The sequence below is a fragment of the Methylobacterium sp. 174MFSha1.1 genome (genome assembly GCF_900116815.1).
Taxonomy (GTDB): Bacteria; Pseudomonadota; Alphaproteobacteria; order Rhizobiales; family Beijerinckiaceae; genus Methylobacterium.
Genome location: NZ_FPCB01000017.1, coordinates 1 through 110,563, shown reverse-complemented (window position 1 = coordinate 110,563; position 110,563 = coordinate 1). Strand labels below are relative to the sequence as shown.

Genomic DNA, 110,563 nt, shown 5'->3' with positions numbered 1-110,563 from the left:
TCTGGGCCGAGGGTACCACCGCACGGCGATTCGCAACGGGACGCCGCCCGCTCGCGACGCCCAGGGATATCTTCACCACACGCCGGGGATCCCCTTGCCGCGGGAGTCCCCGCCTGCCACGTTGGATGCCTCACCCCCCCGGGAGTTCGCCCCGTGATCGCTCGCTTCTTGAAACGGATAGCCCGCACCGCCTGAGCCCTGCTCGGCGCCCGCCTGCGTGCCCCCGTTCCAAGCGAGCCTCCCCGTGACTGATGACGTCCTTCGCCGCGCGCGTCGCCGCGCCCGCATCGAGACCTACCGCGATTCCGAGGCCCGGCACCGGCGCGCCATGGCGATCCCGCCGACGCGGACGGCCACGCTCGACGAGCTCCTCGTGGGGGCTCAGCCGCTCGACGGCAGCCCGATCGAGGACGCGCGCGTCTGGGCCCGGGAGGTCCTGCACACCCCCGCCGCCCCGAGCTTCCCCGACGACCTGCACGTCGCGCTGAACCGCTTCGGCCTGGAGCCGACGGCCGATCGCGCCGTGGCGGTCGAGCGCCTCTCCCTTGCGCAGGTCCGGGCCGTGTTCCCAGATCTGACGGCGGAGGACGCGTACGGCGAGATCGCCGACCGCGCGACGATCTACGCCGCGCTCCTCGGCGACCCAGAAGCCGCCGGGCGCGCCGTCGCGATCGCGCACGCCTACGTCTACGAGCACCTCCACACGGGGCTGCACGATCCCGTGCCGCTGCGCGAAGCGTTCGTCACGCTCCTGCACGTTGCCTCGCTCTGCTCCCGCGACCTACCGGCCGTGCCGGTGTCGCACGATCTGCAGGCGGACTGGCGCCTGGGCAGGGGCAACTCTCGACAGCTCCTGGAGGCGATCGCCGACGTCACCCACCCGCCGGAGGAGCTCCCGGCCCCGGCCGCCCCGGTCGCGCCGCAGGCCCCCGCGCCGACGGCGGGCGCGGGCCCGGACGGCGACCTCGATCTGGGCGACGTCCTGGAGCGTGCGCACGCGCCCGGCATCGTCGTCCTGCCCGCCGAGCTCGAAGCCAAGAAGCCGCCGACGCAAGTCCGCGCCCTGATCGGCAAGCGCCTGCCACTGCACCCGATGCCCGACCTCGCCGAGCTCGGGGAAAGCCTGACCGCGCGGCGGCCGTGGCTGGTGCCCCAGATCTCGCGCGTGCTCGGGACGCTCGCCGGCCGGCTGACCGCGGGCACGCCCAACCTCCTGCTCGTCGGCCTGCCGGGGACGGGGAAGACCGAGCTGGCGCGCGACATCGCCGAAGGCATGGGCGTGCCTCATCTGGTATATGGCTGCGCAGGCGTATCAGACTCCAGTATTTCCGGCACCTCCAAGCAGTGGTCTACCTCCCGCCTATCTGTATTCACGCAGCTGCTCGTGGATCATCAGAGCGGGGACGGCATCATTGTTCTGGATGAGCTCGACAAGTCCGCGCCGCCCGGTGGGCACAACGGCGACCTGAGGTCCGCGATCGTGGCCGTCGGCGAGCTTGCCGCCCGGCGCCGGTTCTTCGATCTGGGGGTCGACGGCGTCGTCGACGTGTCGGGGGTCTCCCTGATCGCGACCGCCAACGACGTGACGGGGCTGCGAGGCCCGCTGCTCGATCGCTTCACGGTGATCGAGATCCCGCCGCCGAGGCGGCAGGACCTGCCGGTCGTTGCCCGTGGGATCCTGGAGAGCATGCGTGCGGAGCTGGCCGATAGGCGGTGGCTCGCGGACCTCGACGCCGAGGAGATCGCGTCGCTCGGGTCGTGGCGCGGGGGCTCGATCCGGCCGCTGCGCCGGGCCGTTGAGCGGCTCGTCGCGCTTCGCGCCGACCGTCGCTTCGCCCATTGAGGAGGCCAGGCCGTGACCGCGACCGACCTCCGCCTGCTTCGGGAATCCGTGGAGGCCGCAGCCCTCGACGAGCGCGTCGAGGCGACCCTCGCCGGGGGTGTCTACGCCTACGCCTCAGCCTTGCTCCGCCTCGTCGAGGACGGTGACCGGGACCCAGCCGTCGCCCTCAGGGAAGCCCGCTCCGCGGTGAGCTTCCTCCTCGCCGTGCCCCGCCTGCCGCCCGCCCGGCCGCGAACATGGAGACCGTCATGACCAGCAGAGACCGCCGTGCCGCTCGGGAGCTCCGCGGCTACCTAGAACGCCTCTACGGCCCGCAAGCCGACCTCGTCGTCATCCCAGGCGCGGCCGAGGGGTCCGAGCGGGTGGTGCTGCTCGCCGAGAACATCGCGGTGACCCGGCCAGACCCGGGGGACGGCCAGACCCACGGCCCCGGCTCGTTCGACCACTACGCCGCGCCGTTCGTCGCGTTGGTCGCGCACCTCGCCGCGCGCCTCGTCGGGATTCGATCGCAGCGGTACGCACCCGGCGGCGGCCTCGTGCCGGGGTGCCCGCAGGACGGCGCCGAGGATCTCCGCCGCGTCTACGGCCGGCTCTTCCCCGAGGGGTCGGTGGAGGTCGACGTCCCTTGGCAGGACGTCGCTCGCGCGACCGCGGAGGAGCTCAGCGAGGCGGGGCTCCTTGACGGCCTGCAGAGCGCACAGGTCAAGTCCAAGTTCGCCTCGCTTCGGTGGTATTTCGACAGTATTCCCAAGTCATCCAAGGGGCGCGTCAACTACATCCTCAGGGCTGCCACGGACCTGTCGACGGTCGTCTGCGAGCGGTGCGGCGCCCCGGGGGAGCATCGCCGCCGGGCGTGGCACGTGATCGCCTGCGACGCCTGCGAAGACGCCCGGCACCGGGGGCGGCGAGGCGGCGGTGGCTGAAATCTACCGCCACCGCGGCCGCCGGCTCTGGAGCGTGCGCGAGGGTGGGCGCGTCGTCGGGCACGTCGAGGCGATCGCCCTCGTCGATGTCGCCCTGGTGGCGTCCGAGGCCGGGCGGCGCCGGTGCCTGCGTCGGGGGCAGCGCGAGGTTGTGGCTTGGGCGCGGGGCGAGGTCGCCGACCTGCCGCTGCCGGCCGGCGCGGAGCGCCTGCGCTACGGGCTCGACCGGCCCGGCTTTCGCGCCGGGGACGGGGAGAGGCCGGTCGCCAGGGCGACGGCCGCGTGGTTCGAGGCGGACGGCTCGGCTTGGTGCGAGGGAGGAGAGTGAGATGCCGACGGTCCTGATCCTGTCCGACCTGCACATCGACGCGGCCCCGTTCGCGCTGCCGCCCGGGCCGCAGGTCGACCTGGCGATCGTCGCCGGGGACATCGCCGACGGACTGTGCCGCCGCTCGCTACCGTGGCTCGCCGAGCACGTCCGACCGCGCGCCCGACAGGTCGTCTACGTGCCGGGCAACCACGATTTCTACGGATGCCGGATTCCGGACGAGATCAAGCGCGGGCGGGACGCTGCGATCGCCGCCGACATCACCCTGCTGGACGCCGGGCAGGTCCGCCACGTCGACGGCATCAGGCTCGTCGGCGCAACGCTGTGGACGGACTATCTCGTGGGGGAGCCGGTCGGCTACTCCCGGGCTTGGGCGATGCGCGATTGCGGCGACCGCGAGCGCGGCATGCGCGATCACCGGCGGATCCAGACGCGGGACCGCCTCGGCAGCCCGGCCCCGTTCCGCCCGCCGGCCGCGCAGCTCCTTCACCTGGAGCATCGCGGCAGGATCGAGCGGGTCCTGGCCGAGCCGCACGCGGGCCCGACCGTGGTGGTGACCCATCACGCGCCGCACCCCCTCAGCCTGCCATGGGGCCGCCCGGACGAGCCGACGAGCGCCGCGTACGCGAGCGACCTCTCAGCCGTCATGGAAGGGCCGCATGCCCCGGCGCTCTGGGTGCATGGGCACGTCCACGTCAGCCGCGACTACACCGTGGGCCGCACGCGCGTTCTCTCGAATCCGCGCGGTCACGACACCTCGTACAGGCGCCGCGACGGCTCTTGGGCCGATGAGCGCGAGAACCCTTCGTTTGACCCCACCCTCACCGTGGAGCTCTGACCGTGCGCGCCGTCGCCATCCTCGCCACCCTGTCGGCTGGGCCCGCTCTCGCCAGCGGGAGCACCTGGCCGGCCGCCGGCGTCTACTGCCCCTCCGGCACCGACGTGCCGGCGATCGTCGTCGAGGGGCGCGGGATCGGCATCGACCTGCTGGACTGCCCCCTCGCGCGGCTGTCTGGCGGGCGCCTGCGGGCGGACCGCTGCTACGCGAACGGCGGCAGCGAGGTCCCATACGACACCGACCTCACCGTCATGCCGGACGGCACGCTGCTCCACGAAGGCGTGCAGTTCCGGCGCCGCGACCGGGGGCCTTGCTCCTAGGCCTGCGCCTCGCCCCGGGTCCGGGCCATCAGGGCCGCGAACGCTGCCCTGGTCTCTTCGGGCGTCCGCTTCGCCTTCGCCGGCTGGTCCATCGGATCACCAACGAGGCGCAGGATCGCCTGGGCGCGCCGGCGCCCCTCCTCGCGCAGGGCCTCCAAGTCCCGGGGGTCGACCTCGGCTTCGCCCGCCTTCCAGCGCCTCACGGTGCGGCCGTCCCCGTGGCCGAGGAGCCGGGCGACGTCGGTCGTCCAGCGTGGTCCGGCGAGGAGCTCGCCGAGGGCGGAGAGTTCCTGCAGGGGCGAGAGCTCGGGGGGCGCCCCGTTGCCCTTGCCGAGCCCGGCGGCCGCGACCGTCGCGGCCGGCACCACGGCCTCGGCGCGGGCCCGCGCGATGCGGCGCTCCCGCTCGGCCTCCCGCCGGGCGGAGGCCTCCTCGGGGCTGGAGGTCTCCTTGTCCAGCAGGGACTTGAGGGCGGTGGAGGAAGCGAAGGTCACGTCGGTACCATTTATATGCAGGGGTCTTGGGGACGGGGCCGAGCTCGAATCCCGACCCCCGCGGCGGCTGAAACTTCAGCTTCAGTCGAACAGCCCCCGGTCGATGCGGGACAGCCTCACGACCTCCAGCATGTCCACCGGCACCGGCAGGAGGGGATCGCGGCCCTCGACGATGAGCCGGGCGAGGTACCCAAGCCCCTTCGGCGTCACCAAGATCCGCGTGACGTCCTTGTCCCGCTGCTCACCCTCCGGCCCGACCTTGATCGTCTCGACCGGGCTGAGCATGTCCTTGGCGTTGAGGCGGTCCTGGTGCACGGCGTCCTCGGACTGGGCGGACCGCTTGATCAGCCAGCGCACCCGCGCCTCGGGGGCGCGCATGTAGGCGAAGAGGGCGCGGGGCCCGACGCCGAGCCGCTTCGCCGTGTCGGTGATGCACTTCCCGCCGGCGATGCTCGTGAGACGGTCGAAGGCCTCGACCGTGACCGACTGCTCCTCGATCGTGTGCTGGGCGCAGGTGAGCGCCCGGCTGGTGTCGAGCAACTCTTGGTCCGTGATGGCCAGTTGCTCGGCCAGGGCGTCCTCGCGCTCCATGCGCTCCAGCAGGAGGCGCCGGAGCGTCCGGTTGTCGTCGAGGTTGATCGCGACCGGCGCCGCGACGGGCTGGGCCTGGGCGACGTAGCTGCCGGTGCGGCGGACCGCGGGCAGCACCTCGCTGGTCGCCCACTTCCGGAAGCGCCACGCGGTCGAGCCCTTCACCAGGGCGCGTTGGCAGCGCATGATCAGGGTGTAGAGGCCACCCTCGGTCACGGCGAGCGCCTCGCCCTGGGGGCCTAAGAAGATCTTAGACCGCTCGTCCTCGTCCAGCACCCGCAGGGAGACGCTGGGGTTGGTGAGCTTCAGGGCCTTGCAGACGTCCGTCGCGACGAACCGCGGCTGGTCGTCGACGTGGGCCACGCGGATCGGGTGCCCGTCGAAGACGAAGGTGGTGATGGCCGGCATGGCCGGGATGCGGGTGATGGCGTTCATCAGGCGGCCTCCGGTCCGGTGGCGGTGGGCAGGTTGGCGAGGGAGACGAAGGTGAGCTCGGGCGGCAAGTCGACGTCGGCCTGCACGTGCGTGCCGACGACGAGTCCGCGCCGGACGTCGGGGGCGGCCCGGACGTACTCGGCGAGCTCGGAGACGAGGAGCCGGCTCACGCCGACCGAGCCGTAGCTCCAGGGCAGGTCCTCGCCGTCGAGGGTGATCCACCCGTCGACGGCATGGCTGGCGTGGAACACGGCGACACCGGCGGACGGGAGGGCCCCCGGCAAGTAGGCGCCGGGATTCGCGCGGAAGGCCTCGACCTGCGCCATCATGACCCCGGCCGTGACGACCGGGGCCGGGGCGACGGGCCGAACGAGGTCGAAGACGTGGACGTCGACGACGGGCATCGCGGCGTAGGCCCGCTCCATGACCACGCTGTGCAGCTCGTGCAGGTACTTCGCGGGCCGGGCGCGCAGCGCGGCGTGCGTCTCGTCGGGCGAGAGCTCCGCGACGAGGGCGCAGCCTTCGAGCCAGCGCGCCTCGTCGACGAGCTCCGCGGCGTGCGCGGCGATCGCCTGCAGCTGCGCGGGGCTCGTCAGGCCGGCGAGGTCCAGGGGGCGCGCGAGGAGCGCGTCCATGGTAGAGGTGGGGATGGCTTCGGGCATGCGGGTTAGCTCCGGATGTTCGACCAGGTCCCCGGGGTTGCCGCCCCGGGGGCCGCCTTCGGTAAGGATTCGTTTACCGAATCGGCGGCAAGGCAAGGGTCTCACCGGCAAGCGATTTCCGCAACTTCCGCTTCGGATTTTCCGCAGCGCGGCTGTTCCCATGCCAGCGCCCGTGGCATGCTCAGGCCATGTTCCCGAGCCCTTCCCAGATTCGCGCCGCCCGTGCCCTCCTCGACCTCACGCAGGAAGAAGCGGCCGAGCGCGCGGGCGTCAGCCCCCGCACCTGGACCGACGTCGAGCGGGGCGCCGCCTCGCAGGCGGTGATCGAGCGCGTGACGATCGTGCTGCAAGAGGCCGGCGTCGAATTCGTCGCGGGCCGCGGCGGCCGGCGCCGGGGCGTCCGGCTACGGGATTGAGGGGTACTCACCCCGCGAGTACCCCTCGATCCCGCGCGAATCAGTCATCGCGCCGCGAGGGCAATCCGACGCTTCCAGGCGGGCAGCCCCGGCAGCCAGACGAGGTCCTCCGCGCGGTAGGCCGGCACGGGCTCGGCATCGAGGCCCTCGCGCAGGAGGCCGGCGAGCGTCAGGAGGAAAGCCTCGTCGCCGGGCGTCACGCCACGGCCCCGGCCGCGGCCTCGACGCGGTCGAGGGCGGCGAGCGCCCGCTCCAGGGCGGCCGCCAGATCCTCGGGTAGCGGGCGGTCGTCGGGCAGTTCAAGGTACCAGCGCCGCCAGGAGACGAGGCGGTTGGCGGCGTCGATCACGGCCTGGGTGGCGGCGACAAGTTCAGCGGGCATGACGACGTCTCCGCAACGGCGTGACCGCCGCGATCGCGGCCGCCACGTCCGCCCGGGTCGGCGCCGCGGCGACGGGCCCGGCGCGCAGGACGGCCAGGACCTCGGCCCCCACGAGGGGCGCAGGCTCGGCCGCAAGGCAGGCCAGGGCGAGCAGGGCGACCGGGACGTTCATGCCGCCGGCCTCGCCTCGTCGGCCTCGATCGGGTTCAGGTCGAGCCACAGCCTGAGGGGGGCGCAATCGCCGGTATCGACGGCGCGCTGCATTGCGGCCCGCATCGACATGCACATCCGCAGCATGGAGCGGACTTCGCGGCGCAGGGAGGCGATGTCCGCCTGCAGGCTCCCGTTCTCGCCCCTGAGGGCGCGAACTTGGGTCGAGGCCTCCTCCAAGGCGCCGGTCAGCGTGGCGACCCTGGCCTGCTCCTTGTCGAGGAGCTCGCCGAGCTCCTTCCGCAGGGCGTCGGCCGCGGTCCGGATCGCCGTGTCGTCGGAGGCCTCCCGGAGGTTTTTCCGGATGAACGGGTAGGCGCAGGCGAGCCCGACGAGCAGGCAAGCCACGATGCCGAGCGGGCCGGCCTCGCCGAGGATCTTGGTGATGAAGGCGTCCACGGTCAGGGTCTCCCGTACTCGGCCCGGACGTCGGTGATCCAGGAGAGGGCACGCCCCCCGCAGGCCGCCTTGGCGCGGTCGAGGAGCTTGGCGTCGGCGATGATCCGGACGGCCTCGGCGCGGCCGAAGGCGCGGTCCGGGATCTCGGGGAAGGCGCGGGCGAAGCAGCCCGCGAGGTCGGCGGGCGGCGCCGGGATGGCCGGGCGCGCCGTCAGGTCGAGGGCCTCGCGGCCGGGGCAGCCGCCGAGCAGGACGGCGAGCCCGGCGACGGCGGCGAGGGGGGCGATCCGGTGCATCACAGCCCCCTCAGGCGGCGGGCGTCGTCGGCCGTGGCGCAGGCGCCCGCCGGGTTCGCGGCGAGGTGGGATTCGAGCTCGGAGAGCCGGGCACGGGCGGTCTCCGCCTCGTCCTCGATCGCGATGGCGCGCCGGCCGTCGGCCGCGGCGATCGCTGCGGCCGCGGCGACCTGGCGGCGCTCCTCGACGAGGGCGGCCTGCGCCGCCGCGGCGGAGGACCTGGCGGCATCGAGCTCGGCCGCGGCGCCGGCCTGGTGCGCGCCCGCGACGTAGGCCACGAGGAGCAGGCTGGCGGCGCCGACCGCGAGGGCCCCGGCCTTCCCGAGGTAGGCCCGGGCCGCGACCACGGCGACGGCGAGCAGCGCCGCGATGCCGGCGGGGCCGAGCCCGGATCCGAGAAGGCCGAGGAGCGCGGTCACAGGCCGCGCCTCGGTCCGGCGGCTTGGTCGATGGCCATCCCCATGAGCGCGCGGGCCCGGACATGGTCGGCGTGGCTCGACGATGCCCTGAGGCGGTCCGCCTTGGCGATGTCCTCGGCCAGTCCCATCAGCTCGTGCGCCGACATCCTCAGGCCGGGACCATTCTTGGCCTTGGCCTTGGTCGGCCGCTCGTCTGAAGCGAGGAGCTCCGCGAGGAACAGGATCATCGCGATGCCGCACAGCAGGGTCCTCAGCCCTGGCTGGTCGTGGCTCACGCAGCAGCTGGCCAAGAGGAAGACGGCGCCCGCGCGATGGGCCCTGCCGTCGCAGCCCCAGATGAGCAGGACGCCGAAGTAGAGCGCGATCAAGGCGTCGATGACGGTCATGGCTTAGGCCTCGTTGGTCGAGAGGGCGCCCCCGGCGGCGAGCCGGACCGGGCGGACGTTGGCGGGCTGGGCGAACTTCCAGGGGCAGCGCCGGACCGCGAGGCACCGGGACTTCAGGATCCGCGAGACGCAGACCTGGTCGCTCTGGTTGCCGCCGAGGACGTGGTAGGCGGTGGCATCCTCGCCGACGTAGAAGCCGACGTGGCCGCCGCCCCCGGCGCGCTCGAACACCAGGACGTCGCCGAGGCTCGGCGCCGCGGCCTTCGTGCCCCAGGTTCCCCAGTTCCGGGCCCAGAGGGGTGCCTTCACCGGCTCGAATCCCGCGCGCTTCACCACGGCGGCCACGAACAGGCCGCACCAGGCGATGCCGTCGTTGGCGTAGTCGCGGGCGACGCCGACCTCGCGGGCCCAGCCGAGGATGACGGGGTTCGACGCCGAGCCGGGCGTCTCCTTCGTCCCGAACAGGGCGAGGGCTTCGAGGAGGACCTTCGGGCCGGTCTCGTTGGCGAGCCAGGCGTAGGGGGCGGGGAGCTTCGGGGACACGGGACGGCCTGCGGGCAGGGCCGCCTCGCGCGGCCGGATGCTCAGAAGGCTGCGCTGGCGACCGTGACGCGTTCCAGGTCACGGGGGAAGGGCGGGCCGCTCCGGGAAAAGCGAAATCCGGCCCGAGCCCGTCCCTTGAGGGGCCGGAAAGGCCCATAACGGGCGTCCGGACGCCATTAGCATCGTTTTGTCGGCCTCAGGACGCCACTTAAGTCTGGAAAAGTCGACTTTTTAGGTATGAGGCGGCTCGAACATAGTGAAAAAACCCGAATTTCACTAAGTTTTGGCCGTTTTCGAGCAAAAACAAAGGAAGCCACTAACTTTGACGGCTTTTTGCGCTGAAAGGGCTCTGAAAACGTCTTATCGGAGGCTCCGAACACCCGAAATCGCGAACTTAGTGCGTTCCAGGGGCATTTTGGCCCCCTTAAGAGTTGCGGCGGGGCTCGAAAACAAACGAAGCCCTGCTCCGAGCGCGGCGGAGAGGTCTTAGAGCCTCCATAAGAGGATTAGCGGCGGCGCTCCCCGATCTTCGAGATGACCGTCACGACCTTGCCGCCCTTGAGCACCAGGCCGACCCCGTCCCGGCAGACGCCCTGCGCCCCGTGGCGGACCCCGACGCCGCCGTAGAACGCCAACCAGGCGCGAACCTCGCCGATCGGCACGCCCGTCGCCACCATGACATCGACCGCGTCGGTGTCGTCGAGGCCGTCGAGGAGCTCCTCCATGCCAAGGATGCGATCCCCGTACCTGCGGATCGCGTGCTGGGTCACGTGCGCGCGCACGCCCGCGGAGTGGTCATGAACGCAACAGGGCGGCGGCGGGGACGGGGCGGCCTGGAAGGCGGGGGCAGCGGACACGAGCGGGCTCTCCTGCGGGGTTGAAGAGAGCGTCATGCGAGGCTGCCGATTTGGGCAGGGGGTGCCCCCGAGGTCGTTCCCCTCGCGATCGGCGCACGCCGCCGATTCGTTTCGGATGGCCTCGGATCCGGGGTCCGAAGGCCCCGCGGCGGGCCGGCCGGGGCGGCCCTCCCTCGGGGAGCGACCTCGGTAGTCGCCCGGAGAGCGAGGCCGTTTGGCGTTTGCTGGCGACGCGGGTAGCCTGATTGCGAATTCGCGGGAGTGCTGCCCCGCGGGTGCCCACCCACCTCGCTGAACGATGCCCCCGATCTCGCCCATCCCGTCCCTCGCCGACCGGCAGGCCCTGACCCGGGCCCATATCGCCCTGCTGCACCCACCGGGGTCGCGCGGGCGGGTCGCGACCGCGCGCCAGACGGCTGACGGTGGCTGGGACGAGGGCCTGATCACGCCGTCGGCCCGCTCCGTCACCCGGCAGGTCGAGGCGGCCGAGGTGCAGTTCGCCAGCCAGTCGGCTTTCTTCGGTCGCCGCAACTCGGCCCGGGTCGCGCGCATCGGCTCGGCCTTCCTCGACCTCGATTACGCCCGCGAGGGCTTGCCGCACGCCAGCCGCTCCCCCGAGGATGTCGTCGCCATGGTGCTGGTGGCCCTGGACCAACTCGGTATCCCGCGCCCGTCCTGGTTCACATTCAGTGGCCGTGGCCTCCACCTCGTTTGGCAGTTCGACGGGCTCTCCGGCCAGGCCCTGCATCGGTGGCAGCGTGCGATGAAGTCGCTGCGCGGCCCCCGGCTCGACGACGAGGGCAACCTGCCGGTCCGCCGGGGCGTCGAGCCGCGCGTGGCGGAGTGGCAAGCCAGGATGCTCCCGCTGTGGAGGCTGCTGCAGGCGCTCGGCCTCGATCGCGGCTGCTGCGACGCCGCCCGCGTCCTGCGCGTCTGGGGGAGCGTAAACCCCAAGAACGGCGCGATGGCCCGCCCGGCTTGGCCCGCCGCAATTGCGGACATCCGCTCGGTCTCGTTCGACGCTTGGGCCGACGCCGTCTGCCCCTACAGCCGGGCCGAGATGCGCGCCATCCGCGAGCAGCGGTCGGCCGAGCAGGCCTCGGCCCCGGTCCCCGCCGCGGCCGCTCGCCGCCCCCGGCGCGTGCCCACGGGCAACAAGTGGTGCTTGATCCTAGACGACCTCCTGGCCCTCCTCGACCACCGCGGCCGCCTCGAAGTGGGCGTTCGGATGCGATGGGCTGTGGTCGCCGCGACCGCGCTGTCCCAGCTCGAAGGCGGCGATGCCGAGAGTTGGGCCGAGCGCCTCGCGCCCCTGTCCGGCCTGCCCGAGCGCGAGCTCGCCTCCGCCTTCTCTGGAGTCGAGGCCGGCATGCACGCCGCCGCGGCCGGCGAGCGGCGCGAGTACGAGGGTAAGGACCGCCCGGCCTTCTACGACTGGAGCTACCTGCGAATCGTCACCGACCTGGGCATCACCAAGGCCGAGGCGGACGCGGCCGGCCTCCTCGTGCTGCGCCCCGATGGCTCGAAGGCCGGCCGCTCCGCCGCAGAGCGCCAGCGCGACAGCCGCGATGCCCGCGCTCCGGACCGTGCGACGCGGGCGGGGCAGGCGGAGGAGCGGCTGGTGCTCGGCCTGTACGCATACTCGCTGCGTCAGGCGGGGCTGACGGTCACGCAGTGCGCCTCCACGCTCCGCCGCAGCCGCGCCAGCCTGTACGAGGCCCTTCGGGAGGCCGAGACAGACGTCGCCGCGAACGGCGAGCCGATGCTGGCTCTGATGTTCGGCAGCGGCCCGATGGTCAGGGGATCGGAGGAGCATCGCCGGGCCCAGCTCGCCGAAGCGGAGGCTGCCGCCGCTGCCTCGGCCACCCTCGCGGATTCGGCTGAGGAGGTCGTCACCGCCGATCCGTCTGCAGTCGCTGTCTACGATGTGTCACAGTCTATAGTGGCCCCCGGCCCGAGGGGCGCCACCCGCACCCCGGTGCCCCCCTGGCGGCCAGATCCCATCGCCGACGGCAAGGTGGTCGAGACCCGCTTCACCCCGTTCTACGCCGTGTACCGCACCTCGACGGCTCGCTGGGCCATCACCCGCGTCGTCGAGAGAGGAGGCTTCGAGTACGAGATCCGGGAGGAGCTGTCGCTCGACGAGACCCCGTTGCCCGTCGCTCTCCCCGTCCGTCGCCGCAGTGCTGCCGACGATGCCCGAGCAACGGCGATCCTCGGGGCAGCGGCCCGGGAGACCGCAGCGGCCCGCCGTGCCTCCCGTCGGGCATCCTCGCTGCTCGCGGCCCGTCCCGGTCGGCTTGCCCCCCTCGACCCCGCGACCGAGGCCCGCCTCTACCGCGAGGCCTCCGGGCGCTAAGCCGCCCTTGTCCCTATCATAGGGGCGCGGTACCTTTCCAAGGCCTTCAGCGAGGCGAGATGCAGCACATCTCGACGCGCCCGCCCGGTCCGCCGCGGCGGGTGTTGTCACGTCTGGGCCTGCCCGTGACCTAGAGCGCGCGCCGGGGACGCAGATCCCGGGCCTTGCGTGTTCGGGCTGCGTCGTTGATGCGCGGCAAGCCGGCCCTGACAGGAGCCCCATGTCCCTTCCACGCTTGGTCACCTTCTCCAGGACCTCCACGGCCCTGATGTGCTGGCATGAGGCCGGGCACGCTTGGGCCACCGTCGTTGTCGAGAGGTACCCGATCCTCGTCACGCTCTGCGGAGATCCGCCCACGCACGGTTGACACCCAAGTACAAGCGTTTCTCGTGCGAGGTCGCCACCACAAGGCGTCATGGCGACATTCAGGTCCACGTCGAGGACGACGGCCGTGCGACCTAGCAGGGGGCGGGCCCAGCTTGACCGGAGGCGGCTTGGCCTCCCCTGCTGCGACGGCCTCAACCGGGGATTCTCGTACTGCGCTAGCCGCTATGTTCCGGTCGTTTCCTCGGCGGCCTGCTTGGACGGTCTGCGCCGGGGCTTCGTCTCAGGTTCATGCGCCTGCGGGGCCTGCGGCGCGGGCAGCAGACGATCGACGCTCTCGAACAGGCGGCGGGCATACCGCTCGGCCTGCTTCCTGAGCTCCTGCGGCCCGTTGACCAGCACGTACAGGCCGGCCGCGGCACAGAGGGCGACGATCGGCCAGACGAAATGGCCCAGCCAGATCGCGATCGCCCCGGAGACCATGCCGACGAGGCTGGTCGCGACGCCGAGCGGGCGCATCCCGAGCAGGTTTCGGCGGAAGCCGTAGCTGACGTTCTCGTCGAACAGCATGGGAAAGTTCTTCGGTCCCCAGGTCCGGGCCCGAAGCACGCGGACCATGCTCTCGTAGCACTGGTCCGCCCCAGCGGGGTCGCGCTCCTCCTCCTCGACGGTCGGGACATGCAGGCTGGGATCGAGCCTCGCGATCTTCGCGTGGAGGATCGCGGTCTGCCGGCGGTCGAGTTCGGGATGCCGGTACCTCAGGTATTGCGTGGAGGGCGCACCGCCCCACTCGCGCCAGAGCCGCTCCTCAAGCCGGGTGCCGAAGGTACGCGCGGGGAACGACAGCAGGGTCGCCAAGACGGTCGCGCCGGCACCGGTGGAGACGGCCTTCAGCGCGATGCCCACCCAGTCGTCCTTGGCGAAGGCCTCGGCCGGCAGCCAGGGATAGGCCGCCAGCACCAGGGGGAAGGCGACCACGAGCATCGGCAGCACGCGGGCGTTCAGGGTGTAGCGATCGAGGTGGAATATCACGCGGCCTCTCGCGAAGGGGTGCTGCCGGACGGGCCCGCGGTCGCTTCGACCACGAGGAATCGATAGCCCCCGGGCGTGTGGATCAGCATCAGCAGCGGGAAGGCCTGCTCGACGGCGAGCCTCAGCGCAGTGGCCATGTCCTTGTGAGAGGGGCCGCTGGTGACGAGGTGGTTGTGCCAAGTGCCGAGGGGATAGAGGCTGCCGCCGCTGCGCTCGACTAGGTCCTGGAGGCGCTCGGGCAGGCCTTCGACGCCGAGCACGAACTCCTCGGGGGAGAAGCGGCTGTCGGGAGGCGCCGGAAGGGTATCCACGACATGGAAGCTATCAGTGACGTCGGAGTAGCGGCCGAGGATAATGCCGCCCGTCTCGCTGCCGGGACGGGCGGCCACCTCCCGCGCGATCTCGGCATCGACCCGGGGGCTCACCCGGATGCCCGGCTCGCCGGCGGACGCCTCCCGCACGACGGTCCAGGGCTCGATCGCCGCGCGGGTCCAGCTCTGGCCGAGGCCGTCCTCGGCCCCCAGCCCGATCAGGAGCTCGCCTCCCGCCATCGGCAGCCCGCCAGCGTGCAGCTTGCCGAGCACCGTGGCCATCGGGGCGGTCATCGCGGAGAGGTGGGCGTCCGTCATCGGGAAGGTCAGCGAGGAGCATCCCTGACCGATGGCGATCTGCCGTGCCGCGGCGTCGGGGCCGAAGACGATCGTCGATGTGGCAATATCCGCCGAGAGCGCGCGATACGCCTCGGCGGCGATGTCGCCGAGCGACGGGTTCGCGCCCGGCCCCTCGACGGCCATGCAGGCGATGCGGCCGGCGCCGAGGAGGCAGGTCTCGACCACCCGCGGGCGCGTCGCCATCACGTGCTGCAGGCAGAGCGCCTCGCGCACCGCGAGCGAGCCCGTCGCGTTGACCACGAAGGCGGCGTCCGACTGGAACGCGTCGGCCGCCGTCGCGGGGTCGGCCAGCCGCGCGACGATGTCCGTCGTGGCGGTGCCGATCGCCCCTTTGAACTCGACGAGGCTCTTGCCGAGCAGGGGAGCCTTGTCGGCGCTCTGGAGCTGCTCCGCCCTGCTCGTCGGGAAAAGGGCGTGCCGGGCGTAGTTGTGCGGCCTCATCCCGCCGCGGTCGATCAGGACGGACGGACCACGCCCTGAGCGGGCCATGTGCGTCGCGATCTTCGAACCCACGCTGCCGCAGCCGAGGAGCGTCCAGCTCGCGGGGCCGGCGCCCGCCTCCTCGCCCGAGGCGAGCCGCATCAGGTCGGCCGAGACCTGCTCAAGCGGCGCGACGAGGCGCACCGGCTTCCCGCTCGCCGGGCCGAGGTCGTCCTTGCCCCGCACCTCGATCAGGTAGGGGCAGATCTCGATCGGCGAGTTCGCGCCGGCCACGTCGTAGGGGCGGCGCGCGAGCAGGATGACGAGAACCGGATGCGGGACGTCGCTCCCCTTGTCGCGGAGCCGCGACTGCAGCAGTCCGAGCTTGGCCCGCAGCTGCTCACCGCAGCCGAGCACGGTCGCCCTGGCGTGGAGCGAGGCGACGTCGACCACCGATTCCGGCAGGTACTCGCCCGCCACGAAGGGCCCGCCGGACGGCGCGCGGCCGGACCACGCGATCAGGGCGAGGGCGTCGCCGCAGCGCTCGGTCTCCGAGTTCGCCTTGGAGCGCCACCGGCAATCTCCATCGGTGAGGCCGTGGCGATGCGTTGAGACGATGAGGCGGTAGCTCTCGGGCCGATCCGCGGCGCTGACGGCGGCGTACACGGCGATGTAGCCGTCGCATCCGGCGTCTCGGCCCGGGAGTGCGCGGACCCAGGCGGTGTCGAGGATAGCGAGGTCGTCGATCTCGTCCCGGCGGGTGACCTCCCATCCCCGGCTCGGATCGTTGAGTCTCACGAGGGCCGCGCGCTCGATCCAGTCCGCGACCTGCTCGACGAAGCCGACGATGCCCCGGGAGCGCAGCAGTTCCCGGACGGAGCCGAGCAGCAGGCAGGGCTCGGGCGGATGCGCCGGGCCTCTCGGTTGGAGATGGGGGTGGCTGCGGTCGAAATCCTCGCGCAGGTGAACGTAGGGCTCCCGCAGCGGGTAGGTCGCCGAGAACACGAAGGTGACGGCCTCCTCGGCGCGCACGCCGTTGTCGGCCCATCCGCGGACTCGCCACCGCGCGGGAAGGTTCGCGTCGATCCGCACGGTCGCGGTGGTGAGCCCGGTCTCGGCCGAGTGCGCGCTCTCGACCGCGCGGACGGACGGATGCAAGGCGATGAGGCGGAGGGCGCGCGCTACCGCCCGCGGCGGCGCGTCGGGCCCCGGCGGCAGCGCCGCCGTGTCAGCCATGGGGGAGCGGGGTGGCTCCGAGGCCGGTCGATGCCGCCACCGTCGCCGAGACCGTCGGGCGCTTCGGCTTGTGCCCGGCATGGGTCACCTCGATCTCGTAGGGGTCGCTGCCCGAGCGGTCAGCGATGCAGGTGAAGGTGCCTTTCTGGGGCTCGACGATGTCTTCGTACTCGCGCTTGGCGCGGATGCAGGGCGGATCGTCGTGGTCGTCCTTCACCTTCTTGCTGCTGGCGATCACCTCGGCGCCGGAGCGGGCCTGGCCGAGCGCGGACCGCGCGGCCTCGCTGACCTCGGCGTCCTCGCCGTAGTCCGACCAGCTGTCCCCGGAGAGGCTCCGCCAGCTGCAGTGATGGGGAGCGATGAGCACGTCGTATTCGAGGACGTGCTTGCGTCCCTTGTTGCGGTCCCAGACCCGCTCCCAGATCCCGACCTCGGCATCACCGCCGAATAGGTAACGCGAGGCGTCGGCGTAGCCGTCGGCCTGGATGGCCAGCCCGAGGATCACGCTGGAGTTGTTCTTCGACAGGATCTCGTCCTCCTCGTCGTCCGAGGCGGGCATGGGGGCGATCAACCGGGCCTTGAACCGACCCGTCGCGCCGCAGATCGACGAGAATTCCTCGTCGACCTTGACGAGGATCGGCCCGAGGTCGTCGGTCTTGCCGTCGACGTCCTCGCCCATGATGCGGATGCGCTCGCCGTCCGTGCCGATCCCGAACGCGCGGAAGCGCTTGACGCGCCGCCGCGCCTCGCAGGCCCAGGCATCCGCGTCCTCGCACAGCTTGTGGTCGCGGCTCGCGCGCCTGAACACGATCGGGCTCGACCACATCTCGCGGATGACGATCTTGTCGGCTGCCTTGGACCAGGTCTCGGGCGGGCCGAGATGGAAGTGCTCGCGTAGGCCGCGGCAGTGATCCTGGTCGGGGTGGGTGAGCAGGAATGCGTCGAGGTAGAGCCGCCCCGAGGCGTCCCGCTTCAGGCGCTTGCGGAGCTGCGCGACAACGTCGGGAATGTCGGCGCCCGGCTGGCGCGCGTTGACGTCGACCAGGATCGTCCGGCCGTCCTCCAGCTCGATCAGGGCCATGTCGCCGTTGCCGACGCGGAAATGAACCGTGGACGCCGTCATGTCGGTGCTCCGCCTCGGCCGACCTTGGTCGGATTAACGAAATAGCAAGTACGTCTACTCCGAACATGGGCCGTGACGTATCGCTATTCAAGCCCCGCGTGTTATCCTACAGCGAACACGAGATGCGCCGGGGTCCGGCGAGAGTGGTGAGGGACGTGGCGACGTTCGGCGAGAAGATCCGGGAGCTGCGCAAGAAGGCCGGCCTGACGCTCGACCAGCTCGCCGAGCGGACCGGGTCGAGCAAGTCGTACGTGTGGGAGCTTGAGAACAAAAACCCGCCGCGGCCTTCCGCTGAGAAGATCGACCGGATCGCCAAGGCCCTCGGGGTGACGGCCGATTACCTCATGGACAGCGAGGCCGATCTCGCCACCGCCGAGGACGAAGCCTTCTTCCGCAAGTACAAGGGGCTCGACCCGTCCGTGAAGGAGCAGATCCGGCGCATCACGGAGACCTTCAAGCGCTGACCAGCGGCCCCGGGTCGCGACGTTTCCGAACCTGGACCGCGTTGTGGAGGCGGCGGCTTCCTGCGAGTTTGGGTCGGGACCGATTCGAGGTTGCGGGCATGGCTTCTTCCGCGGGTTTGACGCCTACGCGGTGGGCCAACGACCTGACGCAGCTGCTGGACATGGCGAAGGCGGAGGACCGGTATCCGGTCGACGTCGAGCAGCTGATCCTTGAGATCTCGCGCGCGCGGTGGCCGGACGACCCGGTGCTCGGCGTCGAGACCCAGCCCCTGAAGGGCTTCGAGGGTGCGCTCGTTCCGTTGCGCGGTAATCCCCGGGGCTGGCTGGTGATCTGCAACGCCTTAGCGAACGAGGGACGCCGCCGGTTCACGGTGGCGCACGAGGTTGGTCACTACCTCATGCATCGCCACCTGCTGCCGGCCGACGGCATCTACTGTAAGGTGGGGGACCTCCTCCAGCGAGACATCAGGGTGATCGAGAAGGAGGCCGATACCTTTGCGGCCTCGCTCCTGATGCCGTTGCACGACATGCGGCGGCAGCTGGATCCGAAGTCGAAGCCCACGCTGGAGGATCTCGGCACGCTGGCCGGCCGGTACGGGGTCTCGTTGACGGCGCTCGTGTTGCGCTGGCTCGAATACACGGAGCGTCGCGCCGTCATCGTCGTCTCGACCGATGGCTATGTCCTCTGGTCGTGGTCGAGCGCGGCGGCGCATAGGACCGGCTGCTTCTTCAGGACATCGGGTCCGCCTCAGCCGATCCACGAGGTCTCCGGCGCCGCGCAGCCCGCGCTCGCCGACCGATGCAGGGCCGGCATCGTCCATCCGCCCGGCGTCTGGTTCGACGAGGAGGTCGAGGAGTACACGGTGCACGCTACGGCGCACGAAAGGGTGATCACCATCCTGCAGATGGGCGACGCGGCCCCGAGGTGGCGCCCGCGCGAGGAAACCGAGCCCGACGTCGTGGACCGTTTCGAGGCCCTCGACCGGCGTCGATAGCCGAACACCTCCGCGGCTCCCACGCTTCGATCGCCGGGGAGAAAGCCGTCTGCCTACGGTCCCATTCGGTTCGGGGGCGAGGGGTTAGCAGGGCGTTTGACGGGCCGTCACCACGCGATTGGCGACGAAGCCGGAGGCCTCGTCGGCACGCCTGCGCGAACAGGGCATGATAGAGCGGGTCGAAGGTCTCAAGGGCAACACTGCCGTTCTGGCCTCAGGCGCCGATCCGATTGATGTCGGCCGATTCCAAGATGAACCTGTCGGCCCGCCCCTGGACGATGCGCAGCATGGCGCGGCCGAGCCTCCACGAGGAGGTGACCAGGGATGGCAACAACGGCTCGACGAACGGGAAGATGGGTCGCATGGCGACGAGCCCGGCCCGGTAGGCCCGAACGCGGCTGGTGATGCCGGATCCCGGCCGAATCAGGGCGGGCCGCACCGCGCCGGCGTGACGGAACGGCATCGCCCTCAGCGCACCTTCAACCCGCCGCAGCACCCGCGCCCACATCCCGCGGCCCCGGCAGCCGAGCAGTAGCAGATTGAGAAGCCCGGATTGAGGCGCAGTAGCGTGCGGGCCCAGAGGAGCGTCAGCTCCTCGGTGATGGGACCGGCACCACCAAATTCACCCTGGAGCCGCCGCAGCGGCTCGCGACGAAGTCGCGGGATTCGACCGGCGGGCGGCGTTGGGTCGGGCTCTATCCGGCCGGCGGGCAGGACCCGTCGGGAGGCCTAGCCGTCGAGCCGGGCGTGCGCCTGGCGGCCGTCTCCGCGATGGACGAGGTCCTCGGCCTCGCCCCCGGCGCGGAGATCGAAACGATGGACGGGACGACTTTCAGGGTCGAGGCCGTGACGGCTTGGGCCCCGAGCTGGGCGCGCTTGACGCTGAACCGGACCGCGTGAGCTGCTTCCGGGCGGCGCGGATCTGGCGGACGGCCTCGGCGTCTCGGACTTGGACCAGCGCTGGGTGCGACAGGCCCTGCCAGACCACGACGACCGTCGAGCCGGCCGGGACCCGGATCGAGCCGGAGCTGCCCTTGACCGGGAACGCGTGCGACCAGGCGGCCTGCCGCTTCGTGGCCGGCACCGACACCCGCACGGTGTCGATCGTCGCGTAGCTCTCCGGCTTCGTTTGCGGACCGCCGACGTGCTTGAGGATCGAGGCCCCGCCTCCGAGCTCGCGGCCGCGGACGGTCTTAGCGGGGGCGTAGGGCACCTGGGCGGTGCCGTTCCAGAGGGTGATGTCGAGCTTCATCCGGCCCCCATACAGCACCGCCGCGGCGTGACCTAGATCGGGACACGCCCCGCCCGGCAGCCTCCTCGCGTAAAGGAAGGGCTCCACGTGGACGCGCAATCCCAGCTGTAGGACGAGACCATCCGGGTCCTCACGAACAAGCGTCGTGGGAACTCATGACCCCAAGCAGAACTTCAGGCCCGCTGAACCAGAGGTCCGCTTGATAGGAGGAAGCGGACCTGTAGGCGGTGGCCACGACGTCATTAGGTTCGCGCGCATGAGCAATCGAAGCCTGAGACCCACGGAGAGGTACCCCGGCGTCGATTGGGCCGCGCGAACCGAAGCAGGACCGCCTTCACCACCGGGGACTATGGTCGGCAAATGGGAGCCGTCACCGCCCAGAACCCGCGACCGGCGCAAGTGAGGCCGGAGGTGCAGATACCGCCGGAGGGATGCCGATCAGGAACATTCGTCCGGTGACGAAGGCGACCGCGTTCACGATCCCCATGGTCGCAAACCCGGCCGAGAGCGCGATGAACATTCCGGAGACGCCGAGCCCGAGCACCGACGCGATCCAGGCGCCACCGAGAGCCACTGCCATACGGAGCAAGCTCGCGACGAGGGGCCAGCCGACGCGGCCCGCGCCTTGCGCGGCAAAGTACAGAGCGAGCCCGAAGCCGAAGAATCCATAGAACGGACCGACGAGGCGCAGATAGGACGAGCCCGTGGCCAGCATCGCCGGATCGCCCCCGAACAGCGCAAGCCACCCGGTGGGATACAGGGCGGCCGCGAGCCCGATGGCCTCGGTCAGGACGCCGGCCGTGACGGCGCCGGTCAGGGCGGCCTGACGAGCCCGGGCATGGTTGCCGGCTCCCAACGCCGTGCCGACGATGGCGGCGATTGGTGAGCCGAGACCGAACACGAGCGGGACGAGCAGGTATTCCAGCCGCGCACCGGTGCCATACCCGGCCACAGCCGCCGGCCCCGCCGTGCCGACGAACCCGGTTGCGGCAATGACCGTGACATTCGAGGTCATGCTGGCGATGCCCGAGAGCAATCCGATGCGGAGGATCTCTCGGGACGGTCCCCAGGTCAGCCTGGGTGGCCTCCGGCTCGGGCGCAGGACGCCGCGGCCGGACCAGAGATAGGCGGCGAAGACCGCGGAGCCGGCGGCGTAGTAGGCGGCGAACGCGACGCCGCCGCCCACGACGCCGAGCGCGGGGAACGGCCCCCAGCCGAAGATCAGCGCGGGCGAGAGCGGGATCAGCACGACGGCGCCGATGCAGGTGACGATGGCGGGGAGCGCCATGTTGCCGGTGCCGCGGATCACCGCCGACAGGGCGTTGAACAGCCAGATCAGGACGGCCGCGCCGAAGACGACGGTCGCATAGGCAGTCGCGGCCTGGAGCGAGCCGCCGGTCCCGCCCATCAGCGCGTAGAGCGCCGGTCCGAGCGGCAGCGCGACGAAGCTGGTGAGGATCCCGAGCGCCAGGGCGAGCGCCACTGCGTGCCAGGCGAGAAGCCCGGCCTCCGCCTGCCGACCGGCCCCGAGCGTGCGCGAAACCGCCGACTGGATGCCGCCGCCGATCCCGCCGGCGGAGAACATCTGGACGAGCATCACCACCGGGAAGACGAGGGCCATGCCGGCCAGGGCATCGGTGCCGAGGCCCGCAACGAAGTAGGTCTCGATCAGGCCGATGGAGGTCTGGACCACCATGACCACGATGTTCGGCACGGCCATTCGGGCCAGGGTCGGCACCAGAGGCGCTTCGAGCAGGCGGCGCGTTCGCATATCCATGGCGGGATGCCCGATGCCACTATTGGAGTTGGTGGTCACGGTCAGCATGACGACCTCCCGATCCTTTGCCGAAGGCCGACATCGGCGCGCGATCCGGAGGCGTCCACGGCGCCCCGCGAAACGGCCGCCTGATGGATCTCCCTGACCCTCACGACCGGGCCGATCCCGACTTCGTCGGGTGCCGTCCCCATACGTCGCCGAGGCGGAGGCGAAGGTGGAGCTGCGTCGGAAAGCTGCTTTTCGATCATCGTGATGCCTCCTGCTCCGTGGAACGATGGGTTCGAGACGCAGCCCTTAGGCCTAGTGTGTGGCGCCCCAGCAAAGCCGCCTGGAAACTCTGCTGAACTTGTTGGTTCAGCACTGTTCTTCCGCCGACCCAGCGACCGCTTCGGTGGATGGTGCTCAGTCCACGCCGACGGATCGCAGGTGAAAGCTCGGGGTCTCGCGACCACCCTTCGCGACCTCGGAGAGCAGCCCCAGCTGACCTTCGGCGACCCAGATCCTGTTGCCGGCTACAGTCATCCCTGTGGGGCCTGCGAACTGGCCAATGGGTTCGAGCCCCACCCGGTCGCCCGAGACCGTGACGCGGCTCAAGGCGCCGCTGCCTTCGACCATCAGGAAGCCGTCCTTGTACGGGCGCAGCCCGTCCGGAAACTTCAGGGACCGGCTCGTCGCGAGCTGCGTGACCTTGCCGGCGGTCCCGTCCGCGATATCGACGCGGAACAGCTCGCCGCCCATGAACGTATTCACGTAGAGGTTGCCGTCGGTTCCGAACGCGATGCCGTCGAGCCCCTTCCGAAGGGCCTCGTTCTCGACGAAGACGTCGAACGCCTCGGCACCGGGCTTCAATCGCAGGATCTGCGGCGCGACCGTGTTGGTGACGTAGAGCGCCCCTTGCTTGTCGAGAGCGAAGTCGTTCGCCAGGGCCTTGCCCGGAAGTTGCACGCTCCGCTTGAGTGCGCCCGTCGCGAGATCGAGGGCCATGACCCAAGCTCCCTCGACCAGAGCCCCTTGCGTGCCTGTCGGTCCCTTGACCCCGAGCATCGTGGCGTCGTTCGAGGCGACCCACAATGTCCCGCGCTCCTCGTCGGCGAGCAGGCCGAAGGTGGAGCGAGTCCCGTGCTCGCCAGGCTTCAGGAATGGGGTTGTGACCGCACCCTGTCCGGTGATCCTGATCACGCCTCCGTCGGCGATGCTGCTCACGAAGAGCGTTCCATCCGAGATCGACGTCACGCTCTCCGGGAATCGGCTTGTGTCCGGCAATTGGATCGCACCCGGACCGTCAGCCGCTGCAGCCGGGAGGCTCAGCCAAGCAAGGGCGATTGACAGTACCGGCAGCGCGGCCACGCGCCGTACCCCATCCGCTTCCTCCGAACGAGATCGGCGAGACGCCGGCACTCGTATGGTGGCAGGGCGAGCGCCGAGATCGAGGCGGTCCTGACCGCGCTCGTGGTCTTGAGTGAGCCTTTTCATCGACGTCAACCTCCCCTGATGGCCCTTCCGGTGCCAAGTCGAAATCCCGTCGTTGGACCATATTTTATATTATGTATGACATTTATTTAAGTCCAGCAACGGCGTCAAGCGGCCTTTCTCCCGGCGTCGGCGCTACACCCCCGAGCGGTGGAGCCGCAATCGTTGTCCGCCGGCTCCCGCCTGAGGACCATCTGGCGTTGTCCGATCAGACCAGAGGCCGCTCGTCCGGGGCATGCGCCCCGCAGGCGCAGCGGGAAACAGGCCGACCGTAGTTCCTCCCGGCCGCTGCCCCGGTATCATCGAGGAAAGCTGCGGGGGCGTTGCGCTCTCCGGCGTCGCCCATCCTGACCATCGTGGCAGGGGCGCTCACGTCGTCGGCGGACCCTGTCCCGCGACAGAGACGCGCGCCGCCTCGATCAAGTCGTTGGCGAGCGCCTCGTCGTCGACCGCCCGCGCGAGAACGACCGCTCCGACGAGGGTCGAGAGGTGAGCCAGGGACTGCTGCTGACGGCGCTTCCTCGACATCTTGGGGATCAGGTCGGCGAGAAGCCCGGCGAGGTGCCGCACGCCGTAAGTGAAGCGTGAGCGGACGGCGCTGCCCGCTGGCTCCCGCGCAACGTCGTTGGCGAGTGCCGCGAGGGGGCAGCCCTTACCGGGCGTCCGGACGTGGTCGACGGACAGGTAGTTCGTGATCAGGACGTCGAGCGCCCCGCGATACTCCTCGGCGAGCGCCGCGTCGAACGCCTCGACCGCGAGGGCGTCCTTGCTGTCGAACTGCCCGTAGAACCCGCCATGGGTGAGACCGGCGGCGCCCATGATGTCGGCGACGCCGACGCCGTGGAGGCCCCGCTCGCGGAACAGGGCCGAGGCGACCTCCACCACCCGCTGACGATTGAGCTTGGCCTGTTCCTGCGAAACTCGGGGCATCCTCGTATCCTTCGACGCAACTGGTCGCGGTATATATGCTGAGCGTCAGTCATTGAGAACGCCCGCGAAGGGGGGTGTCTCTGATCGACGCGCCGGGACGGCGGAGCTGACGGCGCAGCCTCGAACCTCGCTCACGTCCTCTCGCTCACCGCCTCAGGGACAGGGCCTGCGGTCACGCCCTCGCCACCGTCCGCCCAGAGCGCGAGGAAGCCGGTGAGTTCGAGGATCCTCCGGCGCACCAGCTGGTCGGCCTGTTGCCTGTCCGTCACGGCCGGATCGACCTGCACGTGACCGGAAACCGTCGCGTCCTCGGTCATGATAGTGAAGCGGTAGCGACCCCGGTGCCCGCGCTTGAGGACGACGTGATGGGTCGCATCCCGCTTCTCGGTTGTCTGGTCGGGATGTCCCATTCCGCGCGATCCTGCAGGGCATGTCGTGGAAGGCGGCGACCTGGGCCGCGCGACGATGGAATTCCCGGCGGACCCGTGAGGGAGCGGGATCGGGCCCGCCGGGATACCGCACGCAACCTTCAGGGTGGCGGGCGATCTGCTGTCACGTCGTCTCTCATGACGAAGCCGGCGCTCCGGTCTGCGCATCGGCCAGGCCGTGATGCGTCCGCGCGGCGCCTGCGTCTGGTTGGCGAACCCGGAACCACACCTCGCCGAGCTGATCCCGGTGGAATTCGCCAACAAGTTTCGCCACCAAGTCCGGCGCCCTCGCGACGCAACGAACTGGGGGTACTGCGCCGCGTCGAGGGTTCATGCCCCGGCCTGTTGCTCACCCGCCCCGCAGGGGGTAGAACTGGAACAGACCCAACCTTGTTCGTGGAGGGACAGCAGGGAACAAGTCAACCTCGCCCTCAGGCACCAGCACTCTGTCCCTGCGCGCATCGTATTATAGACTTAACGATCCACAATGCACAACGTCTATCAGATGAAATATAAACAGTAATTTGGCGACCCAATTTATCGAATGCATTATGGGCTAATGACCTTCTTCATTGTGGCGCGCTGCATCGAACGTGGCGTTAGACGGTTCGAGAAAGCCACCACGTTGTTTTTGAATCCGGGGATCGCGGATGCCTTCCTTTGCGATAGAGCATGGAGGCCGCTCTCAGCGACAGGGCGAGGCTTCATCGTCAGGAGGCGCAGCATGGGCGACACGGGAGCGCCAGCCGCAGCATCGAACCCGGTTTCCGTATGTCCCGGACAGAGCGTGGTGACGACCACGCCATGCGGACGTAGCTCGTCGTGCAGTGCCTCTCCCAAGGCCAGAACGTAGGACTTGGTCGCCGCGTAAGCCGCGTAGGTCGGGACGGGCTGCAGTGCCAGCAAACTCGCTACGAGGAGAATTTCCCCGGAACCTCGAGCCGCCATGTCCTTCCCGAAGATATAGCTCAACTCGGTCAATGCCGTGACGTTAAGCTGTATCATGTCGACCGTGCGATCAAGCTGGGTATCGAGAAAGTTGCCATGCAAGCCATACCCCGCGTTGTTCACCAAGATGTCGATCCGCAGCGACCTGTCATCCAGTCGGCTTTTCAATTGGGCTGCCGCTCCCGGGGCCGCCAAGTCCGTCGGCTCGATCAGGACCTCAATGCCATGCTTGCGCCGGAGATCGCTCGCGAGCCTCTCCATCGGCTCCAGCCGTCGCGCAGCGAGAACGAGATTGACCTTCTGACTGGCCAGGATGTCCGAAAATTCGAGGCCGAGCCCGCTCGAAGCTCCAGTCACCAAAGCCCATTTTTGTGCCGAGCCGCTTGCCGCATCAGAGATTGGTGACATCTTTGCTTTCTCCAAGTCGATGCGTTGAGAGTTATTCGTCAGTCTGGACGCTGATACATTTTTTTAAGTGCTGATGTCCGCCGCGTTGCCTTTGACTGAGTTTGTGTAGGCCAGGAATCGAAACCATCGACACATGCCGCCCGGCGGGTTTGTGCTTGGCCGAGCGAAACAATTTTATATTATTAACATAATCTATTGTCGCGCGCAAGCGAAATCCCTCACAACGGGCGCCAATTCCGGAGCGGTCAACCAACCGCTGTCACATTGGAGCTCTCGCTCGTGGGCATCCGTTTGAGCACGATGCTGGCGTTGACCCCGCCGAAGCCGAAGCCGTTAGAGAGTGCCTACTCTACGGAAGTACGTTGAGACGTCGGACCGATGAGGTTCAAGTCAGCCGCAGCCTCGTCAGGATCGGTGAGGTTCAGGGTCGGGGGTAGGATGCCATCTCGAAGGGCCATCACGGTGATGATCGCCTCCAAGGCTCCGGCGGCTCCGAGGAGGTGTCCGGTCGCGGATTTTGTCGACGAGATCGCTGGGCCGGCCTTGCCGAAGACCGCCCTCAGGGCCGCCAGTTCGCCCACGTCCCCGACGGGGGTCGCAGTCGCGTGCGCGTTCACGTACCCGATGGCGGCTGGGTCGAGTTCCGCCATGGCGAGTGCGGCGGTGACGGCTCGACGAGCGCCGCTACCATCCGGGGGGCCAGCGGTCAGGTGGTAGGCATCGGCGCTGGTGCCGTAGCCCACGAGCTCGGCCAACGGAATGGCGCCGCGGGCGTCTGCATGGGCAAGCGTCTCCAGCACGAGAATGCCCGCCCCCTCGCCCATGACGAAGCCATCGCGGCTTCGGTCGAATGGGCGTGAGGCAGCCGCGGGCGTGTCGTTGAAGCGGGTCGAGAGGCTTCGCGCCGCTGCAAAGCCTCCGAGCGCGACGCGGGTGACGCAGGCCTCGGCGCCGCCGCAGACGACGACGTCGGCCTCGCCGCTGCGGATGAGGCGCATGGCATCACCGATGGCCTGGACGCTCGCCGCGCAGGCGGTAACAGGCGCGCCGAGCGGTCCCTTGAAGCCATAGCGGATCGAAACGTGCCCGGCGGCGAGGTTGACCAGAAAGGCCGGCACGGTGAACGGGGAGAGCCGGTGCGCGCCACGGGTTCCCACGGTCTCCACAGCCTCGGTGATGCTCTGGAAACCGCCGATGCCGGAAGCGACGACGGTCGCTGTCCGAACCCGCTCCGCCTCGTCGGAAGGCTTCCAGCCCGACTGGCGCAGAGCTTGATCGGCGGCGACCAGGGCGAACTCGATGAAGCGATCCATCTTCCGGCGGTCCTTGGCCGAAATGAGCGCACCTGGATCAAACCCCTCCGCGTCCTCGCCCCTCGAAGGGACGATACCTGCCACCTTGGCTTCGATGTCCGGGACGATGTCGTCAGGAAGCCGCCTCAGGCCCGACTCCCCGGCGATCAGACGCTTCCACATGCCTTCGACGCTGCAGCCAAGGGGGGAGGCGACGCCCATTCCGGTGACAACAATGGGTTCGCGCATCGGAATGATCCTGTGCAAGAGGATGCGGAAAGACGGCCTGACGACATTGCCCCTGGTGGTCAGGACGTAATCAGGGCCTGCGCCGAACGAACCAGATCCTTTGCCAGCGACTCGTCGTCGACGGCACGGGCAAGGACAACGGCCCCGACGAGCGTCGACACGACCGCCAGGGAACGGTCCCGGCGTCGCTCCTCCGATGCTTCAGGCGTCGGGTCGGCGACGATGGATGCGAGGTGCTCCACGCCGGTCGTGAACCTTTCCCGGACCAGGCTGCCCGAGACTTCCCGCGAGACGTCGTTGGCAAGGGCGGCGAGAGGGCATCCCTTGCCAGCCTCCTGAACATGGTCGAGCGAGAGGTAGTTCGCGACCACGGTGTCGGTGGTTCCCCGGTATTCCTCCGCCAGCGCCGCATCGAACGCTTCGGCGGCCAGAGCATCCTTGTTGGCAAACTGGCCGTAGAAGCCGCCGTGTGTGAGGCCGGCCGCGGCCATGATGTCGGCGACGCCGATACCGCGCAGGCCGCGCTCCCGGAACAAGGTCGATGCGACTTCGACCACGCGCTGTCGGTTGGCTTTGGCCTGTTCCCGCGAAACTTTCGGCATCGCCTGGTCCTTCGGTGTCCGAGTGAAGTGCCGCTCTGTCAGTCTCTGGAGCGGAAACATTCCGCGAGGACAAACGACCGGCCTGCGCGAGGGGGGCGGAAGCACAGACCGGTCGCTGCACCGCTCGCCCTCGGCTGGGCGTGCGATCTCGTCGACCCGGGTATCCGGGAGGGGCCGCTTGCGCGGCCCGACCTCAGGGCTGAGCCGCGTGGGCCGCTGGGACGGCGCCGGATCCGACAGTCGCCTTCTTCGGCTCACGACCGACCCGGAACCACAGGGCGTAGAGGGCGGGCAGGAACAGCAGAGTCAGCAGGGTGCCGACGCCGACGCCGCCGATGAGCACGTAGGCCAGCGCTCCCCAGAACACCGAGTGGGTCAGCGGGATGAAGGCGAGCATCGCCGCCGCCGCCGTCAGGATCACCGGACGCGCCCGACGCACCGTCGATTCGACGATGGCGTCGTAATCCTTCAGGCCCGCCGCTTGGTCGTGGTGGATCTCATCCACCAGGATCAGCGTGTTGCGCATCAGGATGCCCGACAGGGCGATCAGGCCGAGGATCGCGTTGAAGCCGAACGGCTGGTGGAAGATCAGCAGCGTCGGTGCGGCGCCGACGAGCCCCAGCGGCGCGGTGGCGAACACCATGAACATGGTCGAGAACGAGCGCACCTGCAGCATGATGACGGTCAGCGTCACGATCAGCATGATCGGGAACACCTTGACGAGGGCCGTCATCGCCTTGGCGCTCTCCTCGACCGAACCGGCCGTGTCGATGCGATAGCCCGGCGGCAGCTTGGCCTTGATCGGCTCCAGCAGAGGGAAGACCTGGGCGTGGATGTCCGGCGGCTGGAGGCCGTCGAGCACGTCGCCCTGCACGCGGATATAGGTCTCGCGGTTGTAGCGCTTGAGCACCGCGTCCTCGGTCCGGCTCTCCAGCCGCGCGACCTGGGATACCGGCACCTGGCGCCCGTCCTTCGTGGTGAGCGTCAGGTCGCCGATGTCGCCCAGCGACCGGCGCTCCGGGCCGGGACTGCGCAGGACGACGTCGACCGCGCGCAGGTTCTCACGCACCTGGGTGGCGGGCGTGCCGGTCAGGTAGCTCTGCAACTGCTGGCCGGCCTCCTTCGGGGTCAGGCCGATCAGGCGCAGGCGCTCCTGGTCGAAGGCCAGGCGCAGGGTCGGAGTCCTGTTGCCCCAGTCGAGGTGGACCATCCGCATGTTGGGGTTGGTCATCATGGCGTCGCGCACCTCGGCGGCGATGCCGCGGATGACGTCGAGGTCGGGCCCGACCACCCGGAAGGCGACAGGGAAACGCACCGGCGGCCCGAACACGATCTGCAGTACCCGCACCCGCGCCTCGGGGAAGCGCCCCTCGTCGACGAGCTGGCGGACCTTGATCCGGAGGGCGTCGCGGGCATGCGCGTCGGCGGTCTGCACGACGATCTGCGCGAAGGCGGGATCGGGCAGCTCGGGATCGAACGAGAGCACGAAGCGCGGCATGCCCTGGCCGATATAGCTCGTGATCTCACGCGCCTCCGGCAGCGTGCGGACGGCCGCCTCGACCCGCTTCACCGTCGCCTCGGTGGTGGCGAAGGCCGAGCCCGTCGGCAACGTCACCTCGACGATGAGCTCGGGCCGCTCGGAATTGGGGAAGAACTGCTTCTCCACCTTGCCCATGCCGACCACAGCCAGCGCGAACAGACCCACGGTGATGCCAGCGGCCATCCACTTGTGGTCCACCGACATGCGCACGACCCGGCGCAGACGCTCGTAGTTCTTCGTGGCGTAGATCGCCCCGTGGCCGCCCTCCACCTTCTTGATGTTCGGCAGGAGCTTGACGCCGAGATAGGGCGTGAAGGTCACGGCCACTACCCACGAGATGATCAGCGAGAAGGCTACCACCCAGAAGATGTTGCCGGCATACTCGCCCGCCGTCGAGGCGGCGAAACCGACAGGCAGGAAGCCCGCGATGGTGACGATGGTGCCCGTCAGCATCGGGGCGGCGGTGGAGCTCCAGGCATAGGTCGCCGCCTCGATCCGGTCGTAGCCCTCCTCCATGCGCACCACCATCATCTCGATGGCGATGATCGCGTCGTCGACGAGCAGCCCGAGCGAGATGATGAGCGCGCCCAGCGTGATCCGGTCGAAGTCGCGGCCCGTCACCATCATCACGACGAACACCGCCGAGAGGGTGAGCGGCACCGCGAGCGCCACCACGATGCCGACCCGGAAGCCCAGCGCGACGAGGCTGACCACGATCACCACCCCGAGCGCGGTGAAGAACTTCACCATGAACTCGTGGATGGCGTCGTCGATGACCTTCGCCTGGTCGGTGATCTTGGCAAACGTGATGCCGACCGGCGTCTCGTGGTGGATCGCCGCCTCCTCGGCGTCCAGCGCCGCGCCGAGGGTGAGGCCGTTGTAGCCCGGCTTCATCACGAGGCCGAGCATCAGCGCCGGCTCGCCGTCGTTGCGGATCTCGAAGGTCCGGGGGTCCTCGTAGCCGCGTCTCACCTCGGCGATGTCGCCGAGCTTGAGGCTGCGGTCGCCAGCCGCCACCGGCAGCTCGCGGATCGCGTCGAGGCCGTCGATGGCGCCGTCGAGCCGCAGATACACCCGCGGGCCGGTGGTCTCGACGAAGCCCGCCGGCGTGACGTCGTTCTGGTTGGCGAGCGAGGCCAGGAGCTGCTGGCCGGTGATGCCGAGCGTCGCGAGGCGCTGGTAGGAGATCTCGACGAAGATCTTCTGCGCCTGCTCGCCCAGGATGCTGATCTTCTCGACGCCCGGCACGCGCAGCAGGCGCTGGCGCAGGTCCTCGGCGCGCAGCACCAGCTCGCGGTGCGGCATCCCCCTGGCCTGGAGCGCGTAGAGGGAGAAGTAGACGTCCGAGAACTCGTCGTTGAACAACGGGCCCAGCACCCCGCGCGGCAGGCTGGAGGCCTGATCGGAGAGCTTCTTGCGCGTCTGGTAGAACTCCGACGGCAGCTTGGCCGGCGGCATGCTGTCCTTGTAGAACACCTTCATCAGCAACAGGCCAGGCCGGACCGTGGTCTCGACGCGGTCGTAGTAGACGAGCTCCTGCAGGCGCTTCTCGAGCGGGTCGGCGACCTGGCGCTGGATCTCGTCCGTCGTCGCGCCCGGCCAGGCGGCCGAGACGACCATGGTCTTGACCGCGAAGCTCGGGTCCTCGCCGCGGCCGAGCTTCTCGAAGGCGAAGACGCCCGCGCCGATGAGGGCGATGAGCAGGAACAGCGTGACGGCCCGCTCGCGGACCGCCAGGGCGGAGAGGTTGAAGCCGCTCATCGCGCCGCCACTCCCGTCATGCTGGGGGGCGCCTGACGCACCGCCTGGCCTGGGTTCAGGAGGTGGGCGCCCAGCGCCACGATGCGGTCGCCCGGCCTCAAGCCCGAGGCGACCTCGGCCCTCTCCTCGGACAGGCGGGCGACGGCGACCGCCTGGGCGACGACCGTCCCGGTGGCGGCGTCGAGCTTCCAGACCGCCGAGCCGTGCCCGTTGTCGAACAGGGCGCCGAGCGGCACGTCGACCGAGCCCGAGCGCCCCGTGTCCAACGGCTTGAGCCGCAGCGTCACGGTCGCCCCGAGCGGCGCGGCCTCGCCGCCGCCGGACAGGATGTAGCGGGCGCGATAGGTGCGCGTCGCCGGGTCGGCCGTAGCGGAGAGCTCCCTGAGCCTGGCCGGGTAGGTCGCCTCGCCTTCGGCATAGAGGGTCGCCGACGCGGCCCCCTTCGCGAGTTGCCTGCTGCCCTCCGGCAGGAAGACCTCCGCCTCGCGGGCGCCGTCCCGAGCGAGCTTCACCACCGTCTGGCCGGCGGCGACCACCTGCCCCGGCTCGGTCGGCACCTCCATCACGACGCCATCGGCATCGGCCTGGAGCTCGGAATAGCCGGCCTGGTTCTCGATCTGGCTCGCCTGCGCTTCGGCGGCAGCGAACTGGGCGGCGGCCGCGTCGGCCGCGGCCTTGTTCTGGTCGTAGGTCTGGCGGGAGGTCCAGCCCTCGCCAACGAGCTTGCGGCTGCGCTCCTCGTCGGCCTTGGCCTTGATCATCTGCGCCCGGGCGGCCTCGACCGAGGAGCGGGCCGCGTTGAGCGCGAGGGTGAAGTCGGTGCGGTCGAGACGCATCAGCGCCTGCCCGCGCTCGACGTGCTGGCCCGGGTCGACGAGGCGCTCGAAGATCTTGCCGCCGACGCGAAAGCCCAGGTTGCTCTCAGTGCGGGCCCGGATGACGCCGGTATAGCGGGCAATGGCCCCCGTGGCGGGCGCGACCTCGGCGACCTGTACCAGGGGCGGCTCCGGCGTCACGGCCGTCTGGGCCTGCGAGCACGCCGCGAGGGCCGAGAGGGCCAATCCGCTCGTCAACCTCGCCATCAATCTCTCACTCATAGCCCGCTCCCCCAAGGCCTCTCGTCGGCTTGAATTACGTTCATCATCTATTGTGGTCGTCATCTATCGTCAATGGCCTTCGTGACCGCCGGTCGGAGATCCCGCGAAATGCGAGGTCCGGACCTCATGCGGGGGAGCCAGCACGGGCCTTCGGCGATGAGCCGTTCACGAAGCGCAGGGTGTTGCCGATGTCAGTGCCGATATCCCGACCGTCGCGACGCGCGATTGTCATGTCTTCCCTGGTCGGGGGGGCGTCGGGCCTGCTCGCCCAGGCCGGAACCGTTGAGGGCTCACAAAGGTCGGAACGGAGGTTCGACGGTCCGAGCCCGCCGCCCGCGGACCGCAAGGTCACCGTCGAACGGCGCGGAGAGGTCTGCCTGATCGGTCTCAACAGGCCCCAGGTTCACAACCGTGTCGATCCCGAAGCGTTCGGCGCCCTGGCGCGAGCCTATGCCGACTACGATGCTGACGACGGACTTCGTGCGGCGGTGCTGTTCGGCCACGGCGAGTCCTTCTCTCGCGGGATCGACGTCGATGCCTTCGCCGAGGCCCTCCGGACGGGAAAGGCGCGCGCGCCCGACGCCGATGGGATCGATCCGCTGGGTCGGAGCCGCCTCCTCGGCAAGCCGCTCGTCGCGGTCGTGCACGGCGACACCTGGAACATGGGCCATGAACTTTTCCTGGTCGCCGACATCCGAATCGCATCGGCCGACACGCGCTTTGCCCAGGACGAGAACACGCACGGGCGCTTTCCGGGAGGCGGCTCCACCATACGTTTTCCGCGCGAGGCTGGGTGGGGCAACGCGATGCGCTACATGCTGACCGGCGACCATTGGGGAGCCGAGGAGGCGCGGCGCATGTGGCTGGTGCAGGAGATCGCCCCGGACCCGCGCGCCGCCCTGGACCTCGGGCTGGACATGGCGGCCAGGATCGCCCGCTGCGGTCCGGGGATCAAGACCACCCTGGCCTCGGCTCGCAAAGAGGTCGACCAGGGGGAAGGAAGGGCGTTCTCCGACCTCGGGGAGCAGTACCGCGCCCTCTATGGCACGGAAGACTTCCTTGAAGGCCGGAAGGCGGAGGCCGAGGGACGAGAGCCGGTCTATCGCGGCCGTTGAGCGCGGCTCCACGGCACGGCGCCCTGCCTTTCGGCGGGCGCCAGCGCATAGGGGAACCCACCCCCGTTGCGCATCGAGCGCATCTAATTATAGATTATATTTAAAATATATTTATGCGGCTCGGATGCGCCGCGACGCCTGTTTTGCGCCGTTCGACAGACCATAGCCTTTGACGCCCTTCCACTCGAGGCTCCAACCTTCATGAAGCTCGAAGATCACCCATATCTTCAAGGACGAGATCGAGACGCTGGGAAAGCAAAACCCCCAGGCTTCGCGTCTCGGTCGCGATGTCCTCACCGGGAGAGGAGACCTGGAACGGTCATACCGGCCGCATCGACGCGCGCTTCGTCAGGGCCGCCCTACCGGACATCGCGCTCCACCGCGCCCATATCTGCGAGCCGACACCGATAATGGACGCGGTCAAGACGGTCCTGGTCGACCTGGGCGTGCCGATCGATCAGATACGGACCGAGGCCTTCGGGACGGACCGGCGCGATCCGACCAGGAAGGTCGGGAAGTCCGGCAAGGTGAGGTTCCTCGATTCCGGCAAGTCGGCCTCGGCCCGGGAAGGCGAGACGCTGCTCGACGTGGCCGGCGGGGCGAAGGTCCGCATCGACAGCGCTTGTCGCTCCGGGACGTGCGGAACCTGCATGGTGAAGCTGAGGGCCGGGAACGTTCGCATGTCGGTGCAGGACGCGCTCAGCGACGGTGACCGCGAGGACGGCTACATCCTCGCTCGCTAAGCCGAACCCGAAGGCGACGTGGAACTGGAAGTCTAGCCTGTCCCGAACTCGAGGCGACCGGGGATACCCCCTCACTACTCGGTCGCAAGCTCTGGTACGAGGCGCTTCACCACGCTGCAGTTGACAGCCGTTCAGAGCTCGAATGCCTCCAAGTCGACGAACTCAGACTCGGTCGCCTTGATGGCCGTGTAGCCGGCGATGACGAGGTAGCCCTCGGCGTCGTTGAGGCAGGTGGAGGGCCCTGTCCGGCGGCATGGAAATGAGCCACGACATCAGGGTGTCGTCGCCGCTCGTACCTGCCATCCCACATCAATGGCAGCTCTCGTGGGCTAAGCGGCCGTTCCAGCGCTTTTGTCCGAAAGGCCACTTATGGCGCACAGCCGAACAAGCGGCATGCGAACACCTGACCCATTGCAGACGGTCGAAATGTCCGCTTCCAGGCAGTTCAATGGACCCGGTTCGGCAACTTCTGGCCAGTAGTGGCCTGTCTACTCTGGGGAGGGCTTGCCAAAAGAGCAGACAAGGTCCTGCCGAACCAACCCAGTCGTAAAGCTCGATTTGCGTCGGCCTCAAAAATGGACACCAGCACGCCGCCAGTCACCGCCGCCCTGCGGCCTCCAAGCGGGTCCGGTCAACAATCTCGACCGCGCCTCGACGAAGTTCGATTAGGCCCGCCTCGGCCCATTGTGCCAGGATACGGCTCACCACCTCGCGCACGCTTCCGACATCGTCCGCGAGCTTTTGATGGGTCACCGCGGCGACGCCCCGTGAATCGGCTTCAGTGAGGAGGCGTTGCGCGAGGCGCTGCTTCAGCGGTGCGAACGCGACCTCGTCGATCAGCGTGAACAGGCCGGACATCAATCGCGTGTAGTCATCCATGACGAATCTGCGGAACGCCGCGCTGTCGCCGATCAGGTGCTGGAACGTGCCGACCGGCAGGGCCGCGAGTTCGGTCCGCTCCTCGGCCACGCTCTGCGCCGGAAAGGTGCCGCCGGACAGGAGACACTGAGTGGTGAGGGGGCAGGTGCCGCCCGGGCCAACCTTGTAGATCAGCACCTCGCGTCCGCCCTCCGACATCCGGAAGATCCGCGTGCGTCCCTCCAGGCACATCAGGTAGTTGGCACACTCGCCATTTAGTTCGTAGGCGATGGCGCCTGCATCCAGCACCGGGAAATGCACGGTTCCCCGAGCGATCTGAAGATGCGCCGGGCTGAGAGCTTGAAGAAGCGGAAACCGGTCGATCCACCGCTCGACCTTTTGGGCATCCGTCATGGCTGGCGTGGTCCCCCGGCCATGACGACGGGTTGATCGTCCGGCGCGCGTTGCGTTTTCCTCCCGCCGCGCCGGATTTGTGTGACCTGGGTCACCGACCGGGTGCAGCGGCCCGGCATAGCATCGCGACACAACGAACACGATAAGGGTGCCCGCCATGCGTGGCGCCCGCCGGGAGTAAACCGATGCGCCGCTTAGCCCTCAGCTTCATGCTCGCCGTCTTCGCTGCCGGCCCCGCCGCGGCCGAACAAGATCTGCTGCTCGGAGCCGACATGTCCTCGCCTGCCATGACGAAGGCCGAGATGAGCCGCGCCGACGTAGAGGCGATGATCCAGGCCGCGGACGGTAAGCCCATCGACCTGCACGACAAGGCGCTGTCGGGCCTCGATCTCTCCGGGTTGAATCTCCGGGGCGTCAACTTACGAACTGCGCGCCTGAACAAGGCCAATCTACGCGGCGCCGACCTCAGCGGCGCAAACCTCGAACAGGCATGGCTCCTGAAGGCAGACCTTTCCGGGGCCAAGCTCGCGGACGCGAAAATGTTCGGCATCACTGCGCGGGAGGCCAACCTCAGCGGGGCCGACCTCAGCCGGTCCATGCCCATCGGCGATTTCAAGGGCGCCAACATGAGCAGCGCCACGCTGGTCGATCTCAAGGGCGGAGCCAACATCAAGAATCAGTCCATGGGTCTGATGCGGGCGGTGTTCACCTCGGTGAACCTGTCGGGCGCGAACCTCAAGGGAGCCAACCTCGGCCGGTCACGCCTGGAGTATGCGAATCTTAAGGATGCCGATCTCACTGGCGTGGTGCTGATGGGCTCAGACTTGTCCGGGGCCAATTTGACCGGTGCTACGGTCACGGGCGCGGACTTCAAGAACGTCGATGTCAGCGGCGCTCGTCTCATCGACCTCCAAGGTCAGTCCGAGGCCAAGGACTGGGCGGAGAGGGTGAACATCGACCGTGCCGTCACTCAGGCATCCGATTGATCCGCCCGTTCACCAACCTGACGGCCCGCCTCTGACCTCAACGGTTTCTGTCTCAAGAAACCTAGTCAGCGGTAATCTACAACGTTCCCTGATATCAGCGAAGCCGCAAACTCGGGTTGCCCAATCGACAAGACTGGCTTCAAGCCAAAGCACGACGTTCGTCGTCCCCAGCCAAATCATCGCATCGCGTGATCAAAATGATCGATACGTTCCGTTGGATCGAACGAATGGACGCGGTCATGGTCGTGGCAGATCCAGTCCGCGAGGTGCACGCACCATGCCCGCAGCAGCCTTTCTCCGATCACGCGCGCTTGCTCTGTCTTCCATCCTGCCCGGCCTGAGCCTTTGCCTCGCGGTGACGGGCGCCGCCCTCGGGCTGGAGATGGTCGAGAAGCATATCTTCGGCCGTGCGTGGCTGGAGGCTCTGGTCCTCTCCATCGTGCTGGGCACGGCCGTCCGCACGGCCTGGAACCCTGGTCGGCGCTTCGCTCGCGGTATCGCGTTCGGCGCCAAGACCGTCCTGGAAATCGCCGTCGTCCTGCTCGGCGCCTCGCTCAGCCTCGGGACGCTGCTCGCGGCCGGGCCGGGGCTCCTCGTCGGCATCGCGGTGGTGGTGGCCCTCGCCATTGCGGCGAGCTACGGCATCGGCCGAGTTCTCGGGTTGACCCCGCGCCTGGCCATCCTCGTCGCCTGCGGCAACTCGATCTGTGGAAACTCGGCGATCGCGGCGGCGGCCCCGGTGATCGACGCGGACGGCGAGGACGTCGCCTCTTCCATCGCCTTCACCGCCGTGCTCGGCGTTCTCGTCGTTCTCGGGTTGCCGCTGCTCGTGCCGCTGCTCGGACTCTCACCGATGCAGTACGGTGTGCTCGCGGGGCTCACGGTCTACGCCGTGCCGCAGGTTCTCGCCGCAACCGCCCCGGTGGCCGCCCTCAGCGTCCAAGTCGGCACCCTGGTCAAGCTGGTCCGCGTGCTGATGCTTGGGCCAGTGGTCCTGGCTCTCTCGCTCGGGATTAGCTGGCTGCGCGCGGGGACGGGCGTGACCGTACCGCACCGCACGGCCGGCGAGCGCCCCGCCTCGGGCCGGATGCCGCTGCACCGGCTGGTGCCGTGGTTCATCCTCGCCTTCCTGGCCTTGACGGGTCTTCGCTCCGCGGAGCTCGTTCCCGAAGCGGCTTTGCACCCCATGGCCGCGGCGGCGAACGCGCTGACCATCGTGTCGATGGCGGCCCTCGGCCTCGGCGTCGACGTGCGCAGCGTCGCCAAGGCGGGACCACGCGTCACCCTGGCGGTAGTCGCTTCGCTCGCCGCCCTGACGGCCGTGAGCCTCGGGCTGATCCGCCTGCTCGGCATCGCCTGAAATAGGCCTGCCACCCGGCGCGTATGAGCGCGTTGGAGTCCGACCTTCTGCGATAGAGACACCCATGTCGAGCTTGACCGAGCGTATGGCGCGCCTGATCGTTCATGGGGAGCGCCCCTACAATGCCGAGCCACCGCTGACCCGCCTGCGGGCCCGTTACCGGACCCCTGCGGAAGACTTCTACGTCCGCTCCCACGGCGACCTGCCGGAGATCGACGCCGCCGCATGGCGCCTGTCCGTCGATGGCGCGCATGTCGGTCCCCTCGATCTGTCGCTGGCGGATCTGCGCGCGCGTTTTCCCGAGGCGACCGTCACGGCCACGATGCAGTGCGCCGGCAACCGCCGCGCCGATATGCGGGCGGTCGCCCCAGTCTCGGGCGATCCTTGGGACGGCGGCGCCATCGGGACGGCGGACTGGACCGGCGTCCGCCTCGGCGACGTCCTGCGTGCGGCGGGCGTAGCGCCAGGAGCGAACCTCCACTCGGACCTCCATGTGGCCTTCGAGAGCCAAGATGTGGTGGAGGGACGGCCCTACGGCGTCTCGATCCCGCTCGCCAAGGCGGTCGCCGGCGAGACACTGCTGGCCTTCGCGATGAACGGGGCATCGCTGTTGCCCGAGCACGGCTTCCCCGTGCGGGCCGTCGTGCCGGGCTTCGCGGGCGTGCGCAGCCCGAAATGGCTGAAGCGCATCACGGTGCAGGACCATCCCTCGACCAACCCGATGCAAGCCGACGACTACAAGCTGTTCCCGCCGGACGTGACGGCCGAGACCGCCAATCCCGCGAAAGGCCACACCATCGAAACGATGCCGCTTAACGCCGCGATCTGCGAGCCCGCGCGCGGAGCCCGGCTCAAGGCGGGCGAGACCACCATTCGCGGGTACGCCATCGCGGGAGATCGGGCGATCGTGCGCGTCGATGTCTCGGGCGATGGCGGTCGGTCCTGGCATCAAGCTACGCTGGAACACGAGGCCGGCGCTCCCTTCGCCTGGACGTTCTGGGAGATCGTGCTGGACCTTCCGTCCGGCGAGCGCGACCTCGTGGTGCGCGCCTGGGACAGCGCCGGGCAGACCCAGCCGGCGCGGCCGGACGAGACGTGGAACTTCAAGGGCTACCTCAGCGCCTCCTGGCACCGTGTGTGGGTCGAGGTCGCCTGAAGGGCCGCCCCCCGTCAGGGGGCGGCACGGATCAGGTCGAGCAAGGCGTCGGCGGCGCGACTGCGGTAGCGCTCCTTGTGGCGCAGGACCCGGAAGGTTCGCGTCGGCAGAGCGAAGGGCACGGCGACGAGCGCTCCGGTTCGCAGAGAGGGTCCGACCACCGCTTCGGATAGAACGCTCGCCCCGGCCCCCGCCACGACGGCGGCGAGGACAGCCTCGTTCGACGGCAGTTCGAGGGCAACCGTGAGTGCGTCCGGTGCGATGCCCAGCGCGACGATCGCCGCCTCGAAGGCGGAGCGCGTGCCCGATCCGGGTTCGCGCAGCACCCAGGAGACTGAAGCGAGGTCGGATCGTCCCGACCGCGCGCGTGCGGCCAACGGGTGATCAGGCGCGATGACGAGGATCAGCCGGTCCTCGGCGACCGGAGTGCTCGCGAGGCTGCCGTCCTCGATCGGGCCCTCCACGAAGGCGAGTTCCGCCGTCCCGGCTCGGACCGCCTCGGCGGCTTCGGCGGTGTTGCCGATGCCGAGCCGCAGGACGATGTCGGGATAGGCCGCCCGAAAGGCGACGAGGTGCCGGGGGAGCCAGTGGCTGGCGATGGTCTGGCTCGCCTGGATGGACAGCGTGCCGCGCCGCAAGCCGCTGAGGTCCGCGAGCACCTGTTCGGCCGCCTGGGCGCGGGCGAGCACCGCGCGAGCCTCGCTGAGAAAGACGCCGCCCGCTTCGGTCAGTTCGATGCCCCGGCCGACCCGGTGGAACAACTTGACGGCGTGCCGAGTCTCCAGTGCGCTGATGGCGGCGCTGACCGCCGACTGGACGAGGTTCAGCGCCTCGGCCGCCCGCGTGACGTGCTGGCGCTCGGCAACCGCCACGAAGATGCGCAACTGGTCGAGGGTCATGGCGTCTCGTGCTCGGCGGGGGCCTTGGCCGGCGTGGTCCGGCAGGGTTCGGATACGAGCATCACCGCGCGACTTCGCGCTTGCCCGAGACCTGCGCATCGACCGCCTCGGCGACCCGGAGCAGCCGCGCCTCGTCCGTGCGGGCCGTCACCACGTAGGACATCCCGGCATCGATCCACGAGAAGGCGGCCACGTCGTCGGCGCGGGCGTAGCGGAACACGCCGCGCCCGCCGGTCGGCCCGGCCCGGCTGTACAGGGTCAGGCGGGTGCCCCGGTCGTCGTCGTACATCAGCATCGCCGCCGGCTCGTCTCCGGCGGGGAGCAGGCGCCCGCCCATGAGCCGGAATCCCTGCGCCCGCAGGTCCGGCACGGTGACGGGCCGGCCCAGGCGCGCGCTGAGCCATCGCACGAGGTCGGTCGAGCCGTCGGCGCGGACCTCGACCGGATGGGCGGCCTCGACCACGTAGGTGCGGAAGGCGGAGACGGCCGCCTGCGTCATCGGTTCGGCGTGGGCGCCCGGGCCCGGCACGGCGCCGCGCCCGGCCCACCCGGCCGCGCCGCCGAGGGCGAGCAGGAGCGCCGCCGCCGCCGCGCTCGGCCACCGACGCGGGAGGCGCATCCGGCGCGAGCCTGCGAGGTTCGCGATGCGCAGGCGGGCGGGGATCGGCTCGTCCGCCACGGGCGCGAGGCGCGCCCGCAGGCGTTCCCGCACCTCCCGGTCGGCGGCGACCCGGGCGGCTGCCTCCGGATGCGCGGCGAGCCACGCCTCGACGCGGGCGCGGCGGCCCGGATCGAGCCGTCCGTCCACAAAGGCGTGCAGGTCGTCCTCGCCGACGGGACGCGGGTCGGACGCGGTCATTTCACCCTCCGCAGATGCCCGGTGACGATCGTGGGAGCCCGGTCGAGGAAGGCGCGCAACCGGCCGCGCGCCCGGCTGAGGCGCGACATCACCGTGCCGACGGGGATCGCGAGCACGGCGGCGACCTCGGCATAGGACATGTCCTCGACCGCGACGAGGAGCAGGACGGACCGCTGCTCCTCGGGAAGCGCGGCGATCCCGTCGAGCACGTCCCGCGCGCCCACGGCCGCCTCGGGATCGACCCCGACCTCCGCGATCTCCATCAGCGCCTCCGGGCCGACCTCGATGCCCCGGCGGCGGCGCACGCCTTCGAGGTAGCGGTTGCGCAGGATCGCGAACAGCCACGCCCGCAGATCGCCCTCGCGGCGCTGCGGCCAGGCGCGGATCGCCCGTTCCAGCGTGTCCTGGACGAGGTCGTCGGCTGCTTCGCGCTGCCGCAGCAGCGCGGTCGCGTAGCGCCGCAGGGCCGGAATCTGCGGTTCGATCAGGACGGCGAGGTCGTCCAAGGGTGGTCTCCGGATCGCGGCTACGGCGATGCCCGTGCCGCTGTTCGGAACAGAGATGCCGGAATTGCCCGAACTATTCCAAGCTTGGCCCCGGCGAGCCGATCACGCATCCGTGACCGCTTGACCGGGAGCGCCGGGGAATATCCCGGCCCGGCCGGCATCTCTCCCCGCGTGACCTCGACACTGCGGGAGAGACCATGCGCGGAGCACCGACGGCGATCCTCATCACCTTGTTCATGGCCGGGGGTGTCCTGGGCGGCGGCATGATGATGCGCGCCGGGCATGCGGAGACCGCCCCCGGCGGCTTCGATGCGATGATGGCCCAATCGATGGCGCGGATGCACGCGGACATGACGGTGTCGCCGTCCGGCGACCCCGACCGGGATTTCGCCGCCATGATGATCCCGCACCATCAGGGCGCGATCGAGATGGCGAAGGCCGAACTCGCATACGGCCGCGACCCGGTCCTGCGTCGGCTCGCGCAGGGCATCGTCGTCGAGCAGGCGCAGGAGATCGAGGTCATGCGCCGCGCCCTCGCCGAGCGACCGGTCGCGCAGACCCCACCGACGCAGCCGCCGGCCCGCCACCACCACTGAGCGGATCGCCGTCCCCCGTCCCGACCATCAGCGCGAAGAGACCTTCATGATGCGACACCTCATTCCGGCGACCCTGCTGCTCGCCCTCCTCGGCGGGACCGCGCTTGCGGGCCAGGCGCCGGGGCCCGCCTCGGCGCCGGACGTGCCGGTCGGCCCCCGCGACCGGTTCTACACCTCGGACCAGTTCTCCAACACGGTCTCGGTGATCGACCCAGCCGCCAATACGCTCCTAGGCGTGATCCGTCTCGGCGACACGACGCCCGCGAACCTGAGCCCGCTCTATCGCGGCCAGCTCCTGGTCCACGGCATGGGCTTCTCGCCCGACCGCAAGACCCTGCTCGCCGTCTCGATCGGCTCGAACTCGGTCAGCTTCATCGACACCGCCACCAACACTGTGCGCCGCACAACCTATGTCGGCCGCTCGCCGCACGAGGCGTTCTTCACGCCGGATGGGCGCGAGGTCTGGGTCAGCGTGCGCGGCGAGGACTACGTCGCGATCCTCGACGCGGGGACCGGCAAGGAGACGGGCCGGATCACGGTGCCAAACGGGCCCGGCATGACGATCTTCTCGCCCGACGGGCGTTACGGCTACGTCTGCTCCAGCTTCAGCCCCGAGACGGTCGCCATCGACGTGAAGAGCCGCGAGATCGTCGGGCGGATCAAGCAGGAGAGCCCGTTCTGCCCCGACATCGCGGCGACGCCCGACGGCAAGCAGGTGTGGTTCACCCTCAAGGACGTCGGCCGCGTCCAGGTGTTCGAGGCCACGCCGCCGTTCAAGGCGCTCAAGACCATCGAGACCGGACCGATCACCAACCACGTCAACATCGCGCGCACGAAGGCCGGGCAGTTCGCCTACGTGACGATCGGCGGCCTGAACCAAGTGAAGGTGTTCCGCACCGACGACTTCTCGCAGGTCGCGACGATTCCCACCGGCGCGCTCCCGCACGGCCTCTGGCCCTCGGGCGATGGTTCGCGGATCTATGTCGGCCTGGAGAATGCCGACGCGGTCGCGGTGATCGACACCGGCAGCAACGCGGTGATCGCCACCATCCCGATCGGCCAGGGGCCGCAGGGGGTGGCCTACGTCCCGGACGCGGTGTCGGAGGGAGCGGGTGCGCCGAACCTCCAGCCGCTGGGCGCGGCGGGCCAGTCGAGCACGCTGACGCTGGCCGGGCCGGATGGCAAGGCGGCCACGCAGGTCACGCTGTTCGACCAGGGCGTGTTGCAGACCCTGCAGGCGGCGGTGACGGGCCTCACGCCGAAGAAGCCCTACGTGCTGGCCCTGTCGGCCGATCCGAAGGGCGCCGGGCCGCTGGAGCCGCTGGCCGCCTTCATGACGAACCCGGCGGGCGCGGCCATCGTCAACGCCGTGGGCCCGATCCGGCAGGTGACGCAGAACGCGAACGAGGCCGCGCGGCGAAGCCTCGTCATCGTCGAGGGCAAGCCCGGCGAGACCGGCGCGACGGTCCAGACGCAGGCACCGCGCTGACGGGACGAGGGGGGCGGTCGCCGGACCGCCCCCTGTTTCCAGCCGCGCCTCAGTAGGTGTCGGCGAGGTAGGCGGCGATGGCCTTGGCCTGCGCCGCGTCGATCGGCGCGTGGTAGACCTTGACCATCTTGGTCACCTCGGACTCCCAGAAGGCCGCGCCTTTGCCGGGCGGCTGCATCGCGATGTAGTCCACCGAATGGCAGACGAGGCAGTTCGCCTGGGCCGCCTCGAAGCCCTCCGCGTGCGTGCCGGCCTTCGGCGCCCGCAGCTCCGCTGTCGGCTCCGGCACCGCGTAGGATTTCGGGGCGGCGAGGGCCGCGCCGGTGGCGAGGGCAAGCGCCGCCGTCAGGGCGAGGGTGGTGCGGGTCATCGTCGTCACTCCCTCAGGCCGCGCGCACGCGGGTGGTCTCGACCACGTTGCGCAGGTACCCGGCCGGGTTCCAGCGCGGCTCCATCGGCTGGCTCGCCCCGTCGTTGGCGGTTGCCCGCACCCGGATCGCGTGCGCCCCCTGCGACAGCTCCGCGTCGAGGGTCCAGGGCCGGAAGGCGTAGGGGCCGAGATCCTGCCCGAGCCGCGCTTCCGCCCAGGTCTTGCCGTCGTCGGTCGAGACCGCCACCGACTTGATTCCCGAGCCACCATCGAAGGCGATGCCGCGCAAGGGCGTGCGCCCGGCCTTCACGTCCGCCCCGTCGGTCAGGTTGGTGAGAAAGGAGCGCACGGTGAAGCGGTTGATCGGCACGGTCTTGTCCGCCGCCTTGCCGGGTTGCGTGCAGGCGCAGTCGTTGTCGGGGATGCGATAGGCCTTCTGCATCCAGAAGCCGTCGAAGGATTTGTCGAGCACGCTGATGCTCTCCAGGTGCTTGACCCAGTAGGTGCCGTAGAATCCTGGCACGACGAGGCGCAGGGGATAGCCGTTGAGCCAGGGCAGATCCTGCCCGTTCATGCCCCAGGCGAGCATCACCTGCCCGTCGCGGGCGTGGTCGAGCTTGAGCGACTTGGCGAAGTCCGGCGTCTCCGGGATCACCGGGCCGTCAAGGCCGGTGAAGGCGACCTCGACGGCGCCCGCCTTCACCCCGGCCTTGTCGAGCACCGCCTTCAGCGGCACGCCGGTCCATCGGGCGCAGCCCATCGCCCCGTTGGCGAGCTGCCCGCCGGCCATGCGCGGTTCGAAGAAGCCGCGAGAGTTGCCCGAGCACTGATTGACCGCGACGATCTCGGTCGTCGGCATCGCCTTCAGGTCGGCGAGCGAGAGCGAGACCTCCTTCTCGACATGGCCCTTGATCGCAACCCGGTAGGTCTCGGGGTCGATCTCGGTCGGGATGTCGGCGAGGTGGTAGCGCACGAAGAACGCGTCGTTGGGCGTGATGGCGCCCTCGTCGAACACCGAGAACGGGGTCTCCAGTTGCGGCGGGCGCGCGGTCATCTGGAGCAGCGGGCGCTTGCCCGGATAGGCCACCAGGGGCCGCTCGCCGTTGCCGAAGGGCAGCGTGGTGGTGTCGCCCGCGAGTGCCCGCAACGACGCGAAGCTGCCGCCGCCGAGGCCCGCCAGGGCGGTGAGACCCGCCCGCCTGATGAGATCGCGTCTGTCGAGCATCCGATTCCTCCCCGGTTTCGCGCGTGACTCCGGCGACCGGGCCCGCGACGTGCGGAGGAGGAGACGCACGTCGCCCCCGGTCTATTCGCGGCGGGTCGAAATAAATTCCGCGGCCCGCGCCGGTCAGCCGGTGCAGGGGCGTTCAGAGAGGCCGGTGGCCCGGTCCAGGGCGAGCCGCAGGCGGTCCGTCTTGGTCGGTTCGGTGAGGAGCACGGCCACCTCGGCCAGCAGGGCGAAGCGCTCGGCCGGCACCGTCTCGGACAGGAGGACGTAGCGGCGCCCCTTGCTGTCCCAGCGCGCCACACGCAGGTCGCGGTCCCCTTGCGCGATCTCGAGTCCGGCCTGCCCGCGCGACGGCCTGCTCCAGACGGCGAGCCGGCAGCCGTGACGCCCCTCGTAACCGGCAAGCCGGCCAGCCGAACCGTCACCCTCGGACAGGTAGACCAAGCGGAAGCCCGCCGCCCCGAGATCGAGGGGGAAGCCGTTCAGGCCGCCCGCGGGCTGCATGGCGTTCGCGGGTGCGCCCGCCGCACTCCAGGCCATGAAGGCCGCGCGCGCGGCGTCGGCCGGCGGGCGAGACGACGGGGCCAGCCAGCCGGTACCGACGAGGACGACCAGGGCCGCGGCGCACGCCCATCCGAGGGAGGCGCGGGCCATCGGCGCGCGCGGGGGCGGCACGACCGCAGCCTTCACCTCCCGTTTCACCCCCTGCTTCAGCCGGGTCAGGGTCGCGACCCGCGCGGCCAGGACCGGATCGCGGGCCAGCGTCTCCGCGACCGCGCGCCGGTCCTTCGCATCAAGTTCCCCATCGACGTAGGCATTGAGGGTCTCCCAGCGCATCACGGCCCCTCGCTCCCATCGGACGGCTCGGCGATCCGGTGCAGCATGATCCGCCTCGCCCTGTGCAGACGGCTCATGACCGTGCCGACGGGAATGCCGAGCCGTTTGGCGGTCTCCCGGTAGCTCAGGCCTTCGACGTCCACGCAGGTCACGACCTTTCGGCAGGGTGCATCGAGGGTGGCGAAAGCCTGGCGCACGGCGATGGCCTCAATCAGGCGGTCGTCGAACCCTTCGTCGGGCCAATCCACGAGATCGTCCTCGCGGCGGGTCCGGTTCCGGCGGAGCCGATCGATCCAGGCGTGGCGCACGATCCGGAACAGGTAGGCGCGGGCCGCCCGCGGTTCGCTCGGCGTCGTCCCCGTCGAGAGCGCCTTGAGGGCGCTCTGCTGCATCAGGTCGCGCGCGGCGTCGGGCTCCCGCGTCAGCGTCAGCGCGTAGCGGAACAGGCGCGGCCACGCTTCGACGAGGTGCTCACCGATGGACCGCATCCTGATGTGTCATCCTCCCCGCACTCCATAGCACATCGATGCATGTCCACACAGAGTCGCAACGGTCGTCGATGGTTGTGGATGTCGGGAGGCCTTACACCTCTGCAGCGCTACTCGGAGCGTTGCTGTTGCTGAACAATCGATTGCAAGCTCGTATGTCTGCTTTCAGGCATTGTGAGGATGCGGTTTTAAGACCGGGGTGGGCGCGAAGCTGAATGTCCGGTTCCGGGTATCGAGTTGATGTCCGCTCATGGCGCTTCCTTGCCCTTGACGAGTCTGATTGAAGCGGCTCGGCATGTCCTGTGGAGGCTCGCTCCGGCATCTTGGCTGACCTCGCCGAGCAGCTCGCCCCGGCCCTGGCGGCCGCCCCGCCCGAGGCGATCGCCCGAGCCGCCGAGCGATGCCCGAGCCTCCGGCGATACCCCGTCGGGATGGCGTCCCCCAAGGTCAGGACCGCCCTGCGCAGCGGGGACATCTCGGGCTGGGACCTCGACCGCCAGCTCGCCGTCGCCGCCTCGCTGGGCCTACGGGCCCGGATCGTCCTGGAGCCGGCCTGAACCCCCGCGGGCCGACGTGCGCCCGCTGTGCGCCCGCTGTGCGCCCGTGAAACTGAACGATTGTTCAGCTTCAGAGGCTACGTCACGATTTCGGCGGGTCTTTCCGTGACTTGTCCTGGTTCCTTGCATGCCCCGGGCCCACCCTGCCCGGAGACGCAGGAGGATCCCATGGCGAAGCGGCTGACCCTGACCCCCGAGGAGCGCGCTGCCCACGAGCGCGCACTCTCCCGCAGGCGGAAAGCCGAGGAGCGCGAGCGCCGGCGCGACGCCGGACGGCCCGAGCCGGTCGTCCTGGACCGTGCGATCGGCGACGCGCTGCGCTCCTACCTCTCGCGCGACGACCGGTCCCTGACGCGGCCGCTCGACCCAGCGGCGCTCCTCCGGACAGTGCGAGACCACCTACTCCTGCGCAACGTGAAGCTGGAGCGGGCCGGCCGGGAGCCAGTCGTCTACGACCCTCTGCAGGTCGTCGAGGCCCTCAAGGAGCGCCTGTTGACCCCGGGGTGAGAGGCCCTCGGAAATTCGATTCATTTCCGAGTACAGCCGTTTCGAAGTCTAGGAGTAACGTACACGTATCCCTGGCCCCAAAACCGCCGACCGGACACGTCCCGGTTAACTTCCGCCCAGGGATAGCTTGCGAAACCCTCGGCCATCCCGTTGACGCAGGAATCCCCGCGCGCCCATCTTCAGGGCACCCCAGTCGCCGGAGCCGCCCCCATGTCGCACGCAGCCTACCTTGCCCTCGATGCAGGATCCCGGGTCGGTCAGGGGCTCGCGCTCGGGCACATGGCCGTCGAGACGTTCAAGGGTGAGATCCGCCGGGAGCGCCGGGCCGCGGCGTCCTCCGTCGCAGAGCTCGCGATCCGGCTCCAGGAGGCCCGCGAGGACGAGGACGCCGCCCTGCATCGGGCCGCCGTCGCCGAGCAAGCCGCCGCCCAGGCCCGGCGCGCCGCGGCGAACCTCGTGGTCGAGAACCACGCCATGGCGCAGGAGATCATGGCTCTGCGGGCCGAGCTCGCCGCCGCCCGTCGGGGCTACGCCGCCTGAGCCAGCCCGCCCCCTGAAACGAAGAAGGCCCGCCTCGCGGCGGGCCTTTTGCGTTGTGGGGTGCCCTAGCGGCCAAATGCGGGCCGGAACGGCGGGACCGGCGCCGGGGCGGGGTCAGCCTCGCGCTCCTGCCGGGCCTTCCAGCGGCGCTCCTCCGCCTCGTGAGCCGCCGCCTGGGCGGCCTCCTTCTCCAGGAAGGGGCGCGCCTCCTCGGGGGACAGGCCCATCTGGTGCAAGCGCTCTTCCAGGCTGAGGATCGGCCGCAGATCGGAGACGTAGGACGGGACGGGCGGAAGGGCCGCGTTCCGGTCACGGGGATCCCGCGCCAGGATGTGCGCCTCGATCCTTTCGGCCGGCAGGTGCTTGAGCAGGCGGAGCTCCGATTCCGTCAGCGTCCCCATCCACTGGATCACCACCGGGTTGATCGGGGGCAGGCGGTAGATCGCCTCGCGGTCCCGCAGGAGCCACAGTCGCGCGTACTCCTGGACGAGCTCGCCATGGCGCTCCGGGGCGAGCCACCGCAGGCCGGGGGAGAGCGCCGCGGCCGGAGCCGGGGCGATGGCCGGAGCCACGGCGGCCCCCCGCCCGCGGGCGTCGTCGTTGGCGACCGCGGCGTCCGCGAGCGACCGTGCGGTCACGGGTGGCGTCGGCAACATCGCGCCGAGCGTGCGCCCGACCGTCCCGCCGACGGCTTCGACGGCGGCGCCGGCCGCGATCGCGGTACCTGCCCCGGCGAGGGCAGCCCCGCGGCCGAGGGCGGAAGCACCCTTGCCGGCGACGCGCGCGGCTTTGCGGGCGGGCAGGAGGTCGTCCCAGAGCAGATCGATGGCCTCGCGCGTCGCGGCGACCGCGGCGTGGCCGGCCGAGCGCAGGCCCGAGATGGCCGCCGTCGCGGCCTGCCCGATCGGGGCGAACAACGTGGCGAGGAAGGCGAGGAGACGGGTAAGCATTAGGAGAGGTCCCAGGCGGCCGAGGAAGGGGGAAGCGGGTGCCGCGAGGGGAGCTTCGGCTCGCGGGATGAAAGTCACAAAGCGTGACCGGTCACGATTTTTAGCGACGAGGTCCGTAGGTGTAGGCGGGCGTCAGCCCGAGCTCCGCCAGCGCCTCCGCGAGGTCGACCGACCGAGGCGGACCGCCCTTGCCGCCGCCACCGCCCGACGCCGGCGGAGGCGCGGCGGCCCCGGGGAGGACCGGCGGGAGCCGGAACGGGCCCAGTGCGCCGCCGCCCTCCAGGCCGTTCGCGAGGTGGCGGTGGAGTCGGTACGCCTCGCACCCGATGACGAGACCGAGCTGCGTCGCGTCCAGCCGGCCGACCCACGCCTGCAGCGGCGCCGGCAGCGGCAGCGGATCCGGCAATCTCTCGTGCCTGTAGAGGAGCACGCGCGCGTGCTGCTGGACGAGCTCCGCCACCGGCCACGACTGCCTCGGCGCGCGGACGACCTCGGGCATCGGCCAGGGCTCCCGGGCCGGCGGCGCCGGGGCCGGCTTCGCGCCGAGGAGGCGGCGCCACGAGGCACGGATTCGCGCGAGCATCAGGGCCTCCCTCACAGGCCAAGCCGGGCGCGCAGATCGCCGGGCAGCTGGGCGCGGTGCGGGTAGACGAGCCGGCGGGCGTGCGCGGCCTGGAGCACGTCGAACGAATCGGCGGCGGCGAGCCGGTGCCCGGCGCCCGACGCGACCGCGCTCCAGCCCCGCCCGTTGCGGTCCCGGCAGCGGTCGTCGTCGAGCCCGGACAGCCACCGGCACGCCGCGAGCAGGTCCTCCCGGATGTCGAACTCCTGCACGGCGGCGAGGTCCTCCTCACCGGCCGGCTCGCGAAGCCGGCGATCGACCGCTGCGACGACGTCCCGGGCTTCGTGCAGGAGGGCCCGCGCGAATCGGTGCTGCCCGGGGGTGAGACGGCTGGCGCCCGCGAACCCCGCCGCGAGGGCTGCCTTGTCCCGGAACGCCCACGCATGCCTCGCGAGCGCGTCCTCCAGGTCGGCTTGCACGGCTGCCAGTGCCTTCGCGTCGACGGGCCGACGGGCCGCCTCCCTCGCTTCAATCGCACCGAGCTCGGCGCGGGTGACACGCTCCCATGCCGCAAGCCGAAACGACAGCTTCGGCTCGGCCGGGGCGCGGGCGAGATCCCATGTCACGACGCCGTCCCGGACATCAAACCCGGCCTCGCGCATGCCGGTCCTGCAGCGATCCCAGGCCACGTCGGCGAGGCGCGTGCGGCCCGCGACGAGCTTCCCGTGGCCGGCCTTGCGGAACGCGAGGTCAAGGAACGGGGGCGCCGCATTTGCGGCGGCAAGGTTCGAGCATTCGGTCCTTTGAAGCATCGTCTCCACCAATCTTCCCAAATGATACCGAACCGCGTTTCGCTTCCCGATCGCTCGTGAATCGTCGCTTGCTGGTATTTTCGCCCTTGCGCGCAGTTTCGCAAGTGGGACAATCGAAGCGTGGTCTTGGATTCGGCCGGGGAGGCCTTCATGGAAGCCGAAGGCGGGCGTCTCGTGCGCCTGGTTACTTACGACGACGTAGTCGCACGCCTGCGCGAGGGCGTCGCACAGGCGGGATCCCAGCGCGCGTACGCGTGGGCTACGTGCCTGCACGAGGGCGACCTCGGTCAAGCCCTCCGGGGCCGCCGGCTCCCCTCCGAGAAGATGTGCAACTTGGTCGGGATCGAGCGGCATCTCGTCGTGATGGGCGAGCCCTACAGCCCGGTGTGGCCCCTCGATCTCAGCGGGGCGAGCGTGCTCGACCAGGAGCTCCACGCCCTGCGGGAGCGCCTCGCTCGTCGCAACCGGGGGCAGCGCGATGGCCTCTGAGACCCGGGGTGCTCCCGCAGGGGAGCGGGGGACCGCCGACCGCGTCGAGGCCGACGAGGGCATGTATTGGGTCCGCCTCGTAACCTGGCAGGCCCTCGACCGTGAAGGCGCCGCGATGCGGCACTGCGTCGGCGATGGGGACTACGACGCCCTCGTCGGTGGGGAGGATCTGGCCGACAACTCGATTTGGTCACTACGCCGGGCCGACGGCTTCTCCGTGCTGACCGTGCGGGTGCGGTGCCACGTGCTCGACTACGCGCGCGGGTACTCGAATCACGGCCCCGGCAAAGGCGCGGCCATGCAGGTCCAGCACCTCGCCGCCGCGTTCGCCGCCGCCGGGCACAGGTTCGGCGTCGACGAGGACACGGGGATCGTCCTGCTGGACGACGGCAGGTCGTTCCGCCGGGACCGCTTGCCTCCAGAGATCGTCGCGGCGCGCGAGGAGGTTGACCGGGCCCATCGCGAGATGCGCCGCCTGATGCGAGAGGCGCGCGAGGAGGCGCGGATGCTCCCGCTACGCGGCGAGGCCTACCTCGTTCCGAACGCCCCCGGTCTCCGCGTCACGTCCTTCCGCCCCATCGGCGAAATCGGGCCCTTCGAGCTGAGCGGGGGCGTCAGGATCCGCACGAACGAGAGGCCGGACGTGGCGATCATCGGAGCGGGCATCTCGCACGGACCGATCCACCCGATCATGGAGCTCACGGCGCAGGAGGCCGACCCGGTCGTCGAAGCGTGGATGCTCTTCCACCTTCAGGGCTTGGGTTTCAGGACGCGGTCCGGCATCCGGTTCGACGTACCTGCGCGGTCCCTGATCGGGGCTGGGATCGAACGTCAGAACATGGTCATCCTGGACGCCTACCGCGCCGCGATCGCGCGCGCCGGACAAGCGCAGGACCGCCCAGAGGACCAGCTCCCCCCACCGGCCGAGAGGCATCTCGTGGCCGGGGTCGAGCGGAATCCCGGCCCGATGCGAACGAGCACGCTCGAACGCGTCCGGCGGCTGCCGATCGGCACGTGCATCTACGACAACCTGATCTCCTACGAGGGCCCATGGCATCCGCACGCGGCCTACCAGCCCGGGACGATCGTGGCCGATGCGGGCCTCCCGTACCTCGCCACGTACGACGTGCAGGGAGGGGCGCGCCCCGGGGACGATCGAGCGCCGGAGTGGGTCCTCCTCGAAGGCGAACGCATCGATGCGGCCGTCCGGGACCACCTGCTCTTCGGCGGCATCGTTGCCGCGAACGAGACCATCGGGGAGGTCTACGACCGCCAGCGTCAGGACGCCTGGAGCAACCTGCTCGGCCCCATGCCCACGCCCCTCCCGTGGTCCGAGGAGACGATCACATCTCTCCTCGTTCCGGTCGAGCGGCCCGTGGAGGAGACACCGCCACCGCCGACTCTGCAGACCATCTTCCAGGCCCGTGGCTCGTTCGCGATCACCGCCGAGTTCGCCCGCATGTCAGGCATCCTCACCGCCCGCGCCGAGGGGAGGCCCTCGTGACGCCCCTCCCGATCGTCCCCGACCTCGCCGGCCTGGCCGACACGCCCGTCGGCGTCGAGCTCCCCCGCCTCGCCGTGGGGGAGCCCTGGTTCACCTGCCAAGTCGCCGGCCTCCAGTTCTACGACTACGCCCGGCGCGACGAGGACCTGGACGTCGTCGTCATGCCTGCGAACGGCGACGTGCTCCAGCTCGTCCGGCACCCTGAGAACGCCCACGACCGGAACGCCATCGAGATCCATTGGCGGAACACGCGGATGCTCGGGCACGTCCCGCGCACGGTCGCCTGCGACGTCGCCCCGCTCCTCGATTCCGGCGCGCCGGCGCGGGCCTACGTCGTCGACGCCGGGGACGGGGAAGCGTGGTCTTGCCGCGCCCTTGTCGTCGGCGCCGCGGCTGCGCCCTGGCACGAGCGCCACATGCGCCACGTCGTCAACGAAGCGCTGTATGCCGTCCCCGAGCGCGAGGCCCGCCTCCACCGCCGGACGCTGAAGCGGGCCGAGCGCGCGGCCGATCGGCAAGCCGCGATGCGGACCCGGCGTCTCCGGCAGGCGGTCGAGGTCCTGATGACCGTCCCGTTCGAGCCGGAGCTCCCCGCCGTCGGCTCGCACTGCGACCCGGAGACGCTCGCCCGGGCCCTGGGCTGCTCGCGGTCGACGATCGTCCGCCTCGCCGCGGGGGCCGGCATCGCGGTCGGCCGCTACTGCACCTGGCTCGGGATCACGCCCGAGCTCGACGCGGCGCTGCGCGCGTGGTGCCGGGCGCCGCGCTCGAAGGCCAACCTCGGGGAGGTCTGGGGCGTCCGGCACCACCGCCAGGAGCCCCCGTACGAGTGGGCGCGCGCATGACCCGAGGATACCTACGCGCCGCGATCGAGGCGCTCCCCCTGCGCCTGCAGACGGCCGAGCGCGACGGCGATCTCGTCCGAGACCGCCTCGTCCCCGGGCAGCCGCCCCGCGTCTACCGCGTCCGCCTGTTCCCGAACGGCCTCGTCTACGTCCCCGTCACCCTTCCCACCGGAGCCCGCGCATGACCCGCCCAGCCCACGCCTCCCTCGAAGCCGCTGTCGCCGACGCCCGGGAGGTCCTCGCCCGGCCGCCGGCGGAGCGGTGGCGCCGGCAGGCGCGGTACGCGGCGTACGCCAGCCGGCTCGTCGTGGCGGAGTACCCGGAGCACGCGGGCACCGACCTGGCCGCCGAGGGCCTGGCGCTCCGGGAGCGCCTGCGGAAGGCGTTCGAGGAGGCCTGCGCCGAGGAGCGGGCGGAGTCGAAGGCCGCCATCGCCGCGGCGCGGCGGCCCCCACGCTCCTAGGGCGCGAGCGTCCCCAGAGCGTCTTCGTCCGCGTCCGGGATCGCCCCCTGCGGCTCCGCCGGGAGCGGGTCTCCGTGTGGGTCCAGGCGCGCCAATAGGTGCACGTAAGCACCGAGCACGAGGTGATCCCGATCGCCGCCGCCCGTTGTCCAAACCCGATTCCGGGTCATGCCGATCCAGTGGTCATAGTCTGTGAACAAGTTGTCAGGGTCGTGGGGGCGATACGGATCGTAGAGGGACCCCGGCGGCTCGGCGAGGCGGTACGCCCCGAAACGCCCCGCCCACCGCGGGCACCAGATCAGGGCCTCGATCGGTCCGTCCTTCGTGAAGCGCACATCCTTCATGATGCGCCGCTGCAGCCCGGGATGGACCATCAACTTGCGGATCTCTGGGTGAAGGGGCGCTAGCTGGTAAACGGGGTGCGCGGTCAGCGCCGCGATCCCGTCCGCTGCCCGCTCCACCCACATCTCCCGCCTTGGCAAGTCCGGGTCGGCCTGATGCGGGCCGGGGTGGTGATAGGCGAGAGCGCGGACGAGGCGGGGGCGGGGCATGCCCCGTCCTACCCGCCCCCCCTTACCGGCCCGTTCACGCCGCCTCGGCGAGCGCCGCCGCGGCGGCGGCCCCGGCCTCCCGGGCGGCCGTCTCGTCGAGGACCTCCATCACCTCGGACAGCCGCACGGGCCGGTAGCCCCAGCAGTCGACGCCGACGTCGCACGACCGCGAGGTCGCCGGCAGGGACCCGTGCGAATGCCCATAGAGGTGAATGTCGCCCCGCCAGATGTTCGGCCACGTCCGATGCGAGTAATGGGACAGCCAAATCCCCTGGGCGCGCGGCATTCCCGGATCCTGCACGTGGACGCGCAGTACATCCACCGGCGGGGACGCCCATGGAAGCCTGTCGCCCCTCTCTTCATGATTGCCACGGATCAGGAACTTGATGCCGTTCAGGCGATCGAATACTTGCCGAGCGTAGGTATGACTGCACCCATACGCGAAGTCGCCTAGGTGGTACACGATGTCATGCTTGCAGACACGGTCGTTCCAGCGCGAGATCAGGACCTCGTCGTGCTGCTCGATCGAGGCGAAGGGGCGCGGGCGGTCCATCCTGGGCGAGAGGATGCCCTTGTGCCCGATGTGAGTATCCGAGACGAACCAGGTGACGGGCATGGGGCCCTCCGAATGCATGGGGGAACGCGGGCCGCCGAGGATCCCGGCGGCGGGTGGCGGCCTTCAGGCCGGGCGTTTCCGTATGCGGAGGGTGGTCGTCATCGGGGCAGACTCGGGCATCGGGGGGCGCCGGGCAAGGGGGCACCCGGCCGGAACGGGGTTGTCCCTGGGCTACGCGGCGGCGAGCGCCTCGGGTTTGTCCTCCTCCGCTGCCTCGTCCGCCTCGGGCTTCGTCCGCTTGCCCTTGCCGGCCAGCTCGCGCTCCCGGCGCCGGCGGGCGAGCTCGGCGCCGAGCGTCTCGATCGAGGGGAGCGTCGCCGCGGCGGCCTCGGCCTGGTGGTAGGCGTACCCACACCACTGCTCCATGACCGGCGCCTTCAAGTCGAGGCGCTTGTCCGCAGTGTAGTGCCGCTCCAGCACGTTGTCCGTCGGCACGCCCTCGTTGTGATCGACGATGAGCTCGATCGTCGCCCGCAGGATCCGGAGCTCGCTCTGGCACAGCGAAGTCATCCCGCGGCGCAGGTCGTGCGGCGAGGCCCGGACGCCCATGTCGAGGAGGCGATGATTGATGGCGGCGGGGGAGAGATGCCCGTCGGCCGGCGCGCCCGCCTTGCGCGGACGGACCTGGGGGAACAGGAACCGGCTTCCCCCAGCGCGATCGATCTGCACCCGCAGGCGCTGCCACAGCGCCGGCGGGAGGGGGACGCAGTGGAGTGTCCGATCCCCGCGCTTGGCCGCCGTCTTCCGGTGGATCGGGCGCATCGCCCAGACGCCCCAGCCGGGCTGCTCGACGTACTCGACGAAGTCGCCGACCTCGGCCGACGCAATCGGCCGGCGCCGCTGGCCCGTCAGGACCAGCAGCTCCAGGGCCACGGCGAGGGACGGCTCCAGCACCCCGGAGTGCGCGACCGCGAGCGTGTAGCCGATCTCCTGGGCCGAGGCGAAATACTCGCCGGGGACCTTGCCGTTGGCGCGGGGCTTGTCGCCAGGCGTCCGCTCCGGGGCCTTGAGCAGGGGCATGCCTGCCTCGACGCCGCTCTTCTTCTTGTGCTCGTGCTTCGCCAGGTAGGACCACATGGGGCGCAGCACGCTTGCCAGATGCTCGGCGTGCCGTTCCCGGCCGGACGCATGGATCGCATGCACGATCGTGGCGAGGTCCTCGATCGTGATGCGCTTGACCCTCCGGCCCTCGAAGACGGCGAGCTCCGGCTGGTGCAGCATCTTGCGGTAGTCCGTGTGCGTGTCGGGGCGCCGGACCCGCTTGACCTCGGCGAGGTAGGCGGCGCGGGCTTCCTCCCAGGTCCACTCGTCCGGACGCCACATGTCCTCGAAGGCCTCGACGAGCGCTGGGTCCCGGGGGGTCGGGTTTTCCTCCTTCGGGGGCAGCTTCCGCATCTGGCGCAGCTTGGCTTCCAGCCAGCGGTCGTCCGGCACGCCGAGCCGGTCTACGAGCCGCCGCCGGGCCTCGGTCGCGATCGCGCGCGCATCCGCGAGCCGGAGTATCGTCGTCGAGCCGAGCGTCAGGCGGTGGGTCTTGTGGCCCGACTCGAACTTGAAGGCGAACTTCACCCCGCGGGGACCGACCCGCATGATGAGGCCGGGGCAGCCGGCGTCGATGACGTCGTACGCCTTCCCCTTCGGGACGGCGTCGGCGATGCCCTGTCTGACGAGGGCCTCGGTGAGCTTGGTGGGCATGGGGCGTTCTCGGGCGGATCTCGGGCGGACCATTTCGGGCGGATCGCCGCCCGGGCTCGCACCCATCCCTAGAGGGGAGACCTTGCCAAGACCTTGATCGGACATGCTAAACCCCGGGATATCGACACCTACCGGGGCGCGCCGATCCGGGCCGGAGGGGCCCGAAAACCGCTGACACGTGGAATCATAATCCTTGTGTCGGGGGTTCAAATCCCTCCTCCGCTACCATTCAACACCGAGCCAGACCAGGGTTCGGCCCAATACAATCAGCGACTTAGGCCAAAGCCCCGAGCAAGGACGCCGGGGCTATTTCATTTGGGCCCTGACCCACTGGGTCGGTTCTGGGTCGCCACCCCCCTCCCGCTAGGCTTGCCGGCGACCCGGGTCGCCCCGCCGCGGGGTTCCTGTGGATAACCTGGCCCGCCGTTCCCGACCCAACGCCCGCGCCAGGTCGGCCGGCGTCGAGGCCCCGACGAACCCGGGCCCGCCCCGGCGCGCGGCCGCCGTCTCCAGATCCTCCGCCATCGCCCGCCGGAGGGCGTCCCGCTCGTCCCCGGCGGCCGCGGCCACGATGTCGTCCAAGCTGAGCATTGACCGTCTCCCCATGGAGAACAGATAGGGAACAAGCGAGGCGGTTCAACGGAGGGGACGCGATGGAGGTGCCGCGGACGCTGGGGGCGTTCCCCTACCGGCGGGTCGTCATCGTCTGCCCCTGGTGCCCCCGGCGCCGGGGCTCCTACGACACCGAGAGGCTGATCTCGCGCCTCGGGCCCCGGGCGAGCCTGGAGGAGGTCATGCTGGCGCTGGTGGCGTGCCGGTGGCCGAAGGCGTGGGGCAAGCGGGGGCCGTCGCAGTACGTGCCCTGGTGCCGTGCCAGGTTCGCCGACCTGGGGAGCCGGCGCCCTCCGGACCGCGACGTGCCCGGACCCTGATTGTCACTTTCCGCTCCACCCCACCACCTGGAGCGGAAAGTGACAATCGCCGCGCCCAGGCTTTCCGTTAACCGTGCCGCACGACCCTGCTTGACCGAAGGAATCCCGAGCTGCGATCCCTGGTCCCACGCCGACGAGAGGTCCGCCGTGAAACGAATACCCGCCCCCAAACCGACCGAGAGACCCATCCCGGGGGCGTGACGCCGCGCGCGCAGCCCCCTTCCGACAGGAGGCTGCCTTCATGACCAACCGACCGCTCACGCACCACCGCAACCTGACGCCCTCGAAGGGCACCCTCTGGCTCGTGGGCGATACCCACTTCGGCCACGCCGGGAGCATCGGCCATTCGGGCCGCCCCTTCTGCGACGTCGCCGAGATGGACCGCCTCCTGATCGAGGCCTGGGTCTCGTGCGTCCGCCCCACCGACACCGTCGTCCACCTCGGCGACTTCGAGTGGGGTCACACCCCGGAGCGGACCGCGCAGATCTTCGCGGCGCTCCCCGGGAAGAAGCACCTCGTCGTCGGCAACCACGACAGGCCCAGGGTCACCGGCTTGCCCTGGGAGAGCGTCCAGGAACGGCTCACGATCCACGCCGCGGGCCGGAAGGTCGTGGCCGATCATTACCCCCTCCGCGCCTGGCCGGGCAGCTTCCACGGCGCCCTGCACGTCCACGGCCACACGCACGGGACGCTCCCCGGGACGTCGCAGTCCTGTGACGTCGGCGTCGACGTCTGGGGCTACGCGCCGGCCCGGCTGGAGGACGTAATCTCCCGGATGGAGGCGACGCCCGACCTGCCCGAGGAGCGCTGGCGGGCCGACGCCCGCGAGGCCGAGCAGGCCTGAAACGCCGAAGGGCCCCCGGCGGCGAACCGGGGGCCCTTCGGCGTTTCAGGCTATGGGCGCGGCCCGGGCGGTTCCGGCAGCTCGTCGAGCTCGCGCTCGATCTCTATCGCCGCCTCCGTCATCACGTCGGCGCGTTCCTCCAGGCGGGCTATCTCCTCGTCGAGGCGCTCCGCATGCTCCCGCAAGATCTGCGGCAGGGCAGCCGCGGCCCACGGCAGGACCTCCATCGCACCGGTCCGCCACCGGCTGACCGAACGGGGGTCAATCGAGTCCCTCGGCCCGTCGGGGTGATAGGCCCCGAGCGCCCTGGCGAGCGGCTTGGCCCAGTCCTCCCCGCCCGTCAGGGCCCGGCCCGCGAGGACCACCATGTCGCGCGGCGTCATCAAAGCTTCTCCCTCCAAAGGACCGTGCCGCGTTCGGCGTCGGCCCAGTAAAACAGCTCCCACGGCTCTCCGTCGAAGACGCGGCCCCAGGCCAGGACCGCCCCGTTCACGAGCGTGGCGGCGAACTCGTCGGCGATGCGCTCCTCGCGGTACCAGGCCGGGCGGCGCTTGCCCGTCGAAGCCTGGACGCTCGCGATGCGGCGGCGGGCCTCCTCGACGTCGGTGACGTCGGAGAGGGCGTTGAGGACGGCCTCGGAGACCGGGTTGACGTAGCGGGCGGGGATGGATGCGACGGCCATGGCGGGTGGCTCCTCAGAATGCGCCGGGGATGGCAGTGCCGAGGGCGACGTCCTCGTCGTACAGGTCGCCGAGCTCGTCCATGAGGGCCAGCTTGTCGAGGTCGATGTCCTTGAGGCTCTCCATCTCCCTGGCGGGCCGCTCCTCCGTGGCAGGCTGGATGTACGTCAGCATGACGCGATGCGTGCCGACGGCGCCGACGTCCTCGGCGTGGCGCGTCCAGGCGTCGTATGCATCGTCCGACGTCGCGGCGCGGATGACGAGGTCGAGGCCGGTTCCCGGGATCGGCTTCCAGGCCCGGTCGACGACCTCGACGGGCTGGGCGTGGAACAGGATGGCCTTGCCGCCAGCAATGGAGAGCGCGAAGGCGGCGTAGACCTCCTCCCGCTCGCGGCGGGCGAGGGCCCGCTTCAGGACGTGGACTTTCGTGGACATCGAGGATGCTCCTGTGGTGGCGGGCGGCTCTGCCGGCCCTGGGGGTGGACTGTCCGGCCCCCGGCGGGGCGCCCCGATGAGGCGACCCGCGAGAGGCCGGGGCTGGCGCCCCGGCGATGGTGGGATCAATCGGCCTCGTGGCTGTAGAGGCGGTCCGTCTGGCCGGTGTAGGTCACGTCCAAACGCAGGTCGCAGCCGTTCTCCCGGGCGATGGCGTTGATGTGCGCGACGATGGCCTCGGCGCAGTCGTCCCACGTGGCTGCGTCCCGGAAGGCCTCGACGAGGGCACGGACCTTGGCCTCGATCTCCGGGGCGTCGAGTTCGATCACGAGCGGGTCGCCGTCCGCGTCGGTGCCGTAGGCGTAGCCGTCGAGCGACAGGACGGCCTTGCGGGCCGCATCGGCCCGATCCTCGGCCGAGAAGCGGTACTTCGAACCGTCGATGCCTTCGAAGACGCAGAACTCGGCGTATTCGCGCAAATCCTGCAGGCCGGCCTTGCTCACGGTCCAGCTGAGGGGGGAGCCGTTCTCCTCGACGTAGTCGTAGAGGCGCTTCGTGCACTCCTGGGCGACGAAGTCGAGAGGCTCCGCGGCGTCGCCGTTGCTGCGAGCGTCCTCGATGGCCTGATCGGCGCTGTGGCCGATGCCGTAGACGGCATCCTGGTCGCCGATGACGGCGATGAAGAAGCGGACGGCGGTGTCGGTGGAGGTGGTGGCGGTCGTGGCCATTAGGATGCTCCTGCTGATGGGAGGATGTGCCTGCCCATGACCGATATATACGCGCGACCATGGATGACGTCAAGCATTCGTTAGTAAAAATCTCGCACTCGCCGGGTGTAACGCGAGATCAATACTATGTAACGGATTATCAGCGGCCTGTTGGGGGGTCAGGCGACCTCGCCGAGCTCGCGCTTCGCCTCGGTCAGGGCGTGGTTCCGCATGCCCATGTCGTAGGGGCAGTTCGGGTCGAGGTGGTCCCATCCCGGGCGCCCGCTCACCCGCTTCCGACCCGCCTCGTAGAGGTCCCGGGCCCGTGCCTCGATGCGGCAGTTCCGGGTGCGCTCCTCGGGGGTGAGGTAGGCCGGCTGCAGGAGGATCTCCGCCCTCATGCCGACGGCGGAGGCCAGGACTCGGATACGGGCGCGGGCGGCCTCCATCTCGGCATGCTCGTCCTTCTCCAGGTTCTCCAGCGGGCGGTTCGGGCAGGTGTCCTGCACCCCGACGACGCGGGCGTGCTTCTCGGCGAACCGGACGGGGCCGCACATGTAGGCGTCCTCGACCATGTCCTTGGCCTCCTTGAGCCCGACGCCGAGGGCGCGCCTGACCCACTTGATGGCCTCGATCTTGGGGCTGGCGGTCTGCTCGGACGAGCGGATGGCGAGGCGGACGATGGACTGCAGGTCAATCACGGGACGCCTCCTTGGCGGTTGCGGAAGGGGTGGTGTCGTCGGCGACGCCGGCGGCGTTCCCGATGATGGCGAGGACGGCCCAGACCAGGACGAATCCCCCGGCCCAGAGGAAGGAGTGCCAGGCCGCCCGGAGGAGCTCCCCGCCGCTGCCGGCGAGGAGGAAGGCGCACGTCACGATGGCGGCCGCGCTGGTGGAGACCCTGAGCGGGCCTCCGGCGATCAGGGCGAGGAGGGCGCGCATCAGCGGAGCGTCCCCGCGTAGCCGTACGTGTCGACGTATAGGTCGCGGAACTCGCACCGGTACATCTTCGGCAGGAACGAGCGGATGACCTGCTTCGATGAGAGCTTCGGCGCGGACCCGGAGAACGGGCTGTCCGCCTGCTCCATCATGCCGGTGTCCCACTCGATGATTGCCGCGGCGAGGCGCAGGGCCTCCTCGGCGGTCGTCTCGTAGGCGAGCGGCACGGTGAACTCGTTCGCCGCCAGGACATGAAGGACGCGGACGGTCTCCTCGCCTATGCGGGCGATGCCGGTCGCCACGTCGAGGTCGATGGTCCCGATTGAGAGGCTGTCGTCGAGGTCGAGGTGAACGGTGCGCACGGTGGCGCTCCTGTGAAACCGGGGTGGAGGGGAGGAATCGGAGGCGCCACTGCCGCCTGGCGCGCGACGGAGGCGATGCCTCAGGCGGCCGCCCTCGGCGCACCGACGACGGTGGCGGCCATGTCGCGGAAGGCGACCATGTCGGCGGCGTCGCCCCCGAAGGCGATGTGTCCGTCGTCGTAGAAGACGGCCAGGATGCCGTTGTCCCGGAGCACCAGGCCGGGCACCTCCGTGACCTTTTCCCCGGGCGAGAGCTCCGCTACATCCACCCGCACTGTGCGGCGCCGGTCATCGAGCAGCTTCCAGATGTTGCCTTGGCGTCCGTCCGGAGACGACCTGCCGAGGGCCTCGGCGACGTCGACGGCGCTCTTACCCTCGCGCAGCGCGATCAGAGCCAGGCCGTAGCTGGCCTCACTTCCCTGCCGTTCGATGAGGGCTTGGCTCGGGCCGACGATGAACGTGAGGGGGGCCGGCTCGTCGGGTGCGAGGAACCGGTCCTCTTCCCAGGAGAACGTGGGCCACTGTCCCCGATGCTTCATTCCATGATGATCGGCGGCGGCATCCTTGGCTGCCCGGGCGACCGTGGCGACGTCGGAGCCCTTGGGCAGCCGGACGGCCTTGGAGAAGAATTCGGGCCAGCCAACGCGGACGTGGTAGGTCGCCATCGCCGGCTGCGCCGCATCGTTCCCCACGGGTGCGGACCGCTGCTCGGTGACGCTGCCGTCCTCGTGCGTGACGCGGGACGCCATGACGACGACCGGGGCGGGCTCCTTCCGCACGATCTCGATGCTGGCCCTGTCGAGGGCATTCATCACGTCGGAAGCGATGACCTCACCCGCCGCGGGATGGTCGAGGTCGATCCCCGTAAGGCATGCGGTGAAGGCTTTGTCGAAGGCTGCCTTGGAGGCTTGGTTCTGGCGCACGCGGCGCTCCTGCTGAAACCGGGGTGGGGGGAGGAATCGGGGGTGCGCCCCTGTCGCCGGGCGCGTCGACGGAGCGGGGCGCTCAGGCGGCCTGCTGCGGATCGCGCGCGGCGTCCCAGGCGGACAGGACGGTCGAGAGCCAGGCGTGCGGCACCAGGACGTCGCCGTCCTCGTCCCGCCATGCCTCGACCATGCCGACGACGCGCCCCGTCGCCCGCTCCGTGACGACGACGTACTGCGGGTCGCCGGCGATGCCCTCGTCCGTCAGGGGCATGTGGGCGTCGTCCATGCCGGCGACCTCGACGCGGCAGCCGTACCGGGCCGCCAAGTCGTCCGCCGACCAGGGACGCAGGCCGAGGTCGTCCCGCTCCGGCGCCGCGGTGTCGGCGGACCGGATCTCCGTGCCGGGCGGGAGCGTCAGGATGTTGCCGACCTCCAGCGTCACGGGCCCCTCAACGACGGGGACGGCCTCGCCCGGAAGAGGCGCGTCGCGCCATGCCAGAAGATCGCGCTCCGAGACGGCGGACCAGTTGCCGGTCCGGACCGCCTCGCGGACGGCGTCGGCGTTGCCGCGCACCTTAGGCACGATGACGAGGTCCGCCTTCGCCAGGGCGGCGAGGACGCGGTCGGTGCGCTCCAGCGAGGTCTCGAAGAGCGTGCACTCGGTCATCGCCTTGGCGATGGCCTTGGCGGCGTCGGTGGTGAGGTTGAGGCCGAGGTTGAACTGGCGCACGGTGGCGCTCCTTGGGAAAACCGGGGTTGCTGGGGGATGTTGGTGGGCGCCACTGCCGCCTGGCGCGCGACGGAGGCCCTCAGGCCGCGGCGGAGAGGGGCGCCTCGGCGGGCCGCAGGCTCTCCGACAGGGCGATGTCGTCGCCGTAGACCGCGAACCACACCGCCAGGACGCTGTGCCGGGTGGTGACGAAGTCGCCCTCGCAGACCTCGCGGATGACCAGGTGGCGCTCGCCGACGGCGATGGGCAGGCCGGTCCAGTGGCACTTGTGCTCCCGGCGCGCCCGGACGACCCGGCGCGAGAGCTCCTTCGTGTCGGCCTCGTCGCCGCCGAAGACGTCGAGCTGCAGCATGTCGTCGTCGGTGACCTGGCGGGCGGCCGCGGCCTCGATCCAGGCGAGGTCGGCAGCATTGTGCGTGCCGTTCTCGACCCGGCAGAGGATGCGCCCCTTGAGGTCGTGGAACTGCTCCGGCATGCCGGGCTCCTCGACGCGGTCCCTGATGAGGAACCAGACGTCGCGCCGGGCGGCGCCGCCGAAGATGGAGACGATGGCCTGGAGCTTGGCCTCGTAGTCCTTGATCCAGTAGATGCCTGTGGCGAGGCTCCCGAACATGCTCGACGCATCCAAGAGCTCGCGCACGCAAACGCCGGAGGCGTCCTTGACGAAGACGTCGATGGCGAGGGTGTAAGCGAGCGCCAGCGCGTCGGCGTCGCCGCGGAGGAGCGAATCCCGCCAGACGCCGTAGTTGGCGAGCGCCGTGTCGGAGAGCTCGTCGACGTAGCGGTGAGGGCTGTACGGGGTGGAGGTGATCTCGCGCCGCATGGGGCGTCCTGTCGAAACCGGGGTGGATCGGAGATGTCGGGCTGCGCCACCGTCGCCTGGCGCGCGACGAAGCCATCAGGCCGCGACGGAGGCCTGGCCGGAGTGGGCGGCGTTGAGCCGAGCGAGGGCCTCGTCCACCGGCGCCTCGCCGAGGTACTCCTGCAGGTCGGCGGCCTCGCGGAGGCGGAACTCGTCGCCCTCGTGGTCGTAGGCGAGCGGGTGGCCACCGGCGTCGTACGCCCCGCGGTCGAAGCCGAGCCGATACGCGTCCCGCAGCGCGGCCTCGGTGAAGGTCGGCGCCTGCGGCCTGTCGAGGACATCGCGAACCGCGACGAGGGCGGCCATCAGGCCCGCCGGGCTCTCCATGCCCAGCTGCGTGGCCCATTCCTGCACGAGCTCCTCGTCGCCCACGAGGTCCCTGAGCGCGAGGATGGCGTCGATCCCGGCGAGGGCGCTCACGGCCTGCGCCTGGCTGGCGTCGACGACGGCGAGGCCCTGACGGTCGAGGCGGGCGAGGATACGACCGGCGACGTCGGCGGCCGGGCGGGTGCCCGAAGCGGCGATCTCGCCGGCGATGAAGCCGCGGGCCTTGGCGGTGATGTCGGTCATGCTGCGGTCCTCTCGGTGGCGGGGGTTTCGGAAGCGGCCGCGGCGCGCGCCTGCCCGGCCAGGACGGCCCTGACGCGCTCCTCGCGGCTGAGGCGGGGGACGGGGATGCCGCGCTCGACTAGGAGCGTGCGCAGCAGGGAGTGGCTGATGCCGGTCGCCCGGGCGGCGCGGTGGACGGAACCGAGGCGGAGGACCTCGGCGATGCCGTGCGCCTCCTGCTCTGGCGTCGTCGACCGGCGCCTGCCCCGGGCCGGGATCGGTGGGCCCGTCCGTCCGCGCAGGATCTCGCGACCGCGCTGGGCCAGTTTCCCGACGCCCTCGCTCGACAGCCAATAGAAGCGCCCGACGGCAGCATCCATGCCGTGGCTCTCGACGAGCCTGGCGACGGCGACGGGATCGGGCGACCGATAGACGGAGAGGGGCGAATCCCCCGGGCGGCCCTGGTTGCTCACGCCGGCCTCCCGGGCAGGATGCGCGGAAGGCGCGCGCCGCGGACCGGCAAGGTCGGGCGGGTCGACGCGGCCGGGGCGGGCTCCGGTTCCGCCGCGGGCAGGTCCTCGGCGGCCTTGGCGGCGGCGCGCTCCCGGGCGGCGGCGTAGGGGTCGTAGGGCGGGGGCGCCGGCGGCGGGCCCGAGCGGTACTCGGCGAGCAGCGCGGAAAGGCGCTCGATCTCGCCCTTGGCCGCCTTGAGCAGGTTGCGCTCGGTCTGCGAGGCCTGATCGCGCAGGCCCTGCCCCTGGTAGAACTCTAGGCCCTGGGACACGAACCGGCATTCGGCGAGGAGGTCGGCGAGGCGCTTGCGCGTCTGCACCGGGTCGAGGTCCTTGAGACCCGCGGTCCACTTATCCATGGGCCGCCTCCTTGAACCGGTAGGTCGCGTCGGCCTTCTCGACGCCGAGCGCCTCCAGGATCGCCGGGCCGGGGCCGCGACGGCCCGCCAGGGCATCGAGGACGTACGCCGTGCTGACGCCGTGGCGGCGCGACCACGCCAGCGCGCTCCCCTCCGTATCCACGCGCTGCCGTAGCAGCGCCCTCACGTCCTCCGCCGTCACCGACGCCTCCTGAAGCTATTGACGCTTTATAGCGTTCCAGCTTCAATTGGAGTCGTCAAGGCCTATTCGGCATTTGGAACGATTTGCACCCACGAGGCCCCTTTGTGTGCAAATCGTTCCCGAGGCTGATGCTTCGAGTTTCGAAGGATTACACGATGAATGCTTGGTGGCGATCGAAGGACGGAATGAGCGATCCTTCAAGGAATGGCGTCGCAGTCCTTGTCATGCCGGCCTGGGAGCAGGCCTACGAGGCCGTCCTCGCCAAGGATTGCCTCGCGCTGGGTGCGCGCTTTTGTCCTGTGGAGGGAGCCCACGAGGACGGCCGGGCTCGCTACGAGCTGGCGCCCGGGACCGTCGTCGCCGTGGCGTCTGCGCGGTCCAGCAGCCCGAGCCGGGCCTACGTCGTGGAGGCGGACGGGACGGTCGCGGAGATCAGCACCGCGGCGGCCGAGGACCTCGTCGATCCCGCGGGCGCGAATCGGCGAGCCTGGCGGAGGCGCTGCTCCCGCGTCGGCCTGACGGAGGCGCCCTGCCGTTTCGCCGTCCCTGCCGGCCACGGCTACGAAGCAGAGACTGTCTACGGCTGGGCCGGGGAAGAGCACGTCGCGGCGTGCGTGAGAGCGACCGCGAGGTGCGCGTGGTTCCGTGCCGTCACGTACGAGGAGGCCCTGGAGCTCGGCGTGGCGTGACGTACCGAGCGGGACCGCGTGTCGTATGCATCGACCCGCGGCATCTTCAGGAGCGTCAGTCCACGGAGGGGATGATGAAGGGGATTTTGCTAGCTATCGCCCGCGCTTTCGCGGCCGCCGGGCGCCTCAGTTGGGTCACGGTCTGGGAGGGCGGCCGCCTCGTCTCCCGCCTCGTCCGCACGGCCCTGACGCCGCCCGACCCCGTCGGCGAGGCCGAGGCGGCGTTCGAGGCGGAGGCTCAGCGCGCCCCCGAGGCGCCGGCGCCGCTGTCCGCGGAGGAGGCTTGGGGCCGGGCGGCGCTGGCCCATCTCATGGGCGAGGAGCTTGAGGGCGAGGCCGTCCTTGACGACGCGGCGACGGCCTATCTCGACGGCCTCTCCGTCGATCAGCAAGTCGCCCTGTCGCGGCACGACAACGCCACCGTGGGTCGGCATCTCCTCGGCGAACGGCTCCTGCCCGGTTTGCCGCGCCCGATGACGCCAGCCGAGTACCGCGGCATGGAAGCGGCCCGAACCGCCGCCGCGGCCGCCCAGGCGCACCAGCGTCTCGTGGGCGACGACGCGAAGAGGCGGCACTTCATCGAGGTCCTCGACGACCTCATCGCCGAGCCGCGCGCCGCCTGATCGCGCCAACGCCGGAACGACAAAGCCCGCCCCGGGCGACCAGGGCGGGCTTTTTCATGCCCGAAGAAATCCTGTGGATAAGTGTCTGCCTTGCTTAATTTCAGTTGACTCTTTCCCGCTGCACACATCCTGACCCGCGCTGCGCACGCGATGGCACGCGGTGCGCCCTTCTCAGCCCCGGGCGCGCTTGGCGGCGAGCGCCCGGAGTTGGATGGCGACCCGGCGCCGGTCGTCCTCGGCCAGGGCACGGCGCTCGGCCTCGGCGAAGGCGTGCTCGGCCATGACCCGGTTGTAGGCCATGCGGGCCGTCGCCTGCCTAATGGAAGCGGCCTCGCGGTAGGCCGCGTCGCGGTCGAGCTTCTGCGAGATCAGGACCGACCCGAGGCCAAGGGCGCCCGTCGTCAGGACGGTGTCGAAGCTGTCGGCTACGTCGCGGGCGGAGGTATGGTAAGACGGCATCGGGGCGACCTCCTCGGGCTTGGCACGTCCAGGAGATCGGGATCCCGGAATCGATGTCCAGCCTCCTCGTGCTGGTGTGATTACCGAGACCCTGGCCCCTGTGGACGGCTCCGGTTTTCCGTCCCGTTCGTACGCCCCCGACGACAGCGCTCTCAGGGCAAGGTGTTCGTATGCCTGTCTCGGCGCCCCGTTACCTCCTCGCCGGATAACGCCGCATCATGGGACTGTAACGAAAGATCAGACCGCCCAGGGCCGAACTCATGGGCGGATTTCCGGGGCTCGCGGTCACTGCACGGCGACGTAGCCGACGAGGTCCGCGAGGGCGGCGTCCTGGGTGGCGGGGGCCACGAGGGTGACGACGTCGCCCTGATTGACGAGGAAGGGCTGCCCGCCGGTCGTCGTGAACGTGGTCACCGGCTTGCCGGCGCCGTAGACGACCGTGCCGACCGCCGACGGCCAGCGTCAGGACGGTCTGCGCGGCGACCTCGGTGCTCGCCTTGCCGGCCGATCCCAGGCGCGCCGAGAGACCGCCGGACTGGTTCAGGCCGAGGTAGCCAGCGGGGCTCCCTCTGCAATCGATGTACGAGCTTTTGACCCTAAGCCGCTTCTCCGCCTCCTTGGCGACCACGTCCGGAAGGCAGCACAATCCGGACCTTCGCTGCGGCGACGTTTACGGTCGGCCGTACCTCGCTTCACATCTGCGCTCCCAGCTCGACCGACAGGCGCTCGGCGGCGTCCCGGAGCCTCGGCGCCAGGAGGCCGGCCCGCTCGGTGCTGAGGCGCGAGGACGGGCCGGACAGCGCGAGGGCTCCGATCAGCCGGCGCCCGGCACCGAAGATCGGCATCGCCATGGAGGCGACGTGGGGATCGGTGATCCCAGAGGTGTAGAGTGGCAGCTCGGGCGCCGCTGCCGGATCCACCCGATCGCCGAAGGTTGCCAGCACCTGGGCGATGGCCGACCGGTCCATCGGCCGCATGTCGCCCGGACGCACGTTCATGCGCAGCGGGTAGGGCGAATCGGCCCGGAATAGGCACAGCCGCTGGTTGCCGCGGCGGATGTAGAAGGAGGCCGTCTCCATCGACTCGGCGGCCAGGCGCTCCAGCACCGGGACCACCCGTTCTTCCAGTGCGAAAGATTGCTGGTAGACCGAGCCGATCCGCGCCGCCTCGACGCCGAGGCGGTAGCGCCCGTCGTCCAGCCGCTCGATCAGGCCGAACTTCTCGAGCGAGATGCACAGCCGCATGATGGTGCTCTTCACGAGTTCCGTGCGCCGGGCGAGCTCCGTCAGTTCGAGCGCGTCGTCGCCGCGCTGAAACGCGGTCAGGACGGTCAGCACCCGCTCGGCCGAGGCGACGCCTTCGAGCTTGGGTCTCGGTCGGGCTTCTTTCGGCACTCGTTTTACTCTCACGGGTCTTGCGGGCTTCGCGGTCGCATCCCTTAGCGGCGCCGCGGGCTGCCGCCAAACGACCCGAACGGCCGTGCCCCGCCTGCGGCAATTGCGCAGGATTCGGTGCGCTTGACCCGTCCGGGCGACGCCGCTACTCAAAATGAAACGCCGTTGCAAAAACGGCAGGGAGCAAGCGTCATGACACGGGCAGGACCGGCACGGCCGGCATTCGCACAACCGGGTGCGGTCGACGAGGCAGCGTTGCATCGCAAGATGATGTGGCGGATCCTGCCGTTCCTGTTCGTCTGTTACGTGATCAGCTACCTCGACCGCGTGAATGTCGGCTTCGCCGCATTGACGATGAACAAGGATATCGGCCTCACGGCGACTGCCTTCGGCGTCGGGGCCGGCCTGTTCTTCTTCGGCTACTTCATCGCCGAGATCCCCAGCAACCTGATCATGATGCGCGTCGGGGCCCGGATCTGGATCGCCCGGATCATGATCACCTGGGGCCTGGTCTCGGCGGCGACCGCCTTCGTCACCGGCCCGGTGCAGTTCGGCATCGCGCGCTTCCTGCTGGGCTTGGGCGAGGCCGGGTTCGTGCCGGGTGTCTTCCTGTACTTGAGCCTGTGGTTTCCCTCCGCGGTGCGGGCACGGGCGACCGCCCTGTTCCTGCTCGGCATCCCGGTCGCCAACATCGTCGGCTCGCCGATCTCCGGCGCGCTGATCCAGCTCGAAGGGTTCGGCCTCAAGGGCTGGCAGTGGCTCCTGATCCTCGAGGCGGTGCCGGCGGTGGCTCTGGGCATCGCCTGCCTGTTCGTCCTGACCGACCGGCCCGAGAAGGCGGCCTGGCTGTCGCCGGCGGAGCGCGACGCCCTCGTCGCCAAGCTCGCGGCCGAGAAGGCGGCGATCGAGCAGAAGCACAAGATGACGCTGGCTCAAGCCCTGCGGAACTGGCGCGTCCTGATGCTGGCCTGCATCAACTTCTGCGCTATCGTCGGATCCCTCGGCATCGGCCTGTGGTTGCCGCAGATCATCAAGCAGCTCGGTCTCGCCACCTCCCTCGTCGGGGTGGTGACGGCAATCCCCTATGTCTGCGGCGCGGTCGCCATGGTGGTGTGGGGCCGGATGTCGGATCGCGGCAGCGATCGGACGATCTACCCGGCGATCTCGCTCTTCGTCGGCGCAGCGGCCTTGGTGGCGAGCGCCGTCACGCCGACGCCAGTTCTCACCATCGCGGCGCTCTGCGTGGCGGTGATGGGCATCAACTCCTTCGTCGCCACCTTCTGGGCGGTGCCCTCCGGCTTCCTCACCGGGCGGGCGGCGGCCGGCGGGATCGCCATGATCGTCTCGATCGGCAATCTCGGCGGCTTTGCCGGGCCGTACATGATCGGCCTGGTGCGCGACCTCTCGGGCGGGTTCACCGCGCCCCTCGTCGCGGTCGGCGCCTGCCTGCTGGTCGGGGCGGTCCTGATGCTCGCCTTCGGCCGCAAGGTCCGGCAGGCCGACGGGCCCGTCGCGGTCGCGGCCTGATCCGGGGTGCTGCCATCATGATCCCGCGCCTCGCTTCCCTCCCCGAGACGGCGCCGCTCCACGCGGCCTTCTGCGCCGAATTGCGGGCGCGGGGCTTTGCCGGCGATCTCTCCCTGTCGGGCGCCGACCGCACCGTGCTGGCGACCGACAACTCGATCTACCAGCTCACCCCGCAGGCGGTGGCCTTCCCGCGCGACCGCGACGACCTCGTGCGGATCGCTAAGCTGCTCTCCGAGGACCGGTTCGCCGGGATGCGGATCGCGCCCCGGGGTGGGGGCACCGGCACCAACGGCCAGTCCCTCACCGACGGGCTCGTGGTCGACCTGTCGCGGCACATGAACCGGGTCCTGGCGATCGACCCGGAGGCCCGCACGGTCCGGGTCGAGGCCGGCGTGGTCAAGGACCAGCTCAACGCGGCGCTCAGACCCTTTGGGCTGTTCTTCGCCCCGGAACTCTCGACCTCGAACCGCGCCACAATCGGGGGCATGATCTCGACCGACGCGTGCGGCCAGGGCTCGTGCCTCTACGGCAAGACCCGCGACCACGTGCGGGCGCTCACCACGATCCTCTCCGACGGGACGGTCTGGCGCTCCGAACCCCTCGACCCGGCCAGGCTCGCCGGAGTTCAGGCGCGGGGCGACCGGGCCGGCGCCATCCACCGGGACCTCGACCGGATCCAGCGCGAGAACGCCGCGCTCATCGCCGAGACGTTCCCGCCCCTCAACCGCTGCCTCACCGGCTACGACCTCGCCCATCTCCGGCGTGCCGACGGTCTCTTCGACCTCAACGCGGTCCTGTGCGGCTCGGAGGGCACGCTGGGATTCCTGGTAGAGGCCACGCTCGCCGTCCTGCCGCTGCCGGGCCACGCGGCCCTGGTCGTCCTGCGCTACGCGAGCTTCGACGCGGCGCTCCGCGATGCGCGGGCGCTCAGCGATCTCGCGCCGGCCTCGATCGAGACGATCGATTCGACGGTGCTGGCGCTCGCCCAGGGCGATCCGGTCTGGGACGGCGTCGCCGCCTTCTTCCCCGAGGATGCGGGCGAGCGGGCCCGCGGCGTCAACCTCGTCGAGTTCGTCGGCGACGGCGAGGCGGTGGTTGCAGCACAGCTGACCCGCCTGACCGCCCTGCTCGACGCGGCCGGACCCGTCGCGGGGCGGCGCGGCTACACGATCGCGCGGGCTGAGGCCGAGATCGGCCGGATCTGGACCATGCGCAAGAAGGCGGTCGGCCTTCTCGGCAACCGGACCGGGGAGGCGCGCCCGATCGCCTTCGTGGAAGATACCGCAGTCCCGCCCGAGAACCTCGCCGACTTCATCGCCGCGTTCCGGGCCGTCCTCGACCGCCACGGCCTCGATTACGGCATGTTCGGCCACGTCGATGCCGGCGTGCTGCACGTCCGCCCGGCGATCGACATGAAGGCGCCGGGCGCGGAGAGCCTGGTGCGCGCGGTGACCGAGGAGGTCGTCGCGCTGACGCAAGCCTATGGCGGCCTGCTCTGGGGCGAGCACGGCAAGGGCGTGCGCTCCGAGTTCTCGCCGGTTGTGTTCGGCCCGCTCTACCCGGCGCTCCAGGCGGTGAAGGCCGCCTTCGACCCGGGGAACCAGTTCAACCCCGGCAAGATCGCGGCGCCGGAGGGCAGCAGCCTTCTCACCATCGACGGCGTGCCGACCAAGGGCAGCCACGACCGGGCGATTCCGGCCGAGGTGCGGGCGGGTTACGACGAGGCCCTGCACTGCAACGGCAACGGCGCCTGCTTCACCTACGATCCCGACGAGGCGATGTGCCCGTCCTGGAAGGGCACGCGCGAGCGCCGGCACTCGCCCAAGGGCCGCGCCCAGTTGATGCGCGAGTGGCTGCGCCGGCTGGCGGTGCAGGGATTCGACCCGCTGGCGGAAGCCCGCGCGTCGCGGACCCGCCCCGGCTGGCGCACCTTCCCGGCCCGCCTCGCCGCGACCCTGCGGCGGCGGGACGACGACTTCTCGCACGAGGTCCACGAGGCGATGGCCGGGTGCCTCGCCTGCAAGTCCTGCACCGGGCAATGCCCGATCAAGGTCGACGTCCCGACCTTCCGGGCGAAGTTCCTGGAACTCTATCACGGCCGCTACCTGCGGCCGCTGCGCCACCACGCGGTCGCGGCCCTGGAGCCGCTGGCGCCCTGGTTCGCCCGGGCCCCGCGTCTCGTCAACGCCGCTATGAAGCTCGGGGCGGGGAGGGCGGTCGGCCTCGTCCATGCGCCGACGTTGTCCGGGCTCGACCTGCGGCGCGAGACGGCGCGCCGCGGCGTGGCCTTCGCCGATCCGGAGGTCCTGGCGCGGCTCTCGCCGGCCGAGCGGCTGGCGAGCGTCGTCGTGGTGCAGGACGCCTTCACCAGCCACTACGATACGCCGGTTCTGCTGGCCCTCCTCGACCTGTTGATCGGCTTAGGCATCCGGCCCTGGCTCGCGCCCTTCCGGCCCAACGGCAAGCCGTTGCACGTCCACGGCTTTCTCGGGCGGTTCGAACGGGTCGCCGCCGCGAACGCCGAGGGTCTCGGCCGGATCGCCGCGACCGGCGTCCCCCTCGTCGGCCTCGACCCGTCGATGACCCTGACCTATCGCTCCGAGTACAAGCAGGCCTTGCCCGGCCGCGAGCTGCCGCAGGTGGCGCTGGTCCAGGAATGGCTCGCCGCACGCCTCGACGCCCGCGCGACTGACCCCGACGCGGAGCCCTACTGGCTGCTGCCGCACTGCACCGAGCGGGCGACGGCGCAAGCCGCCGTGACGGCCTGGGCGACGGTCTTTCGGACCTTCGGCCTCTCCCTCGCGGTGCTGCCCTCGGGCTGCTGCGGCATGGCCGGCACCTACGGCCACGAGGCCGAGAACCGGGCGACCTCCGAGCGCATCTACGGCCTGAGCTGGGCGAAGCCCGTGGCCGACAAGGGCCGGACCGGCCGCCTCCTCGCCGACGGCTATTCGTGCCGCTCGCAAGCCAAGATCGTCGATGGCGTGCGGCTGCCGCACCCAGTCGAGATCCTGCGCGACCACCTTGCCACGACGATCCCCGCGCCCCGCCTCACGGCAGCGGCGCACTGACCCCGACATCACAGGAGTTATCCATGACCGAGCGCACGCAATTCCGGTTCGGCCTCGTCGGCTACGGCGAGATCGGCAGCACCCTCGGCGCGGGCCTGCGCGGGGCGGGCCTGGAAACCATCGCCTGCTACGACAAGTATGCGTTCGACGGGCCTTACGCCGACCTGATCCAGGGCCGCGCGCGGGAGGCAGGGGTCACCCTCGTGCGCTCGAACGCCGAACTCGCCGAGGCCGCCGACTTGATCGTCAGCGTGACGCCGGGCGTCGCCTCCCTCGACAGCGCCGAGGCCTTCGCGCCGGTGCTCTCGGAGCGCCACACCTTCCTCGATTTCGCCTCCGCCACCCCGAAGGTGAAGCAGGGCGTCGCCGAGCGCCTGTCGGCCACCGGCGCGCTCCTCGGCGACGGCGCGATCGAGGGCACGCCGCTCCACGGATATTCCATGCGGATGCTGTCGAGCGGGCCCGCCGGCGAGCGGGTGCGCGACCTGCTGGTGCCTTGGGGGATGCAGATCGCCTTCATGGGCCCGGCGCTCGGCACGGCGTCGGGCATCAAGATCCTGCGCTCGGTGCTCATCAAGGGCATCGAGGCCCTGCACGACGAGATGCTGCTCGCCGCCCGGCAATACGGCATCGACGAAGTGGTGCTCGCCTCCGCCTCGAAGACCCTGGCCCGGCCCTGGATGGACACGGTGCAGAGCCTGACCCCGTCCGGCGTCATCCACGCCAAGCGCCGCGCCGAGGAACTGGAGATGTCGGCCGAGGCGGTCGCCGATTCCGGCGTCGAGCCGATCATGGCCCGGGCCATCGCCCAGCGCCTGCGCTGGAAGGAGAGCCTCGGGCTCAAGGACCACTTCAAGGGCGTCGTGCCGGCCACCTACCAGGAAGCACTGGACGCGATGGCCGAGAAGGCGGGGTTGAAGGCGGTGAAGCCGAACTGATTCGGGATCGTTCAGCGACGGTTATCCGCCGACAGAATTTACACCCTCCTCGTCATTCCGGGGCCGCGAAAGCGGAGCCCGGAATCCAGAACCGCAGTTCTTTCAGAAGAAAGCGGAACGCTGTCCGCCTTCTTGTCTCCCACTTGAGCGTCTGGATTCTGGGCTCCGCTTTCGCGGCCCCGGAATGACGCGGTGGATGTCAGATGCCTTGAGCGAAACCAACGCTCTCAACTCCGGAACACCCCCATGCCCATCGGCTTCAAGATCCATCCCCGCACCCGCACAGTCGACGCCGCCACGGTCGAGAAATTCAAGGCCATTGCGGTCGCCAACATCAGCGATTCGATGAGCCGCATGGTCCATGCCGGGCCGCGCCTGCGCCCGATGCATGGCGGCGGCGTGCTCTGCGGCGTCGCCCTCACGGTGCGGACGCGGCCCGGCGACAACCTGATGGTCCATGCCGCGCTCAACCGCGCCAAGCCCGGCGATGTCCTCGTCATCGATGCCGGCGGCGATCTCACCAACGCGCTGATGGGCGAACTGATGCTGGGCCACGCCCAACAGATCGGCGTCGCCGGCGTGGTCCTGAACGGGGCGGTGCGCGATCTCGGGTGGATCCGCGCCAACACCCTGCCGGTCTTTGCCGCCGGCGTCACCCATCGCGGGCCCTACAAGGACGGGCCGGGCGAGATGAACGTGCCGATCGCCCTCGACGGGATGGTGATCGCGCCCGGCGACCTCATCGTCGGCGACGACGACGGCGTCGTCTGCGTGCCCTTCGACCAGGTCGAGGCGGTCTACGCCGCCGCCAACGCCAAGCAGCAGGGCGAGGCCAAGACCATGGCGGCGATCCGGGCCGGCACCGTCGACCGCTCCTGGGTCGAGCGCGCGCTGGAGAAGGCCGGCTGCGAAGGCCTCTGAACCACGCACACAACCAAGAATTGGGAGGACGGGACGTGAGCGCCGCAACAGACGAGCCGCAGACCCTCGAGTCAACGACCATGCGCCGGGTGATCCTCCGGCTCGTGCCGTTCCTGATGGTCTGCTACTTCTTCGCCCTGCTCGACCGGGTGAATGTGGGCTTCGCCGCCCTGCAGATGAACCAGGACCTCGGGCTGACCCCGGCGATGTTCGGTTTCGCCGCGAGCCTGTTCTTCGTCTCGTACTTCCTGGTCGAGGTGCCGAGCAACCTGGCGCTCCAGCGCGTCGGGGCGCGACGCTGGATCGCCCGGATCATGATCACCTGGGGCTTGGTGACGATGGGCATGGCCCTCGTGACCGGGCCGCATTCGCTCTACGTCATGCGGTTCATCCTAGGGGCGGCGGAGGCCGGGTTCTTCCCCGGGGCGATCCTCTACCTGACCTACTGGCTGCCGGGCCGGTACCGGGCCCGCGTGCTCGCCACCTTCACGGTCTCGATCCCGCTCGCGACCTTCCTCGGCTCGCCGGTGTCGGTCTCGCTGCTGGAACTGCACGGCTTCCTCGGCCTCAAGGGCTGGCAGTGGCTGTTCGTGCTGGAGGGCCTGCCGACGGTGCTTCTCGGCATCGCCTGCCTGTTCGTGCTGACCGACAAGCCGAAGGACGCGACCTGGCTCACCCCCGAGCAGCGCGACTGGCTGGTCTCCCGCCTCGCCGAGGAGGCGGCGGGCAAGACCCCGGTTGGCCACATCTCGCTCTGGGGGCTGATGCGCAACAAGTACTTCCTCACCATGGCGCTGGTCTGCGCCGGCGCCTCGGCCACCGGCAGCACGCTCTCGGTCTGGCAGCCGCAGATCATTAAGTCGTTCGGGCTCACCAACCTCCAGACCGGCTTCGTCAACTCGGTGCCCTACGGCATCGCGACGGTGCTGATGATCCTGTGGGGCCGCCATTCCGACCGCCGGGCCGAGCGCACCTGGCACACCGCGATCCCGCTGCTGCTCGCCGGCCTCGGCCTCGCCTTCCTCAACCTCGCGGGCGGCATCACCCTGACGATCGTCGCGGTGTCGTTCGCCCTCGTCGGCGCCTACGCCTTCAAGGGGCCGTTCTGGGCCTTGTCGGCGGGCTGGCTCTCGGCCGGCACCTTGGCGGCGGGTCTCGCCGGCATCAACGCCATCGCCAACCTGATCGGCGGCGGCCTGATGGTGAACGTCGTCGGCCTGGTGAAGACCGCCACCGGCAGTTTCGCGCTGGGCCTTCTCCCGGTGGCGCTCCTCGACCTGGCGGCCGCCCTCAGCGTCGTGATGATCAGCCGCTCGCACGCCCGCTCCGTGCGAGCGCAAGCGGTCCCGGCCTGATCGCACGGTCCTAACCCTTTCGAGGCGCCCGATGTTCTTCGCTCCCCCGCCGACCATTACGGCTGAGATCTTCACCCGCCTGCCGGACCATTACCGCGTGCGAAAGCCTACAGCCTGGGCCAACGCCAACCGGGGCGGCGAGGCGATCGACTCCTTCCTCGAAGGTCCGGTCTTCGACCGCCAGGGCCGGCTCTACGTCACCGACATCCCGCACGGCCGCATCTTCCGCGTCGCGCCGGACGGGGCCTGGGACCTCGTCACCGAATATGGCGGCTGGCCGAACGGTCTGAAGATCCACCGCGACGGGCGGATCTTCATCACCTGCTACAAGAACGGCATCATGCTGCTCGATCCGGATACGGGATCGGTGACGCCGTTCCTCGAGACCGCGGGCTCGGAGGGCTTCCGAGGCGTCAACGATCTGACCTTCGCTTCGAACGGCGATCTCTACTTCACCGACCAGGGCCAGACCGGTCTCCAGGACCCGACCGGCCGCGTCTACCACCTGCGCCCCTCCGGCGAGCTGACCTGCCTGATCGATACCGTGCCGAGCCCCAACGGCATCGTGGTCGATACCGCGATGAAGAGTCTGTTCGTCGCGGTGACCCGCGCGCAGCAGATCTGGCGCATCCCGCTCGGCACGAGCGGGCTGGTGTCGAAGGTCGGGGTGTTCGCGCAGCTTCATGGCGGAATGGGCGGGCCGGACGGCATTGCCCTCGACGAGGAGGGCTGCCTGATCGTCGCCCATACCGGCTTCGGCTCGATCTGGCGCCTTTCGCCGGTGGCCGAGCCGCTGCTGCGTGTGAGGTCGCCTGCCGGCCTCTCGACCACCAACGTCGCGTATGGCGGGCCGGACCGAAAAACCCTGTTCATCACCGAATCCGCCACCGGCAGCATCCTCACGGCGCCGATGCCGGCTCCCGGACAGCCTCTCTTCTCCCACACATGAGCGCACCGATGAGCACGATGACGCGGCGCGACCACCTCGCGCTCCTGGCAACTGGCTCCTTGGCGGCCGGCTTCGCCCTCGGCGCCGGCCCGGCCGCCGCCCAGGCGGTGCGCTGGTCCGGCGGCACCGACAAGCCCCGGATCGCGGTGCCGGCGAACGCCACCGACTGCCACCACCACATCTACGATGCCCGCTTCCCCCCGGCGCCGGCCGCGACCCTGCGGCCGCCGGATGCGAGCGTCGAGGATTACAAGAGCTTGCAGCGCCGGCTCGGCCTGACCCGCAACGTCGTGGTGCAGCCCTCGACCTACGGCACCGACAACCGGCTGCTGGTGGAGTCGCTGAAAGCCTTCGGGCCGAGCGCCCGCGGCGTCGCGATGCTCGATGCCAGCGTCACTCCCGAGGAACTGCGCCGCCTCGACGAGGCCGGCATCCGCGGCGTGCGCTTCGGGACGCGGCTCCCGGGCGGCGCCCCGATCACCGATCTCGAACCGGTCGCCCGCAAGATCGCCGATCTCGGCTGGCACATCCAGCTCGTCTCCGAGGGCGAGAAGATCGTCGAGCTGAAGGAGGTGCTGGAGCGTCTGCCGGTCCCGGTGGTGTTCGACCACATGGGCCATCTGCCCGAACCCGCCGGGCCCGACCATCCGGGTTTCCGGGTCATCGCCGACCTGATCGCGAAAAGCGGCGCCTGGGTGAAGCTCACCGGCGCCTACATCCTGTCGAAATCGGGCCCACCGCTTTACGCCGATCGCGGCCGGCTCGCCCGCGCCTACGTCGCGCTCGCCCCCGAGCGGCTGGTCTGGGGCTCCGACTGGCCGCATCCGACCTCACCGGCCGACGCCAAGCCCAACGATGCGGGCCTCCTCGACCTCCTGGCAGAGTGGGCGCCCGATCCGGCCATGCAGGCCAAGATCCTCGTGACGAACCCGGCCCGGCTCTACGGCTTCTGAGCCCGGCCACCGATTTTCAGTGGGAGGACATGCTGTGAGGACCTTCGACCTGTCGCGGCGCGACATCCTGCGGGCCGCCGGACTCGGCGCGGCTGCGACCATGGGGCTACGGGGCGATCCCGCCATGGCAGAGGGCACCGTGCCGTTCTCCACCGGCACCGAGAGGCCGAAGACCGAAGTGCCGGCGCAGGCTTGCGACTCGCACATCCACATCTTCTCGACGCGTTTCCCCGCCTCGCCGCACTGGAAGGGACAGCCGGTCGTCGACAGCGACGTCGCGGCCTACCGTCTGTTCCAGAAGCGGATCGGCACGAGTCGCACCGTCGTCGTGACCCCGTCGACCTACGGCATCGACAACCGTGCCACCCTTGACGGGGTGGCGCAGCTCGGCGCCTCAGCCCGCGCCGTCGTGGTCGTCGATCTCGACGTCACGGAGGGCGAACTGAAAGACATGGCAGCCCGCGGCGCGGTCGGGATCCGTGTCAATTTCGTGACCCCACAATCCTGGGGCGTCACCACGGCCGAGCGCCTGGAGGCGATGGCCCGGAAAGTCCAGCCTTTCGGCTGGCACGTCCAGGTCTACATGACCGGCGACCAGATCGCCGACCACGCCGAGGTCCTGGCGCGCCTGCCGACCCCGCTCGTCATCGACCATCTCGCCCGCCTGCTGCCCGGGCAGGGGCTGAACCACCGCGCCGTCCCGGTCGTGCGCAAGCTGCTCGATGGCGGCCGGACCTGGATGAAGCTGTCGGGCGCCTACCTCAACACCACGAGCGGGCCGCCGGTCTATGCGGACGCGACCGAGGTCGCCAAGCTCTTCGCGGCGGCGGCGCCGGAGCGGATGGTCTGGGGCAGCGACTGGCCACATCGCGGCGAGAAGCACATGCCGGACGATGCCGGCCTATTCGACCTCCTCGCCGACTGGGCTCCTGGCGAGGCCGCGCGGCGGCGCATCCTCGTCGAAAACCCGGCGACGCTTTACGGCTTCGGCAGGTCCTGAGCGGCGAGCCCTCAGCGAGGCGTGGGATCCTTGATCCCCGCGCCGCTGCGTGACTGGTCCCGGGCCGACGGTCGAGGGACAGTGGCGGGTTCCGGCGGTGCGATCTCGCCTCGGACTCGGAAACATCCGAGCTCGAGACGCGCGATCGACCGACTTCGAAGATCCGCTATCAAGCGTTGAGCAGCGATTCTCAGCGCGATCGCCGAAGGTCCGGAACTGGCGCGGAGCCGAACGGACCGAGGTGTGGCCTCCGACATCATGCGGGCGGTTCGGTCGCCGCCAAAGAACTGCGCAGCATCCATGCCCCTGCTCCGCCGCAACATCGTCACTGCCTTGCGTGTGGCGGCTGGAAATATGCCAGGGCAGGGGAGGGGACCGATGACGATGAGAGGGTCTTGCAGACAGTGACACTAAGCTGTCCCTCGCGGCGCGCGAGGCGAAAGCTCGGTTCCGAGCGTTTTCCAGGCATTCGATTGCCTGTCAGGTTTTTTGGACACTGGCTGTTGAGGACTGAAGCGCCGATCCGGGTTGGTATCGGCCTACGGCCCCTTGACCGCACATGCTTGAGCAGGAACAAACGCTGAACTTCGAGGCAGTTGGCACCGCGCGCGTGTCGCCAACAGGGGATGCGGTTTCAGCTCCACGCCCATGCGCAAGATCATCCACATCGACATGGACGCGTTCTATGCCTCCGTCGAGCAGCGCGACGACCCAAGCTTGCGGGATCGGCCGCTGGCGGTGGGCGGCTCGCGCGAGCGCGGCGTCGTGATGGCAGCGAGCTACGAGGCACGGCGCTTCGGTGTCCGCTCGGCCATGCCGTCGGCCACCGCGCGCCGGCTCTGTCCCGACCTCGTGTTCGTGCGGCCCCGCTTCGATGCCTACAAGGCCGTCTCGTCCGAGATCCGTGCTGTGTTCGAGGAGCACACGCCTGTTATCGAGCCGGTGGCGCTCGACGAGGCGTACCTCGACGTCACTGAGAACCTGAAGGGCCTGCCGACCGCGACCGAGGTCGCGAGGGACATCCGCGCCACGATCCTCGCTCGAACTGGGCTCGTCGCTTCGGCGGGCGTGTCCTACAACAAGTTTTTGGCCAAGGTTGCCTCTGACCACAGGAAGCCCGACGCGCTGTTCGTCATCACACCGGCGATGGGGCCGAGCTTCGTCGAGGGTCTCCCCATCGGCCAGTTTCGCGGCGTCGGACCGGCGACCGAGGCGAAGATGTGGCGCCTGGGTATTCAGACCGGCGCCGATCTCAAGGCACGCTCACTCGACGAGTTGCGGGCGGCCTTCGGCAGCGCGGGCGACTACTATCACCAAGTGGCGCGTGGCATCGACGAGCGACCGGTGCGGGCGCACCGCGAGCGCAAATCGATCGGCGCAGAAACGACGTTCTCGCAGGATACGAGCGAGTACGCGGTGCTCGCCGAGCGCCTACAGCCATGCCTCGACAAGGTGTGGGCGGTGGCGACCGCGAAGGCAGTTGTGGCGCGCACCGTCACGCTTAAGCTGAAGTTCTCGGACTTTGCCCAGATCACCCGGGCGCGTTCGCTGCCGGTTGCGCTGGAGGACCGCGCGACGCTGGAAGGGGTCAGCCTCGGCCTGCTGCGCGAGGCATTTCCCTTGCGCCGGAGCGTGCGGCTGATCGGTGCAGGGCTCTCTTCGCTGCAGGCACCGTCCGGTGATGACGAGGCACAGCAGCTCGATCTTTCCTTGTGACAAGGTCGGACGTCCAACGCGCCACCGGCGCGACGGGGCTTGTAAGGTTCGTCGCGGACCTGACTTCCCAGAACAAGCCGGGGGCGAACTCCTGGCGCCTACCGAACAGGTGGCATGCTGGCTGCGAGCACTGTCAAGATTTCAGTGTGCGACCGTCTGCATGTCCGTTGGAGGCATGGTTCGGGTCCATTGAGGCATGGTCACGTACCTGCACATGGTTGCGGGCGTACCCGCGGAGCGGAAGGGGAGGGGACCTGGGCAGTCGGTCATAGGCTGCAAGAGTGCATTCGCCTTCATCGATGCACTATCGGGTCTGAGCTGCTCGATCAGCTTCCGCGACTCTCTTCTCGGCATTTGCAGAACCAAACCGCCATCAGCATTAGGCTCAGCGGCATCGGCAGATGTCTCCTGACTTGCTCCTCAATCCAGGAGCTCGTCATGCAGGAAACCTCAACCATTCCGTCTACCACGCGTGTTCCTTGGAACCGTGGCCGTATTGTCGGACCGAAACCACCTCTGAAGCCCAAGCACATCTGGGCCTTGCGAACCCGCTTGCAGCTCGCCAACCGCACGCGAGACCTCGCCCTCTTCAACCTTGCCGTCGATAGCAAGCTGCGTGGGTGCGATCTTGTTCGCCTACGCGTAAGCGACGTTCACCTCGGCGATGCAGTCCGCCTCCGCGCGACGGTGTGCCAGCAGAAGACCGGAAGGCCGGTGCCCTTCGAGATCACCGAGCCCACACGCGAGGCACTTGCGGATTGGCTGGCTTCGCGCAGCCTACGAGCAGGCGACTGGCTGTTCCCGAGCCGCTCTCGGCGTGGTCAGCACCTCACGACGCGACACTACGGTCGGCTTGTTGACCAGTGGGTCGCCTTGATCGGCCTGGACCCCGCAGCCTACGGCACGCACAGCCTACGGCGAACGAAGGTCGCACTGGTCTATAAACGTACTGGCAACATCCGTGCCTGCCAACTGCTGCTTGGCCATACCAAGCTGGAGAGCACGGTGCGGTACCTCGGCATCGAAGTCGATGACGCGCTGATCCTGTCTGAACAGACCGAGATATGAGTTGGACGCCGCGGTCGACTTGGCCGCGGCGTTTCAGGAAGGAGGTTTGCTTTCAGGGTTCAAAATTGACCCCTTGCGGACATTCGCTTTCGGATTGGGAACGTCCGGTGTTCATTTTTACCAGACATTCATTTGCGCATAAAAATATTCAATAACAGAATTATGTATATTTCACACAGATTTGGCAGATAAAGTCAATTTAATAGAATCATTATACGATATATTAGCGCCACGTATCAGTTGTATGATTTCGATATCTTAAATTATGTTCGAAGCAATATATATTCTTTATACTGATAATAAGACTCTAGAGAAGCGACAACGAACATACGCTCACTGCCACAATGCATCTATGAGTTGTCTGCCGACGTGAAGTCCATCAGCATCAATCCAGAATTCCCGGATGGTGTCGTCGTGCGGTCCGATCCTCTTCTTGATCACCGACACCGCCCGGCGCAAGTGCCCATCCGCCTCGAAGAACCGAAACAAAAGTAGGGTGTCAGCAAGGTAGGTAGGATCAATCGCGGCCGAAATCTGTCCCACCAAGCCGTGCTGGACCAACACGAGTAGCGTCGTCACCCTCTGCTGGTTCAGATAGGTCAGGATTTCGTGCATTTGAGGCAGTAGGTACTGCTCGCCCGGCATCGCGTTCTGATAGCCGGTGAGCGAGTCGATCAGCACGAGCCGCACGCCCTCGCGCTCGACAGCGTCGCTCACCATGGCGGCGAGCTCGCCCGGCGAAACCTCCGCCGGGTCGATCTGCTCGACCCGCAGGCGCCCCTCCGCGACCGCATCCGCGATGTCCATACCGAGACCGGCAGCCCGGCGCATCAGGATCCCGGTCGGCTCGTCGAAGCTCAGGATCAGCCCGCGCTCGCCCCGCGCCAGCGCCGCCGTTACGTAGGCGAGCGCGGTCGAGGACTTGCCGACGCCGGAGGGGCCGAGAAGCATCGTGCTGGTGCCCCGGTCGAGGCCGCCGCCGAGCAGCGCGTCGAGGGCGCCATTACCGCTGCTGAGGCGGTCGACCTCATAGGGATGGCCGTGCTCGACCGCGACCAAGCGCGGGAACACCGCGAGGCCGCCGCGGCGGATGACGAAGTCGTGGTAGCCGCCGCGGAAATGCGTACCGCGCATCTTGATCACCCGCAGGCGCCGGCGCTCGCCGCCGTAGAGGGGGGCGAGCTGCTCGAGCTGGATCACCGCGTGGCAGAGATTGTGCAAATTGAGGTCGTACTGGTCGACGGTGAGGTCGTCGAGGAGGAGCGCAGTGGTGTCGTGGATGAGGAGATAGCTGCGCAACGCCAGCACTTGGCGGCGGTAGCGTAGGGAGCTCTGCGAGAGCAGGCGGATCTCCGACAGGCTGTCGAACACCACCCGTTGCGGCTTGATCCGGTCGATCTCCGCGATGGCGAGCCGCACGGTCTCGCCGAGTTCGAGGTCGGAGGAATGGACCAGGCTCTGCTGCTGGCGCGGGTCGAGGCTGAGCTCGGGCGGCACCAGCTCGAAGATCTCGATGCCGTCGAGCGACCAGCCGTGGCGGGAGGCGACGGAGGCGAGCTCGCGCCGGCTCTCCGAGAGGGTGATGTAGAGGCAGCGCTCGCCGAGCCGTGCCCCGTCGCGGAGGAATTGCAGCGCGAGCGTGGTCTTGCCTGAGCCCGGCCGCCCCTCGACCAGGTGGGCACGGTTGGCCGCGAAGCCGCCCCCCAGAATGGTGTCGAGGCCGAGTGCCCCTGTTGCGACAGGGGAGGCATCGACGCGCTGAGTGGGCATGGGAATACTTTCAGAGCATGGTGAGCTTCACCACGGCGCTTGCAGGGTAGAAGGACAAATAAGCCATCCATTTTTCAGGATATGTTAAATTGCTTATCCGGTGCCGTCCAAAGGACGCTCCCGCGGCTGCCATGCAAATGGCTTTTTCCAGGATTTTTGTTTATGCTTATTTGCCGGAAGCCCAGCGTATGAGGGCATTTCCGTTAATTTTTCAATGCGCCGACGAAATTCTTCATTGGAAGGACTGCGCGCTGAACCAGTGATGAAATTCTTTGCCATGAAAATTTTCTCCCGATAAGTTATATATTATAAACGCTATGATCTACCGCATCGCTGGCTTGATTCACTAGAAAATAGCGGCAATCTCACTTTCTCTGACAGCGCGATCTCCCATGCGAGATCGGATACGGTACGACGCTTCCCCACTCCGATCCTCTGGCATGAGCTGCACGATTTCGAAAGTATCTCCGCTGCTCGTCAACCTGTCAGAGAAGCCACCTTGAACCATGCGGACTTGTTGGCGCAGCTTGAATTTATGGGACACGTGACTTGATCCTTTGTTCATGATCGGGAAGATCTGCTAGTTCCGCCAAAATGCATTGCAACCACATCCGAGCTTGCGCTTCGCGGGCATCTCGCGCGGATTTCTGTTCGGCACACAGCTTAACTTTAGCGACTGCGGCATCGGAAGCACGCCGCATTTTCCCAGCCGCCGCAAGCTCGCGCTCACGCACTTGCTGGGCTTCTGCTCCAGCCTCCTGGATAATCCGAGTTGCTTTTCAAGCGGCTCTTTCTCTCTCTCGCTCGGCCAGACGAATAGCTCTCGCTGCGAAGATTGCCCGCCGTTCGGCTTGCCTGGCCGCAGAGGCCAGGTCGTTCTCGGCGCTCCCCGCCTGAAACCAGGCTTGCAAGGCCTGACGTGCCGCGGAGGCGGAACCCAGCCTTTCACCCAGAGGCGCTTCATTGCATTTGCCCATGGCTCAGGCTCGGTTCCTGACGAGGGATCGGATTGGGGACAAAAACCGGCTTGAGGCGTGTCAGTGCGGTTCGTGGACCGAGTGATCGCAGTAGGTGCGATCGGATAGTTGACGCCGCGATGCTGGTCGCCAAACTATTGCGAGTATCGATTGCCGAGAAGCGGCGACAGCTTGATTGCTACAACGCAGAGAACGAATTATAGGCTTTCTCAAAATTCACGTCGCTTTTTTGCTTAAAAATCTACTACGCCTTAACTTTAAGCGATGGAAGTGAGGACAAATATGCCCTCACCCCAATATAGTGAATTCTATGCCGATTGCAGATTGCCGGCAGACTGCTTGCCGCTGCGGCGATCGGTTTCCATTTCGTAAGAGAGTTTCTGTCCATCGGTAAGGGTCTGCATGCCAGCCCGCTCGACTGCTGAGATGTGGACAAAGACATCCTTGGTGCCATCATCCGGCTGAATGAAGCCGAAACCCTTTTGCACGTTGAACCATTTCACGGTGCCGACGCTCATCGTCATCTCCATATTTCCCAGGTGCATTCATGAACTCAGCGCGCCACAGCGTCGCTAAAGCTCCGACTATCGGCAGATCTGGAGAGAATAACAGAGCGGACGCCCGGGGTAAGCGGAACGAAAAGCCCGGCAATCCGGCCAATGATCAGCTCGTCTCATATGGTTCGGATCAGGCGAATTAGCAAGGGCGCAGAGAAAAAACTTTTTGCGCGTTCGGTTTTCTAATACGAAATCTTGCAAAGGTGGCCTCATCGCGCAGCTGTCCGCTTCGACATAAGATGCCATGATTGTACCCTCTGCCTCGTCGGGCCTCTTCGCGCCGTGGCCGATCTCCTCGCCGATCGATGTCGTCATAGGAGCTCGGTAGCCTATCGAAAGAAAAGGGCTGCGTTGCATTGCACTGTAACGTCATTGATGGGGATAAAACCAAGTTTTACTACCTATTCTGGCGCGATCGCGGAGCATTGATGATCATATGCCGATCGATATGTCGAAGCTGTAACTCATTTTTGATCAATGAGACGCCGGTGATGAGATCAAGCCGATCTGTTTTCAGGCATGTTTGACTATTGTTTGCGGCACTGTTTAAGTGCGTGTTTAATGATAAGCCATAGCTTCATCCGCTAGATTGATTATTTTACGGTCTTTCACATAAAAATATAATACATCAGAAAATAATTGGATGACGATCGTGGAGGCATCTCCGAAGGCTGGCACCGGATCGTCATTGGTGACGCCTTCAGCGTCTTTCGCCGCCAAGCACCAGCCGGAGCGAGCGGGCGAGTTCGTCGCGGCGATAGGGCTTGCTCAGCACCGGCAGCTCGCCGCGCCCGATGACCTGCCCCTCGTCGAGATTGGCGACATAGCCCGAAGTGAGCAGGACCTTGATGCCGGGACGGAGCCGTTGCGCCTCGACGGCGAGCTGCGAGCCGTTCATGCCGCCTGGCATCACCACGTCCGAGAACAGGATGTCGATGCGCTCCACCCCCCTGAGGTGCTCCAGCGCCTCCGCGGCGTTGCGTGCGACGACCACCCGGTACCGCAGTTCCTCCAGGCTCTCGACAGCCATGGCGAGCACTGGCTCGTCGTCCTCCACGAGCAGCACCGTCTCGCCCGCGCCGGCTCGGCGGAGTGGAATGGCGCTGACCGGCCCGGTCCCAAGCTCCTCGCCGGCTGGATCGGTCGAGCGTGGGAAGCACAGGCTGACCGTCGTGCCCCGCCCGACCTCGGACTCGATGCGTGCGAAGCCGTTGGCGCTGCGCGTGAAGCCGTAGACCTGGCTCAAGCCCAACCCCGTTCCCTTGCCGACCTCCTTCGTGGTGAAGAAGGGCTCGAACACGCGCGGGAGCGCGTCGGACGGGATGCCGCTGCCGGTGTCCGTGACCGACACCGTCACGTAGGGACCGGGCGGCACCCCCTTGTCGGCGACGGCCGAGGTACCGAGGTGGATGTTCCGGCTCGTCACGGCGATGCGGGCGGGGCCGTCCCGTCCCTCCATCGCATCTCGCGCGTTGACGACGAGGTTGAGCACCGCCGCTTCGAATTGGGCCGGATCGATGCGGATCGGATCGATCGCGGGATCGAGGTCGAAGGCCAGCGCGACGGCTCCGCCGGCCGCCCGCTCGGCGAGTGGCTTGAAGTCCAGGAGCAGCCGGTTCGGGTTGAGCGTCTGCGGCCGCAGCATCTGGCGCCGGGAGAAGGCGAGAAGCTGCTGGGTCAGCTGCTCGCCGCGCCTCGCCGCGCCCATGGCCGCCTCGGCCAGGCGCTTCACGCGCTCGACCTGCTCGGGCCGACGCAGCATCATGTCGAGCCCGCCGACGATGACGGTGAGCAGATTGTTGAAGTCGTGCGCCACGCCGCCGGTGAGCTGCCCGATCGCTTCCATTTTCTGGGCTTGGCGCAGAGCCTCCTCGGTGGAGCGCTGGTCGGTGCGGTCCATCAGGATGCCGGCGATCCGCGTCGCCGTATCGCCCTCGTCGCGGACTCGGCCCCTGAGCGCGATCCAGCGCACCTGTCCGTCGGCGCGCCGGATGCGGCATTCGAGGTCGAGCGTGCCGGTCTCGCGGGTCGCCGCGAAAGCGCGCTCGGCGATGTCGCGGTCCTCCTCGACGACGTGCGCGATCAGGCTCTCTCTGTCCCAGTGCGGGCCCGCCTCGCCGTACCCGAAGACGGCGTCGAAGCGGGGCGAGCGCCGCGCCGCGCCGGTGCGGTCATCGAGGTCCCAGGACGCCATGCCGGCGGCGTCGAGGGCGAAGGCGAGGGTCTCGTGAGCGGTCTCGACCTCCCGCGTGCGCTCGGCCACGCGCCGCTCGAGATCCTCGTTGGCGAGCCGGAGCTGCGCTTGAGCCCGCTCGCGCTCCAGGAGATGCTCACGAGCCTGGTACTGGCGGCGGCGCGCCCGAAGGGCGGAGGCCGCGGCGCTGACGAGCGTCTCGGCATTCACCGGGCGCTCGAGCAGCACGACATTGGCGAGCCGGGCGAGCCGCTGCGACGCACGCTCGGAGCGGCGGGCGGCCTGGCGGGTCGCCAGCACGATGAAGGGGAAATCCGACCAAGCCGGTTGCGCATCGAGCCACGCAAAGAGGTCGGTGAGGTCACCTTCCAGCGCCTCCTCGGTGACGAGGGCAGCACCAGCGCCGGCCCGCAGGCCGTCGAGCCAGCCCGTCAGGTCGGGACAGGCTTGTGCGGGCGTGCCGGTCCCGGCGAGCACCTGCCCGATCACTGCGGCATCGCGCCCCCGCGGCGCCAGGATCAGGATGCGCTCCTCGTGCGCGACCGGCATGCTCACGCCTCGCCACCCGCCGGAGCCTGGCCCGTCAGCATCGCCACCTTGCCCCGGTAGGCCGGCAGGCCCGTGAGCACCCCTTCGAAGTCCTCGAGCGCCTGGCCGACCTCGAGGCCGCCCTCGGACAGCTTCAGTTCGCGGATGGTGCGCTCATGCGCGTTGACCCGGCTCTTCATCACCGAAAGGGCGGTGCGAACCATGCCCTGAGCCTCGAAGAACCGGAACAGCAGGATGCCGTCGCTGAGATAGCTCAGGTCGACATCCGTCCGGACCTCGCCGACGACGCCGTGCTGGCCGAGGACCAGCAGGGTGGTGATGCCCTGCTGGTTGAAGTAGCTCAGCAACTCGTGCATCTGCAGGATCAGGAATTCCTCGCCCGGCATCGCGTGCAGGTAGGCGTTGAGGCTGTCGATGACGACGACCGACGACCCGCGCTTCTCGACCGCCTCCCTGGCCATGGTGGCGAACTCGCCCGGCGAGACCTCGGCGGGGTCGATCTGGGTGATGGTCAGCCGCCCGGATTCGACATGTGGTCTGAGATCCATGCCGAGCGTGGCCGCCCGGGTCATCAGGGTCGCGAGTCCCTCGTCGAACAGGTAGTAGGTCGCCGTCTCGCCGCGCTCCAGCGCCGCCTTCATGCACCGGACCGCGGTCGTGGTCTTGCCGACGCCGGAGGGCCCGAGCAGGAGCATGTTGGTTCCGGGTACGAGGCCGCCACCGAGCAGCAGGTCGAGCTCGGCCGACCCGGTGGACTTGGCCACCGGGTCGAAGGCCGCGTGGTGCTCGGACGCGATCAGGCGCGGGAACACCCGGATGCCGCCGGTCTCCAGGGCGAAATCGTGGTGGCCGCCGCTGAACTTGATGCCGCGCATCTTCACGATCCGCAGCCGTCGCCGCTCGGACCCGTATTCGCGCGCCATCTGGTCCAGGGAGATCACGCCGTGCGCGATGCTGTGAAGCTGGACATCCCCCGTCTCCGAGGTCTTGTCGTCGAGCAGCAGCACCGTGCAGGCGCGCTTGGCGAAGAACCGCTTGAGCGCCAGGATCTGACGCCGGTAGCGCAGCGGGTTCTGAGCGAGCAGACGCAGCTCCGAGAGGCTGTCGAACACGACCCGGTCGGGCTTCGTCTCGCCAACGCGGGCAATGACGTCCTTGACGGTCTCGCCGAGTTCGAGCTCGGAGGGATGCAGGATCGATTGCTCGCTGTCGGGATCGAGGCCCATCTCGTCGACGAGCTCGTAGAGGTCGATGCCGTCGAGCGACCATCCGTGCGTCGCGGCGGCGGCGCGGAGTTCGTCCGAGGTCTCGGACAAGGTGACGTAGAGCGCCCGTTCGTCGCGGGCCGCCCCCTCGCGGAGGAACTGGAGCGCGATGGTGGTCTTGCCCGTGCCCGGGGTGCCCTCCAGCAGATAGAGCCGGCTCGGGGTCAGGCCGCCGCAGAGAACGTCGTCGAGACCGGGCACGCCGGTCGAGATCCGGGGCTCCTTGCCGGGCGTCCGGCGCGTTACGGGTTCGGTCATCGCGGAGGGTCCAGGTTCCTTGGGGCCGGTGGAGACCGCCGCCCGGCACGGCGGCGGTCCTTCCGGTCCCTCGTGGGTGCTCGCGAACGGTATGTCGGGAGTACCGGAGAACGCGGCATACGCCGAGTGAGGGTGTCAGGATACATCCCTGGAGATTCCACGGACGACCGTCCGGCGGTCAGCCACCCGAGGTCCGGACGCTCCGAGGGTCTGCAAGCGACCCTGCCCGGCTCGTTCGCACGGCGACGGATGCCGGAGGAAGGGCGAGCGTACGCGTTCGTCCGGCGATCATGCCGCGGAAATTCCGCGGGTCCTGACCTGCCGCCAAGCCGCTACGGCGGCTCGTCGGGCCTCGTACGCCATACGCTGCGGCGTCCCTGGTTCACCCCTGCCGAGGGGGCCGTAGCCGTGCAGCAGGACGCCGTCGGGCCCATGGAGCCGCTGCACCTCGGCCCGCCACGCGCGATCGGCGAGGGTCAGTCGGTGCTCGGTCTCCACCAGGCGCTGCGCGTTCATCGCGACGCTCGTTGCGGTCACTCCTGAGGCGGATACTCCCGAGGTGGTCATGGCGCCGCGAGCCGCTTGGTGTTCGCCGCCACGTGCTCGCGGTAGCGGGCGACCACCGTCTCGGGCGACCCGCCGGACGAGAGCGTCACCATCGCCTCGCCGGCCGCCGAGACTTTCTCCGTCACCATCGACTGAGCCTCGGCCCACCCCTCGGGACCGCCCCGGACCAGCCGGACCATTCGCAGCTCGACCACCTTCTGGGCTTCGATCGCGAGCATCATCGAGGACAGCAACAGGTTGATCATGTCTCGCTCCGCACCGCGGCAGATGCGGCACGGCGTCAACCCGCCACGACCGAAGATTGATCCGGCCCCGAAACGCAGCGCAGCCCTGCAAGCCGCCCCGTGACTAGGGGCAACCCGCGCGAGCCCGCGAGCCGACGGGCCGGGCCGGATCGTCTCATGCCGTGAGCGGCGTCGCCTCCTCGGTCGTCACCCGGAAATCCACGAGGGTGTTCGGCCCGAACGTGAGCGTCAGGGGCACGTCGGCGGCGTCGCGTCCGTAGGCGATCAGGATCCTGCCGATTCGCGAGCTGTTGTTGCGCGGATCGAAGGTGTGCCAGCGGCCGCCCAGGAAGACCTCCATCCAGGCCGCGAAATCTCCCGGAGCATGCGGCAACGGCAGACCGATGTCGCTGACGTAACCGGTGCAGTAGCGAGCCGGGATGTTGAGGCAGCGGCAGAACGCGATCGCGAGATGGGCGTAGTCGCGACAGACACCGCGACGTTCCTCGAAGGCCTCCAGCGCCGTCCGGGTGGGCCGGGAATGCTCGTAGCCGAAGGCGATGCGATCGTGAACGTAGTCGCAGATCGCCTGCACCCGCGCCCATCCCGGTGCCATGGCGCCGAACAGGTCCCAGGCAGTCTGCGACAGGCGATCGGTCTCGCAGTACCGGCTCCCGAGCAGGTAGAGCAGCGTGTCGACGGGCAGGCTGCGCACCTCCTCCTGTCGTGCGACCGTGTCGGTCATGTCCCCGTTGCCGTGATCGCGGACGACCGTGTCGGTCTTGAGCGTGAAACGCCCGGCCGGCGCGACGAGCCGGTTGCACCAATTCCCGAACGTGTCCCGATAGCCCTCCAGGGGCACGGCCGGCACCGTCAGCAGATAATCCGGTCGCTCGAGATCGGAGAACCGCGACGCGTGGACGTTGAGCATCGTGACGACCGGCGTGTCCTGCACGAAGTCGTAGGTCATTTCACAGCCGACGTGGATGCGCATCGCGTGTCTCCGGGGGACGGCAGGGTCGCGCTCTCCCTGAACGCGGGTCGGCTCGCGTCTCCGGTTCACGTGGCTGCACTCGAACGATCCATGACACGAATGGGCGATCTGTACAGCACGAACAAAGAGCTTTTCCGTTCGCCGGACTGGAACGCGATCATCGAAGCGACAACCGGCCCCCGGCAGGGGCATAGGCCGGTCGCTCCCTCCCATCGCGGCATTCGCGGTGGTGGCAGGCATTTGGGCGTCGTGGTCCCGACGGGCCGAAAACCCGCAACGGCGTCGGAATCCAGCCGCCACCCTTTCATGCCAAAACATGATAGAGTGGGTTTTTAGAAGGTCTCTCGATGAACCGTCAAAATAATGCAGTGGTGTTTCTGGCCACGCTGATCTGCGCGGGTGTTCTCTCCAGCACTTGGTCCAGCGCCGGAGCGCGCCCGGCCGGTGCCGGGACCGGTTCCGGGCAATCCGTCGATGGATCCGCTTCCAAGGTCAGATTGGATCCCGCAAAAATCGAGGACCGTGCGAGGAAAAGAAGGGAGGCCGACCGCAGGCGCGACGAGCGCATGAACAAGCTCGGTGCCTCGATCTGCACGGGCTGCGGCGGTCCCATCGTTCCCTTTGACCCGAGCGGAGGCGATGCGAGCATCAACGGCAGATCGAAACCGAAAAGGCGCTGAATGGTCGATCGGAGTTCGTCATCGTGTGCGCAGCCGGACGAGAGGCGCGCGGAAACCATGACGACACGCCATTGGTTTCGCGCGATGAATCGGCACCGATGGTCCTTACCCGCTTGGGCGAGATCGGGTGCCAAGCCCGTATAGCGATCGAGGAGCGGGATGTTCCCGCTCGCCGACGCGCCGCTTCGTGAGACCGAGGCGATCTTCGGACCATCGCTGCATGGGTTCGATGTCGCAGCCCGGATGGCAGCGTGACGGCCACGCCCACCTCCGGCTCGAAAGCCGGCTATCGGGTGTCGGCCGCCTGTCGCCGCTCCGGGACGGCGAGGCACTCAGCCGGTCGTTCGAGCCCGGACGGGCTACCGTTTTACGCCGGGCTTGCCGTTCGCCACGACCTGGCCCTTCGTGCTCGGTGCCGCCGCAATGACTTTCGGGGTTTCCTTCTTGGGCTTCTTGGCTTCACGGTTTCCACGAGTTCGATCGCTAGTCATCTGGACTTCTCCGGTCAGATGGTGGGAGCCTGCGAGTCTTGCGCCTCGGGCTCGGTCGGCCCCGACAGACGCGCGAAGTCGGACAACACGGCGGCGACCATGCTCTGCAAGCGAGGATCATCGCAGGAGAACGTCGCGGCGAACCTTTCGAGCAGATACTTCGCCTTGTCGGCGGCCTCCGGCCATGTCGTCGCCTCGGCCGCGAACAGGTGGGCTTCCAGGTCGTGCTGGCGCGCGACGAGGCCGGCACGTTGCGCTTTCACCGCAGCTCGCCTGCGGCGCACCTTCGTCGCCTTCTGGGCGGCCATGCCGCGCCGTTCGTCAAGCTCGATCGGACGATCCGTCATCCAGCCAACCCTCTGTGCTGCGTTGCTGGCTCTTCGCCGCCGGGATGCGAACGCGGGTGCTCCGAGGGACCCTCTCGGACCGCCGCCGACGGAGCCGGCGGAAGGAGGGCATGGCCTCGACACCTTGATATGCGGGGCACTGGACCCACGCACGTCCCGTTCCTTGCGCGAACGAGGTTCAGGGACCAGGAGTGGCCATAGCTGCCGGCAACGACGCCAAAGAATTCCGGTCACGCGTGGAGCTCGTGCCGATACCGCTGAGCAATCGCTCAATCAGCATCGTCGCTTCATGGATCTGCATTGCCGCGCCTCTGATCGTCTCGAGGCTGGCTCGTCCAGGCTCGTCGGCACTCCACCAGCGACCATTGTCGATGGCTTGAAGCAGGCGGCCGATCCGTCTGTGATCCCGCTCGATTTGTTCGATAACCTCAGCACCGTAGGGCACGACTATCTCCTGGAATGAAACGATAGTGAGATCTGCTGCCAAAGGCGCACCGTGCGATCATAGGATATTTGGCCGACAGCATGAGAGCGATCATAACCGCGACGGTTTCCCTGCATGCGTGCCAGTTTCAGCCGGCCGACGATCCTGTCGAGACGCCGCTCCTCGCGTGCAATCCTCGACAAGATGTCGCGTGCGCGATCGCAAAACACGTCCTTGGATTCGACTGTGGTTGTTCCGTTCGCACTTGGCAGTACTCGCGGACCTGATCCTTCTGACGTGCGACGATGCAGTTCGGCCCAGGCATTCAGGTGGCACAGGAGCCTGATGTGATCGCGTTCCTCAAGCGCCTGTTCGATGCGCCAGCCGAGCAAACGGAGCCGCAGGTTGACGATGACGGCACGCAGGGTCGATCGACCGTAATCTGGAGAACGCTGTCGGCGAGAAGGAAAGTCGGTGGGCATGGCGCCCTCCGGTGCAGTCCTGGCCCATCGCCACGACACCAGTGCGTATATGGTGTGCAGTGAGCGGATAGCAACTCAAATCCGAAAATACTCAAAAAATCACCGTGCGGCCAATGAAGTTGTAGGCCATGAGAATTTTTTTCCCTACGGCTGCTGGTCATAGAAGCTGAGCAATATGGACGTCGACAATCGCGCTTCTCCAGCGAGCCCGGGACGCTATCGACGCGCAAAGCGCGTTCGAGCGGACTCCGCTCGCCGCCGTGCCGACGGGCATGAGATCGCACAAGGTCGGCGACGATACGAACGAACTCCGCTGCATTCGCAAGGAAAACGGCATACAGATCCAAGGGCGTCTCAAATCGCCAACCCATCATGGGCGATTAAATATTTCAACAAAATTACTATAGCTTTTTCCCATCGAATAAAATCGCGATGCAGCCAAAAATTCAGCAGGAATTGAAGCAGCAAATTTGGCCATCGCGTGTTAGGTAATGCTGCCATACATTAAAATCTCAGACTGTGTCAATCAACCATTCCGCGCTAAGAATGAGAGAGGCTGCGAATAATGCCTGCCCTGTCTCGTCGCGCATCAGCACCGCAACCTGCCGGCTTCCACCCAGGCTCATTTCCTCACGCGCGATATCTGGCAGAATCCGGATGGCGGCATCGCGGGCAGCATGAGCGTTAGGAAACTCGGTTCCCACGTCGTCGGGGATCAGTTGGCCGTCTTGGATGTCGAAAAAGAAACGCGGCATCGCATGCTCCGCTCGTGTAACCCGGGAGCGCGCATGTCTCACAGCCGCCAAGGGGCAAAACAGGTGTTGGCGATGATGTGCCCTTATCTCGAAAGACATCGAGGTGCATTAACACAAAGCAAATCAGGCGAATCGCAGCCGCTCCCCCGCCTCTCACAAGACCGATGCGTGAAAATTTCTGCCCGACCATGGTCGTTTCAGCTCACTAAGCGCGTTGCGTTAAGCGAACCCACCTGCCGTGAGTGACAGTGGGCGTGGCGTTCAGTGTGGGAGACGAAAAACGATGCCCATCACATACGACGAAGAATGGAAGCCCGGCTCCGACAAACATTCGAGCGTGAGGCAGGTTTATCGCGATGGGAAGCGGCTCGGCCGAGTACGATCCTGGAAGGCAGAAGATCCTGGCGAGTTGACTGGTGAGTGGTTCACTGTTGAACGATGGGAGAAGGGTCTTCATGTTCCTCAAGAAGGAATGTATGTTGATTTCCAGGAGGCTCTGGAGCGGGTTGCATTCTACAATTTAACACAATAAAAATAAGCGCCTGTGTCATCAATTCTGGCATTTTCCACCTAAGCGCTCTTTCATATTTCTTCTGCCAAAGCAATTTTCAAAATAATTTTGCGATTAATCTATTTTAGTTTCGCTGCCTCACATTTACAAACACAAGGCTTAAAGGGTCCAAAATTATAAATGGCAATAAGTGGTCTGGTTTGCTCTAGCAGCTTACGAGATTTTACTATGATTTGACGCGATGATTCGATTAGCCAGGCATCGTATTCTGAAGCTGTGAAACGCTTGTGAGATGACATCGCCATGACAGCGCTCCTCGCGATGCAGGCGGGAGCGCACGTCTCTCTCAGCCACCAGTGCCTACAGGTTAAAACGGCTGGCGATGGCGGCATCCTGCGCCTGCATTGGGGATTATTCAAGTGAGGTGGCACAGATTATTTGTAATCAGATCAGAAAATTGAGTACCGTTGGCATCTTGTTCAACAGTTCTATGACATGCAGCGAACGCATCTCGAACTTCGTCAATCAGACGCGTGTCTTCCACATCACCTTGCGCCCCTCCAGCACTAGTGGCGCGATTGAGGCAGGCGGCGAGGGTGCTGGATGAGAAGGCAGGTCGGTACTCCATCCTCCCCTGAGCCAGTACTGTCAAACTGCGCCGCTCCGGCCATCGCCCAGGCGCGCATGCAAACTTATCTAGGATGCCTGGCTCGAGAAAACTCGCTCAAGAGAGATCGGTGACCCTCAAGGATAATCCGCTTTGTCTACGATCGATCTCGTGACCTCATTACCGCGAACATTAATGATGAGGTGCAAGCGCTTCGTTGGAATTGCTTGGCGCTCTTACATCCCCGCGCCGCGTTGAAGAAGATTTTCTCTCTCGCACGTCTGTTTGTTATTTAATGAATGCTAACAGAAGATATTTTGTATTTTATTCTGAGTTTTTTCAATATCATAATTACATAATCAGCAAGCATTACATCCTCCGCATCAGATGTTTCTTCTGTGTCCATTACAAAACTAGCCATGCTGTTATCATCATCAATATCTTTGAATTCAATCCAAAGCAGATTGTGGCCGCAAGGAAAATTCTTGATCTGTTGTAGCACCATGATCGCGATCTGCGGCCACGTTTTCCATTCGCGTTGCATGCGCTCGTTCCGGAGGCGGCAGACACTGCTGCGCCACCGCAGGCCCACAGTCAAATTGAAAATTCCGTTTTCCTACAATTATACCCTTATGCCGCACCCTCGATCACCGATATTCGCCATCAAACAGAGGGCAATGGATTGAATTAATATCATTTATGATCAGATTTTTACTTATGAATGTCGATATATTATTTTCCGACGCTGCACTTGCAATGGTCGTAAATCTCGCTGTTGAACCCCCCTTCGGACACAATACGGGTGAGCTCGACACGTCTGTCATCAAGCTGGAGCAAATCCATCGAGCAGGTGTTGCGTGGTGCGATGGGCAATCGCAGCTCCCTCAGAACGGAGCCGGCCAAGATTCTGAATCTCTGGCGGTCGTTGTGTTGCCGGAACCGGATTAGCAGCCGAACATTGACCCAACAGTCACACCAGCCTGCCGCCTCATGGCCGCTCGGCTGGCGTCACCGGCGGGCCGGGTTTCCGTGACGGGGAAAACGCTTCCGGTCCGCCGCGCGGTCGGCGTTCTGCCTAAGTCGTGTTCAATTCTGGACAAGCTAGATTTTCCCGCAGGACGCAGGTCCGGTGCGTGATATGTGACCACCCGCACCTGCAGAGAGTTTCCCGCCTCGGCAATGATTGGTGGTAATACGCTGCAAACTCGACTTGTCTCGATCGCGAGGATCACCGGTTCCGGCAGCGGCCGCGTGATGAGGACTTGCTCGCCCGCGTTTCGTCGCATTGATGGTGCCGACGGTAGCCCGCCGCAACCACGACACGGCCAATATTCAGGATACCAACCTGGCGGCGCGCTGCCAGCGCTGTCACATGTTGCGCAATCGCGATAAGCATCAGAGCTGCCACTGGCTCACTCTGTTTCGGCGCAAAGCCATGGGTGACATGTACAGGGACGCTACCGACTTGCCTCAACTCGGCCGAGCCGACTCGATCACTCCGGTGGCGGCTCCTGGTCAAAACGTTAGGAACGGGACATTCATCAGTGCCAAGGTAGCTATGGCGGAGGAACGTGGCGAGGGAACATGTCAGACAGCCAACGAGAAGCGGTGCGCCAGAAGGCGCTCGCTGAGATCGCGCTGCTCGACACGGCCCCGGAACGCGAGTTCGACGCTCTGGCGAAGCTCGCTCAGCGCATGCTCGGCACCCGCATGTCCTCGATCACGCTCATCGACCCTGAACGGCAATGGTTCAAGGCGCGATGCGGTCCCTTGGCGTCCGAGACGCCTCGTGCCGGAGCATTTTGCCCGGTTGTCTTCGAGACCGAAGCACCTTTGACCGTGGCCGATGCTCGACTCGATCCACGCTTCGCGTCGAGTCCGTTTGTCATTGGCGCCCCTAACATCTGCTACTATGCCGGGGTGCCCGTCCGGGTCATGCAGACCGGCGGTGATGCGGTCGTCGTCGGCACCCTCTGCGTGCTGGACGATAAGCCTCGTGAACCCTGCGCCTCTGATGTGGAGGTTCTCTCGGAACTGGCCTGCATGGCCGAAGCGCTTCTTGAGGCGAGAATGGCCGCGTTACATGCGGCCGAAGCGGCCGAGGATAGACGCCTGACCGTCGAGCACCTCGAGCGCGAGCGGCGGCAGTTCAAACAGGCGGAGCGCATGGCCGTGATGGGCTCCTGGCGCTACGATCTCGGACTCCGCGCCGCGACCTGGTCAGACGGCATCTTCGCGATCCATGAGCTGCCCGTGAGCGGCGGTGTGCCGAATGACGAGATTATGAGCTTCTTTCCGGAGCCGGATAGAAGCGCGTTTCTTGCCGCGGTGATGCGCACGCTCAACACGGGTCTGCCCTTCGAGCTGGATGCTGACTTGATGACGGCAAAGGGCAACCGCCGACGAGTTCGCTGCCTCGCGGAGATCGAGGTGTCGAAGGGAAGGCCTGTCGCGCTGATGGGCCTGCTTCAGGATATCACCGAGCAGTATCATATGGAGCAAAAGCTACGACAGACCGCTCGCACCGACGATCTTACTCAGCTATCCAACCGGGCGGAGTTCAACCGGGTTTTGGACAGCCGCCTGCGGGAAGCCGACGCCAGGAATACGGAATTTGCGGTGCTGTTGATCGATCTCGATGGCTTCAAGGACGTGAACGACGCTTTGGGGCACGCCGCAGGCGACGAAGTGCTGCGCCGCGTGGCGGACCAGCTCCGTGCCGAGTACCTGAGTTCGTGTGTTCCGGCACGGCTTGGAGGCGACGAGTTCGCCGTTCTGGTCCCGCCGACGGTGGGTCGAGGAGCCATTGAGGCCCTGGTGCAAAGGCTGCTTCACAGCCTCCGCATCGTGGCGGATGGGCCTGGGCAAATTGCGAGCGTCACGGGGACGATCGGGGTCGCCTGGTCTGGTGGGGAAGCGCGGAGCCGAACAGAACTCCTTCGTAACGCAGATACGGCTCTCTACGAGGCCAAGCGCACGTGCAAGGGTACCGCCTGCACCTATTCGGGGGCATCAGATCGCCGCACCGCCGGCTGAACAAGGGCGTCAAACGGTATCCAAACGGGGTTCATCCGCACTTTCAGCGCTGATGACTCGCCGTCCGATTAACTGCCGTCGGTCTCGGTGGAGATCAGGAACTGTGCGACCTATCGTACGACCTTGATCAGAGGTCCGAAAGTCGGTGCATCACCGTCCGGCCGGGCAGAGGAGGGGCGGATGTCGTCTCTCCTGCCGGCGCGCATAGCATCACAGGTCCCGGTTCGTCTCCATTCCCTGAGCAGGTCAGAGGCGTCCTGGGCGGTGGCCCCGGACGCCGCCTTCGTCGGTTTCGTCGGGGCATCGGTTCGCCCCGGGCCGGGGCTAGCCCATGACCTGTGCGGCGATGCCGTTGAGGGCCTTGACGATATCGTCCGGCGGGTATGGCTTGGCGAAGAACAGGCCATTGTCGGGCAAATCCTCCTTGGTCACCTTGCGCCGCCCCGACGTGACCATGATGGCGACCGGGGGCCAGCGCTCCCGCACGGCGTGGGCCAGCTTCAAGCCGTCCATCGAGCCCTCCATCTCGATGTCGGTGAACAGGACGCGGATCTCGGAATGGCGTTCGAGGAGTCGGATGGCCTGGTCGGCGTTCCGTGCCTCATAGGTCGTGAAGCCCGCCTCGATGCAGAGGTCGACGGCCTCGGCCCGAAGCAGGGCGTCGTCCTCGACGACGAGGACGGCGACGTCGGCCGGATTGAAGGACTGTCCCATTATGCAACCCGAACCATCATGCCTCGACCGCGATGCTGCCGGGCACGCCCGTCAGCCTGAACCTGATGCCCGCCGGGTCGAAATCCAGGTGGCCCTCCCCCTCGAAATAGGCTGCCACGATCCGTTCGATCAACTTGGAGCCGAAGCCCCGGCTCCCGGGCGGGACGACGGGAGGCCCGCCGGTCTCGACCCAATCGAAGGCGAACGCGCCATCCTCGAACCGCCACGACATCGCGACGCGGCCAGCCTCGTTCGACAGGGCGCCGTACTTGACCGCGTTGGTCGCCAACTCGTGGACCGCGAGCGAGAGGCCGAGCGCCCGCTGCGAGGTGAGGATCAGGGGCGGGCCGGACCAGGAGATGCGGTCCCCGACGACTCGGTACGGGTCGATGGCGGCCGCGACGACGTCGTGGATGTCGGCTTCTGTGAAGTTTGATCGGGTGAGGATGTCCTGCGCCCGGCCGAGGGCGGACAAGCGCTGTCCTACCGCCGCGCGGGCCTCTTCCATCGACTTCGCTTGGCGCAGCGTCTGGGTGACGATGGCCTGCACCATGGCGAGCGAGTTCTTCATGCGATGGGCCAGTTCCTGAGCCAGCACTGCGCGCGCCTCCTCCGCCACCTTCAGGTCGGTGATGTCGCGCGAGATCGACAGGATGCGCTCGGGCTTCCCATCCGCTCCCACGATCGGGGAGACCTGCACGTCCCAATACCGGCGGTTGCCCTTCATCGTGTCGGCGTAGCCCTGGAATCCGGAAGCAACGCCCGCCCTGGCCGCGGCAACGGCTTCCTTGGCGGCGAGGTTGCCCTCGCCTTCCCAGAAGCTCGGCCAGGGACACCCGGCGACGGCGTTGAAGTCAGAGACATCCATGACGCGCTTGCCGCCCTCGCTCATGAAGGTGAGCCTGGCGTCGAGGTCGAGCACCTTGATACAGTCGCTGGAGGCGGCGAGCACCCCGCGCATGAAGGATTCGCTCTCGCGCAACTGCTCCAAGGCGCGATGCCTCGCGGTCGCGTCGGCGGCCATGCCGAACCATTCCGTGACGCGGCCCTCGCTGTCTCTCACGGGGACCGCGCGTGAGAAGATCCAGCCCGTGCTCCCGTCGGCGAGGCGCACCCGGTGCTCCATCTCGAAGGGCTCGGTCCGCGCGACCGCCGTCGCGATCCTGTCGCTGACGTCGGTCCGGTCCTCCGGGAGCAGGTATTCGTCCATCCAGCGCACGCTCGGCGCGTCGGCATCGGTGATGAAGCCGCGACCCTGCAAGGTGCGCATCTCCTGCCAATCCGGGCTCATCGAGTACAGGCTGTCCGAACTCGCCTCGACCAGCGCCGCCAACCGCTTCTCGCTCGCGCGCAACCGTTCAATGGCCGCGTCGCGCTCCCGCTGCGCGACGACCCGGGCCGTGCAGTCGGATGTCACGTTGAGCAGGCCGACGACTTCGCCTCGCTCGTCGCCAACGGGCGAATAGGCGAAGTCGTACCAGACCTGCTCCTCGAAGCCGTTGCGCATCATCGTGAGGGGCTGGTCGCGGAACGCGCAGCTTTCCCCTCGGAAGGTTCGGTCGATCAGGGGAACGAGGTCGTCCCACAGTTCCGGCCATACGTCCTCGGTCCGGAGGCCCAGGGCGCTGGGGTGGCGCGCTCCCAGGATCTCGGCATAGCCGTCGTTGTAGAGGAAGATGCGCTCAGGTCCCCACATGACGCACATCGGGTGCAGCGACGCGAGCATCAGGTCGACCGTGGTACGCAAAACCGCGGGCCAGGTCTCCCGCTTCCCCAAAGGCGTTGACGCCCAGTCGTAAAGACGGAAAAGGTCCGCCATCCGCAGTGAGCCGGTCCGTCCAGCATCCGTGCCAAGCTTGGCGTGTCGCATCATGCCTCGTCTCGCGAGATACCCCGTTCGGCGAGCGACCCGCCTGCACCATCTCTAGACGGTCACCGGCGCGCCAGGAAGGGAGGTGCGCCCACCTCTTCGTGAGGCGGGCTACCCGGACACGGCGACACGCCAACGCTTCCATGCCCCGGCGATCTCCGGAAGAAGGGCTTCGAGAAACCCTACCGACGCGACAAGGTCTCGGACGCGATGCGGCACAGGAAGGCCGCCCAAGGTCAAAACCCAACTCGCTTGACTGTGAGAGGGTCTACTCCCGACCGTTCGGGCTTTCGGGGTGACCGCTTCGCGGCCATCCCACCGCATTCCTCCTTCCGGGTCCGGGGTGTCCGGTTGGCAACCTTTGACGGTCTCGACCGAGCGTGACAGACCGTTGGCATGCCGAACACGCCGACCCGCAACGTCTCCCTGGCGACCGAGTTGACCGCCTCCATCAACGCTCAGGTCGCATCGGGTGACCACTCGAACGCGAACGAGGTGGCGCGAGCCGGACTGCGCCTTCTCATCGAGGGTGACCATGCGCCGACCACGGATGGGCGCCCGGCAGCCCACGAAGCGGCCCGTGCAGACGATCGTCCGGGTCGCTGATCGATGGCCGACCCTCGACCTGCCTCGACGCTCCTTCAAGGCTTCCTCACCGACGTCGTCGCGGTCGAGAGCATCGCGGCCGTGCCCACGATCCTCAACGTGGTGTGCCAAACCACCGGAATGGGGTTCGCTGCCATCGCGCGCGTCACCGATGACCGCTGGGTCGCCTGCGCCGTCAAGGATGACATCGCCTTCGGCCTCAAGCCTGGCGGTGAGTTGAGCCTCGAGACGACCATCTGCCACGAGATCCGGCAGAGCGGCACCGCGGTCGTGATCGACCACGTGGCCGAGGACCCGGCCTTCTGCGGCCACCACACGCCCGCCCGCTACGGATTTCAGAGCTACATCTCGATGCCCATCGTGCTGCCCGACGGCACGTTCTTCGGCACGCTCTGCGCCATCGACCCCAAGCCCGCCAAGCTGAACACGCCTGCCATCGTTGGCATGTTCAAGATGTTTGCCGACCTGATCGGCTTCCACCTCGATGCCAACCAGCGCCTCGCCTCGCGCACCGCCGAGCGCGACCTGTACGAGAACATCGTCCAGTCCGACACCGCGCCGATCTGCGTCTTCGACACGGAGTATCGGCTGATCGCCTTCAACAAGGCCCACAACGACGAGTTTTTCCGCGTCAACGGCTTCACCACGAAGGTCGGCGACATCTTCCCCGACCTGTTCATCCCCGAGCAAGCCGCCGTGATGCGCGCCAATATGGCCCGGGCGCTGGCCGGTGAAGCGTACAAGGTCGAGGCCGTCTTCGGCCGGGCCGAGTTCGGCCAGCCATGCTGGGAGATCACCTACACGCCCCTGCGCGATGCGGCGGGCAAGGTTTTCGGCGCCTTCCACCAAGCTCACGACATCAGCGCGCGGCTCAGGGCGGAAGCTGAGCTTCAGGATGCGCAGGACGTGTTGCGGCAGTCGCAGAAGCTGGAGGTTATCGGCCAGCTCACCGGCGGCGTGGCGCACGACTTCAACAATCTCCTCACGGTCATCAAGTCCTCCACCGACCTCCTGAAGCGCCCGGATCTCGCAGAGGCACGGCGCGGCCGCTACATCGAGGCGATCTCCGACACGGTGGATCGCGCCGCGAAGCTGACCGGCCAGCTCCTCGCCTTCGCACGGCGGCAGACACTCCAACCCAAGGTGTTCGCAGCCTGCGACAGCGTGCGGGTACTCTCCGAAATGCTAGGCACGCTCACCGGCTCGCGCATCAGGGTCGTGACCGAGCTGCCGGAGAACGACTGCTTCGTGAACGCTGACCCGAACCAGTTCGACACGGCGCTGGTGAACATGGCCGTGAATGCGCGCGACGCGATGGAGGGCGAGGGGCAACTCATCGTTCGCGTGCGGGCCGTCGAGCGGATGCCGCCCGTGCGCGCCCACCCTGCGGTGGATGGACCGTTCGTGGCGGTGTCGATCAGCGATACCGGCATCGGCATGACACAGGAGACGCTGGGACGGATCTTCGAGCCGTTCTTCACCACCAAGGCGGTCGGGCAGGGCACCGGCCTTGGGCTCAGCCAGGTGTTCGGCTTCGCCAAGCAGTCACAGGGCGAGGTCGTGGTGGAGAGCGTGGTCGGGCAAGGTACGACCTTCACACTCTATCTTCCCCGCGTGGGTGGCGCGATCCAGGCCCCGGAACGGGGCGAGCGGACGCCCGTGGTGGATGGCCATGGCACCTGCGTGCTTGTGGTCGAGGACAACGTCGAGGTAGGCACGTTCGCCACGCAGGCTCTGGCCGAACTTGGCTTTGCCACGGTCTGGGCGGCCGATGCCGGGGAAGCTCTGGCGGAGCTGGCCGACGACGCGGGTCGGTTCGACGTGGTGTTCACGGACGTGATGATGCCCGGCATGAACGGCGTTGATCTTGCCCGTGAGATCCGACGGCGTCATCCCGGTTTGCCCGTCATCCTGACCTCCGGCTACAGCCACGTTCTGGCCCAGACCGGCACCGGCGGGTTCGAACTTCTGCAGAAGCCCTACTCGGTCGAACAGCTCTCGCGCACCTTGCAGGCGGTCGCCAGGCCCGACCACCCCAATCGCATCGGCGACGAGTAGCGTCCGGCAACAAGCTGCAGCCCATTTCGACTGTCCACTCTGAGCAGTCCTTCGCCCACGGTGGCCCCTCGCACGGTCAAGCTGATCGAGTCGAGACCGGTGTCCGCGGCAGCCCACACGGTGTCAGGCCCCGCCCCTGAGCCCGACGCAGGCGTCCTGGACGGCACGGCGGAGGATGCGCGACAGATCGGCGACCGAGTAGGGCTTGCGCAGCAGGTCGAAGCCGTGCGTGCCCTCGGCGGCGAGCACGTCGCTGTAGCCGGAGGTCAGCACGACCGGGATGTCCGGCCGGCGCCGGCGTATCTCGCCCGCGAGCTCGACGCCGTTCATGCCTGGCATCACCACGTCCGAAAACACCACCTCGAACTGTGAGGAGTCGCGCTCGATCTCGGCGAGCGCCTGATGCGCATCCTTGGCCCAGACGGTGACGTAGCCGAGCTCGCGCAAGGCCTGCTCGGCGAAGGCGCCGACATCGAGGTTGTCCTCGACGACGAGGACCCGGGTCCCGTGCCCTTCGGCCAGCGCCTCCGGCTCCTCCACCGGCGCGGCGGCGCGTGACGGGCCGACCCGCGGGAGATAGAGGGTGAAGGTCGTGCCCTCGCCGAGCGCGCTCTCGACGGTGATTTCGCCGCCGGATTGCTTGGCGAACCCGAACACCTGGCTCAGCCCCAGTCCCGTGCCCTGGCCCACGGTCTTGGTGGTGAAGAACGGCTCGAAGATGCGCTCCAGGTTCTCGCGGGCGATGCCCGCACCGGTGTCCGAGATCGTGACCGCGACGAAGTCGCCGCGCCGCGGCGGATGCGCCCGGACAGCGGGGATGCGGGAGGCACGGCGGAGCCCGATGCGCAGGCGGCCCTCGCCGTCCATCGCGTCCCTGGCATTCACCACGAGGTTTACCAACGCCGTGTCGAACTGGCTCGGGTCCGCGTTGACGTGAAGGTCGTCCTGTTCCCCGTCAGGCATGCCGAGCTCGACCCGGATGCGTGATCCGGTGAGCGTGCCGACCATGTCGGCGAGCGCCGCCACGGCGCGGTCGGCCGCGAAGGTCTCCGGCCGCAGGGCCTGTCTGCGGGCGAAGGCGAGGAGCTGACCGGTGAGCTTGGCGGCCCGATCGACCGTGTCGGAGATCGCGCCGACGTAGCGGAGCCGGCGCTCCTCGGCGAGGCCGGGCCGCTTCAGCAGGTCGGTCGAGGACTTGATGACCGTGAGCAGGTTGTTGAAGTCATGGGCCACGCCCCCGGTCAGTTGCCCCACGGCCTCGAGCTTCTGCGATTGGCGCAGCTGCTCCTCGAGCGCCCGCCGTTCCGTGACGTTGCGACCGGCGGCGTAGAAGTGGTCCCCCCGGGGAATGGCGTTCCAGGAGATCCAGCGATGACCGCCGTCTCTGGCGCGGACGCGCACGTCGACGTCGTGCAGCGCCAGCCCGCCCGTGACCCGCTCGAAGGCCGCAGCCGCCTCCGCCCGGTCGTCGGGATGGACGAAGGCGTCGAAGCGGGCGCCGACGACGTCGGTCTCCTCCCACCCCAGCATCTCGGTCCAGGCGGCGTTCGCCTTGCGGAAGAAGCCGTCGCGTCCGCAGACCACGAAGAGGTCGCGGCTGGCTCGCCAGACCATGTCGCGCTCGTTGGCCTGCTCCTGGGCGGTGGCCTCCAAGTGGCTTTCAAAGCGGCGCCGGTCGGTGATGTCGTTGAACAGGATGGCGACCCGGTGCTGCTCGGGGTCGCCCACCCTCAGGGCGTGCACGTCGTACCAGCGTCCCATCGCAATGGACCCGCTCTCGAACCTCACCGGTTGGCCGGTCTGCGCGACCGCGCCGTAGGTGTCGAACCAGGAGCGTTCGAGCCGGGGCACGAGCTCGCTCGCCCAGCGTCCAGCCGCATCGTGCAGGCCCGTCTGCGCCGCGAAGGCGGGGTTTACCTCGACGAAGCGGTAATCGACCGCGCGGTCGTCCGCGTCGAAGCGCATCTCGATGACGCAGAAGCCGCTGTCGACGGCGTCGAACAACGCCCGGTACCGGGCTTCGCTCTCGGCGAGTACGCCCTCCGTGGTCCGGAAACGGGTGACGTCGAGCTGGCTGGCGAAGAAGTAGCGGAGTTGTCCCTCCGCGTCGAAGACGGGGCTCACGTAGAGCTCGTTGCGGAAGGGTGTGCCGTCGCGGTGGTAGTTCAAGATCTCGACCACGACGTCGCGCCGGGCCACGATGGCGTCACGGACCTTTGCCACGTCGGCGGGGTCCGTGTCCGGGCCCTGGAGGAAACGGCAGTTTCGCCCGATCACCTCGGCAGCGTCGTAGCCGCACAGGTTCTGGAAGGCCCGGTTGGCGAAGACGATGGGATTGTCTGGCTGGTTGGGGTCGGTGATGATCTGCGGCATGCGAGTCTTCTCCGCCGCCGTGAATAGCAGGTCGGTTGATGCCGCCGAGGTTCGCTGCCCACGGTCCGGCCGGCGCAGGCCGTCACCCAGTTGGGCTTCAAGCCTGGCGACGCGGTTTTCGAGTTCGCGCTCGCGCCGCAGCAGCCTCTCGATCTCTAGGTCCATGGCCCCTCCCTTGGCGTGAGTACCTTCCGCACCGGCGCGGGACAACGGTCCGGGTCGGATAACGCGGCAACGGCGTCCAGGTGGCGTGGCGTAGAGTGCGACGTTCGACGGCGTCGTACGTTGGCGTTCGCCCTAACCCGGGGGCGCCTGAGTGAAGGACGGCGTGCAATCGGATACGCCATGGCCGGGAGGGCGACCCGCCGCCGAACCGGCCCGCCAGGCGAGGCCCTAGCACCCCAGCCTCCTGGCCCGATCAATCGGCGCTAGGCCCCGGACGTCGACGTCACGGCCCTGTGCCCTTGACCGGGCGCAAGGCCACCACGTTCGCGGCCTCGGGCATCTCCGCTCCCGCGGGTCCGAGCACCTCGGCGACCTTTCTGGCGAGTTGCTCGCGCTTGAACGGCTTGGAGATGAGATGCACCCCGTCGTCGACCCGGCCATGATGAATGATGGAGTTCTCGGTGTAGCCGGACATGAACACGATCCGGACCTCGGGCCGCAGGGCCTGTACCCTCTCGGCGAGTTCGCGACCCCGCACCTTGCCAGGCAGGATCACGTCGGTGAGCAGCAAGTCGATGGTCGCGACGTTGGCGGCAAAGACCCTCAGCCCTTCCTCGCCGTCGCCGGCTTCCAGGACGCGGTAGCCGAGATCGGCCAGGATCGCGCAGGCGATTTCGCGAACCGCCGCCTCGTCCTCCACGACCAGGATCGTTCCCGATCCGCGTGGCAGATCGACCGGACTGCCGGACCGCTGGCCCGTCGCCGCCGCGGCCCCGACCGCACGCGGCAGGTAGAGCTTCACCGTCGTGCCCTCGCCGGGCTCGGAATAGATTTTCACGTGTCCGCCGGACTGCTTGACGAACCCGAACACCATGGCGAGGCCGAGCCCCGTGCCCTTGCCGTCGGGCTTGGTCGTGAAGAACGGCTCGAACACCCGCTTGACGATTTCGGGGGTCATGCCGTGGCCGGTGTCGGAGACCGCCACCATGGCGTAGTCGCCGGGCACGGTTTCGGCGTGCCGGCGGACATAATCGTCGTCGAGGACCTTGTTGCCAAGCTCGATGGTGAGGCGGCCGCCGCCCGGCATCGCGTCGCGGGCGTTGAGCGCGAGGTTCAGCACCGCGCTCTCCAACTGCGCCGCGTCGGCCATCGCGGGCCATAGCCCGACGGTTTCGACGTAACGGACATCGATGGTCTCGCCGAGGGTCCGCCGCAGCAGGGGGATCAGGTCCGGCATCGTCGCGGCGAGGTCGATGGCCGACGGCGCGAGCGGCTGCTTGCGGGCGAAGGCAAGGAGCTGGCTGGTGAGCGTCGCCCCGCGCTGGGCAGCCCAGGATGCCCGCTCGATCCGCGTCTGGAGCCGGGCGTCGCCGTCGAGCTTTGCCCGGATGAATTCCAGGTTTCCGAGGATGACCTGAAGCAAGTTGTTGAAATCGTGCGCGATGCCGCCGGTGAGCTGGCCGATGGCCTGCATCTTCTGAGCCTCGCGCAGCACGCCCTCGGCCTGGGCGCGCTTGGTCATGTCCGAGATGGTCAGCACGAAGCCGCCGTCGGGCATCGGCGTCCGGCGGATCTCCAGGTGGTGCCCCTCCGCGTTCTCTCGCTCGTAAGTGACGGCCTCGCGGGGATTTCGGCTTCCGTGCCGGACCTGGTCCTCGGTCTCCAGAGCGGGACGCCCGGGTTCACCGGTGTGCTCGACGAAGGCGCCGTAGGTCGTGCCCCGTCGGACCATCGCCTTCGGCAGGTCGAGTAGCACTTGGAAGCACTCGTTCCAGTTCGCGAGCTTGCGGTCGGGCCCGAACACCGCGACGCCCTGGCTGAGGCTGTCGAGGGTGGTGCGCAGGCGCAGGGCCACAGCCCGCTGTTCGGTCTCGGTCCTGTAGGAACGCGACCACGCCTGGTTCAGGAGGCGGGCCGCCCAGAGCAGGGTGAAGACCGCCAGCACCGAACCGGCGATAACCATCCAGCGCACCCATGTCGCACGGGCGTCGTTCTGCACAAGGCGCTCGTCGAGGAGCCGCTGCTCGTCTGCGAGCATGGCTGCAAGAATGGTTTCGGCCTCGCGCATGTGATTGCGGCCGGCGTCGCCGTTGATGATGCGCAGCGCCGCCTCCAGACCGCCGTCGCGGCGCGCCTGAAGCGTCTGGGCGAGTTCCTCCAGCTTGTGCTGGATGGCCGGGGCCAGCGCCCGGATGCGCTCCTGCTGCGCGGGGTTGTCGGCGGTCAGCTTCTGGAGCTCGCCCTGGAGGAGGCCGAGGCGGTCGCGCGCGACGTCGTAGGGGCCGAGGTACTCGGCCCTGCCGGTGAGGACGTAGCCGCGCTGGCCGCGCTCGGCGTCGCGCAAGGCGATGGCGAGGTCCTTGGTGGTGTCGAGCACCTGATAGCTGTGCCGCGACCAGGTGCGAGCGTCGCGCGAGGCGTTCAGCCGCTCCCAGGTCGCCGCACCGACCAGGGCGAGGATGGCGATCAGCACGCCGAGGACGAGGACGTTAGCGCGCCTGACGAGGTACTGGGTCATGGTATCCTGGTTGCGGCCGCAGCTTACTATTTGGTTCACGTCAGCGAGCGCGGTGCCATATTGGTCGCGAGTGAGACCTTGAGGCAATGCCCACTCGTGCGTCCAAGGTCAGCCCATGCGCCGCGATGCGGGCCTTTTACGGGCGCCGCGAACCGGGATCGTGGGACGCATCCCTCCGCGGACGCACTGAGTTTCCTGCTCTCAGCCGGCCCAGCGGGCATACCGGCCCTCGTTCCACGGTTCGAAATAGCGCCCGAACGAGACCCGGACGTCCATCTACGCCTTGAGCATCCCCGGTGTGGTGGGTTCGTCGTTGCAGCGCGGCGCCGCGGATATCAGGGCCCGTGGCCCAGCAGACTCTCTGACGGCGTCAGGGGGAACCCCGCTCAACGAGAAGCTCGGCTATTTCCTTTATGATGCGGTCCGAGAACTCCTCGGCGCAGAAGCGGTCGAGCTGGATCTCGACCTTGGCGAGCTAAGCCTGGACGCGGACGTCCTCGGCCTAATCGGCTTTGGACCGGGCGTCCAGCGCGTCGTTCCCGGCATAAGGATCTTGTAGCCTCCCGTACCGACCACTCCGTGCAGAGGCAGCTTGCGGTCGGATAGCGGATATTCAAGTAATTGTAGCTGAAGGTCCGCTAATGGCGCATAGCCGACACGGGAGAGGCGAGATTATTTCCTGCAACGATCTGTATCACTTCCGTTCGACGGAAAATACAGCTGCCTTAACGCTGGTTCAGTGCTCAACAGCGATAGATATTTTAGAAATACTCGCAATCCGTTGTTGCTCCCCGCGAGCCAGTGCATCCTTCAGCTGCTGCGCTGATCGACGTGGACGATAGCCACAGTACCTTACGGGTCTTTGGTGCTACCATGAACGGCCAACGCACGGAGATGTCGAGAGCCCGCAGCGAGCAGCATTCCACGGATCAGTTGGACCCATGCCCCGCGCAGGGAAGGAGCCGCGTTGAAGCGTTTGGAGCGTCATACAGCGAGTTCGATGGTCCGCAAGCTGCTGGCCTGCTGCTACGTCGACCCAGCGGTCCGGGGGCACACGGGACTAGTGTCCTGCATCTGAAGTTCGTGGCAAAGGCGTTGGCTCTGGCGCAGCTTCGAGTGTTCTGAGGCAGAAGCGTTTGACGCTGGCCAGGATG

Annotated in this window: 117 protein-coding genes and 1 pseudogene; 44 read left to right on the top strand and 74 right to left on the bottom strand. The window is 68.4% G+C overall.

What is annotated here, in order from left to right; all coding sequences use genetic code 11:
• Positions 1-244: 244 nt before the first annotated feature.
• From BM430_RS16105 to BM430_RS16080, 6 genes are read left to right on the top strand one after another with little or no spacing between them, the layout of a single operon-like run.
• Positions 245-1,843: an AAA family ATPase gene (locus BM430_RS16105; protein WP_093568263.1), complete on the top strand. Its 1,599-nt coding sequence runs from the start codon at positions 245-247 to the stop codon at positions 1,841-1,843.
• A gap of 12 nt (positions 1,844-1,855) precedes the next feature.
• Positions 1,856-2,095, top strand: coding sequence for a hypothetical protein (locus tag BM430_RS16100; RefSeq protein WP_093568262.1), 240 nt, complete (start codon positions 1,856-1,858; stop codon positions 2,093-2,095).
• Complete coding sequence (locus BM430_RS16095) at positions 2,092-2,766, top strand: hypothetical protein (RefSeq protein ID WP_093568261.1); 675 nt, start codon at positions 2,092-2,094, stop codon at positions 2,764-2,766. Before BM430_RS16100 ends, BM430_RS16095 begins: the two co-directional genes overlap by 4 nt.
• Positions 2,759-3,094, top strand: a complete 336-nt coding sequence (locus BM430_RS16090; protein WP_093568260.1) for a hypothetical protein — start codon at positions 2,759-2,761, stop codon at positions 3,092-3,094. Before BM430_RS16095 ends, BM430_RS16090 begins: the two co-directional genes overlap by 8 nt.
• A 1-nt stretch (position 3,095) precedes the next feature.
• The gene (locus BM430_RS16085; protein WP_093568259.1) at positions 3,096-3,932 is read left to right on the top strand and encodes a metallophosphoesterase; all 837 of its coding nucleotides are present in this window, start codon (positions 3,096-3,098) and stop codon (positions 3,930-3,932) included.
• 2 nt (positions 3,933-3,934) lie between these two features.
• Positions 3,935-4,252 carry a hypothetical protein gene (locus tag BM430_RS16080; protein WP_244539507.1) on the top strand — a complete coding sequence of 106 codons (318 nt, stop codon included), beginning with the start codon at positions 3,935-3,937 and terminating at the stop codon, positions 4,250-4,252.
• On the opposite strand, the gene BM430_RS16075 is transcribed toward BM430_RS16080, so the two are convergent.
• The 3 genes from BM430_RS16075 to BM430_RS16065 all read right to left on the bottom strand — a co-directional run bounded on the left by BM430_RS16075 (position 4,249) and on the right by BM430_RS16065 (position 6,434).
• Complete coding sequence (locus BM430_RS16075; RefSeq protein ID WP_093568258.1) at positions 4,249-4,746, bottom strand: hypothetical protein; 498 nt, start codon at positions 4,744-4,746, stop codon at positions 4,249-4,251. The two genes, BM430_RS16080 and BM430_RS16075, sit on opposite strands and share 4 nt — an antisense overlap.
• A gap of 81 nt (positions 4,747-4,827) precedes the next feature.
• The gene (locus tag BM430_RS16070; protein ID WP_093568257.1) at positions 4,828-5,772 is read right to left on the bottom strand and encodes a BRO family protein; all 945 of its coding nucleotides are present in this window, start codon (positions 5,770-5,772) and stop codon (positions 4,828-4,830) included.
• Positions 5,772-6,434: a hypothetical protein gene (locus tag BM430_RS16065; RefSeq protein WP_143132055.1), complete on the bottom strand. Its 663-nt coding sequence runs from the start codon at positions 6,432-6,434 to the stop codon at positions 5,772-5,774. The genes BM430_RS16070 and BM430_RS16065 overlap by 1 nt, the downstream gene beginning before the upstream one ends.
• Before the next feature lie 188 nt (positions 6,435-6,622).
• Here BM430_RS16065 and BM430_RS16060 point away from each other — a divergent pair, with 188 nt between their 5' ends.
• Positions 6,623-6,850, top strand: coding sequence for a helix-turn-helix transcriptional regulator (locus BM430_RS16060; RefSeq protein WP_093568255.1), 228 nt, complete (start codon positions 6,623-6,625; stop codon positions 6,848-6,850).
• Positions 6,851-6,894: 44 nt separating this feature from the next.
• On the opposite strand, the gene BM430_RS34750 is transcribed toward BM430_RS16060, so the two are convergent.
• From BM430_RS34750 to BM430_RS16020, 9 genes are all read right to left on the bottom strand, one after another.
• On the bottom strand, positions 6,895-7,050 hold the full coding sequence (locus BM430_RS34750) for a hypothetical protein (RefSeq protein ID WP_153875970.1): 156 nt from the start codon (positions 7,048-7,050) through the stop codon (positions 6,895-6,897).
• Positions 7,047-7,232, bottom strand: a complete 186-nt coding sequence (locus BM430_RS16055; protein WP_093568254.1) for a hypothetical protein — start codon at positions 7,230-7,232, stop codon at positions 7,047-7,049. Before BM430_RS16055 ends, BM430_RS34750 begins: the two co-directional genes overlap by 4 nt.
• Positions 7,222-7,404 (bottom strand): hypothetical protein, encoded by a 183-nt coding sequence (locus BM430_RS16050; RefSeq protein ID WP_093568253.1) that lies wholly within the window; start codon positions 7,402-7,404, stop codon positions 7,222-7,224. Before BM430_RS16050 ends, BM430_RS16055 begins: the two co-directional genes overlap by 11 nt.
• On the bottom strand, positions 7,401-7,841 hold the full coding sequence (locus BM430_RS16045) for a hypothetical protein (protein WP_093568252.1): 441 nt from the start codon (positions 7,839-7,841) through the stop codon (positions 7,401-7,403). Before BM430_RS16045 ends, BM430_RS16050 begins: the two co-directional genes overlap by 4 nt.
• A 2-nt stretch (positions 7,842-7,843) precedes the next feature.
• Complete coding sequence (locus BM430_RS16040; RefSeq protein ID WP_093568251.1) at positions 7,844-8,137, bottom strand: hypothetical protein; 294 nt, start codon at positions 8,135-8,137, stop codon at positions 7,844-7,846.
• On the bottom strand, positions 8,137-8,556 hold the full coding sequence (locus BM430_RS16035; protein ID WP_093568250.1) for a hypothetical protein: 420 nt from the start codon (positions 8,554-8,556) through the stop codon (positions 8,137-8,139). The genes BM430_RS16040 and BM430_RS16035 overlap by 1 nt, the downstream gene beginning before the upstream one ends.
• Positions 8,553-8,942, bottom strand: coding sequence for a hypothetical protein (locus BM430_RS16030; RefSeq protein WP_093568249.1), 390 nt, complete (start codon positions 8,940-8,942; stop codon positions 8,553-8,555). The genes BM430_RS16035 and BM430_RS16030 overlap by 4 nt, the downstream gene beginning before the upstream one ends.
• 3 nt (positions 8,943-8,945) lie before the next feature.
• Positions 8,946-9,485: a TIGR02594 family protein gene (locus tag BM430_RS16025; RefSeq protein WP_093568248.1), complete on the bottom strand. Its 540-nt coding sequence runs from the start codon at positions 9,483-9,485 to the stop codon at positions 8,946-8,948.
• Between the two features lie 506 nt (positions 9,486-9,991).
• Positions 9,992-10,210: a hypothetical protein gene (locus BM430_RS16020; RefSeq protein WP_093568247.1), complete on the bottom strand. Its 219-nt coding sequence runs from the start codon at positions 10,208-10,210 to the stop codon at positions 9,992-9,994.
• 430 nt (positions 10,211-10,640) lie between these two features.
• Here BM430_RS16020 and BM430_RS16015 point away from each other — a divergent pair, with 430 nt between their 5' ends.
• A complete protein-coding gene (locus BM430_RS16015) occupies positions 10,641-12,701 on the top strand; it encodes a hypothetical protein (RefSeq protein ID WP_093568246.1) in 2,061 nt (686 codons plus the stop codon).
• Positions 12,702-13,250: 549 nt separating this feature from the next.
• Here the strand turns inward: BM430_RS16015 and BM430_RS16010 are convergent.
• Genes BM430_RS16010 through BM430_RS16000 form a run of 3 tightly spaced genes read right to left on the bottom strand, consistent with a single transcriptional unit; the run spans position 13,251 to position 17,507 of the window.
• On the bottom strand, positions 13,251-14,057 hold the full coding sequence (locus tag BM430_RS16010) for a hypothetical protein (RefSeq protein WP_093568245.1): 807 nt from the start codon (positions 14,055-14,057) through the stop codon (positions 13,251-13,253).
• Positions 14,054-16,384 (bottom strand): ThiF family adenylyltransferase, encoded by a 2,331-nt coding sequence (locus tag BM430_RS16005; protein ID WP_177303069.1) that lies wholly within the window; start codon positions 16,382-16,384, stop codon positions 14,054-14,056. The genes BM430_RS16010 and BM430_RS16005 overlap by 4 nt, the downstream gene beginning before the upstream one ends.
• Complete coding sequence (locus BM430_RS16000) at positions 16,377-17,507, bottom strand: ComEC/Rec2 family competence protein (protein ID WP_093568243.1); 1,131 nt, start codon at positions 17,505-17,507, stop codon at positions 16,377-16,379. The genes BM430_RS16005 and BM430_RS16000 overlap by 8 nt, the downstream gene beginning before the upstream one ends.
• A gap of 122 nt (positions 17,508-17,629) precedes the next feature.
• Between BM430_RS16000 and BM430_RS15995 the strand changes: the two genes are divergently transcribed.
• Together BM430_RS15995 and BM430_RS15990 are read left to right on the top strand one after the other, a co-directional pair.
• Positions 17,630-17,971: a helix-turn-helix domain-containing protein gene (locus tag BM430_RS15995; protein WP_093568242.1), complete on the top strand. Its 342-nt coding sequence runs from the start codon at positions 17,630-17,632 to the stop codon at positions 17,969-17,971.
• Between the two features lie 98 nt (positions 17,972-18,069).
• Positions 18,070-18,966 (top strand): ImmA/IrrE family metallo-endopeptidase, encoded by an 897-nt coding sequence (locus tag BM430_RS15990; RefSeq protein ID WP_093568241.1) that lies wholly within the window; start codon positions 18,070-18,072, stop codon positions 18,964-18,966.
• Positions 18,967-19,180: 214 nt separating this feature from the next.
• Here the strand turns inward: BM430_RS15990 and BM430_RS35055 are convergent, their stop codons facing one another.
• The 11 genes and pseudogenes from BM430_RS35055 to BM430_RS15935 all read right to left on the bottom strand — a co-directional run bounded on the left by BM430_RS35055 (position 19,181) and on the right by BM430_RS15935 (position 32,705).
• Positions 19,181-19,429, bottom strand: a complete 249-nt coding sequence (locus BM430_RS35055) for a hypothetical protein (RefSeq protein WP_210188441.1) — start codon at positions 19,427-19,429, stop codon at positions 19,181-19,183.
• 369 nt (positions 19,430-19,798) lie between these two features.
• Positions 19,799-20,218, bottom strand: coding sequence for a hypothetical protein (locus BM430_RS34055; protein ID WP_143132054.1), 420 nt, complete (start codon positions 20,216-20,218; stop codon positions 19,799-19,801).
• A gap of 370 nt (positions 20,219-20,588) precedes the next feature.
• Positions 20,589-21,995 (bottom strand): MATE family efflux transporter, encoded by a 1,407-nt coding sequence (locus BM430_RS15975; RefSeq protein WP_093568322.1) that lies wholly within the window; start codon positions 21,993-21,995, stop codon positions 20,589-20,591.
• Between the two features lie 402 nt (positions 21,996-22,397).
• Positions 22,398-23,342 carry an NHL repeat-containing protein gene (locus BM430_RS35290; protein ID WP_177303068.1) on the bottom strand — a complete coding sequence of 315 codons (945 nt, stop codon included), beginning with the start codon at positions 23,340-23,342 and terminating at the stop codon, positions 22,398-22,400.
• A 492-nt stretch (positions 23,343-23,834) separates the two neighbouring features.
• On the bottom strand, positions 23,835-24,395 hold the full coding sequence (locus BM430_RS15965) for a TetR/AcrR family transcriptional regulator (RefSeq protein WP_093568239.1): 561 nt from the start codon (positions 24,393-24,395) through the stop codon (positions 23,835-23,837).
• 131 nt (positions 24,396-24,526) lie between these two features.
• On the bottom strand, positions 24,527-24,805 hold the full coding sequence (locus BM430_RS15960; protein ID WP_093568238.1) for a hypothetical protein: 279 nt from the start codon (positions 24,803-24,805) through the stop codon (positions 24,527-24,529).
• Between the two features lie 567 nt (positions 24,806-25,372).
• Positions 25,373-26,179 (bottom strand): SDR family NAD(P)-dependent oxidoreductase, encoded by an 807-nt coding sequence (locus BM430_RS15955; protein WP_093568237.1) that lies wholly within the window; start codon positions 26,177-26,179, stop codon positions 25,373-25,375.
• Between the two features lie 347 nt (positions 26,180-26,526).
• Positions 26,527-27,720, bottom strand: a pseudogene (locus tag BM430_RS15950) (beta-ketoacyl-ACP synthase); the annotation flags it as partial.
• Positions 27,721-27,779: 59 nt separating this feature from the next.
• Positions 27,780-28,322: a TetR/AcrR family transcriptional regulator gene (locus tag BM430_RS15945; RefSeq protein WP_093568235.1), complete on the bottom strand. Its 543-nt coding sequence runs from the start codon at positions 28,320-28,322 to the stop codon at positions 27,780-27,782.
• Positions 28,323-28,515: 193 nt separating this feature from the next.
• Positions 28,516-31,623 (bottom strand): efflux RND transporter permease subunit, encoded by a 3,108-nt coding sequence (locus BM430_RS15940; protein ID WP_093568234.1) that lies wholly within the window; start codon positions 31,621-31,623, stop codon positions 28,516-28,518.
• Positions 31,620-32,705, bottom strand: a complete 1,086-nt coding sequence (locus tag BM430_RS15935; protein WP_093568233.1) for an efflux RND transporter periplasmic adaptor subunit — start codon at positions 32,703-32,705, stop codon at positions 31,620-31,622. The genes BM430_RS15940 and BM430_RS15935 overlap by 4 nt, the downstream gene beginning before the upstream one ends.
• A 245-nt stretch (positions 32,706-32,950) precedes the next feature.
• Between BM430_RS15935 and BM430_RS15930 the strand changes: the two genes are divergently transcribed.
• Both BM430_RS15930 and BM430_RS15925 read left to right on the top strand, forming a co-directional pair.
• On the top strand, positions 32,951-33,835 hold the full coding sequence (locus BM430_RS15930; protein ID WP_093568232.1) for an enoyl-CoA hydratase-related protein: 885 nt from the start codon (positions 32,951-32,953) through the stop codon (positions 33,833-33,835).
• Between the two features lie 410 nt (positions 33,836-34,245).
• Positions 34,246-34,578, top strand: coding sequence for a 2Fe-2S iron-sulfur cluster-binding protein (locus BM430_RS15925; protein ID WP_177303066.1), 333 nt, complete (start codon positions 34,246-34,248; stop codon positions 34,576-34,578).
• A gap of 597 nt (positions 34,579-35,175) precedes the next feature.
• Here the strand turns inward: BM430_RS15925 and BM430_RS15920 are convergent.
• On the bottom strand, positions 35,176-35,850 hold the full coding sequence (locus tag BM430_RS15920; RefSeq protein WP_093568230.1) for a Crp/Fnr family transcriptional regulator: 675 nt from the start codon (positions 35,848-35,850) through the stop codon (positions 35,176-35,178).
• 185 nt (positions 35,851-36,035) lie between these two features.
• Here BM430_RS15920 and BM430_RS15915 point away from each other — a divergent pair, with 185 nt between their 5' ends.
• From BM430_RS15915 to BM430_RS15905, 3 genes are all read left to right on the top strand, one after another.
• On the top strand, positions 36,036-36,836 hold the full coding sequence (locus BM430_RS15915; RefSeq protein WP_091950948.1) for a pentapeptide repeat-containing protein: 801 nt from the start codon (positions 36,036-36,038) through the stop codon (positions 36,834-36,836).
• Positions 36,837-37,113: 277 nt separating this feature from the next.
• The gene (locus tag BM430_RS15910; RefSeq protein WP_091950946.1) at positions 37,114-38,196 is read left to right on the top strand and encodes a YeiH family protein; all 1,083 of its coding nucleotides are present in this window, start codon (positions 37,114-37,116) and stop codon (positions 38,194-38,196) included.
• A 64-nt stretch (positions 38,197-38,260) separates the two neighbouring features.
• On the top strand, positions 38,261-39,352 hold the full coding sequence (locus BM430_RS15905; RefSeq protein ID WP_091950944.1) for a molybdopterin-dependent oxidoreductase: 1,092 nt from the start codon (positions 38,261-38,263) through the stop codon (positions 39,350-39,352).
• A gap of 14 nt (positions 39,353-39,366) precedes the next feature.
• Here BM430_RS15905 and BM430_RS15900 read toward each other — a convergent pair whose 3' ends face one another.
• From BM430_RS15900 to BM430_RS15890, 3 genes are all read right to left on the bottom strand, one after another.
• Complete coding sequence (locus BM430_RS15900; protein ID WP_091950942.1) at positions 39,367-40,251, bottom strand: LysR substrate-binding domain-containing protein; 885 nt, start codon at positions 40,249-40,251, stop codon at positions 39,367-39,369.
• Between the two features lie 61 nt (positions 40,252-40,312).
• Positions 40,313-41,110, bottom strand: coding sequence for an anti-sigma factor family protein (locus BM430_RS15895; protein WP_091950940.1), 798 nt, complete (start codon positions 41,108-41,110; stop codon positions 40,313-40,315).
• On the bottom strand, positions 41,107-41,616 hold the full coding sequence (locus BM430_RS15890; RefSeq protein ID WP_091950938.1) for a sigma-70 family RNA polymerase sigma factor: 510 nt from the start codon (positions 41,614-41,616) through the stop codon (positions 41,107-41,109). Before BM430_RS15890 ends, BM430_RS15895 begins: the two co-directional genes overlap by 4 nt.
• Before the next feature lie 197 nt (positions 41,617-41,813).
• Between BM430_RS15890 and BM430_RS15885 the strand changes: the two genes are divergently transcribed.
• A complete protein-coding gene (locus BM430_RS15885; protein ID WP_093568229.1) occupies positions 41,814-42,212 on the top strand; it encodes a CopM family metallochaperone in 399 nt (132 codons plus the stop codon).
• 49 nt (positions 42,213-42,261) lie between these two features.
• Positions 42,262-43,701 (top strand): YncE family protein, encoded by a 1,440-nt coding sequence (locus tag BM430_RS15880; RefSeq protein WP_091950973.1) that lies wholly within the window; start codon positions 42,262-42,264, stop codon positions 43,699-43,701.
• Positions 43,702-43,750: 49 nt separating this feature from the next.
• Here the strand turns inward: BM430_RS15880 and BM430_RS15875 are convergent, their stop codons facing one another.
• The 4 genes from BM430_RS15875 to BM430_RS15860 form a co-directional block, all read right to left on the bottom strand.
• Positions 43,751-44,071: a SorB family sulfite dehydrogenase c-type cytochrome subunit gene (locus BM430_RS15875; RefSeq protein WP_174804894.1), complete on the bottom strand. Its 321-nt coding sequence runs from the start codon at positions 44,069-44,071 to the stop codon at positions 43,751-43,753.
• Positions 44,072-44,084: 13 nt separating this feature from the next.
• Positions 44,085-45,296 carry a SorA family sulfite dehydrogenase catalytic subunit gene (locus BM430_RS15870; protein ID WP_091950930.1) on the bottom strand — a complete coding sequence of 404 codons (1,212 nt, stop codon included), beginning with the start codon at positions 45,294-45,296 and terminating at the stop codon, positions 44,085-44,087.
• A gap of 123 nt (positions 45,297-45,419) precedes the next feature.
• Positions 45,420-46,136 carry an anti-sigma factor family protein gene (locus BM430_RS15865; RefSeq protein WP_093568228.1) on the bottom strand — a complete coding sequence of 239 codons (717 nt, stop codon included), beginning with the start codon at positions 46,134-46,136 and terminating at the stop codon, positions 45,420-45,422.
• Positions 46,136-46,624 (bottom strand): RNA polymerase sigma factor, encoded by a 489-nt coding sequence (locus tag BM430_RS15860; protein WP_091950927.1) that lies wholly within the window; start codon positions 46,622-46,624, stop codon positions 46,136-46,138. Before BM430_RS15860 ends, BM430_RS15865 begins: the two co-directional genes overlap by 1 nt.
• A gap of 323 nt (positions 46,625-46,947) precedes the next feature.
• On the opposite strand from BM430_RS15860, the gene BM430_RS15855 reads away from it, so the two are divergent.
• The 3 genes from BM430_RS15855 to BM430_RS15845 all read left to right on the top strand — a co-directional run bounded on the left by BM430_RS15855 (position 46,948) and on the right by BM430_RS15845 (position 48,228).
• Entirely contained in the window at positions 46,948-47,181 is a 234-nt protein-coding gene (locus BM430_RS15855; protein ID WP_143132053.1) for a hypothetical protein, read from the top strand.
• Between the two features lie 168 nt (positions 47,182-47,349).
• Positions 47,350-47,688 carry a hypothetical protein gene (locus BM430_RS15850; protein ID WP_093568226.1) on the top strand — a complete coding sequence of 113 codons (339 nt, stop codon included), beginning with the start codon at positions 47,350-47,352 and terminating at the stop codon, positions 47,686-47,688.
• A gap of 210 nt (positions 47,689-47,898) precedes the next feature.
• The gene (locus BM430_RS15845) at positions 47,899-48,228 is read left to right on the top strand and encodes a hypothetical protein (RefSeq protein WP_093568225.1); all 330 of its coding nucleotides are present in this window, start codon (positions 47,899-47,901) and stop codon (positions 48,226-48,228) included.
• A 65-nt stretch (positions 48,229-48,293) separates the two neighbouring features.
• On the opposite strand, the gene BM430_RS15840 is transcribed toward BM430_RS15845, so the two are convergent.
• The 3 genes from BM430_RS15840 to BM430_RS15830 form a co-directional block, all read right to left on the bottom strand.
• Positions 48,294-49,178: a hypothetical protein gene (locus BM430_RS15840; RefSeq protein ID WP_093568224.1), complete on the bottom strand. Its 885-nt coding sequence runs from the start codon at positions 49,176-49,178 to the stop codon at positions 48,294-48,296.
• Positions 49,179-49,278: 100 nt separating this feature from the next.
• Positions 49,279-49,761: a hypothetical protein gene (locus tag BM430_RS15835; protein ID WP_093568223.1), complete on the bottom strand. Its 483-nt coding sequence runs from the start codon at positions 49,759-49,761 to the stop codon at positions 49,279-49,281.
• An 11-nt stretch (positions 49,762-49,772) separates the two neighbouring features.
• Positions 49,773-50,843 carry a hypothetical protein gene (locus BM430_RS15830; protein ID WP_143132052.1) on the bottom strand — a complete coding sequence of 357 codons (1,071 nt, stop codon included), beginning with the start codon at positions 50,841-50,843 and terminating at the stop codon, positions 49,773-49,775.
• A gap of 33 nt (positions 50,844-50,876) precedes the next feature.
• On the opposite strand from BM430_RS15830, the gene BM430_RS34745 reads away from it, so the two are divergent.
• From BM430_RS34745 to BM430_RS15805, 5 genes are read left to right on the top strand one after another with little or no spacing between them, the layout of a single operon-like run.
• Entirely contained in the window at positions 50,877-51,041 is a 165-nt protein-coding gene (locus BM430_RS34745; protein WP_177303065.1) for a hypothetical protein, read from the top strand.
• Positions 51,031-52,545 (top strand): hypothetical protein, encoded by a 1,515-nt coding sequence (locus BM430_RS35045; RefSeq protein ID WP_093568220.1) that lies wholly within the window; start codon positions 51,031-51,033, stop codon positions 52,543-52,545. Before BM430_RS34745 ends, BM430_RS35045 begins: the two co-directional genes overlap by 11 nt.
• On the top strand, positions 52,542-53,390 hold the full coding sequence (locus tag BM430_RS35040; protein WP_210188440.1) for an HIRAN domain-containing protein: 849 nt from the start codon (positions 52,542-52,544) through the stop codon (positions 53,388-53,390). The genes BM430_RS35045 and BM430_RS35040 overlap by 4 nt, the downstream gene beginning before the upstream one ends.
• Entirely contained in the window at positions 53,387-53,575 is a 189-nt protein-coding gene (locus BM430_RS15810) for a hypothetical protein (protein ID WP_143132051.1), read from the top strand. The genes BM430_RS35040 and BM430_RS15810 overlap by 4 nt, the downstream gene beginning before the upstream one ends.
• Complete coding sequence (locus BM430_RS15805; RefSeq protein WP_093568218.1) at positions 53,572-53,853, top strand: hypothetical protein; 282 nt, start codon at positions 53,572-53,574, stop codon at positions 53,851-53,853. The genes BM430_RS15810 and BM430_RS15805 overlap by 4 nt, the downstream gene beginning before the upstream one ends.
• On the opposite strand, the gene BM430_RS15800 is transcribed toward BM430_RS15805, so the two are convergent.
• The 3 genes from BM430_RS15800 to BM430_RS15790 form a co-directional block, all read right to left on the bottom strand.
• Positions 53,850-54,404: a hypothetical protein gene (locus tag BM430_RS15800; RefSeq protein ID WP_093568217.1), complete on the bottom strand. Its 555-nt coding sequence runs from the start codon at positions 54,402-54,404 to the stop codon at positions 53,850-53,852. The two genes, BM430_RS15805 and BM430_RS15800, sit on opposite strands and share 4 nt — an antisense overlap.
• 34 nt (positions 54,405-54,438) lie before the next feature.
• Positions 54,439-55,020 (bottom strand): metallophosphoesterase, encoded by a 582-nt coding sequence (locus BM430_RS15795; protein WP_093568216.1) that lies wholly within the window; start codon positions 55,018-55,020, stop codon positions 54,439-54,441.
• Between the two features lie 171 nt (positions 55,021-55,191).
• On the bottom strand, positions 55,192-56,715 hold the full coding sequence (locus tag BM430_RS15790; protein ID WP_093568215.1) for an integrase family protein: 1,524 nt from the start codon (positions 56,713-56,715) through the stop codon (positions 55,192-55,194).
• Positions 56,716-57,368: 653 nt separating this feature from the next.
• On the opposite strand from BM430_RS15790, the gene BM430_RS15780 reads away from it, so the two are divergent.
• Together BM430_RS15780 and BM430_RS15775 are read left to right on the top strand one after the other, a co-directional pair.
• Positions 57,369-57,647: a hypothetical protein gene (locus tag BM430_RS15780; protein ID WP_093568213.1), complete on the top strand. Its 279-nt coding sequence runs from the start codon at positions 57,369-57,371 to the stop codon at positions 57,645-57,647.
• A 241-nt stretch (positions 57,648-57,888) separates the two neighbouring features.
• Complete coding sequence (locus tag BM430_RS15775) at positions 57,889-58,491, top strand: metallophosphoesterase (RefSeq protein ID WP_093568212.1); 603 nt, start codon at positions 57,889-57,891, stop codon at positions 58,489-58,491.
• A 50-nt stretch (positions 58,492-58,541) separates the two neighbouring features.
• Here the strand turns inward: BM430_RS15775 and BM430_RS15770 are convergent, their stop codons facing one another.
• From BM430_RS15770 to BM430_RS15705, 14 genes are all read right to left on the bottom strand, one after another.
• On the bottom strand, positions 58,542-58,874 hold the full coding sequence (locus BM430_RS15770) for a hypothetical protein (RefSeq protein WP_177303064.1): 333 nt from the start codon (positions 58,872-58,874) through the stop codon (positions 58,542-58,544).
• Complete coding sequence (locus tag BM430_RS15765) at positions 58,874-59,173, bottom strand: hypothetical protein (RefSeq protein WP_093568211.1); 300 nt, start codon at positions 59,171-59,173, stop codon at positions 58,874-58,876. Before BM430_RS15765 ends, BM430_RS15770 begins: the two co-directional genes overlap by 1 nt.
• 13 nt (positions 59,174-59,186) lie before the next feature.
• A complete protein-coding gene (locus BM430_RS15760) occupies positions 59,187-59,606 on the bottom strand; it encodes a hypothetical protein (RefSeq protein ID WP_093568210.1) in 420 nt (139 codons plus the stop codon).
• A gap of 125 nt (positions 59,607-59,731) precedes the next feature.
• Positions 59,732-60,334 carry a hypothetical protein gene (locus BM430_RS15755; protein ID WP_093568209.1) on the bottom strand — a complete coding sequence of 201 codons (603 nt, stop codon included), beginning with the start codon at positions 60,332-60,334 and terminating at the stop codon, positions 59,732-59,734.
• A 158-nt stretch (positions 60,335-60,492) separates the two neighbouring features.
• Positions 60,493-61,014 carry a ribosomal protein L7/L12 gene (locus BM430_RS15750; RefSeq protein ID WP_093568208.1) on the bottom strand — a complete coding sequence of 174 codons (522 nt, stop codon included), beginning with the start codon at positions 61,012-61,014 and terminating at the stop codon, positions 60,493-60,495.
• The gene (locus tag BM430_RS15745; protein WP_093568207.1) at positions 61,007-61,255 is read right to left on the bottom strand and encodes a hypothetical protein; all 249 of its coding nucleotides are present in this window, start codon (positions 61,253-61,255) and stop codon (positions 61,007-61,009) included. The genes BM430_RS15750 and BM430_RS15745 overlap by 8 nt, the downstream gene beginning before the upstream one ends.
• Positions 61,255-61,614 (bottom strand): hypothetical protein, encoded by a 360-nt coding sequence (locus BM430_RS15740; RefSeq protein WP_093568206.1) that lies wholly within the window; start codon positions 61,612-61,614, stop codon positions 61,255-61,257. Before BM430_RS15740 ends, BM430_RS15745 begins: the two co-directional genes overlap by 1 nt.
• 80 nt (positions 61,615-61,694) lie before the next feature.
• Positions 61,695-62,537 (bottom strand): hypothetical protein, encoded by an 843-nt coding sequence (locus BM430_RS15735; protein WP_093568205.1) that lies wholly within the window; start codon positions 62,535-62,537, stop codon positions 61,695-61,697.
• An 82-nt stretch (positions 62,538-62,619) separates the two neighbouring features.
• On the bottom strand, positions 62,620-63,270 hold the full coding sequence (locus BM430_RS15730) for a hypothetical protein (RefSeq protein ID WP_093568204.1): 651 nt from the start codon (positions 63,268-63,270) through the stop codon (positions 62,620-62,622).
• 79 nt (positions 63,271-63,349) lie between these two features.
• Positions 63,350-64,093 carry a hypothetical protein gene (locus BM430_RS15725; RefSeq protein WP_093568203.1) on the bottom strand — a complete coding sequence of 248 codons (744 nt, stop codon included), beginning with the start codon at positions 64,091-64,093 and terminating at the stop codon, positions 63,350-63,352.
• A gap of 75 nt (positions 64,094-64,168) precedes the next feature.
• Positions 64,169-64,702: a hypothetical protein gene (locus BM430_RS15720; protein WP_093568202.1), complete on the bottom strand. Its 534-nt coding sequence runs from the start codon at positions 64,700-64,702 to the stop codon at positions 64,169-64,171.
• The gene (locus BM430_RS15715; protein ID WP_093568201.1) at positions 64,699-65,154 is read right to left on the bottom strand and encodes a hypothetical protein; all 456 of its coding nucleotides are present in this window, start codon (positions 65,152-65,154) and stop codon (positions 64,699-64,701) included. Before BM430_RS15715 ends, BM430_RS15720 begins: the two co-directional genes overlap by 4 nt.
• Positions 65,151-65,552: a hypothetical protein gene (locus BM430_RS15710; protein ID WP_093568200.1), complete on the bottom strand. Its 402-nt coding sequence runs from the start codon at positions 65,550-65,552 to the stop codon at positions 65,151-65,153. The genes BM430_RS15715 and BM430_RS15710 overlap by 4 nt, the downstream gene beginning before the upstream one ends.
• A complete protein-coding gene (locus BM430_RS15705) occupies positions 65,545-65,754 on the bottom strand; it encodes a hypothetical protein (protein ID WP_058617492.1) in 210 nt (69 codons plus the stop codon). The genes BM430_RS15710 and BM430_RS15705 overlap by 8 nt, the downstream gene beginning before the upstream one ends.
• 185 nt (positions 65,755-65,939) lie before the next feature.
• Here BM430_RS15705 and BM430_RS15700 point away from each other — a divergent pair, with 185 nt between their 5' ends.
• Both BM430_RS15700 and BM430_RS15695 read left to right on the top strand, forming a co-directional pair.
• Positions 65,940-66,443 carry a hypothetical protein gene (locus BM430_RS15700; RefSeq protein ID WP_143132050.1) on the top strand — a complete coding sequence of 168 codons (504 nt, stop codon included), beginning with the start codon at positions 65,940-65,942 and terminating at the stop codon, positions 66,441-66,443.
• 74 nt (positions 66,444-66,517) lie between these two features.
• Positions 66,518-67,066: a hypothetical protein gene (locus BM430_RS15695; RefSeq protein ID WP_143132049.1), complete on the top strand. Its 549-nt coding sequence runs from the start codon at positions 66,518-66,520 to the stop codon at positions 67,064-67,066.
• Between the two features lie 171 nt (positions 67,067-67,237).
• On the opposite strand, the gene BM430_RS15690 is transcribed toward BM430_RS15695, so the two are convergent.
• From BM430_RS15690 to BM430_RS15685, 3 genes are all read right to left on the bottom strand, one after another.
• Positions 67,238-67,525 carry a hypothetical protein gene (locus BM430_RS15690; RefSeq protein WP_093568197.1) on the bottom strand — a complete coding sequence of 96 codons (288 nt, stop codon included), beginning with the start codon at positions 67,523-67,525 and terminating at the stop codon, positions 67,238-67,240.
• A gap of 285 nt (positions 67,526-67,810) precedes the next feature.
• Positions 67,811-67,939 carry a hypothetical protein gene (locus BM430_RS35565; protein WP_280142279.1) on the bottom strand — a complete coding sequence of 43 codons (129 nt, stop codon included), beginning with the start codon at positions 67,937-67,939 and terminating at the stop codon, positions 67,811-67,813.
• A gap of 278 nt (positions 67,940-68,217) precedes the next feature.
• On the bottom strand, positions 68,218-68,919 hold the full coding sequence (locus BM430_RS15685) for an IclR family transcriptional regulator (protein ID WP_093568196.1): 702 nt from the start codon (positions 68,917-68,919) through the stop codon (positions 68,218-68,220).
• A gap of 267 nt (positions 68,920-69,186) precedes the next feature.
• Here BM430_RS15685 and BM430_RS15680 point away from each other — a divergent pair, with 267 nt between their 5' ends.
• From BM430_RS15680 to BM430_RS15635, 10 genes are all read left to right on the top strand, one after another.
• Entirely contained in the window at positions 69,187-70,446 is a 1,260-nt protein-coding gene (locus BM430_RS15680; RefSeq protein ID WP_244539510.1) for an MFS transporter, read from the top strand.
• A 17-nt stretch (positions 70,447-70,463) separates the two neighbouring features.
• Positions 70,464-73,517, top strand: coding sequence for a D-2-hydroxyglutarate dehydrogenase YdiJ (locus tag BM430_RS15675; RefSeq protein ID WP_093568194.1), 3,054 nt, complete (start codon positions 70,464-70,466; stop codon positions 73,515-73,517).
• Positions 73,518-73,540: 23 nt separating this feature from the next.
• A complete protein-coding gene (locus BM430_RS15670; RefSeq protein WP_093568193.1) occupies positions 73,541-74,455 on the top strand; it encodes a DUF1932 domain-containing protein in 915 nt (304 codons plus the stop codon).
• A gap of 246 nt (positions 74,456-74,701) precedes the next feature.
• Complete coding sequence (locus BM430_RS15665) at positions 74,702-75,376, top strand: RraA family protein (RefSeq protein ID WP_093568192.1); 675 nt, start codon at positions 74,702-74,704, stop codon at positions 75,374-75,376.
• A gap of 80 nt (positions 75,377-75,456) precedes the next feature.
• Positions 75,457-76,731: an MFS transporter gene (locus BM430_RS15660; RefSeq protein WP_093568191.1), complete on the top strand. Its 1,275-nt coding sequence runs from the start codon at positions 75,457-75,459 to the stop codon at positions 76,729-76,731.
• A gap of 31 nt (positions 76,732-76,762) precedes the next feature.
• Complete coding sequence (locus BM430_RS15655) at positions 76,763-77,680, top strand: SMP-30/gluconolactonase/LRE family protein (protein WP_093568190.1); 918 nt, start codon at positions 76,763-76,765, stop codon at positions 77,678-77,680.
• Between the two features lie 8 nt (positions 77,681-77,688).
• Positions 77,689-78,633, top strand: a complete 945-nt coding sequence (locus tag BM430_RS15650) for an amidohydrolase family protein (RefSeq protein ID WP_093568189.1) — start codon at positions 77,689-77,691, stop codon at positions 78,631-78,633.
• A 34-nt stretch (positions 78,634-78,667) separates the two neighbouring features.
• The gene (locus tag BM430_RS15645) at positions 78,668-79,633 is read left to right on the top strand and encodes an amidohydrolase family protein (protein ID WP_093568188.1); all 966 of its coding nucleotides are present in this window, start codon (positions 78,668-78,670) and stop codon (positions 79,631-79,633) included.
• Positions 79,634-80,281: 648 nt separating this feature from the next.
• Complete coding sequence (gene dinB / locus BM430_RS15640; RefSeq protein ID WP_093568187.1) at positions 80,282-81,349, top strand: DNA polymerase IV; 1,068 nt, start codon at positions 80,282-80,284, stop codon at positions 81,347-81,349.
• 438 nt (positions 81,350-81,787) lie between these two features.
• Positions 81,788-82,417: a tyrosine-type recombinase/integrase gene (locus BM430_RS15635; RefSeq protein ID WP_093568186.1), complete on the top strand. Its 630-nt coding sequence runs from the start codon at positions 81,788-81,790 to the stop codon at positions 82,415-82,417.
• A 333-nt stretch (positions 82,418-82,750) separates the two neighbouring features.
• Here the strand turns inward: BM430_RS15635 and BM430_RS15630 are convergent, their stop codons facing one another.
• The 8 genes from BM430_RS15630 to BM430_RS15595 form a co-directional block, all read right to left on the bottom strand.
• Entirely contained in the window at positions 82,751-84,187 is a 1,437-nt protein-coding gene (locus BM430_RS15630; RefSeq protein ID WP_093568185.1) for an ATPase domain-containing protein, read from the bottom strand.
• Between the two features lie 93 nt (positions 84,188-84,280).
• Complete coding sequence (locus BM430_RS34045) at positions 84,281-84,466, bottom strand: hypothetical protein (protein WP_143132048.1); 186 nt, start codon at positions 84,464-84,466, stop codon at positions 84,281-84,283.
• Positions 84,467-84,533: 67 nt separating this feature from the next.
• A complete protein-coding gene (locus tag BM430_RS35285; protein ID WP_082173245.1) occupies positions 84,534-84,731 on the bottom strand; it encodes a hypothetical protein in 198 nt (65 codons plus the stop codon).
• Positions 84,732-85,472: 741 nt separating this feature from the next.
• Positions 85,473-85,682, bottom strand: coding sequence for a cold-shock protein (locus BM430_RS15620; protein ID WP_048435290.1), 210 nt, complete (start codon positions 85,680-85,682; stop codon positions 85,473-85,475).
• A 739-nt stretch (positions 85,683-86,421) separates the two neighbouring features.
• Entirely contained in the window at positions 86,422-88,464 is a 2,043-nt protein-coding gene (locus BM430_RS15615) for an ATP-binding protein (protein WP_177303062.1), read from the bottom strand.
• A gap of 2 nt (positions 88,465-88,466) precedes the next feature.
• On the bottom strand, positions 88,467-89,987 hold the full coding sequence (locus BM430_RS15610; protein ID WP_093568183.1) for an ATPase domain-containing protein: 1,521 nt from the start codon (positions 89,985-89,987) through the stop codon (positions 88,467-88,469).
• 563 nt (positions 89,988-90,550) lie between these two features.
• Positions 90,551-90,799: a hypothetical protein gene (locus BM430_RS15600; RefSeq protein WP_093568181.1), complete on the bottom strand. Its 249-nt coding sequence runs from the start codon at positions 90,797-90,799 to the stop codon at positions 90,551-90,553.
• 154 nt (positions 90,800-90,953) lie between these two features.
• A complete protein-coding gene (locus tag BM430_RS15595; protein WP_091888983.1) occupies positions 90,954-91,772 on the bottom strand; it encodes a transglutaminase-like domain-containing protein in 819 nt (272 codons plus the stop codon).
• A gap of 347 nt (positions 91,773-92,119) precedes the next feature.
• On the opposite strand from BM430_RS15595, the gene BM430_RS34040 reads away from it, so the two are divergent.
• The gene (locus tag BM430_RS34040) at positions 92,120-92,452 is read left to right on the top strand and encodes a hypothetical protein (protein WP_143132047.1); all 333 of its coding nucleotides are present in this window, start codon (positions 92,120-92,122) and stop codon (positions 92,450-92,452) included.
• Between the two features lie 505 nt (positions 92,453-92,957).
• Here the strand turns inward: BM430_RS34040 and BM430_RS15590 are convergent.
• The 5 genes from BM430_RS15590 to BM430_RS34025 form a co-directional block, all read right to left on the bottom strand.
• Positions 92,958-93,290, bottom strand: a complete 333-nt coding sequence (locus BM430_RS15590) for a hypothetical protein (protein ID WP_093568180.1) — start codon at positions 93,288-93,290, stop codon at positions 92,958-92,960.
• A gap of 178 nt (positions 93,291-93,468) precedes the next feature.
• Positions 93,469-93,735, bottom strand: coding sequence for a hypothetical protein (locus tag BM430_RS34035; protein WP_143132046.1), 267 nt, complete (start codon positions 93,733-93,735; stop codon positions 93,469-93,471).
• A gap of 2 nt (positions 93,736-93,737) precedes the next feature.
• On the bottom strand, positions 93,738-94,196 hold the full coding sequence (locus tag BM430_RS34030; protein ID WP_143132045.1) for a hypothetical protein: 459 nt from the start codon (positions 94,194-94,196) through the stop codon (positions 93,738-93,740).
• Between the two features lie 512 nt (positions 94,197-94,708).
• A complete protein-coding gene (locus tag BM430_RS15585) occupies positions 94,709-94,951 on the bottom strand; it encodes a DUF6894 family protein (protein WP_093568179.1) in 243 nt (80 codons plus the stop codon).
• Between the two features lie 1,410 nt (positions 94,952-96,361).
• Positions 96,362-96,613 carry a hypothetical protein gene (locus BM430_RS34025; RefSeq protein ID WP_143132044.1) on the bottom strand — a complete coding sequence of 84 codons (252 nt, stop codon included), beginning with the start codon at positions 96,611-96,613 and terminating at the stop codon, positions 96,362-96,364.
• Positions 96,614-97,653: 1,040 nt separating this feature from the next.
• Between BM430_RS34025 and BM430_RS15575 the strand changes: the two genes are divergently transcribed.
• Positions 97,654-99,105 carry a sensor domain-containing diguanylate cyclase gene (locus BM430_RS15575; protein ID WP_093568177.1) on the top strand — a complete coding sequence of 484 codons (1,452 nt, stop codon included), beginning with the start codon at positions 97,654-97,656 and terminating at the stop codon, positions 99,103-99,105.
• Positions 99,106-99,429: 324 nt separating this feature from the next.
• Here the strand turns inward: BM430_RS15575 and BM430_RS15570 are convergent, their stop codons facing one another.
• Positions 99,430-99,819 carry a response regulator gene (locus tag BM430_RS15570; protein WP_048435255.1) on the bottom strand — a complete coding sequence of 130 codons (390 nt, stop codon included), beginning with the start codon at positions 99,817-99,819 and terminating at the stop codon, positions 99,430-99,432.
• A 16-nt stretch (positions 99,820-99,835) separates the two neighbouring features.
• Entirely contained in the window at positions 99,836-101,692 is a 1,857-nt protein-coding gene (locus BM430_RS15565) for a PAS domain-containing sensor histidine kinase (RefSeq protein WP_093568176.1), read from the bottom strand.
• 393 nt (positions 101,693-102,085) lie between these two features.
• Between BM430_RS15565 and BM430_RS15560 the strand changes: the two genes are divergently transcribed.
• Both BM430_RS15560 and BM430_RS15555 read left to right on the top strand, forming a co-directional pair.
• Complete coding sequence (locus BM430_RS15560) at positions 102,086-102,295, top strand: ribbon-helix-helix domain-containing protein (protein ID WP_093568175.1); 210 nt, start codon at positions 102,086-102,088, stop codon at positions 102,293-102,295.
• 3 nt (positions 102,296-102,298) lie between these two features.
• A complete protein-coding gene (locus BM430_RS15555) occupies positions 102,299-104,353 on the top strand; it encodes a response regulator (protein WP_093568174.1) in 2,055 nt (684 codons plus the stop codon).
• Between the two features lie 123 nt (positions 104,354-104,476).
• On the opposite strand, the gene BM430_RS15550 is transcribed toward BM430_RS15555, so the two are convergent.
• Positions 104,477-106,891, bottom strand: coding sequence for a hybrid sensor histidine kinase/response regulator (locus BM430_RS15550; RefSeq protein WP_093568173.1), 2,415 nt, complete (start codon positions 106,889-106,891; stop codon positions 104,477-104,479).
• A gap of 283 nt (positions 106,892-107,174) precedes the next feature.
• Positions 107,175-109,409 carry a CHASE3 domain-containing protein gene (locus tag BM430_RS15545; RefSeq protein ID WP_093568172.1) on the bottom strand — a complete coding sequence of 745 codons (2,235 nt, stop codon included), beginning with the start codon at positions 109,407-109,409 and terminating at the stop codon, positions 107,175-107,177.
• A 283-nt stretch (positions 109,410-109,692) separates the two neighbouring features.
• On the opposite strand from BM430_RS15545, the gene BM430_RS34740 reads away from it, so the two are divergent.
• Entirely contained in the window at positions 109,693-109,968 is a 276-nt protein-coding gene (locus BM430_RS34740; protein ID WP_177303061.1) for a hypothetical protein, read from the top strand.
• Positions 109,969-110,563 lie beyond the last annotated feature (595 nt).

Coding starts and splice junctions, on each gene's coding strand:
- BM430_RS16050 (WP_093568253.1), bottom strand. CDS start 7,404: ATGAACGTCCCGGTCGCCCTGCTCGCCCTGGCCTGCCTTGCGGCCGAG.
- BM430_RS16060 (WP_093568255.1), top strand. CDS start 6,623: ATGTTCCCGAGCCCTTCCCAGATTCGCGCCGCCCGTGCCCTCCTCGAC.
- BM430_RS15760 (WP_093568210.1), bottom strand. CDS start 59,606: ATGTCCACGAAAGTCCACGTCCTGAAGCGGGCCCTCGCCCGCCGCGAG.
- BM430_RS16015 (WP_093568246.1), top strand. CDS start 10,641: ATGCCCCCGATCTCGCCCATCCCGTCCCTCGCCGACCGGCAGGCCCTG.
- BM430_RS15655 (WP_093568190.1), top strand. CDS start 76,763: ATGTTCTTCGCTCCCCCGCCGACCATTACGGCTGAGATCTTCACCCGC.
- BM430_RS15795 (WP_093568216.1), bottom strand. CDS start 55,020: ATGCCCGTCACCTGGTTCGTCTCGGATACTCACATCGGGCACAAGGGC.
- BM430_RS34045 (WP_143132048.1), bottom strand. CDS start 84,466: ATGGCAAAGAATTTCATCACTGGTTCAGCGCGCAGTCCTTCCAATGAA.
- BM430_RS16040 (WP_093568251.1), bottom strand. CDS start 8,137: ATGCACCGGATCGCCCCCCTCGCCGCCGTCGCCGGGCTCGCCGTCCTG.
- BM430_RS15850 (WP_093568226.1), top strand. CDS start 47,350: ATGGCGAAGCGGCTGACCCTGACCCCCGAGGAGCGCGCTGCCCACGAG.
- BM430_RS15570 (WP_048435255.1), bottom strand. CDS start 99,819: ATGGGACAGTCCTTCAATCCGGCCGACGTCGCCGTCCTCGTCGTCGAG.
- BM430_RS15945 (WP_093568235.1), bottom strand. CDS start 28,322: ATGCCGAAAGTTTCGCGGGAACAGGCCAAAGCCAACCGACAGCGCGTG.
- BM430_RS35055 (WP_210188441.1), bottom strand. CDS start 19,429: ATGCCGTTCCGTCACGCCGGCGCGGTGCGGCCCGCCCTGATTCGGCCG.
- BM430_RS15940 (WP_093568234.1), bottom strand. CDS start 31,623: ATGAGCGGCTTCAACCTCTCCGCCCTGGCGGTCCGCGAGCGGGCCGTC.
- BM430_RS15860 (WP_091950927.1), bottom strand. CDS start 46,624: ATGCGGTCCATCGGTGAGCACCTCGTCGAAGCGTGGCCGCGCCTGTTC.
- BM430_RS15695 (WP_143132049.1), top strand. CDS start 66,518: ATGAAGGGGATTTTGCTAGCTATCGCCCGCGCTTTCGCGGCCGCCGGG.
- BM430_RS15960 (WP_093568238.1), bottom strand. CDS start 24,805: ATGGGACATCCCGACCAGACAACCGAGAAGCGGGATGCGACCCATCAC.
- BM430_RS15955 (WP_093568237.1), bottom strand. CDS start 26,179: ATGTCACCAATCTCTGATGCGGCAAGCGGCTCGGCACAAAAATGGGCT.
- BM430_RS15700 (WP_143132050.1), top strand. CDS start 65,940: ATGAGCGATCCTTCAAGGAATGGCGTCGCAGTCCTTGTCATGCCGGCC.
- BM430_RS15550 (WP_093568173.1), bottom strand. CDS start 106,891: ATGGACCTAGAGATCGAGAGGCTGCTGCGGCGCGAGCGCGAACTCGAA.
- BM430_RS15975 (WP_093568322.1), bottom strand. CDS start 21,995: ATGGATATGCGAACGCGCCGCCTGCTCGAAGCGCCTCTGGTGCCGACC.
- BM430_RS15925 (WP_177303066.1), top strand. CDS start 34,246: ATGGACGCGGTCAAGACGGTCCTGGTCGACCTGGGCGTGCCGATCGAT.
- BM430_RS15895 (WP_091950940.1), bottom strand. CDS start 41,110: ATGACCGCGTCCGACCCGCGTCCCGTCGGCGAGGACGACCTGCACGCC.
- BM430_RS15610 (WP_093568183.1), bottom strand. CDS start 89,987: ATGACCGAACCCGTAACGCGCCGGACGCCCGGCAAGGAGCCCCGGATC.
- BM430_RS15770 (WP_177303064.1), bottom strand. CDS start 58,874: ATGACGCCGCGCGACATGGTGGTCCTCGCGGGCCGGGCCCTGACGGGC.
- BM430_RS15880 (WP_091950973.1), top strand. CDS start 42,262: ATGCGACACCTCATTCCGGCGACCCTGCTGCTCGCCCTCCTCGGCGGG.
- BM430_RS15725 (WP_093568203.1), bottom strand. CDS start 64,093: ATGCGGCGCGAGATCACCTCCACCCCGTACAGCCCTCACCGCTACGTC.
- BM430_RS15680 (WP_244539510.1), top strand. CDS start 69,187: ATGATGTGGCGGATCCTGCCGTTCCTGTTCGTCTGTTACGTGATCAGC.
- BM430_RS15585 (WP_093568179.1), bottom strand. CDS start 94,951: ATGCCGCGTTTCTTTTTCGACATCCAAGACGGCCAACTGATCCCCGAC.
- BM430_RS16030 (WP_093568249.1), bottom strand. CDS start 8,942: ATGACCGTCATCGACGCCTTGATCGCGCTCTACTTCGGCGTCCTGCTC.
- BM430_RS15900 (WP_091950942.1), bottom strand. CDS start 40,251: ATGACCCTCGACCAGTTGCGCATCTTCGTGGCGGTTGCCGAGCGCCAG.
- BM430_RS15840 (WP_093568224.1), bottom strand. CDS start 49,178: ATGCTTACCCGTCTCCTCGCCTTCCTCGCCACGTTGTTCGCCCCGATC.
- dinB (WP_093568187.1), top strand. CDS start 80,282: ATGCGCAAGATCATCCACATCGACATGGACGCGTTCTATGCCTCCGTC.
- BM430_RS15875 (WP_174804894.1), bottom strand. CDS start 44,071: ATGACCCGCACCACCCTCGCCCTGACGGCGGCGCTTGCCCTCGCCACC.
- BM430_RS15835 (WP_093568223.1), bottom strand. CDS start 49,761: ATGCTCGCGCGAATCCGTGCCTCGTGGCGCCGCCTCCTCGGCGCGAAG.
- BM430_RS15920 (WP_093568230.1), bottom strand. CDS start 35,850: ATGACGGATGCCCAAAAGGTCGAGCGGTGGATCGACCGGTTTCCGCTT.
- BM430_RS15590 (WP_093568180.1), bottom strand. CDS start 93,290: ATGACGGATCGTCCGATCGAGCTTGACGAACGGCGCGGCATGGCCGCC.
- BM430_RS34030 (WP_143132045.1), bottom strand. CDS start 94,196: ATGCCCACCGACTTTCCTTCTCGCCGACAGCGTTCTCCAGATTACGGT.
- BM430_RS15865 (WP_093568228.1), bottom strand. CDS start 46,136: ATGCGCTGGGAGACCCTCAATGCCTACGTCGATGGGGAACTTGATGCG.
- BM430_RS15565 (WP_093568176.1), bottom strand. CDS start 101,692: ATGATGCGACACGCCAAGCTTGGCACGGATGCTGGACGGACCGGCTCA.
- BM430_RS15910 (WP_091950946.1), top strand. CDS start 37,114: ATGCCCGCAGCAGCCTTTCTCCGATCACGCGCGCTTGCTCTGTCTTCC.
- BM430_RS15995 (WP_093568242.1), top strand. CDS start 17,630: ATGCGCCGGGGTCCGGCGAGAGTGGTGAGGGACGTGGCGACGTTCGGC.
- BM430_RS15780 (WP_093568213.1), top strand. CDS start 57,369: ATGGAGGTGCCGCGGACGCTGGGGGCGTTCCCCTACCGGCGGGTCGTC.
- BM430_RS15555 (WP_093568174.1), top strand. CDS start 102,299: ATGGCCGACCCTCGACCTGCCTCGACGCTCCTTCAAGGCTTCCTCACC.
- BM430_RS34055 (WP_143132054.1), bottom strand. CDS start 20,218: ATGAAGCTCGACATCACCCTCTGGAACGGCACCGCCCAGGTGCCCTAC.
- BM430_RS15595 (WP_091888983.1), bottom strand. CDS start 91,772: ATGCGCATCCACGTCGGCTGTGAAATGACCTACGACTTCGTGCAGGAC.
- BM430_RS15805 (WP_093568218.1), top strand. CDS start 53,572: ATGACCCGCCCAGCCCACGCCTCCCTCGAAGCCGCTGTCGCCGACGCC.
- BM430_RS16005 (WP_177303069.1), bottom strand. CDS start 16,384: ATGGCTGACACGGCGGCGCTGCCGCCGGGGCCCGACGCGCCGCCGCGG.
- BM430_RS16095 (WP_093568261.1), top strand. CDS start 2,092: ATGACCAGCAGAGACCGCCGTGCCGCTCGGGAGCTCCGCGGCTACCTA.
- BM430_RS15990 (WP_093568241.1), top strand. CDS start 18,070: ATGGCTTCTTCCGCGGGTTTGACGCCTACGCGGTGGGCCAACGACCTG.
- BM430_RS34025 (WP_143132044.1), bottom strand. CDS start 96,613: ATGCAACGCGAATGGAAAACGTGGCCGCAGATCGCGATCATGGTGCTA.
- BM430_RS15615 (WP_177303062.1), bottom strand. CDS start 88,464: ATGCCGGTCGCGCACGAGGAGCGCATCCTGATCCTGGCGCCGCGGGGG.
- BM430_RS15935 (WP_093568233.1), bottom strand. CDS start 32,705: ATGGCGAGGTTGACGAGCGGATTGGCCCTCTCGGCCCTCGCGGCGTGC.
- BM430_RS34745 (WP_177303065.1), top strand. CDS start 50,877: ATGTGCAACTTGGTCGGGATCGAGCGGCATCTCGTCGTGATGGGCGAG.
- BM430_RS15690 (WP_093568197.1), bottom strand. CDS start 67,525: ATGCCGTCTTACCATACCTCCGCCCGCGACGTAGCCGACAGCTTCGAC.
- BM430_RS15765 (WP_093568211.1), bottom strand. CDS start 59,173: ATGGCCGTCGCATCCATCCCCGCCCGCTACGTCAACCCGGTCTCCGAG.
- BM430_RS15710 (WP_093568200.1), bottom strand. CDS start 65,552: ATGGATAAGTGGACCGCGGGTCTCAAGGACCTCGACCCGGTGCAGACG.
- BM430_RS35045 (WP_093568220.1), top strand. CDS start 51,031: ATGGCCTCTGAGACCCGGGGTGCTCCCGCAGGGGAGCGGGGGACCGCC.
- BM430_RS15545 (WP_093568172.1), bottom strand. CDS start 109,409: ATGACCCAGTACCTCGTCAGGCGCGCTAACGTCCTCGTCCTCGGCGTG.
- BM430_RS15755 (WP_093568209.1), bottom strand. CDS start 60,334: ATGGCCACGACCGCCACCACCTCCACCGACACCGCCGTCCGCTTCTTC.
- BM430_RS15650 (WP_093568189.1), top strand. CDS start 77,689: ATGAGCACGATGACGCGGCGCGACCACCTCGCGCTCCTGGCAACTGGC.
- BM430_RS15885 (WP_093568229.1), top strand. CDS start 41,814: ATGCGCGGAGCACCGACGGCGATCCTCATCACCTTGTTCATGGCCGGG.
- BM430_RS15575 (WP_093568177.1), top strand. CDS start 97,654: ATGTCAGACAGCCAACGAGAAGCGGTGCGCCAGAAGGCGCTCGCTGAG.
- BM430_RS15675 (WP_093568194.1), top strand. CDS start 70,464: ATGATCCCGCGCCTCGCTTCCCTCCCCGAGACGGCGCCGCTCCACGCG.
- BM430_RS15870 (WP_091950930.1), bottom strand. CDS start 45,296: ATGCTCGACAGACGCGATCTCATCAGGCGGGCGGGTCTCACCGCCCTG.
- BM430_RS15635 (WP_093568186.1), top strand. CDS start 81,788: ATGCAGGAAACCTCAACCATTCCGTCTACCACGCGTGTTCCTTGGAAC.
- BM430_RS15670 (WP_093568193.1), top strand. CDS start 73,541: ATGACCGAGCGCACGCAATTCCGGTTCGGCCTCGTCGGCTACGGCGAG.
- BM430_RS16070 (WP_093568257.1), bottom strand. CDS start 5,772: ATGAACGCCATCACCCGCATCCCGGCCATGCCGGCCATCACCACCTTC.
- BM430_RS15905 (WP_091950944.1), top strand. CDS start 38,261: ATGTCGAGCTTGACCGAGCGTATGGCGCGCCTGATCGTTCATGGGGAG.
- BM430_RS16000 (WP_093568243.1), bottom strand. CDS start 17,507: ATGACGGCGTCCACGGTTCATTTCCGCGTCGGCAACGGCGACATGGCC.
- BM430_RS15665 (WP_093568192.1), top strand. CDS start 74,702: ATGCCCATCGGCTTCAAGATCCATCCCCGCACCCGCACAGTCGACGCC.
- BM430_RS15930 (WP_093568232.1), top strand. CDS start 32,951: ATGTCTTCCCTGGTCGGGGGGGCGTCGGGCCTGCTCGCCCAGGCCGGA.
- BM430_RS15720 (WP_093568202.1), bottom strand. CDS start 64,702: ATGACCGACATCACCGCCAAGGCCCGCGGCTTCATCGCCGGCGAGATC.
- BM430_RS15560 (WP_093568175.1), top strand. CDS start 102,086: ATGCCGAACACGCCGACCCGCAACGTCTCCCTGGCGACCGAGTTGACC.
- BM430_RS15630 (WP_093568185.1), bottom strand. CDS start 84,187: ATGCCCACTCAGCGCGTCGATGCCTCCCCTGTCGCAACAGGGGCACTC.
- BM430_RS16065 (WP_143132055.1), bottom strand. CDS start 6,434: ATGCCCGAAGCCATCCCCACCTCTACCATGGACGCGCTCCTCGCGCGC.
- BM430_RS15660 (WP_093568191.1), top strand. CDS start 75,457: ATGCGCCGGGTGATCCTCCGGCTCGTGCCGTTCCTGATGGTCTGCTAC.
- BM430_RS15620 (WP_048435290.1), bottom strand. CDS start 85,682: ATGAGCGTCGGCACCGTGAAATGGTTCAACGTGCAAAAGGGTTTCGGC.
- BM430_RS15845 (WP_093568225.1), top strand. CDS start 47,899: ATGTCGCACGCAGCCTACCTTGCCCTCGATGCAGGATCCCGGGTCGGT.
- BM430_RS34040 (WP_143132047.1), top strand. CDS start 92,120: ATGAACCGTCAAAATAATGCAGTGGTGTTTCTGGCCACGCTGATCTGC.
- BM430_RS15775 (WP_093568212.1), top strand. CDS start 57,889: ATGACCAACCGACCGCTCACGCACCACCGCAACCTGACGCCCTCGAAG.
- BM430_RS16020 (WP_093568247.1), bottom strand. CDS start 10,210: ATGGAGGAGCTCCTCGACGGCCTCGACGACACCGACGCGGTCGATGTC.
- BM430_RS15810 (WP_143132051.1), top strand. CDS start 53,387: ATGACCCGAGGATACCTACGCGCCGCGATCGAGGCGCTCCCCCTGCGC.
- BM430_RS15965 (WP_093568239.1), bottom strand. CDS start 24,395: ATGCCCCGAGTTTCGCAGGAACAGGCCAAGCTCAATCGTCAGCGGGTG.
- BM430_RS15790 (WP_093568215.1), bottom strand. CDS start 56,715: ATGCCCACCAAGCTCACCGAGGCCCTCGTCAGACAGGGCATCGCCGAC.
- BM430_RS15600 (WP_093568181.1), bottom strand. CDS start 90,799: ATGATCAACCTGTTGCTGTCCTCGATGATGCTCGCGATCGAAGCCCAG.
- BM430_RS15800 (WP_093568217.1), bottom strand. CDS start 54,404: ATGCCCCGCCCCCGCCTCGTCCGCGCTCTCGCCTATCACCACCCCGGC.
- BM430_RS16085 (WP_093568259.1), top strand. CDS start 3,096: ATGCCGACGGTCCTGATCCTGTCCGACCTGCACATCGACGCGGCCCCG.
- BM430_RS16055 (WP_093568254.1), bottom strand. CDS start 7,232: ATGCCCGCTGAACTTGTCGCCGCCACCCAGGCCGTGATCGACGCCGCC.
- BM430_RS15745 (WP_093568207.1), bottom strand. CDS start 61,255: ATGCGCGCCCTCCTCGCCCTGATCGCCGGAGGCCCGCTCAGGGTCTCC.
- BM430_RS15915 (WP_091950948.1), top strand. CDS start 36,036: ATGCGCCGCTTAGCCCTCAGCTTCATGCTCGCCGTCTTCGCTGCCGGC.